General features: G+C 44.6%; 78 protein-coding genes, 24 tRNA genes, 3 rRNA genes and 1 pseudogene (2 of these 106 cut by a window edge). 73 read left to right on the top strand and 33 right to left on the bottom strand.

The window, feature by feature from the left end; all coding sequences use genetic code 11:
* The 3 genes from AC0VXY_RS20710 to AC0VXY_RS20700 all read left to right on the top strand — a co-directional run.
* Positions 1-2,295: the 3' portion of a glycoside hydrolase family 38 N-terminal domain-containing protein gene (locus tag AC0VXY_RS20710; protein ID WP_475526400.1), read on the top strand. Its footprint begins 345 nt before the window's first position; 2,295 of the gene's 2,640 nt are visible here — the last part of the coding sequence; its start codon lies beyond the left edge, outside the window; it ends in the stop codon at positions 2,293-2,295.
* A gap of 12 nt (positions 2,296-2,307) precedes the next feature.
* Positions 2,308-3,999, top strand: a complete 1,692-nt coding sequence (locus AC0VXY_RS20705) for a sugar phosphorylase (protein WP_475526399.1) — start codon at positions 2,308-2,310, stop codon at positions 3,997-3,999.
* 64 nt (positions 4,000-4,063) lie between these two features.
* Positions 4,064-5,191, top strand: a complete 1,128-nt coding sequence (locus AC0VXY_RS20700) for a glycerate kinase family protein (RefSeq protein WP_475526398.1) — start codon at positions 4,064-4,066, stop codon at positions 5,189-5,191.
* Positions 5,192-5,320: 129 nt separating this feature from the next.
* Here AC0VXY_RS20700 and AC0VXY_RS20695 read toward each other — a convergent pair whose 3' ends face one another.
* The 3 genes from AC0VXY_RS20695 to AC0VXY_RS20685 all read right to left on the bottom strand — a co-directional run bounded on the left by AC0VXY_RS20695 (position 5,321) and on the right by AC0VXY_RS20685 (position 9,447).
* Positions 5,321-6,811, bottom strand: coding sequence for a glycoside hydrolase family 32 protein (locus AC0VXY_RS20695; protein ID WP_475526397.1), 1,491 nt, complete (start codon positions 6,809-6,811; stop codon positions 5,321-5,323).
* Between the two features lie 89 nt (positions 6,812-6,900).
* Positions 6,901-8,304: a sucrose-specific PTS transporter subunit IIBC gene (locus AC0VXY_RS20690; RefSeq protein ID WP_475526396.1), complete on the bottom strand. Its 1,404-nt coding sequence runs from the start codon at positions 8,302-8,304 to the stop codon at positions 6,901-6,903.
* Between the two features lie 153 nt (positions 8,305-8,457).
* Positions 8,458-9,447, bottom strand: coding sequence for a LacI family DNA-binding transcriptional regulator (locus AC0VXY_RS20685; protein ID WP_475526395.1), 990 nt, complete (start codon positions 9,445-9,447; stop codon positions 8,458-8,460).
* 285 nt (positions 9,448-9,732) lie between these two features.
* Between AC0VXY_RS20685 and AC0VXY_RS20680 the strand changes: the two genes are divergently transcribed.
* The 11 genes from AC0VXY_RS20680 to AC0VXY_RS20630 all read left to right on the top strand — a co-directional run bounded on the left by AC0VXY_RS20680 (position 9,733) and on the right by AC0VXY_RS20630 (position 24,460).
* Positions 9,733-10,485, top strand: a complete 753-nt coding sequence (locus AC0VXY_RS20680; protein ID WP_475526394.1) for an alpha/beta hydrolase — start codon at positions 9,733-9,735, stop codon at positions 10,483-10,485.
* On the top strand, positions 10,469-11,785 hold the full coding sequence (locus AC0VXY_RS20675; protein WP_475526393.1) for an ABC transporter substrate-binding protein: 1,317 nt from the start codon (positions 10,469-10,471) through the stop codon (positions 11,783-11,785). Before AC0VXY_RS20680 ends, AC0VXY_RS20675 begins: the two co-directional genes overlap by 17 nt.
* Positions 11,786-11,849: 64 nt before the next feature.
* A complete protein-coding gene (locus AC0VXY_RS20670) occupies positions 11,850-12,596 on the top strand; it encodes an N-acetylmannosamine-6-phosphate 2-epimerase (protein ID WP_475526392.1) in 747 nt (248 codons plus the stop codon).
* Positions 12,550-13,404, top strand: a complete 855-nt coding sequence (locus AC0VXY_RS20665) for a MurR/RpiR family transcriptional regulator (RefSeq protein ID WP_435989102.1) — start codon at positions 12,550-12,552, stop codon at positions 13,402-13,404. Before AC0VXY_RS20670 ends, AC0VXY_RS20665 begins: the two co-directional genes overlap by 47 nt.
* Positions 13,405-13,424: 20 nt before the next feature.
* Positions 13,425-14,333, top strand: a complete 909-nt coding sequence (locus tag AC0VXY_RS20660; protein WP_475526391.1) for an ROK family protein — start codon at positions 13,425-13,427, stop codon at positions 14,331-14,333.
* Entirely contained in the window at positions 14,330-15,205 is an 876-nt protein-coding gene (locus tag AC0VXY_RS20655) for a carbohydrate ABC transporter permease (protein ID WP_475526390.1), read from the top strand. Before AC0VXY_RS20660 ends, AC0VXY_RS20655 begins: the two co-directional genes overlap by 4 nt.
* A gap of 6 nt (positions 15,206-15,211) precedes the next feature.
* A complete protein-coding gene (locus AC0VXY_RS20650) occupies positions 15,212-16,105 on the top strand; it encodes a carbohydrate ABC transporter permease (protein WP_435989105.1) in 894 nt (297 codons plus the stop codon).
* Entirely contained in the window at positions 16,105-18,660 is a 2,556-nt protein-coding gene (locus tag AC0VXY_RS20645) for an alpha-mannosidase (protein WP_475526389.1), read from the top strand. The genes AC0VXY_RS20650 and AC0VXY_RS20645 overlap by 1 nt, the downstream gene beginning before the upstream one ends.
* Entirely contained in the window at positions 18,657-20,177 is a 1,521-nt protein-coding gene (locus AC0VXY_RS20640) for a DUF4127 family protein (protein ID WP_475526388.1), read from the top strand. Before AC0VXY_RS20645 ends, AC0VXY_RS20640 begins: the two co-directional genes overlap by 4 nt.
* A gap of 149 nt (positions 20,178-20,326) precedes the next feature.
* Positions 20,327-21,889 carry an FAD-dependent oxidoreductase gene (locus tag AC0VXY_RS20635; protein WP_475526387.1) on the top strand — a complete coding sequence of 521 codons (1,563 nt, stop codon included), beginning with the start codon at positions 20,327-20,329 and terminating at the stop codon, positions 21,887-21,889.
* A 210-nt stretch (positions 21,890-22,099) separates the two neighbouring features.
* Positions 22,100-24,460 (top strand): glycoside hydrolase family 10-like protein, encoded by a 2,361-nt coding sequence (locus AC0VXY_RS20630; RefSeq protein ID WP_475526386.1) that lies wholly within the window; start codon positions 22,100-22,102, stop codon positions 24,458-24,460.
* Positions 24,461-24,518: 58 nt separating this feature from the next.
* Here the strand turns inward: AC0VXY_RS20630 and AC0VXY_RS20625 are convergent.
* Both AC0VXY_RS20625 and AC0VXY_RS20620 read right to left on the bottom strand, forming a co-directional pair.
* A pseudogene (locus AC0VXY_RS20625) lies at positions 24,519-24,954 on the bottom strand (LCP family glycopolymer transferase); the annotation flags it as partial.
* A 523-nt stretch (positions 24,955-25,477) separates the two neighbouring features.
* Positions 25,478-26,212 (bottom strand): PIG-L family deacetylase, encoded by a 735-nt coding sequence (locus AC0VXY_RS20620; RefSeq protein ID WP_475526385.1) that lies wholly within the window; start codon positions 26,210-26,212, stop codon positions 25,478-25,480.
* Positions 26,213-26,332: 120 nt separating this feature from the next.
* Between AC0VXY_RS20620 and AC0VXY_RS20615 the strand changes: the two genes are divergently transcribed.
* Entirely contained in the window at positions 26,333-27,478 is a 1,146-nt protein-coding gene (locus AC0VXY_RS20615; protein ID WP_475526384.1) for an acyltransferase family protein, read from the top strand.
* Between the two features lie 43 nt (positions 27,479-27,521).
* Here AC0VXY_RS20615 and AC0VXY_RS20610 read toward each other — a convergent pair whose 3' ends face one another.
* Together AC0VXY_RS20610 and AC0VXY_RS20605 are read right to left on the bottom strand one after the other, a co-directional pair.
* Positions 27,522-28,082, bottom strand: coding sequence for a hypothetical protein (locus tag AC0VXY_RS20610; protein ID WP_475526383.1), 561 nt, complete (start codon positions 28,080-28,082; stop codon positions 27,522-27,524).
* Positions 28,083-28,199: 117 nt separating this feature from the next.
* On the bottom strand, positions 28,200-29,573 hold the full coding sequence (locus AC0VXY_RS20605) for a cell wall-binding repeat-containing protein (RefSeq protein ID WP_475526382.1): 1,374 nt from the start codon (positions 29,571-29,573) through the stop codon (positions 28,200-28,202).
* Positions 29,574-29,907: 334 nt separating this feature from the next.
* Here AC0VXY_RS20605 and AC0VXY_RS20600 point away from each other — a divergent pair, with 334 nt between their 5' ends.
* The 6 genes from AC0VXY_RS20600 (at position 29,908) to AC0VXY_RS20575 (ending at position 42,252) form a co-directional block, all read left to right on the top strand.
* Entirely contained in the window at positions 29,908-30,855 is a 948-nt protein-coding gene (locus tag AC0VXY_RS20600) for an NAD-dependent epimerase/dehydratase family protein (RefSeq protein ID WP_475526381.1), read from the top strand.
* A gap of 178 nt (positions 30,856-31,033) precedes the next feature.
* On the top strand, positions 31,034-32,347 hold the full coding sequence (locus tag AC0VXY_RS20595) for a cell wall-binding repeat-containing protein (RefSeq protein WP_475526380.1): 1,314 nt from the start codon (positions 31,034-31,036) through the stop codon (positions 32,345-32,347).
* A gap of 281 nt (positions 32,348-32,628) precedes the next feature.
* Positions 32,629-36,846 carry a cell wall-binding repeat-containing protein gene (locus AC0VXY_RS20590; RefSeq protein WP_475526379.1) on the top strand — a complete coding sequence of 1,406 codons (4,218 nt, stop codon included), beginning with the start codon at positions 32,629-32,631 and terminating at the stop codon, positions 36,844-36,846.
* Positions 36,847-37,016: 170 nt separating this feature from the next.
* Complete coding sequence (locus AC0VXY_RS20585; RefSeq protein WP_475526378.1) at positions 37,017-39,068, top strand: S8 family serine peptidase; 2,052 nt, start codon at positions 37,017-37,019, stop codon at positions 39,066-39,068.
* Between the two features lie 101 nt (positions 39,069-39,169).
* Complete coding sequence (locus AC0VXY_RS20580; RefSeq protein ID WP_475526377.1) at positions 39,170-41,005, top strand: cell wall-binding repeat-containing protein; 1,836 nt, start codon at positions 39,170-39,172, stop codon at positions 41,003-41,005.
* A 155-nt stretch (positions 41,006-41,160) separates the two neighbouring features.
* The gene (locus AC0VXY_RS20575; RefSeq protein ID WP_475526376.1) at positions 41,161-42,252 is read left to right on the top strand and encodes an LCP family protein; all 1,092 of its coding nucleotides are present in this window, start codon (positions 41,161-41,163) and stop codon (positions 42,250-42,252) included.
* 361 nt (positions 42,253-42,613) lie between these two features.
* On the opposite strand, the gene AC0VXY_RS20570 is transcribed toward AC0VXY_RS20575, so the two are convergent.
* Positions 42,614-44,047: an oligosaccharide flippase family protein gene (locus AC0VXY_RS20570; RefSeq protein ID WP_475526375.1), complete on the bottom strand. Its 1,434-nt coding sequence runs from the start codon at positions 44,045-44,047 to the stop codon at positions 42,614-42,616.
* A gap of 248 nt (positions 44,048-44,295) precedes the next feature.
* Between AC0VXY_RS20570 and AC0VXY_RS20565 the strand changes: the two genes are divergently transcribed.
* From AC0VXY_RS20565 to AC0VXY_RS20535, 7 genes are all read left to right on the top strand, one after another.
* Positions 44,296-45,393 (top strand): glycosyltransferase, encoded by a 1,098-nt coding sequence (locus tag AC0VXY_RS20565; protein WP_475526374.1) that lies wholly within the window; start codon positions 44,296-44,298, stop codon positions 45,391-45,393.
* 178 nt (positions 45,394-45,571) lie between these two features.
* A complete protein-coding gene (locus AC0VXY_RS20560) occupies positions 45,572-47,632 on the top strand; it encodes a cell wall-binding repeat-containing protein (protein ID WP_475526373.1) in 2,061 nt (686 codons plus the stop codon).
* 11 nt (positions 47,633-47,643) lie between these two features.
* Entirely contained in the window at positions 47,644-48,450 is an 807-nt protein-coding gene (locus AC0VXY_RS20555; RefSeq protein WP_475526372.1) for a hypothetical protein, read from the top strand.
* Positions 48,451-48,511: 61 nt separating this feature from the next.
* Positions 48,512-50,776: a SpoIID/LytB domain-containing protein gene (locus AC0VXY_RS20550; protein WP_475526371.1), complete on the top strand. Its 2,265-nt coding sequence runs from the start codon at positions 48,512-48,514 to the stop codon at positions 50,774-50,776.
* Positions 50,777-51,386: 610 nt separating this feature from the next.
* Positions 51,387-51,740 carry a hypothetical protein gene (locus tag AC0VXY_RS20545; RefSeq protein ID WP_475526370.1) on the top strand — a complete coding sequence of 118 codons (354 nt, stop codon included), beginning with the start codon at positions 51,387-51,389 and terminating at the stop codon, positions 51,738-51,740.
* A gap of 26 nt (positions 51,741-51,766) precedes the next feature.
* Positions 51,767-53,140 (top strand): O-antigen ligase family protein, encoded by a 1,374-nt coding sequence (locus tag AC0VXY_RS20540; RefSeq protein WP_475526369.1) that lies wholly within the window; start codon positions 51,767-51,769, stop codon positions 53,138-53,140.
* Positions 53,141-53,145: 5 nt separating this feature from the next.
* The gene (locus AC0VXY_RS20535; protein WP_475526368.1) at positions 53,146-54,114 is read left to right on the top strand and encodes a hypothetical protein; all 969 of its coding nucleotides are present in this window, start codon (positions 53,146-53,148) and stop codon (positions 54,112-54,114) included.
* A gap of 131 nt (positions 54,115-54,245) precedes the next feature.
* Here the strand turns inward: AC0VXY_RS20535 and AC0VXY_RS20530 are convergent, their stop codons facing one another.
* Positions 54,246-55,046: a glycosyltransferase family 2 protein gene (locus AC0VXY_RS20530; RefSeq protein ID WP_475526367.1), complete on the bottom strand. Its 801-nt coding sequence runs from the start codon at positions 55,044-55,046 to the stop codon at positions 54,246-54,248.
* A 216-nt stretch (positions 55,047-55,262) separates the two neighbouring features.
* Here AC0VXY_RS20530 and galU point away from each other — a divergent pair, with 216 nt between their 5' ends.
* The 4 genes from galU to AC0VXY_RS20510 all read left to right on the top strand — a co-directional run bounded on the left by galU (position 55,263) and on the right by AC0VXY_RS20510 (position 60,619).
* On the top strand, positions 55,263-56,135 hold the full coding sequence (galU, locus tag AC0VXY_RS20525; RefSeq protein ID WP_475526366.1) for a UTP--glucose-1-phosphate uridylyltransferase GalU: 873 nt from the start codon (positions 55,263-55,265) through the stop codon (positions 56,133-56,135).
* 16 nt (positions 56,136-56,151) lie between these two features.
* Positions 56,152-57,456 (top strand): UDP-glucose dehydrogenase family protein, encoded by a 1,305-nt coding sequence (locus AC0VXY_RS20520; RefSeq protein WP_475526365.1) that lies wholly within the window; start codon positions 56,152-56,154, stop codon positions 57,454-57,456.
* Positions 57,457-57,516: 60 nt separating this feature from the next.
* Complete coding sequence (locus AC0VXY_RS20515; protein ID WP_475526364.1) at positions 57,517-58,653, top strand: glycosyltransferase family 2 protein; 1,137 nt, start codon at positions 57,517-57,519, stop codon at positions 58,651-58,653.
* A gap of 151 nt (positions 58,654-58,804) precedes the next feature.
* Entirely contained in the window at positions 58,805-60,619 is a 1,815-nt protein-coding gene (locus AC0VXY_RS20510) for an LTA synthase family protein (protein ID WP_475526363.1), read from the top strand.
* A 299-nt stretch (positions 60,620-60,918) separates the two neighbouring features.
* Here AC0VXY_RS20510 and AC0VXY_RS20505 read toward each other — a convergent pair whose 3' ends face one another.
* Positions 60,919-61,980, bottom strand: a complete 1,062-nt coding sequence (locus AC0VXY_RS20505; protein WP_475526362.1) for a glycosyltransferase family 4 protein — start codon at positions 61,978-61,980, stop codon at positions 60,919-60,921.
* Between the two features lie 376 nt (positions 61,981-62,356).
* Positions 62,357-63,001 (bottom strand): YigZ family protein, encoded by a 645-nt coding sequence (locus AC0VXY_RS20500; RefSeq protein ID WP_475526361.1) that lies wholly within the window; start codon positions 62,999-63,001, stop codon positions 62,357-62,359.
* Positions 63,002-63,535: 534 nt separating this feature from the next.
* Here AC0VXY_RS20500 and AC0VXY_RS20495 point away from each other — a divergent pair.
* Both AC0VXY_RS20495 and AC0VXY_RS20490 read left to right on the top strand, forming a co-directional pair.
* Complete coding sequence (locus AC0VXY_RS20495; protein WP_475526360.1) at positions 63,536-64,651, top strand: sensor histidine kinase; 1,116 nt, start codon at positions 63,536-63,538, stop codon at positions 64,649-64,651.
* 30 nt (positions 64,652-64,681) lie between these two features.
* On the top strand, positions 64,682-65,359 hold the full coding sequence (locus tag AC0VXY_RS20490; protein WP_159363039.1) for a response regulator: 678 nt from the start codon (positions 64,682-64,684) through the stop codon (positions 65,357-65,359).
* A gap of 167 nt (positions 65,360-65,526) precedes the next feature.
* On the opposite strand, the gene treR is transcribed toward AC0VXY_RS20490, so the two are convergent.
* Complete coding sequence (gene treR, locus AC0VXY_RS20485) at positions 65,527-66,249, bottom strand: trehalose operon repressor (RefSeq protein ID WP_475526359.1); 723 nt, start codon at positions 66,247-66,249, stop codon at positions 65,527-65,529.
* A gap of 118 nt (positions 66,250-66,367) precedes the next feature.
* Here treR and AC0VXY_RS20480 point away from each other — a divergent pair, with 118 nt between their 5' ends.
* On the top strand, positions 66,368-66,976 hold the full coding sequence (locus tag AC0VXY_RS20480) for a Cif family virulence factor (protein WP_475526358.1): 609 nt from the start codon (positions 66,368-66,370) through the stop codon (positions 66,974-66,976).
* Between the two features lie 30 nt (positions 66,977-67,006).
* Here AC0VXY_RS20480 and AC0VXY_RS20475 read toward each other — a convergent pair whose 3' ends face one another.
* The 11 genes from AC0VXY_RS20475 to AC0VXY_RS20425 all read right to left on the bottom strand — a co-directional run bounded on the left by AC0VXY_RS20475 (position 67,007) and on the right by AC0VXY_RS20425 (position 75,725).
* Positions 67,007-67,174 (bottom strand): aspartyl-phosphate phosphatase Spo0E family protein, encoded by a 168-nt coding sequence (locus tag AC0VXY_RS20475; protein WP_475526357.1) that lies wholly within the window; start codon positions 67,172-67,174, stop codon positions 67,007-67,009.
* Positions 67,175-67,243: 69 nt separating this feature from the next.
* Positions 67,244-67,471, bottom strand: a complete 228-nt coding sequence (locus AC0VXY_RS20470) for a hypothetical protein (RefSeq protein ID WP_435989044.1) — start codon at positions 67,469-67,471, stop codon at positions 67,244-67,246.
* A 13-nt stretch (positions 67,472-67,484) separates the two neighbouring features.
* The gene (locus tag AC0VXY_RS20465; RefSeq protein ID WP_435989045.1) at positions 67,485-67,868 is read right to left on the bottom strand and encodes a DUF4176 domain-containing protein; all 384 of its coding nucleotides are present in this window, start codon (positions 67,866-67,868) and stop codon (positions 67,485-67,487) included.
* Positions 67,858-68,166: a DUF4176 domain-containing protein gene (locus AC0VXY_RS20460; protein WP_435989046.1), complete on the bottom strand. Its 309-nt coding sequence runs from the start codon at positions 68,164-68,166 to the stop codon at positions 67,858-67,860. The genes AC0VXY_RS20465 and AC0VXY_RS20460 overlap by 11 nt, the downstream gene beginning before the upstream one ends.
* Positions 68,167-68,210: 44 nt before the next feature.
* Positions 68,211-68,456 carry a hypothetical protein gene (locus AC0VXY_RS20455; RefSeq protein WP_435989047.1) on the bottom strand — a complete coding sequence of 82 codons (246 nt, stop codon included), beginning with the start codon at positions 68,454-68,456 and terminating at the stop codon, positions 68,211-68,213.
* A 19-nt stretch (positions 68,457-68,475) separates the two neighbouring features.
* Positions 68,476-69,951, bottom strand: a complete 1,476-nt coding sequence (locus AC0VXY_RS20450; protein ID WP_475526356.1) for a ribonuclease YeeF family protein — start codon at positions 69,949-69,951, stop codon at positions 68,476-68,478.
* A gap of 16 nt (positions 69,952-69,967) precedes the next feature.
* Complete coding sequence (locus tag AC0VXY_RS20445; protein ID WP_435989049.1) at positions 69,968-70,246, bottom strand: DUF5344 family protein; 279 nt, start codon at positions 70,244-70,246, stop codon at positions 69,968-69,970.
* A gap of 2 nt (positions 70,247-70,248) precedes the next feature.
* The gene (locus AC0VXY_RS20440; protein ID WP_475526355.1) at positions 70,249-70,608 is read right to left on the bottom strand and encodes a YwqH-like family protein; all 360 of its coding nucleotides are present in this window, start codon (positions 70,606-70,608) and stop codon (positions 70,249-70,251) included.
* 186 nt (positions 70,609-70,794) lie between these two features.
* A complete protein-coding gene (treC, locus tag AC0VXY_RS20435) occupies positions 70,795-72,480 on the bottom strand; it encodes an alpha,alpha-phosphotrehalase (protein WP_475526354.1) in 1,686 nt (561 codons plus the stop codon).
* Between the two features lie 311 nt (positions 72,481-72,791).
* Entirely contained in the window at positions 72,792-74,207 is a 1,416-nt protein-coding gene (treP, locus tag AC0VXY_RS20430; RefSeq protein WP_475526353.1) for a PTS system trehalose-specific EIIBC component, read from the bottom strand.
* A gap of 471 nt (positions 74,208-74,678) precedes the next feature.
* Positions 74,679-75,725: an acyltransferase gene (locus AC0VXY_RS20425; RefSeq protein WP_475526352.1), complete on the bottom strand. Its 1,047-nt coding sequence runs from the start codon at positions 75,723-75,725 to the stop codon at positions 74,679-74,681.
* Positions 75,726-76,204: 479 nt separating this feature from the next.
* Here AC0VXY_RS20425 and AC0VXY_RS20420 point away from each other — a divergent pair, with 479 nt between their 5' ends.
* Positions 76,205-77,122 (top strand): C40 family peptidase, encoded by a 918-nt coding sequence (locus tag AC0VXY_RS20420; protein WP_475526351.1) that lies wholly within the window; start codon positions 76,205-76,207, stop codon positions 77,120-77,122.
* Positions 77,123-77,221: 99 nt separating this feature from the next.
* Here AC0VXY_RS20420 and AC0VXY_RS20415 read toward each other — a convergent pair whose 3' ends face one another.
* Positions 77,222-78,388: a 3-phenylpropionate MFS transporter gene (locus AC0VXY_RS20415; protein WP_475526350.1), complete on the bottom strand. Its 1,167-nt coding sequence runs from the start codon at positions 78,386-78,388 to the stop codon at positions 77,222-77,224.
* 204 nt (positions 78,389-78,592) lie between these two features.
* Here AC0VXY_RS20415 and AC0VXY_RS20410 point away from each other — a divergent pair, with 204 nt between their 5' ends.
* A complete protein-coding gene (locus AC0VXY_RS20410) occupies positions 78,593-79,114 on the top strand; it encodes a DUF6241 domain-containing protein (RefSeq protein ID WP_475526349.1) in 522 nt (173 codons plus the stop codon).
* Positions 79,115-79,577: 463 nt separating this feature from the next.
* On the opposite strand, the gene AC0VXY_RS20405 is transcribed toward AC0VXY_RS20410, so the two are convergent.
* Together AC0VXY_RS20405 and AC0VXY_RS20400 are read right to left on the bottom strand one after the other, a co-directional pair.
* Positions 79,578-80,939 (bottom strand): DUF4179 domain-containing protein, encoded by a 1,362-nt coding sequence (locus AC0VXY_RS20405; protein ID WP_475526348.1) that lies wholly within the window; start codon positions 80,937-80,939, stop codon positions 79,578-79,580.
* A complete protein-coding gene (locus AC0VXY_RS20400; protein ID WP_475526347.1) occupies positions 80,908-81,453 on the bottom strand; it encodes a sigma-70 family RNA polymerase sigma factor in 546 nt (181 codons plus the stop codon). The genes AC0VXY_RS20405 and AC0VXY_RS20400 overlap by 32 nt, the downstream gene beginning before the upstream one ends.
* Positions 81,454-82,048: 595 nt before the next feature.
* On the opposite strand from AC0VXY_RS20400, the gene AC0VXY_RS20395 reads away from it, so the two are divergent.
* A complete protein-coding gene (locus AC0VXY_RS20395; protein WP_475526346.1) occupies positions 82,049-82,783 on the top strand; it encodes a plasmid pRiA4b ORF-3 family protein in 735 nt (244 codons plus the stop codon).
* Positions 82,784-82,935: 152 nt separating this feature from the next.
* On the opposite strand, the gene AC0VXY_RS20390 is transcribed toward AC0VXY_RS20395, so the two are convergent.
* Together AC0VXY_RS20390 and AC0VXY_RS20385 are read right to left on the bottom strand one after the other, a co-directional pair.
* On the bottom strand, positions 82,936-84,756 hold the full coding sequence (locus AC0VXY_RS20390) for a hypothetical protein (RefSeq protein ID WP_475526345.1): 1,821 nt from the start codon (positions 84,754-84,756) through the stop codon (positions 82,936-82,938).
* Complete coding sequence (locus AC0VXY_RS20385; protein WP_475526344.1) at positions 84,749-85,831, bottom strand: glycosyltransferase; 1,083 nt, start codon at positions 85,829-85,831, stop codon at positions 84,749-84,751. The genes AC0VXY_RS20390 and AC0VXY_RS20385 overlap by 8 nt, the downstream gene beginning before the upstream one ends.
* Positions 85,832-86,135: 304 nt before the next feature.
* Between AC0VXY_RS20385 and AC0VXY_RS20380 the strand changes: the two genes are divergently transcribed.
* Positions 86,136-86,909, top strand: coding sequence for a transposase (locus AC0VXY_RS20380; RefSeq protein ID WP_475526343.1), 774 nt, complete (start codon positions 86,136-86,138; stop codon positions 86,907-86,909).
* Between the two features lie 71 nt (positions 86,910-86,980).
* On the opposite strand, the gene AC0VXY_RS20375 is transcribed toward AC0VXY_RS20380, so the two are convergent.
* The 3 genes from AC0VXY_RS20375 to AC0VXY_RS20365 form a co-directional block, all read right to left on the bottom strand.
* Positions 86,981-87,637, bottom strand: coding sequence for a DUF4396 domain-containing protein (locus AC0VXY_RS20375; protein ID WP_475526342.1), 657 nt, complete (start codon positions 87,635-87,637; stop codon positions 86,981-86,983).
* Positions 87,638-87,940: 303 nt separating this feature from the next.
* Positions 87,941-88,825 carry a helix-turn-helix domain-containing protein gene (locus AC0VXY_RS20370; RefSeq protein WP_475526341.1) on the bottom strand — a complete coding sequence of 295 codons (885 nt, stop codon included), beginning with the start codon at positions 88,823-88,825 and terminating at the stop codon, positions 87,941-87,943.
* Positions 88,826-89,105: 280 nt separating this feature from the next.
* Complete coding sequence (locus AC0VXY_RS20365; protein WP_475526340.1) at positions 89,106-89,984, bottom strand: helix-turn-helix domain-containing protein; 879 nt, start codon at positions 89,982-89,984, stop codon at positions 89,106-89,108.
* A gap of 702 nt (positions 89,985-90,686) precedes the next feature.
* Between AC0VXY_RS20365 and AC0VXY_RS20360 the strand changes: the two genes are divergently transcribed.
* The 4 genes from AC0VXY_RS20360 (at position 90,687) to AC0VXY_RS20345 (ending at position 95,563) form a co-directional block, all read left to right on the top strand.
* Positions 90,687-91,613 carry a DUF1672 family protein gene (locus AC0VXY_RS20360; protein WP_475526339.1) on the top strand — a complete coding sequence of 309 codons (927 nt, stop codon included), beginning with the start codon at positions 90,687-90,689 and terminating at the stop codon, positions 91,611-91,613.
* Positions 91,614-91,685: 72 nt separating this feature from the next.
* Positions 91,686-93,740, top strand: a complete 2,055-nt coding sequence (locus AC0VXY_RS20355) for an SA1320 family protein (RefSeq protein ID WP_475527911.1) — start codon at positions 91,686-91,688, stop codon at positions 93,738-93,740.
* 292 nt (positions 93,741-94,032) lie between these two features.
* On the top strand, positions 94,033-94,923 hold the full coding sequence (locus AC0VXY_RS20350; RefSeq protein WP_475526338.1) for a magnesium chelatase domain-containing protein: 891 nt from the start codon (positions 94,033-94,035) through the stop codon (positions 94,921-94,923).
* Positions 94,811-95,563: an ATP-binding protein gene (locus tag AC0VXY_RS20345; RefSeq protein WP_475527910.1), complete on the top strand. Its 753-nt coding sequence runs from the start codon at positions 94,811-94,813 to the stop codon at positions 95,561-95,563. The genes AC0VXY_RS20350 and AC0VXY_RS20345 overlap by 113 nt, the downstream gene beginning before the upstream one ends.
* A 123-nt stretch (positions 95,564-95,686) precedes the next feature.
* Here the strand turns inward: AC0VXY_RS20345 and AC0VXY_RS20340 are convergent, their stop codons facing one another.
* Positions 95,687-97,807: a GDYXXLXY domain-containing protein gene (locus tag AC0VXY_RS20340; protein WP_475526337.1), complete on the bottom strand. Its 2,121-nt coding sequence runs from the start codon at positions 97,805-97,807 to the stop codon at positions 95,687-95,689.
* Positions 97,808-98,104: 297 nt separating this feature from the next.
* Between AC0VXY_RS20340 and AC0VXY_RS20335 the strand changes: the two genes are divergently transcribed.
* On the top strand, positions 98,105-103,678 hold the full coding sequence (locus tag AC0VXY_RS20335; protein WP_475526336.1) for a pullulanase: 5,574 nt from the start codon (positions 98,105-98,107) through the stop codon (positions 103,676-103,678).
* A gap of 223 nt (positions 103,679-103,901) precedes the next feature.
* Positions 103,902-104,216 carry a DUF5658 family protein gene (locus tag AC0VXY_RS20330; protein ID WP_475526335.1) on the top strand — a complete coding sequence of 105 codons (315 nt, stop codon included), beginning with the start codon at positions 103,902-103,904 and terminating at the stop codon, positions 104,214-104,216.
* 43 nt (positions 104,217-104,259) lie between these two features.
* Here the strand turns inward: AC0VXY_RS20330 and AC0VXY_RS20325 are convergent, their stop codons facing one another.
* Positions 104,260-104,622, bottom strand: a complete 363-nt coding sequence (locus tag AC0VXY_RS20325; RefSeq protein WP_475526334.1) for a DUF948 domain-containing protein — start codon at positions 104,620-104,622, stop codon at positions 104,260-104,262.
* A 109-nt stretch (positions 104,623-104,731) separates the two neighbouring features.
* Between AC0VXY_RS20325 and AC0VXY_RS20320 the strand changes: the two genes are divergently transcribed.
* From AC0VXY_RS20320 to rrf, 28 genes are all read left to right on the top strand, one after another.
* Positions 104,732-106,798 carry a class I SAM-dependent methyltransferase gene (locus AC0VXY_RS20320; protein WP_475526333.1) on the top strand — a complete coding sequence of 689 codons (2,067 nt, stop codon included), beginning with the start codon at positions 104,732-104,734 and terminating at the stop codon, positions 106,796-106,798.
* A gap of 417 nt (positions 106,799-107,215) precedes the next feature.
* Positions 107,216-107,290 (top strand) — tRNA-Glu (locus AC0VXY_RS20315).
* Between the two features lie 34 nt (positions 107,291-107,324).
* Positions 107,325-107,400, top strand: a tRNA-Val gene (locus AC0VXY_RS20310).
* 116 nt (positions 107,401-107,516) lie between these two features.
* A tRNA-Thr gene (locus AC0VXY_RS20305) sits at positions 107,517-107,592 on the top strand.
* Positions 107,593-107,603: 11 nt separating this feature from the next.
* Positions 107,604-107,679, top strand: a tRNA-Lys gene (locus tag AC0VXY_RS20300).
* 65 nt (positions 107,680-107,744) lie between these two features.
* Positions 107,745-107,829, top strand: a tRNA-Leu gene (locus tag AC0VXY_RS20295).
* Between the two features lie 8 nt (positions 107,830-107,837).
* Positions 107,838-107,912, top strand: a tRNA-Gly gene (locus tag AC0VXY_RS20290).
* Between the two features lie 5 nt (positions 107,913-107,917).
* Positions 107,918-108,006 (top strand) — tRNA-Leu (locus AC0VXY_RS20285).
* 93 nt (positions 108,007-108,099) lie between these two features.
* Positions 108,100-108,176: transfer RNA gene (locus tag AC0VXY_RS20280), tRNA-Arg, on the top strand.
* Positions 108,177-108,181: 5 nt separating this feature from the next.
* Positions 108,182-108,258: transfer RNA gene (locus AC0VXY_RS20275), tRNA-Pro, on the top strand.
* Positions 108,259-108,265: 7 nt separating this feature from the next.
* Positions 108,266-108,341: transfer RNA gene (locus AC0VXY_RS20270), tRNA-Ala, on the top strand.
* A gap of 65 nt (positions 108,342-108,406) precedes the next feature.
* Positions 108,407-108,480: transfer RNA gene (locus AC0VXY_RS20265), tRNA-Met, on the top strand.
* A 29-nt stretch (positions 108,481-108,509) separates the two neighbouring features.
* Positions 108,510-108,583: transfer RNA gene (locus AC0VXY_RS20260), tRNA-Ile, on the top strand.
* A 6-nt stretch (positions 108,584-108,589) separates the two neighbouring features.
* A tRNA-Ser gene (locus tag AC0VXY_RS20255) sits at positions 108,590-108,682 on the top strand.
* A gap of 169 nt (positions 108,683-108,851) precedes the next feature.
* A tRNA-Met gene (locus tag AC0VXY_RS20250) sits at positions 108,852-108,925 on the top strand.
* Positions 108,926-109,003: 78 nt separating this feature from the next.
* Positions 109,004-109,080: transfer RNA gene (locus tag AC0VXY_RS20245), tRNA-Asp, on the top strand.
* Positions 109,081-109,209: 129 nt separating this feature from the next.
* Positions 109,210-109,285, top strand: a tRNA-Phe gene (locus AC0VXY_RS20240).
* A gap of 36 nt (positions 109,286-109,321) precedes the next feature.
* A tRNA-Tyr gene (locus AC0VXY_RS20235) sits at positions 109,322-109,405 on the top strand.
* 109 nt (positions 109,406-109,514) lie between these two features.
* Positions 109,515-109,588 (top strand) — tRNA-Trp (locus tag AC0VXY_RS20230).
* Between the two features lie 17 nt (positions 109,589-109,605).
* Positions 109,606-109,678 (top strand) — tRNA-His (locus AC0VXY_RS20225).
* 8 nt (positions 109,679-109,686) lie between these two features.
* Positions 109,687-109,761: transfer RNA gene (locus AC0VXY_RS20220), tRNA-Gln, on the top strand.
* A gap of 2 nt (positions 109,762-109,763) precedes the next feature.
* Positions 109,764-109,837, top strand: a tRNA-Cys gene (locus tag AC0VXY_RS20215).
* Between the two features lie 9 nt (positions 109,838-109,846).
* A tRNA-Gly gene (locus AC0VXY_RS20210) sits at positions 109,847-109,920 on the top strand.
* 11 nt (positions 109,921-109,931) lie between these two features.
* Positions 109,932-110,008, top strand: a tRNA-Ile gene (locus AC0VXY_RS20205).
* Between the two features lie 9 nt (positions 110,009-110,017).
* Positions 110,018-110,092 (top strand) — tRNA-Asn (locus AC0VXY_RS20200).
* Between the two features lie 300 nt (positions 110,093-110,392).
* Positions 110,393-111,944: ribosomal RNA gene (locus AC0VXY_RS20195) — 16S ribosomal RNA — on the top strand.
* A gap of 231 nt (positions 111,945-112,175) precedes the next feature.
* A 23S ribosomal RNA gene (locus AC0VXY_RS20190) occupies positions 112,176-115,111 on the top strand.
* A gap of 231 nt (positions 115,112-115,342) precedes the next feature.
* Position 115,343, top strand: a 5S ribosomal RNA gene (rrf, locus tag AC0VXY_RS20185); it runs 116 nt beyond the window's last position.
* The 16S, 23S and 5S rRNA genes sit together here with 24 tRNA genes alongside, the layout of an rRNA operon.

The following is a 115,343-nucleotide window of genomic DNA, read 5'->3' as shown; positions in this document are numbered from 1 at the left end:
AGTATGAATTGTGGCTATCTGCCGGATATTTTCGGGCAAAATCAGTATCTCCCGTCGATTTTTAAAGGTTTCGGGATTGATAACAGTGTGCTTCAGCGCGGAATTTATACGGATCAGTTAAAGGGTGACTTGAACTTTACATGGAAATCCCCTGACGGTGAAACAGTGAATGCCAACAATATTTATTTCGGGTATGGACCAGGGAAATTCCTTGAGGCTTCAGAGGAGTATAAGGAAGAACGACTGTTTCCGATTCTGGAGAAGCTGGCTGATATGAACCAGAATAGTGATCACCTCCTTCTCCCGGCAGGTGGGGATCAGGTGCTTGTGCGTGAGCATTTCCCTGAGACCATCAAGAAGCTGAATGAGGGCTCAGAGGATTATGAGTTTGTCCTTTCCGACTATGAGACGTTCATGAAGGATGCGTGGGAGAACGGGGCGGATTTTGCAAATGTAATCGAAGGAGAACTGACGGCGACGCAGAAGTCACGCATTCATAACACAATTCGTTCCCAGCGCTATGATATTAAAAAAGCCAATTATGAAATCGAACATAAGATTTTGAATGTACTGGAGCCACTGGCCGTCATCGGTCAATCTCTTGGTCTGCGTTATCCCCAAGCCTGGTTGGACGGAATGTGGAAGGAACTCTTCGATGTTCATGCCCATGACAGCATCGGCGGATGTAACTCTGATGATACCAATCGTGATATCGTCCAACGACTGGAAAAGGTGAACCGGATCGCCGACGGACTTCTGAATATCTTGAAGAAACAAGTGACAGAAGCCATCAGTAAGAAACTTGGTCATGACTCCACTTTCGTGTTCTTTAATACGAATGCGTCTGTATTTTCCGGAACGGTGGAAGCTGCCTTGTTTACGAAGTCTGATCAGTTCCATGTGAAGGATCTTGCTGGCAAGCCTGTTGCGATTGAAGCCATTGATCAGGAATATATCAGCGGTGGTAAGAAGATCGTGGTCACAGCAGAAGGTGAGAAACAGGTAGAAGTACCGGGTTATTATCGTACCGTCGTGATGGCAGAACTGAAGGATGTTGCCGGATTAGGGTATCAGACCTACATCGTGGAAGAAATCAGCGAAGGAATGAAAGAGCTTGAAGAGAATGGTAGTCAGGCCATCGAAAATGAACATGTAAAAGTGGAATTCGTCGAAGGGAATCTGACCCTGACAGAGAAAGACAATGGCACCGCGATCTCCAATCTGCTTCGCTTTGAAAATGTAGGGGATGCGGGGGATTCCTATGATTTCTCTCCTTTAGAAGGGGATCAACCTCTATGGATGGAGCATGGTGAACTGCTTTCTGTTGAAACAGGTGAGCTATCTCAGAAAATGATGGTGAAGCATGAAGTGCTTGTTCCTGGGAATCTGGTGGACCGTCAGGCGGAAATCAATAGCGAACCACTGGTGATTGTTTCGACACTTGAGCTTCGGAAGAATGAGACGTTCGTTCGGGTTCAACATACGATCGAGAATACGGTTGAAGATCATCGCGTGCGCGTTCGATTGAATACTGGAGTGAAGCATCCTCAAACTACTTTTGCCGATCAGGGCTTCGGGCTGATTGAGCGAAGCGTAAACAATCCGTATATGAAGGATTGGAAAGAGAATGGATTTGCCGAAGCGCCGGTTCCAATTTATTCACTTGAAAACTTTGCAGGTGTGTCAGCTGATTCTCATACGTTTGCTGCCGTTACAAGAGGTATCAAGGAATATGAAGTGCTTAAAGAATCAGGAGAACTTGCTCTTACTCTATTCAGAAGCGTTGGTTTGTTAGGAAAAGATGATCTCATGTGGCGTCCGGGAAGAGCATCGGGTATTAATAACAAAGTCGTCTACACCCCAGATGCCCAGATGAAGCAAAGAATGGTGTTTGAATATGCTCTTTATGTTGGAAATGCAGAGCCTGTGGCGATGTTCGGGCTGACGGATCAATACGTGGATCGATATGGTTCTTATCAGAAGCAAAGCTTAAATACCTTTGAAGAGCGCCTTGAGCGTTTTGAGATTCCTTATCCGGTTAGGGAGATGGATGACAAGGTTTCATTATTGGAAATGGACAACCCATCTGTGGTCATGAGCAGCTGCAAACGTGCTTATGATGACAAGTCGATGGTTGTTCGTTTGTTCAACCCGATGGAGACTGTTCAAAGCGTGACGTTGAAACATGAATTCAGTCAAGTTTCCATCACTAATCTGGCCGAGGAATATCAGAAGGATGCTGGAACGGAGATTGAACTTAATCCGAAGAGCCACCTTACATTAAAACTATCTTAAGAAGGTGAAAAGATGACGAAGCAAGAATTAATACAAAGTGTAGAAAAGAGATTGCGATCGATTTATGGAGAAGATTTCAAAGAGGAGTTCTTGACTTCTTTTACCGAGCTGATGGATAAGTGGAGTCGTCACTCGTGGGAAAGTGCAGCCCCTGTGTCAGAAGAAAACGTGTATCTCATCACATATGGTGACAGTATCTACGAAGAAGGTAAGCCAACGCTTGCCTCTCTTCACACCTTCTTAAATGAAAAGGTGAAGGGTTCCGTTACGGATGTCCACTTGCTGCCGATGTTTCCTTATACGTCCGATGATGGATTCTCCGTCGTGGACTATCGTCAAGTGGATGAGAAGCTCGGTGATTGGACAGACATTGAAGGGTTGTCTCAGGATTATCGCTTAATGTTTGATTTCGTTGCCAATCATATTTCGAAATCCAGTGAGTGGTTCCAAGGGTATCTGAATGGCGAAGCAAGATATCAGGAATACTTTGTTCCGAGAGATCCTTCTTTTGACACGAGTGCTGTGGTCCGTCCCCGCACTTCGCCTTTATATCATGAATACGAAGGGTATGACGGCGTGAAAACGGCTTGGACTACCTTCAGTGAAGACCAGGTTGACTTGAATTTCCGCCACTTCCCGGTATTAGAGGAAACGACGGATATTTTACTCGAGTATGCAAGTAAAGGCGGGACCAGTATTCGCCTCGATGCCATCGGGTTCATTTGGAAGGAATCAGGCACCACGTCCATCCATCTGCCACAGGCCCATGAAATCATCAAGCTGTGGAGAGAGGTCATGGACTTCTTCAAACCGAATACGCAGATCATTACGGAAACGAATGTACCGCACAAAGAAAACATCAGCTATTTCGGTGATGGGACCGATGAAGCCAATATGGTTTATCAATTTTCCCTGCCTCCATTGGTGTTGTTTTCACTGACGACACACAATGGTGAAAAGCTGACGGAATGGGCGAAAACGATTGATACTGTTTCGGATACGGCAACCTATTTCAATTTCCTTGCAAGCCATGACGGAATCGGGATGCGTCCGACGGAAGGGATCTTGACCGATGACGAGAAACAGCTGCTTGTGAATAAAGTGAAAGAAAACGGCGGCCGTGTTTCGTATAAAGCCAATAGTGACGGCAGCCAGTCTGTCTATGAGCTGAACATCAACTATTCAGCAGCCCTGGTCAATCAAGGCGAGGATACGACGGAAGAACTTGAAGTGAAGAAGATGCTGGCTGCACATTCCATCCTGTTATCGTTTGTGGGAGTTCCGGCCGTTTATTATCATTCTTTACTCGGTTCTCATAATGATGAAGAGGGAGTAGAGGCGTCAGGCATCAACCGCAGGATTAATCGTGAGAAGTTAGAGCTTGGGAACATCCTTGAAGAACTAGAGACGGATTCTCGTCGCAAAGGGATTTTCGAAGGCTTACAGGAAATGATTTCAATCCGACAGAAGGAATCAGCTTTTTCTCCTTATGCAGGGCAGGAAGTGTTGGAACTCGGTGAGAATGTCTTCGGACTGAAGCGTTTCAATGAGGAAACAGGTGAAAGCATCATGTTCATCGTCAATCTGGATGTGAAGCCTGTTATAGTGAGTGTTCCTCACGCAGGGATGGACCTTGTAAGCAGGAAAGAAGTAAGTGGAAAAGTGGAATTACCTCCATATGAATTTATGTGGGTGAAACAATAGATGAATTTAAGGTGCCAGTCGCTGTGTGAGGCTTCTGGCATCTTTTTATAGGAGCGTGTAGGAGATGAATGTTTTAATAGCATCGGATTCTTATAAGGATTCATTGTCTGCTTTTGAAGTGGGGGAAGCGGCACGAAAGGGGGTTCTATCGGCTTGGCCATCGGCTAATGTTGAGAACTCTCCCATGGCGGATGGTGGAGAAGGGACCTTGGATGCCCTGCTCACTTGCCTTGATGGAGAAGAGAAGGAAGTATGGGTACATGATCCGTTAATGAACATTGTCACTGCTCGATATGTTGTTCTGAACGGGGACACGGCGTTTATCGAGAGTGCGAGAAGCAGTGGACTTCCTCTCGTTCCGTTTGAGAAGCGGGACCCGATGAGAGCGAATACGTATGGACTGGGGGAACAGATTAAGGATGCTGTACAGAACGGTTATCGCAATATCGTCATTTCCCTTGGGGGCAGCGCGACGAATGATGGTGGCGTCGGTATGCTGCAGGCTTTGGGATGGACGTTTTATGGTGGGGACGGAGTAGAGCTCGGTGTGGAAGGGAATCCGTTACTTCAGGCGGCTTCGTTTTCAGATCGGGAGCGGTTGGCCGGACTGGAGGATTGTTCGTTTACGATTGCGAGTGACGTCACGAATCCATTCTATGGAGTGAAAGGTGCTGCTCATATTTTTGGCAGGCAGAAGGGGGCGAGTCCTGAGGGGATTCTGGAACTTGATGCCGGTTTGGTGAGGCTTGCTTCCCTTTTTAAAGAAGTATATGGTGTTGACGTTCAAAAGGTAGCTGGATCGGGAGCCGCCGGAGGACTCGGTGGAAGCATCGTGGCAGCTTTAGATGGGACTCTTCAATCCGGAGTGGAGTCGATTATAGAGCTTACGGGGTTGGAAGAGAAAGTGATGAAGGCGGATATTGTTTTTACCGGTGAAGGAAGCCTGGATCAGCAATCACTGATGGGGAAAGTACCTGTGGGGGTTGCGCTACTTGCGAAGAAGCACGGTAAGAGAGTGATCGGGATTGCAGGTCGGATCGATTCGGAGTTGGCTGAAGTGAATCAGTATCTGGATGCGGTGTTTTCGATTCAGACCGAGTGCCGGTCGTTGGAGGAAGCCTTGAGGAGCGAGGTTACGAGTGAGCAGATCCGGGTAACGATGGAGCAGGTTGTGCGGTTGTTGAAGGTATGATGTAGGAGGTCGCCTCTTGATTCTTCTATCTATTGGACGAGAAAATATAAGTTGCCTTACGTTAAGTTCCGGGTCAAATTGAAAGGTCCGTCCCTCATTGCTTTAAAGTGGTGAGGGACGGACCTTTATCTAAAGTGAGTTATTACTCTTCAGTTGATGGATCGTGTAGGTACAGGTTAGTTTTTTATCTGTAAATAGTTTGACTCCGGTTGATTGCTGCATGGGGAAGGCTCTTGTTGTAAAGACAACCTCACCGTCATTGATGAAAATTTCGGCGATGCTCCGGTCAACGAAAGCCTGTACTTTAACGCTGTCCCCGATGCTGAGCTTAGCACTTCGCACCAAACCATTTTCCTTATCAAAAGAGGTATGGAAATTTTCGCGATTCAACGAAATGGTTTGACTGGAACGATCAAATGCTAAGACAAGTCCCTCTGTGTCCGATGAGAAGAGTTCCATCCCGAAAGAGTCTGCTCCACGGGATTCGATGGAAGCTTCCAACTCAAATGAGAGGAACCCGGAATGGAGATTGGTTGAGCCATTATCCAGAGTCCGAACATCTGATTGGGACTTGCTTCGCAGCTGTTTCAATTCGATTGCCGGCTTTTGAACAAGACGACCGTTCACGATATCAAGCTCCCTGGGAAGTGTCAGGCAATGTGCCCAATTTTCTTGGTCGGTGGGATATTCTACCTCAGCCATGCCCGCCCAGCCGAACATTAACCGTTCATTGCTTTTTCCTTCGAATGTTTGGGGAGCATAAAAGTCAAAGCCTTTGTCCAATTCCTCATAGCTTGTCACGTCAAATGTCAGGTTCTCGATGTCCAGTTTACCAAGTGCATATATCACATTGTAAAGATTTTGATAGTCGTGCTTTTTCGCTTCCAGCCCTTGTGGGGAGACAACAAGAATCTCTTGTCCCTGGATTTCAAAATAATCAGGGCACTCCAGCATATAGCACGATTCCGGTAAGTCCAGGTCCAATTTCAATTCTCCCTTGAACGACCAGTCCAGGGCGTCCTTCGATTCATAGATAATGATTGCGCCGGTTTTATCTTCGCGTTGTGCACCGAGCAGCATGTAATACATGTTCCCTTTTTTAAACACTTTGGGATCGCGGACATGACCGGTGAATCCAGCCGGGACACCCTTGATAATCGGATTTTTATCATATTTCCGGACTTGTCCATCCTTTTCCATGATGGCAAGACACTGATTGGCCGATCGTTCTTCAGCGCTAAATTTTATGTTCCCTGTATAGTAAAGGTACAACTTCCCGTCCACTTCCATGGAAGCTCCGGAATAGGCACCATGTGACTCATAATCCTCAGTCGGGACCAGAGCTGTTGGCAGCCGTTCCCACTCCACCAGATTAGTGGACTTTACATGGGCCCAGTGCTTCATTCCGTGATATGCTCCGAACGGAAACCACTGGTAGAAGACATGGTACGCACCATTGAAGTAGGCAAGACCATTGGGATCATTTAAGAGACCATGCTCCGGGTGGATATGGAAAGCGGGTTTCCACAGAGATGCAGCCACTTTTTCTTTAAGGCTTTCCAACTCGTTTGCTTCTGCTTCGTGGATGGTTCTATATTTCGGTTCGGTATATTTTGTCATAATGGAATAAATCCTTTCGTGTAGGGTTCTTTACGTGTATGGAAGAAAAGCAGGTGAGAGCCATTCACCTGCTTTTCTTTAGTGTCTGTCTACTTTTCAGTTTCAAGATTTTTCTTATCCGAATACCCGAACATCCAGGTAAGGGCGAAGGCTACTCCGATGGCGACAATGTTAATGAATAGATATTGAAGGATTTGTCCGTTTAGATATAACAACATCCCAGGTATTACGGTAATAGCCATCCCTGTTGCTTTCAAACCCATGAGGGAAGCTAGGAATCCGCCGGCCGCCCCGCCGATAAGTCCCATGATGAATGGTTTTCCGTAACGGAGATTGACCCCGAAGATAGCTGGCTCTGTGATTCCTAGAAATGCAGATAGGGAAGAAGGAAGAGCCAATGCTTTCAGTTTTTTGGACTTGGTCTTTAATCCAACTGCCAAAGCTGCGCCGCCCTGTGCTGCAATCGAGCAGGTGATGATCGCATTATAGGGATTGTTTCCGAATTTGGCAAGAAGCTGAATTTCCAGAAGATTAAAGATGTGGTGAATCCCCGTTACAACGATTATCTGGTTGATTCCGCCAATAATAAGTCCACTAATACCAAAAGGCCATTCCAGAACAGCGACTGTTCCATCAAGGATCACATTCTCCAGACTGTGGAATATAGGTCCGATCACGAATAATGCTAGAGTGATCATAATCAATAATGTAAGAAACGGCGTAATGATTAAATCCAGTGCTTCCGGGGTCCGTTTCCGTATCTGTCTTTCAAGCTTTGCCCCAAGAATACCGGCAATGAAAGCTGGAAGGACGGATCCCTGATACCCGACTACAGGAATGAAGCCGAGAAACTCAAGTGGCTGTACATCCCCTCCGGCAACACCCCAGGCATTTGGCAGTGATGGACTCACAAGCATCAGTCCAAGAACCATTCCGACGATCGGTGTCCCGCCAAATACTCTGAAGGTCGACCAGGCGACGAGGGCGGGTAAGAAGATAAATGCTGTGTCTGTAAGGATCTGAGTGAATAATATGAAGTTTTCAGATATATCATTCGGCGTCATGCCAAAGAAGGCCAAAATCTGTTCTTGTAGTACGAGGCCGCGCAGTCCCATGAACAGACCGGTTGCAACAAGGACTGGTATGATCGGTACAAACACATCGCCGAATGTACGAATGGCACGTTGAAATGCGTTTCCGTTCTTGACGGCTTCTTTCGATTGTTCAGTCTTTGTGGATCCCGCAACTCCTAATTGCCTCACTTCTTCATAAATGCGATTAACCGTGCCGGTTCCTAATATAATTTGGTATTGACCGGAGTTGAAAAATGCTCCCTTTACTTTTTCCGTATTTTCAATGGCAACTTGGTCAATTTTCTCTTTATCTTTAACCATGATTCGTAAACGGGTGGCACAATGGGCAACGGAAAGGATGTTTTCTTCACCGCCGACACCTGATAGAATGTCCTCTGCAATCTTTCTGTTATCAGACATGATTTCTCCTCCTTCTTTTGTGTGTAATCGATTACATATTTCAGAAAATTAATAGTATCAGCTGAATTATGCCGATACCATGGGAAATGAATGGACGTTGTGTGTAATCGATTACACATGTGTTGAAAACGGTATGTAATCGATTACACAAAATTATACACTATCTTTTTTTACTAGTCTATAGTCTAATACCATTTTATCGTTCGGTATGCTCTCCTGGTTGATCTGAGCGAGGATCATATTGGCTGCTTCCTGTCCGGCTTTATGGTAATGGAAATCAACGGTGGTGAGGGAGGGAGTGACATATTGAGAGAGCTCGGAAGCTCCCACTCCAGCCAAAGCAACGTCTTCAGGTATCCGCAAACCCGCCTGTTTGATATAGTTCATGGCACCGATCGCAAGACGGTCCGTCACAGCAAATACCGCTGTGGGGCGGTGTTTTGAATGTTCCATGATGTTCTTCATCGCCTGATAACCGGACTCCACATCGAAAACAGCCGTTTGAATCCAATGCTCCTCGATCCGGAGGCTATGTTCTTCCATTGCTGACAGATAGCCTTGTTTTCTTAACAATCCTACTGCCCTGTCTGATTCGCTCACTCCGATGAAAGCAATCTTCTCATGTTTCTTTTCGATGAAGTAATCGATCATGTCCTTTGAAGCCATCATCTCATTAAAGGCAACCGAAGGCGTATCGGGGAGGTCCTGACCAACGACCACTACCGGAATCTTCAACTTTTGAATTTCTTCTATTAATGGTCCGCTCGTATTCGTAGCCGAAAGGACAATGCCTTCAACATCCCTGCTTTTCAGAAGTCTGATAAACTCGATCTCTTTAGTAGCATTTAAATTGGTGTTGGCGAGTAAAATCTGATACCCCTTTTCGGCAAGGATCTGGTCCAGCCCATTCACCATCCGGCTCGTCGTTTCTGAACCGAGCTTCGGCAAGATGACCCCAATCACCTTCGTTTTCTTCGTCCGCAGCGACTTCGCATTCTCACTCGGAACATATCCTGTTTCTTCTATTACCTTCAGAATTCGATCTCGTGCCTCTTCACTTACATACCCGGAATCATTCAACATCCTGGATACTGTTGCGCTCGATACTTGGGCTCTTCTAGCCACTTCCTTGATTGTGATCAATCAAAATCCTCCTTGTTCGTTCTGGATCCTGTCATTATTTTACCTTATGGGAGGCGATTTTAGAAGGTTGGTGGTGAGGTCGGGTTTCAAATGCCAATTTGGCTCTTTCTGATCATAAAATTGAAAATATTTTATAGAGAGAAGAAAGGCGCCCTCTCTATTGATTTGGAGCAATAATCCACCAAAAAAATAAAAAATGGAGAACATATTCACAAAAGCGCTTTCATATGCTAGGATAGAACCTAATAGGGGAACCTACTCTTAGAAAGGGGGAGAATACGGTCATTGAAAGCAAGCTTGGAAGAATGCGTGATTACCAGCCGGTATCTACGCCGTGATCAACGATACTACATCCATGAGTACAAAAGGGGTCATGAAGAGACAGTCGATGTTTTATTTGTTCAGGATGGAATGGATTATGTGGAGCATGGGGATATCCTCCAGACACTTGAAGCGATTCTGGTAAACTCGGAATCTCATCATCTGGTACTGGTGCTCGTACCTCCGTCCAGTTCAGAAGAACGCTATCATTTTTATCATCCAAAGGGGAAGCAACACGAGAATTATGTCCGATTCTTTTATGAAGAACTTTTTCAGGACATACGCCGTCGATTTCATCGTAATGGAAAAAAGCTTCGCAAAACAGGGTTACTTGGTGATTCTCTTGGAGCAGCGGTCTCTATGAGTATCGCTTGTGAGTCGCCTGAATTGTGGTCACACATGCTATTACAATCCGGAGCCTTTACAGATTTTCATGAATTTAAAATTCGCAATCTTCAAATAATAGATTGGCGCGTTTATCAAGTAGTGGGCCTCGGGGAAGAGTCTGTTATCTATCCACTTACCGGAGAAGCTCTACCAATCTTATCTTTCAACCGAATTCTTCATCATCAACTTCAATCCATCACAGATACTATTACATACTACGAAGAAGACGAACAGCACCTATGGGATTTTTGGAGAAGGGACCTGCCGCGTGCATTAAATTATTTTATTGATACGAATACAAAAGGGGAAAGGGATGAACACAATGTTTAAAAATGGAAAGTTTCTATTAACGCTTATGTTGATGTTTGCTATGCTATTTACAGCTGCCTGTAACAGCAGCAAATCCAGCTCTTCAGGTGAACAAAAAGAGGGGACGAAAGAGGATCCCGTTGAAATTGAATTCTGGACGATGCAATTATCTCCAACGTTTGATGATTACTTAAATGGGGTCATCGCTGACTTTGAAAAGGAGAATCCAAACGTAAAAGTGAAATGGGTGGACATTCCTTGGGGTGATATGGAGACGAAGATCCTTTCAGCCGTCGCCTCAAAAACGGCTCCGGATGTAGCCAACCTGAACCCGCAGTTCGCGGCGAAGCTTGCAGAGCTTGATGCATTGGTGAATATGGATGAAATGGTTCCAGAAGATGTGAAGAGTAAGTATTTCGAGAACATTTGGTCTTCCAACACATTCGACGGAAAGACGTTCGGTATTCCTTGGTACCTGTCTTCTCAGGTAACCATGTATAACTCGGATATCTTCAAGGAAGCGGGACTTGATCCAGAGAAAGCACCGGCTACTTTCGAAGAATTAACAGATGTTGCAAAAACGATCAAAGACAAAACGGGTAAATACGCGTTCTTCCCGGCCCTTGATGGAAGTCATCTCCTTGAAACGATGGTGATGATGGGCGTGGATTTAACGAATGAGGACATGACGAAAGCAACATTCAACACGCCGGAAGGGAAAGAAGCATTCAACTTCTTCGTAGACCTTTACAAGAATGATCTGATTCCACGTGAAGTGTTAACAGAAGGGCACTCTAAAGCGGTCGATTTGTATCAAGCGGGTGAAATTGCGATCCTGCCTTCAGGCCCACAATTCCTGACGATTGTAGAAGAGAATGCTCCCGATATTTTGAAAGCGACAAGAACCGCACCAATCATCACGGGTGACACAAACAAGAAAAACGTAGCGGCCATGAACGTCGTGGTGCCGAAGCAATCTGAGCACCAACAGGCAGCAGTGGACTTCTCCATTTTCTTGACGAATGCGGAGAACCAGGTTGAATTTGATAAACAGACAGCGATCCTTCCATCGATTGAAACGGCTCTTGATGATCCGTATTTCAGCGAAGAGCCTGCGGATGCGACTCCAATTGATAAGGCCCGTATCGTATCGGCTGGTCAATTAAAGGATAGTGAAGTACTGATTCCGCCAATGAGCAACTTTGAAGAGTTACGTACAGCGATGAACGAAGCCCTTCATGCAGCAATGCTTGGAGATATGACGGTGGACGAAGCATTGGATCAGGCTGAAATGAAATGGAACGAAACGCTATCTAAATAAGGGAATGGAGGAAAGGGAGTTTATCTCCCTTTCTGCATTTCAATGAAAGCACGGTGAAGACAAGATGATCAGCAAGGAAATCGTTTTTGAACAATTAAAGGGAAAGCTTGTGGTGTCATGCCAGGCCCTTGAACATGAACCGTTGCACGGGGCGGATGTAATGGGGAAAATGGCAAAAGCCGCTTACGTCGGCGGTGCGTCGGGGATCCGGGCAAACAGTGCGGTTGATATTAAAACCATCAAGCAGTACGTGGATTTACCGATCATCGGATTAGTGAAGAGGGATTACCCGGGAAGTGATGTCTACATAACGGCTACAAGGAAAGAAGCCGATGAACTGATTGGAGCAGGGGTGGACATGATTGCCATTGACGCGACAACGAGACCCAGACCGAACGGTGAATCACTGGAAAGCTTGATCACGTATCTGAAGTCAAAAGGGCAAACGATCATGGCGGATGTTTCTACCTATGAAGAAGGCGTTCACGCAGTGGAGCTCGGTGTCGACTGTGTCAGCACCACTATGTCGGGATACACGCCGTATTCGCCTCAGCAATGTGAGCCTGATTTTAAGTTATTGAAAAAATTGGTTGAAACCATCAAGATTCCGGTGTTTGCCGAAGGGCGGATTTCGACTCCGGAAGAAGTGTGTCAGGCATTGGATATGGGAGCTCACACCGTCGTAGTCGGTTCGGCCATCACAAGGCCGCAGGAAATCACGAAAAGGTTTGTACAATCCATCCAGAATAAAGGAGGTAATCAAGATGCAGGCACAAACGGCATCAAAGAGCAAATTAGGAGGGTTAATTAACAGCTATTATCCTTCCCTCACAAAGTCCGAGCAAAAAGTGGCGATAGTTGTGTTAGAACAAATGGAAAAAGCCCTCTACTACTCGGTGACAGATCTTGCCGATGTAGCGGAGGTAGGGGAAACGACGGTGCTCCGTTTCTGCCGGAAGATTGGCATGAAAGGATATCAGGAGTTCAAGCTTGCCATGGCGAAGGATTTATCTTCCATGTCTCAAGAAGAAGAGTCAGATCCCAGTAAGCCCGCCGGCTTCATTCAATCGATTGCTTCTTATACGAAGAACGCCGTGGATGAAACCGTCAATAAGCTGGATGAAGAAACGTTGGAAGAAGCGATCAGACTCCTTTCCGGAGCAAGATCCATCCATTTCTTTGGAGTCGGGACGTCGGGACTGACGGCATTGGATGCGAAGAATCGTTTCCTTCGGATCGGATACCGTTCGGATGCGGTCATCGATCCACATATCCAGTCCATGACGGCTGCCACTGTGAAAGAAGGGGATGTGGTGGTTGGATTGAGTATCTCGGGAAGCACGAAAGACACAATCGATTCCCTGACACTGGCCAAAGAAAACGGAGCAAGCGTCATCGCCATCACGTACTATGCCCGTTCACCAATCACGAAGCTTGCCGATGCAGTTCTGTTAAGCGGCGGGAAGGAATCCCCTCTTGAAGGTGGATCCATGATCGCGAAGATTTCACAGCTCTTCGTCATCGATCTGCTATGTACCGGACTTGCCCTCCACAATAAAGAGTTCTCCCTTGGCATGAAAGAGAAAACCGCAAGAGCCGTTGTAGACAAAATCTATTAAACTGGTAAGCAGGTGAAACGATGAAGGTCATTGGAATCGATGTCGGGGGTACCGGGGTCAAAGGGGCGGTTGTTCAAAAGGATGGCACGATCCTCCACGAGGAAAAGGTACCCACCGATATCTCGAACGGGAGAGAGGGAATCCTCGGCTCAATCTTTCAAGTGATTGATCTATTAATGAAGGAAGACTGCACTATTTCAGGAATCGGGATCGGTACGGCAGGCCGTGTGGATCCTGTGAAAGGGACGGTCGTCTACGCGACAGACAACTTGCCTTCCTGGCAGGGAACCCAAGTAAAAGAAGAAATCGAAACGCGCTACGGACTGCCATGTGCAGTCGACAATGATGCGAATGTCGCTCTCCTGGGAGAACTTTGGAAGTGGGAAGGAAATCCCGAAACGGCGGTCATGTTGACCCTTGGGACCGGTGTCGGGGGAGCGAACGCCATACAAGGTGAGGTCTTACATGGTCACCACCATCAAAGTGGGGAATGGGGCCATGTCGTGCTCGTTCCAAATGGAAAGCCATGCAATTGCGGGAAGAACGGCTGCCTGGAGCAGTATCTGTCGGGTACGGCACTTATGCAAGACGTTTTCACTGAATGTCGTCGTTCTTTTCGGCATGGCTCAGAGATTTTTGAGGAATATTCAAATGGAAATCAACAGGTCAAGCAGGTGGTTGACCGATATTTAGATTACTTGGCCGTTGCCGTTTATAACATATCTGTGGCCATTGATCCAGAAGTCCTCTTCATCGGAGGGGGAGTGATTGATTCAAAGGACCATTGGTGGGACGGCTTACAGGTTAAATTGAAGGAATATTATGTGAATACAAGTGTTTATCCTGCTGTGCTTGGAAATCAGGCAGGAATGCTTGGAGCAGCCAAGCTTTTATTTCAAGCGATGGAGAAAAGAGGGGAGTCCGTTTGAGAAATCATCCGTTAACACCATTTCTATTTTTGATACCCGGTGTCATCATCCTGGGTGCGTTCATCTTTTATCCTATGCTCAATGCCATATGGCTGAGCTTCACGAATTACAACATTGTCACCGATGCAGAATTCATCGGGCTGGAAAACTATAAAGTACTATTCTCCGATGCACTGTTCTGGAAAGTGCTTTGGCAGACCTTATTATACCTGGTCATCGTCGTTCCGGCTCTCGTGATCCTGCCGATCTTCCTTGCGATTCTTGTGAACCAGCAGGTTAAGGGGATTGGATTCTTCCGTTCCGCTTACTATGTACCGGTTGTCACGTCCATGGTCGTAGTGGGAATTGCGTGGAAATGGGTTTATGCAGACAAAGGTATCCTGAATTACATATTGGAATCACTTGGCTTGATATCGGAACCTGTGAATTGGCTGACTTCGACGACTACGTCCATTTTTGCCGTCATGGTCGTAACCGTCTGGAAGGGGCTTGGCTATTATATGGTCATTTACCTGGCTGGACTGCAGTCGATTTCAGATGATTTATATGAAGCAGCAGACATTGACGGAGCAAGTAAGTGGAAGCAGATTTGGCATATTACCATTCCTTTATTGATGCCTTCCATCATGATTGTGACCATCATGTCATCGATTTCCGCCATGAAGGTGTTCGAAGAAATCTACGTCATGACCGGCGGCGGACCGTTGAACAGCTCGAAAACACTGGTCTTCTACATTTATGAAGAAGCCTTCGATAAGCTGCAAATGGGCTATGCCAGTGCGGCCGGGGTCGTATTATTCATCATTACTCTGATTTTCTCTGTGATTAATATCAAGTTCATGAGCAAAAAAGAATCTGCGATAAAGGGGTGATTCTCCATGAGTTCTCCTTCTCTTGGAACCAGTAAAGAAAATCCAACCGTACTATCTGTCAAAAAGCCAATAAACGTAAAAAAGATAGCAAAAATTGTTCTGCAATATGCGACACTTCTTTTCGTCACGCTCATCATGGTCGGTCCATTCCTATGGCTTCTGGCTACGTCGCTAAAATCCGGCAGTGAGAATATCTTCTCGTATCCTCCACAGTTTATCCCTGAAAAATTCACGTTCGGAAACTATGTGGAAGTCATGGATTTCTTCCCGTTCTGGCGTTACCTATTCAATAGTGTCGTTGTATCTGTGGTGACGGTCCTCTTGAATATCGTCTTTTGTTCATTGGCAGCCTATCCCCTCGCCCGTATGAATTTCCGCGGGAAAAACATCGTCTTCGTCCTGATTCTCAGTACGATGATGGTGCCGTTTCAGCTTCTCATGATTCCTATCTACTTATTGGCGCTGGACTTAGGGCTGCAAAACACGTATGCAGGGTTGATCCTTCCCCATGCCACGACGGCCTTTGGCATATTCTTGATGCGCCAGGCATTCCTCACGATTCCGTACGAGCTGGATGAATCCGCCCGCATGGATGGTGCCAATGCGTTTCAAATTTGGTGGAGAGTGCTCATGCCGCTAGTGAAACCTTCCCTTGTGACACTGGCTATCTTTACCTTCATGATGGCATGGGGAGATTTCCTCTGGCCACTGATCATCTTAAATGATACGAGTATGTACACACTGCCACTCGGGGTCAATACGCTCGCCGGTTCGTTTTCGGCTAACTGGCGCTACATCGCCGCAGGATCCATCATTTCGATTCTTCCAATCATCATCATCTTCTCGATCCTGCAGAGACACTTCATCGCAGGTGCCATGAAAGGGGCGGTGAAAGGATAATGAGTCAGAAAATGACGTGTCATATCGTCTTCCAGACCCATTGGGACAGGGAGTGGTACTTACCGTTTGAAGTGTTCCGCCACCGACTCGTCCAGGTGATGGACCGGATTGTGTTAGGTCTTGAAAAGGGAGAGTTGGAGCAATTTGTCCTGGATGGCCAGATGGCTGCCTTGGAGGATTACTTTGAAGTGTGTGAAGAGAGCATGAAGGAAAAAGTCCTCCATTTAATAGAAGAAAAGAAGATCATCATCGGTCCGTGGTATGTCCTGGCCGATGAGTTTCTCGTTAGTGGGGAATCCCTGATTCGGAATATGGAGATCGGATTGAAGATCGCCGGTCGTTATGGAGAGTCTCAAAAGGTCGGGTATTTACCGGATACGTTCGGGCATGTAAGTCAGATGCCTCAGCTGTTACAGGGATTTGGTATTGATAACGCGATTTTGTGGCGGGGAGTTAAGCCCGAAACGTCCGAATTTTATTGGGAAGCGCCGAATGGCTCGAAGGTGTTTACGGCCTTTTTGCCAGAGGGGTATTATCAGCCTTTGTTGAATGAAGAGAATGTAAAAGAGCAGTTGAATTCCTTTGTGGAGAAGGTCACGCCTTATGCGACGACGTCTCAGCTGTTGTTAACAAATGGCGGGGATCACCTTATGCCAAAACACGGAAATCTAGTGAAGCAAATCAATGAGTTTCAAGATGAAGTGGAGTTTGTGTCCAGTACGTACGAAGCTTTTTTGCAAAGCGTTCAAGCCGAGATTATTGCTGATTTGCCTGTTTTTGTCGGGGAAATGAGGAGCAATGAACATATTTATGTGCTTCCGAATGTGCTGTCGGCAAGGAGCTATTTGAAACTACAAAATCAGGAGATGGAAGACGAGTTAACGGGGTATACGGAACCTCTTGCGACTCTTGCCGGTCATGATCAATATCCTCACCGTTATCTTGAGGAATCCTGGAAGCTTCTTATGCTGAACCACCCCCACGACAGTATATGCGGGTGTAGCATAGATGAGGTTCATAAGGAAATGGAAACAAGGACGATGATGCTTAGGCAAAGACTCGCGTCAATCCAAAAGGGATCGCTCACTCATCTGGGTGTTCAGGATCCGATGTTTTCAGGAGATGGGCGGCGGAAGCCGTTTGAGGATAATAGCGTATTTACGGTCTTCAATCCTCACCCAAGACCTTTCACAGGCTGGGTGTCAGGGGAGATTTGGCTCGAGAAGGAAAGGTCGTTTCAGTTAAAAGATCAGATCGGGAAATGGCATACTCCTGTGATGAAAAAGAAACGGAGTGGCAGACATTTTGATTCGCCTTTAGATGCTTTTCCTGATTTTAAAAAAGGGACATTTTATGAGGTGGAATTTTATGTTGAGAATCTTGCTGCTGCTTCACTCTCGACCTTTACAGTAGTAGAAGGAAGGTATGAAGAATTTTTATTGTCTCAGGATAATAGAGTCGAAAACGAATATTATTTGATTGAATTGGATGGGGATGGCACTCTTTCATTAATTGAAAAAGAAACGGGCAACCGTCATAGTGGCTTGCAACGGTTCTTTAGCTCTCTGGACGCTGGTGATGAATATAACTACTCTCCACCTTTAAACGATGTGAAGACGGTGGCTGAGCTTGCGGGCACAGGAAAGGTTCGGAAAACGGCAGGGGTTCAAGAATTATCGTATGGGCTGAAACTTCTCACACCAGCAGGGTTGAACGAGAAACGAAACGGTCCGGTTGAAGAGACGGTCACGACGATTGTACAAATCACTCTTACTGTGAAAGAAAAGGATCGGAAAATTGATGTATCGTATACGATCGATAATCGCTCGAAAGATCAGCGGTTGCGCGTTCAATATCCATTGGGGGAGTCCGTGGAACATACGTATAGCAATACGGCATTCGATGTGGTGAAACGGAAAGCGAAGACGGATGAAGCGTTTGATGCAGCTAAGCAAAAGGAAGTGCCGGTTGTCGTTGAGCCTTCTCTGTCGTTTATCCGGACGGAGAGCGGCTTCGCGTTCTACCACAGAGGGCTGCAGGAGTATCAGGTTACAAGAGTGGAAGAGAAAGATTCCCTTGACGTTACGATGATTAGGAGCGTGGGCTGGCTGTCCCGTGATGATCTGAGGACACGAGGCGGGGGAGCGGGACCAAATATGGAAACGCATGATGCTCAGTGTATCGGTACGCATTCCTTTTCTGCAGCGTTTGAATTTAATGCTGATGGTAGTATTGGGCAGGCGGCTACGCAAGCCAGTTTGTTTCGCATTCCACCTCGGATCTATCCGGGAGAAGCAATTGGTATCGAGAGTTTAATAGAAATTGATAATCAAGACGTGCAGTGGAGTTCTCTTAGAAGAGTGGCTGCAGACGTCGAAATACGATTGTGGAACCCGACGGACCAGGAACAAACCGTTACTGTGATGTCACGTGGAGAGAGTGTGGAGCGGGTAAACCTTCTTCATGAACCAGCTCGTGTTATAGAGAACGGGAAGGATACATTGAAACCGAAAGAAATCGCTACTTATCTAGTAAAAGGAGGAAGGAAAGAATGAATAGAAAGATTGCCCTTCTGCCTGTAGATGGGAGACCGGTGACAAGGGAGCTTCCCAAGCAGATCGCCTCGATCGGAAATTGGGAAGTGCTGCTTCCGCCTAAAGACCTCCTTGGCTTTTTGAAAGAGCCCGGGGATATGGCTGCTTTGGAAAAGTGGATTTGGGAGGTTGCTCCGGAAGTGGATGGATTTGTCCTTTCGGTTGACATGGTTGGATACGGTGGCCTCGTCCCGTCGAGGGTTTGTATAGACGGGGAGGAAAGGATTATACAGAGAATCGGACTCCTCCGGTCGTTAAAAGAGAAGTATCCAGATAAAGTCTTGATGGCCTTCAGTTCTACAATGCGTATCTCGAATAACTACGTAAATGAGGAAGAGAAGGAATACTGGAATGATTACGGAGTCGAGCTTTGGGAGTATTCCTTCCATCATCATCGGTATGAGAAAACAGGGTGTGAGGAATCCAATCAAAAAGTACAGGACCTGGGGAACCGCATCCCTTCAGAGATTCTGGAAGACTACTTAACAACCAGACTGAAAAACTATCGTGTAAACGTCTCCCTGTTGGATATGGTGGAAGATCAAACACTGGATGTGCTGGTTTTCCCTCAGGATGATACGTCCGAATATGGGCTGAATATCGGGGAGCAGGAAGACCTTTCAAAGAATGTATATGAGCGGAAGTTATTTCAGCGTGTATTCATATACCCGGGAGCAGATGAAGTCGCCAATACTCTTGTGGCGAAGATGATCTATCAGCTTGAAAACGTCAGGTTCCCTACGTTTTTCCCGGTGTACAGTGGCGAAATCGGTGCGTTATCGACGGCCATGTATGAAGACAGACCGATTTGTGAGTCGGTGAAGGGACAGATCTTTGCCTTTGGCGGATACACCGTTAATTCTCCAGTGGAATCGGACATAGTGTTCGCGGTCAATGTGCCGGGGAAACGTCAGGGAGATCTTGCCCTGCAAAAACACTTGGAAGAGGTAGACACCCCTCATCGGAATATCGGTGAGTGGATCAAGCGTATCTCTCATTATCTGCGTCAGGATAAGCTTGTGGCAGTTGCGGATACGGCTTATGCTAATGGCGTTGATGCGCGCATGCTGCCACGGTTACTGTCTGAGGTCAAAGTGAGTGAGCTTGCCGGGTTTGCAGGATGGAATACAGCGGGGAACACGTTGGGGACAGTCGTGGCACAAGCAGCTATGGTTCATCTGCAGAAGCAGAAGCCTTCACTGCCGGAAGCAGAGGTAAAGGAAAGGTTACTGGCAGAAATCACCCTCAGATTATTGGACGATTATGTGTATCAGTCGGTTGTCCGTCAGAAGGTGCGGGCTGTAGTGGATGAGTCGGCTATCAGCCGGGAAGAGTTGTTGTATCAAGTGACAGAATCGTTCCGAAATGAAGCTTCTGTTTTCTTGGATCAATACGGTCTGGATTTTTCACTGAAAGACATTTACTTACCTTGGGACAGAACGTTTGAAATTGGCATTGGCAGAGGTGTTGTGTCATGACATTCCGTATTGGAGTGGACTATCAAGGCTTGAAAGATTTCGTCCGTATCGTCCCGGCCAAGCTTGACTCTAATTCAGGAGTAATCGGGGATGACTTCATTATTTAGACATACGTTTATTTAATTTTATGAAAGAGAGGGTTGGAGAAATTGTTGGAGACCTTACAAGCAGACATCATCATCATCGGTGGAGGAATCGGGGGATGTACGGCTGCACTCGCAGCATCCAAAAGAGGGAAAAAAGTGATCATGACAGAGGAGACCGAATGGATCGGCGGACAGCTAACGAGCCAGGCGGTCCCGCCGGATGAGCACCAATGGATCGAGCAGTTTGGCTGCACAAGGACGTACCGTGAGTTTCGGAACCGTGTGCGGGAGTACTACCGTCGTCACTATCCTCTTAGGGAAGAGGCAAGGCGGGATGAGCGGCTGAATCCAGGAACAGGGTGGGTCAGCAGGCTTTGCCATGAACCAAAGGTGGCTCTTGCCGTGCTTCAGGAAATGCTTATTCCGTATACGAGCAGCGGGAGATTACAAATCCTTACCGACTATAAAATATCGGAGGCTCAGGTTGAGGGGGACGACGTTCAAATTGTCACTGTTCAGCATGCGGACGGACGTTTAAAGAAACTGAAGGGACATTATTATCTCGATGCCACTGAAACTGGAGAGCTTTTGCCGCTGGCGGGAGTGGAGTACGTCACTGGGGCAGAAGCCAAAAAGGATACCGGCGAGCGGCATGCGCCGGAAGAAGCCAGGCCGCAGGATATGCAGTCATTTACGTATGTATTTGCAGTGGATTATGTAGATGGCGGAAATTTTGTCATTGAAAAGCCTGAACAATATGAGTTCTGGAAAGAATATCGTGCCCCTTTTTTACAGCATAAACAGTTAAGCTGGTTCGCTCCCGATGCCCATACGGGTGGTTCGAAGGAATTTGCGATGTTCCACTATGAAGATCTGTGGGGACTGTGGGATTATCGCCGGATCGTGGACCCAACCCTTTTTGTTGAGGGAACCTATGAAGGGGATATTTCCCTAATAAACTGGCCGCAGAATGATTATTGGAGCGGTTCCATCATCGATGTCAGTGCTGAAGAGCGGGAAAAGCATATCCATGAGTCGAAGCAACTGAGCCTTTCCCTGCTGTACTGGCTGCAGACAGAAGCGCCGAGGCCGGATGGGGGCAAAGGGTACCCTGGACTGCGGTTACGAGGGGACATTCTCGGGACGGAAGATGGTCTTGCGAAATATCCTTATATCCGCGAATCACGGAGAATTAAAGCCGTGTCGACGGTAGTCGAAGAAGATATCAATGCCAATACGAGGGAAGGCATCAAACAGGTGGACGATTCTGTTGGGATCGGCTGTTACCGGATCGATCTGCATCCGACGACGGAGACGAATACATTTTTTTATGCTGAGAGCTATCCGTTTGAGATTCCATTGGGGGCTTTGTTGCCGGTTCGGGTGAACAATGTGCTTCCTGCGTGTAAGAATATCGGGTCTACTCATATTACGAACGGCTGCTTCAGGGTGCATCCGGTGGAATGGAATATTGGAGAATCGGCAGGGTATCTTGCGGCATTTGCCATGGAGAAAGGGATCCTGCCACGTGACGTGAGGGAGGATCAAGCGTTGTTGCGGGAGTTTCAGGAAATGCTTGTGGAAGAAGGGATTGAATTGAAGTGGCCTGAGGTCGGGGCGATTTAGGGGAGAACCCTTTTTGTAGAGGGTCTTCCCGAATCGTTTATAAGTCAATAGGTCTAGAAATCGACGTTCAATTTGTCTACAAATGAAGAATATATCCATCTTAATGAACTATTCTGAAGAAGTATTCCTTTTATTCAGAAAATTATGATATAATAAAACCACCACAACATGATAGCGCATACATATAAAACGATTATATGGAGGTACTCTATGAAAAAGTGGTTAATCGGAAAGAAAATGACAATGTCAGCAATGGCCCTCGCACTGACAGTGCCGGCTCTTCAGGCCCCGGCACTCACAGCGGAAGCAGATGAAGGGGAAGCGACGAAGGTTGTGGATGAGGACGGGGTCAGCATCATTGTCAATGCAGAAAATGACCGCAACAATACAAACAAGCTTGTCGTGTTTGATCCGACGTTCAGTTATTTTACCGAAACAAACGGGTCATCGTATGAAGTGATTCTCAAGAAGGATGATGGGAACAGTTATCATGTTGTGTCTTCCGGGCAGGGGGACAGTGCCATTCCTGAAGATGGGGTCGTCCTGTCAACGGGACCGCAAACGACTGATGAGATCATGAGTTTCCTGAAAAGCCTGGAAAAGGGAGAGAGTGTTTCATTCAATGAACCGGTTGAAAAGACCTATGCCAATACATTAGACGATATCGACCCTACCGATGAATCCAACCCTGAAGGAGCACCGTTTCCGGGCAACCGAGGAGCGAACCAGTTACTCCTTTATACACCGGCCTTTGGTTCAAGCACCGGAACGAATCCATATGGATATGAAATTACTGTGACCGATGGTGTCGTAACGAAGATCGGTGGAGGGGACAGTAGCATTCCGGCAAACGGATTTGTCGTAAGCGGACACGGAACAGAAGCGGAATATCTGAAAAAAGCAGAGATTGGGATGAAGGTAGAGTATGATGCAGACGGCAATATTGAATTGATCCGCGACGCGTCCACCTATATTTTTAAAAGTGAACAGACCTTGCAGGAAGCGAAGCAAAGTATCGCTCATGCTGAAGAAAAGTATATCGATGCAGATTTTAATAAGGCCAATGCTTCTGTAGAGGAAGCTGAAAAACTATTGAAGAAAGCAGGACAAATCCAGAGTGAAGATCCTCAAAAGGCGTTGGAATATACGGAGGAAGCGACTCAGGCTGCCTATGACGCGTACTATTATTCCCTTCCTTCTGAAGTAGGGGAGCAGCGAGCCATCTGGTATCGACCAGAAGAGAAGGATCTGGATGATGTCAGGACGACTCTGGACCGAATGGAAGAAGCAGGCTTCAACTCTCTTTATCTCGAAACCACTTTCTGGGGATACACGATTTTTCCGAGTGATACGATGGAAGCCTACGGTCTGCCAAAGCAGCACCCGAACTTCGCCAATCAGGACTATGGGAAATACGGTTCTGACATCCTAAAAGCTTTTATTGAAGAAGGGAAGAAACGGGGAATCACGATTCAATCGTGGACGGATGGCTTTATGATCGGCCATAATAGCCTTGGCCTGCCATCCCAATTCAAGAAATATCCCGAATGGAGCGCGGTACAGCGGAATGATGAGCCAGGTACCCCTGGCAGTGATTCCAGCAGTAATTACTACTGGCTGGATATTGCGAATCCTGACGTCCAGGACTTTATGCTGGATATTTATAAAGAACAGCAGGAGGACTATAAGATCACAGGTGTGAATATCGACTATATGCGTTACCCGCACCATCCGTTTGAGAAGAGCTATGGGTTCAGTTCCTCGAACCGTGAACGTTTCGAAGCAGAATTCGGAGTCGATCCAATGGATTTACAAGAGTCCGATGAGCTATGGGAAGAGTGGGAAAACTGGCTGCGTGAACAGGAAAACATTTTTGTCGACCAGCTTCATGTGCAGAGTAAAGACATCAACCCTGCCTTTATGGTGACAGCCACTCCTGAACCGGGCGCAGAGGCCGTCTTGATCAGTGATTGGGTCGAGGACATTGATGGTGTCATCCCACAGGCGTATGGACATGATTTTAACAGCATCCAATCAACGGTCATCGCCAGTAAAAAGCTGACGCCGCCGTCGATGATGTATTACACAGGAATCTATTCGTTCTATCACCACCTAGGTGAAAAAGCAGCGGTCAATGATGTGTTGGCAGCAGGTCACGGAACGTCCGGCGTGAACATGTTCGCCTTCGGTCAGGCCAGTGCCCCGTCCGTGGACGCATTGGGGAAAGGTCCGTGGAGAAATGCGGCTGTGAATCCCGGGGAAGATCCTAAAGCGGCCGTCCAGGCCACTGTCAAGCAGTTGAAGGAACAGACTGCGGCCATCTATATTCCGAAGGGAGCCGTTAATAAAGAAGAAGGAAAAGAGCTTGAGAATAACCTCCGTAAATGGGAGAAGATGATGGAGCGACCGGATCAGTCTCTTAAGAAAGACAAAGTAGAGGAAGAGTTTGAGAAGACCGTTGAACTGATCAACTCCTTTGAAACATTGAATCCAGTAGTGAAGGATAGAGTAGTAGAGAAGATGGAAAAAGTTCATAAGTGGTTGAATTATTATTTTGAAAAACAGCAGTAAATAAAAAGGTTTTGGGAGAGCATTTCTCCCAAAACCTTTTTTCAGCTTGCAGCCAAGTCCCATTTGGATCTAAGTGCCTCATTCTCACATACCCTAACGCTTTAGGGCCATTCAACTTAATGTCCCCTTCACGATAATGATACCCTTTTTTATAGTAACCTTCGTCATACCAATCCAGGTTATTGTGGACTGTCACCCCACCCATGGCATCAACTAAGGAGCTAAGGGCTTCCATATTTACCTTGATATAGTAGTCGACGGGGATATCTGTGAAATTCTCAACGGTTTCGATGGCCATCTTTGCACCGCCAAAGGCATAAGCATGGTTGATTTTATCTGTTGTACCATGATCGATGATTTCTGTTCTCGTGTCCCGTGGGATACTGATCATCTGCATTTTTTCTTTTTCTGGATTAAGGTCAGACAATTAAAGTATCTGATCTTCCTCTATCGTTTGCCCTCTCGTCTACTCCCATCAGTAAAATGGAAATGGGCTCAACGGGAACATCATTTTTTTGGGACAATACTGGTTTAGGGGTACTATGTTCTCTCTTAACATCTTCATGCATCTCGCTGGTAGTGTTCTTGACCTTATCAATGCTATCTATTTCTTCGATAAATTATGATAAAAGTTCCTAAGGATTTTACTTTAAATCCGACATTTTTCTAGACTTACACTATATATAATGAATATACACATTTCATGACACCGAATGATTATAACGTAAGGGGTGCTTGAATAATGAAGAGAGAAGGTAACTTTATTGTCGGGATGTATTGGGGAACTCTACTAAGTATCCCCCTTTGGGTTTCTTTTTTTGGTTGGGTAAAACTGGTTAAAGGTTTTTTAAATTAATTTACTTCGATAATGGTTATATGTGTGTGTACCTTGTTGGCTTGGGGAAGGGATACATATCATTAAATTAAAATGCAGTTAAGCACCAGGGAGAATTGATAGTGAAATAATATTACCCAATAGTGCAGGTTCACCACCTCCACTATTGGGTATTTATTTTCTCACTTATGCCAGCGACTCTCCCCAACCTTCCCAGCCTCCACAAAATAAGGCCTCACAGAAGTATACCCAATCGAATACAACCCTTCCTCAGGCTTCCAAATCCGATAAGCTCCCAAACTCTTTTTATAGTTATCTGCAAGATCTTCCGGAACAGCATAGTTGCCATCATAGTCCATATTCTCAAACTCCTGCACAGGCAGATAAAAGAGGGCAGATGAAATGGTCCCATCATCAGCAAGTTCCTTTAAAGCGGCTCCCGACGTGGCATGATCCCGGTGGGGGTCGTTGTAGGATAGGGCATGGTGGCGGGCATCGGGGTAGCGTTTGTTCATTTCCTTCATGATCTTCATGACGTCCTCTTTATGGATGTCACCGTCGGGAAGGTCATAGATGTAGACGTTCTCTGGCTTAACTCCCAGCTCTTCGACGGACTTTTTGAATTCTTTTACCCGGGAGTTGCCGAACTCTTCTTTGGAGATGGCGGGCAGGTCTTTGTCTTTTAATTTTTCGTTGACCTTCTTTATTGATTGGCTGGCTTCCCCGTGTGAAAGAAGGACGACGGCTACTTCATTTTCTTTACCGATCTGACGCAGGATGGAGGGGCCGAGACTGAGGGTTTCGTCGTCTGCGTGAGGGGAATAGAAGACAGATGTTTCAGGTTCTTTTTCGAAAAGGGAGCATGCCCCGAGTATGGTTGTTAGTAGTATTATGAGAGAAATATAGACAATGCGCATGATGACCTCCAGGGTGGGAAAATAGTTAAATCTTTACTAATTGATTCTATCAAAGTTTTTTGTGCTGGTGTATACTTTCATAGTAGGAAAGTATAGAACGTGAAGTGAAAGGATCGAAGTATGGAACAAGTTCAACCATTAGAAGAACCAATTCAAGTGAAAAAGAAAAAAAGAGTTTATTCCCTTGATATGCTCAGGGGAATCATTGTAGCGTTATCCGTTTTTCTGAGTACGATTCCTTATGGGAAGATCGACTATCCTTTCTTCCGGCATGCGGAATGGTACGGGGTCACGCTGATTGATATCATTCTCCCTACGTTCATCACCATCTTTGGGGTGAGTATGGCCATTGCCTACCAACGCGGTGTTAAATGGGAAAAGATACTGAAGCGGACGGTTCGTCTCATTGTTTATGGGACCATTTTTACGATTATTGTGGAGTGGACGCTGGATTTCCCTACTCTGCGATTGACCGGTGTGCTACAGATGTTCGCCCTTCTGGGAATCGTAACGGTGCTGATCACGAAGTTTGTTCACTCTCCTTGGAAACTGATGTTGATAGCCTTATTGGTATCCTCTTTATATGGGGGACTGATCCTTCATTCCGGACAATCGTGTGAAGGTGGATTGCCTCAGCCTGATTGCAACCCTTCCCATATGATCGACAGTGCAGTGTTCGGGGAAGCGCATTTGTATCATGAAGGGGAACGAGGCTATGATCCGGAAGGCCTGGTTACCAGTTTGTCGGCATTATCAAATGTTCTTTTTGGATATGCATTTGGACGCTTGATCCTCACACGTAAAAAAACAGGTGCATGGCGAGAGCTGTTGGGGATTGGTATTGTATTGATTGCCCTTTCCCTTGTATGGGATCACTTCCTTCCATATAACAAAAGGCTTTGGACACCGGCGTTTGCTATACTGGCAGCAGGCTTTGCATCCAGCATGCTTTCAGTTTTGTATCTCGTGTTCGATAAGAGGAAAGTGGACGCGAAAGAAACGGCATTGAAGCCGGTCGTATGGTTTTTGGAAGCGTATGGGCGCAATAGCTTCTTAATCTATTTCGGCAAGTTCATGCTTGGATCCGTGTTGATCCATCTTTCAGTCATGGACGATGGCATCGAGAAATCATGGTCGAGGATGATCAATGAGTGGATGGCCACTTTTGCCCCTCATCCTCAACTGGCATACGGTCTGCTTAACCTGTTATTCTGGACGATCGTTGCCTTTATCTGTCATAGGAAGAAATGGTATTTGAAGGTGTAGAAAGAAGAAGGTCCGTCCCTCTTTTGAGAGGGGCGGACCTTCTTTATTTTTGTTGACTGAGGGTCTTTTCGAAGAGGAGGCTTGAGTAGGTTCTTGAATATTTTAAGATGGTTTCCCCGACTTCCTCTGCTGGGTAAGAAAATAAAGGCTCAAATAATGCCCGGTTGCTTTCGGTACCAAAGGCATCGATGAACCTATACGTCAATGTAAGCTCGACCAGGGTGGTAGTGAAATAAATTTCAAGCTGGGTCACAGTTTCATTTGGAAAGTCTTCCTTTTCAAGCTGTTCCTTATAAAGGGATAGGAGTGTATCCATCTCTTTCTCAATCCTGGCTTGTGCCCGGTTCATCAGCTTCGAAACGCCTTCTAAATCAGGGTAGGTCGAGTTTGATAGAAGAGGGTGAAGGATCCCGTGAAGCGCTTTGGTGGATTCACCATGAAGAACGATGGCCAACATTAGGTTTTGTCTGAATTCCTCTTCTGTAGGTGATTGTTTCATCGTCTGGAGTAAACGGGTATTTACTTCTTCACGAAGTTCGTCTTGATCAAGGTGGATCATAAGTTTCTTAAAGATGGTTGCGACAGATTGTGTGAGAGATTCCAATTGTAAGCCTTCTTTCTTATGTATGATCGTTATCTGTTACTATTTTACCATTAAAATACAGAAAATTCTATTAATTATTTTGGATAAAAAATGCGCTCTTGTAAGAGCGCATCCTGATTATTCATTTCCAACAATAGTAGACCAAATCTCCTCTTCCACCTTAGCAGAGACTGCGTTGGGTCCACCAAGGATTGTTGCCATATAGGTAGAATCCATCATTAAATCCCTAATCTCAGGATGAAGTTCATTCGGAGGCGTCAGTAATAGTGGCCCTCCCCAATTAGCGGCCAGGACAGATCCAGTCAGGGCGTCGGCGAACTGAGTGCCCGTTGCAACGAATACAAACTGAGTCGACATATCGAACTCGTGAATGATGTTCGCGTTGGTTTCGTAACGGTTTAAACCTGCGATCCTTGTCGGCATGTTTAACTTCTTCAGGACAGTATTGCTTACCACTCCTGTACCGCCGATGACATAGTTGGTATCATATGACTTGGCTTGAGTCAGGCTGGAAGCAGGGATGCTGTCTTTATCGGATAGTAGGATCGGATATCCATATTGTGCAGCGATGGATGCAATCGATAAGGCATCCGGATAATTCTTTCCACTCACCACTACGGCTGCATCATTGTGTGGAAGCTTCTTTGCAATGGCTACAGCTGTTTCATACCGGTCATTTCCGCTGATGCGGGACACAGTGACGCCAAGGGCTTTCAGTTCTTTCACAACATTATCAGAAATGACACCGGGTCCCCCAAGGATCGTCACTTTCCCTACTTCCAGGTCTTGGATCGCTCTTTTGACCGTGGGATGGAGGGTGTTTTTTCCCGTTAATAGGATGGGAGCATCCCTGTGATAGGCAAGTGGTGCCCCTGCCAGGGCATCCGGGAAGTTGGTGCCTGTCGCCAGGATGATTTCATCAGCATAATCAAATCCTTGATAAGCAATTTCAAGGGCCGTTTCATACCGGTCCGCTCCATACAGTCGGTCTACGCCGGCTTCAATGAGTTCCTGAGTCGGCATGAAGACGTATTCTTCCCCGTTAGCAAGGTTGTGTCGATCCCGAACAGATATATAATAGGTACCTGGAGTGACAGAATAGATGGACAAGGAACCAATCGTCTCATCTGCACTCGCTTCTACAGGTGCAATCTTATTTTTATTCTCATCGTATAAAGTAATATCGAATAGAATACTTGGGTCGTCAGCCCAGCTGCCACCATATATTTCAAATGGATCATCTGTCTCTACCTGTATTTTAAACATATCGATATCATCTTTCGAGAAGGTCCCTGTAATTAAATCTTCTAAATAAATATCATTGGCCGCGGTAAAGCTGTCATTCGGCTCTTCCTCTGTAAATAAGCCTTCCCAGTCATAAGCCAACAAGTCCATCTTTTTTTCTACTGGACCTTCAGCTGAAACCGGTGAACCAAGGAAACTGGAAGCTAGTAAAACTGAACTGATAGAAGCAAATAAACCTTTTCTCATCTTTCTTTCCCCCGATTGTTTTCATCTATATTTTTTAGTAAACACTGTTCAATAACGATGAACAGAAATTGATGTAGAATTGGCACTCCCATACCAACGGATTCTCACATCTAGAATAGTATAATCGCGTTTTCGGATTTTTTCTAGATGGTTTGAAATAAATATTTTTCGCCTATTTTTGACATGAACCAAGGTGATTGAAATGGGAGTGAACCGGGTATAATTTAAGGGTTGTTTACATTTCGATGACTGAATAGAAACCAAATGTATTTTTTGCTATACTTACAGAAGTGAATAAAGATAATCTCTCCATATTGAAAGGGGAACAACATACATGAGCAAGGTCCTTGTCACAGGCGGAGCCGGATTTATAGGCTCACATATTGTAGAAGAATTATTAAATAATAACGAGCAAGTAGTCGTGATAGATAATTTCTCCATGGGTTCATTGGATAATCTTCCGAAAAGCAGCCAATTGACGGTTGTCGAAGGGGATATTTCCGTAAGGGAAACGATAACGGATTTATTTCAGCAGCACCAATTCAAAAAAATATTCCACTTGGGTGCGATCGCAAGTGTGGCTGCCTCGGTTGAAGACCCGCTTCATACCCATCAGACGAATTTGGAAGCGACTTTATACTTATTAGAAGAAGCACGGAAGCAAGGTGGCTTGGAACGCTTCGTATTTGCTTCATCTGCCGCAGTATATGGGGATGAACCGACACTTCCAAAGAAAGAAACGTCAGCGATCAGACCACTCACGCCATATGCCATTGATAAATTTGCTTCAGAGCAGTACGTGCTGGCGTTTAGCCGGTTATACGATATTCCGACTGCAGCCGTCCGTTTCTTCAATGTTTTTGGAAACAGACAAAATCCATCTTCGCCGTATTCAGGAGTCGTATCGATCCTGACAGATAAATTTAAACAGCTGGTTAAAAAGGATGAGACATCCTTTACTCTATTTGGAGATGGAGAACAAACGAGAGATTTCATCTATGTAAAAGATGTCGTTCAAGCCATCTTCCTTGTTTCCGAAACGCCGGGTGCCATAGGGAAGGTTTTCAATGTTGGAACGGGTGGATCGACAAGCCTGAACGACCTGATTGGCTTATACGAAGAAATTACGGAAACCACATTACCAATCGAGAAAAAAGAAGAACGTTCAGGGGATATTAAAGAATCATACTCTGATATCTCGGAACTGAAATCCCTTGGATTCGAACCGAAGTTCACGATGAGAGAGGGACTTTTGGAATATTGGAACAAGGAAAACGAATAATAGAAAGGGCCGTATCCCGGGAGATACGGCCCTTTTTATGTCGTTTGAAGGAGATAATATTACAGAAAACGGGGAAATATGACGGACTTTGTTACATAAATGTAAAATTATTTCGAAAACTTTAATGGTAAGATGGGTTTTGTAGAATTATAGAGAAATAGAGAAGGGGAATTGAGAAATGTTGAATAATCGCAAACCTGTATCTATTACCTTCGTCACGGTTATAAGCTTTTTGTTCCTATTGTTATTTCAGACCTCTGCATCGGCTGCAGATACACAAATAAATAGAGTAAGCGGTGTAGATCGTTATGAAACGGCGGTCAAAGTTTCCAAGCAGGGCTGGAGCAGTGCGAATACAGTCGTGATCGCAGTGGGGAATAACTTTCCTGATGCACTGGCTGGAGCTCCATTAGCAGATAAACATAATGCGCCGATCCTGTTAGTAACCAAGGACAGTGTGCCGAATAGTGTGAAAGAAGAATTAAAACGATTAAAACCGAGTAAGGCATACATATTAGGTGGAAGTTCCGTCATTTCACCGGCCGTTGAAAGTCAGCTTAAAAGTTTAGGCATCACCAGTACAAGAGTGGCAGGGGAGAACCGATATGAGACAGCGGCAAAAATCGCTCAATTAGTAGGTGGATCCCAGGCGATCGTTACATACGGCAGAGATTTCCCGGATAGTCTGGCCATTGCTCCTGTTGCTGCGAGTAAATCGATCCCGATCCTATTAACCGAGAAAAATCATGTTCCGGAAGAAACGAAAAAGGCTTTAAGTAAATATAGTTCATCCATCCTTATCGGGGGAACCGGTGTCATCAGTGATGGAGTGAAGAACCAATTACCAAGGGCTACACGTATTTCAGGAAAAGACCGATACGATACAGCGACAAAAGTGGCTGAGAAGTATTACTCAGCATCCAACAGTACCGTCATCGCTACAGGTGAAAGCTATGCAGATGCATTGACCGGATCTGTGCTGGCAGCGAAAAAAGGATCACCGGTTATGTTGATTCAATCCAATAACGTCCCGTCTTCTGTAAAGTCGACCGTGGATAAGTTGGGGATCAATCAGTTCACGATCATCGGTGGAACGTCTGTCATATCTGAAAAGGCTCAAAGTCTATTTTCTTTCGATACAGGTGCTTTGATCAAAACGGCAAAGCAATATCTCGGGACTCCTTATAGATGGGGAGGCACGACGCCAAGTGGATTTGACTGCAGTGGTTATTTGAACTATGTATATGTTAAATATGATATTGATTTACCCCGGACAACAGCGGATATCTGGAATTTCGGAAGCCGTTCAAAATCTCCGGAAGTAGGGGATATCGTCATGTTTGAAACGTATAAACCAGGTCCGTCCCATGGAGGTATCTACATTGGAAACAATGAATTTATCCATGCAGGCGATCGTGGGGTAGAGATTACAAGCATGAATAACGTATACTGGAAACCTCGTTATTTAGCTGCTGTAAAGGTAGTAAATTAATAGATTGATAGAAACTGTTTGCCGGAATTGGCAGGCAGTTTTTTCTATTTACCCGGATGTGAGTTCTCTTAAACACTTCTTTTGGAGTAGAAAATTGATAGAACGTAAAATGCAATAGTTATAATATATTATTTTTTCTGAAAATAACGTCTCCTTTTATTGACTAAAGAAGATAGTGGGCTTAAAATGGAAAATAGAGTTCGAATTTTTCCATAATTATATTTTTTTGGAAGATACGGAGTATTTCGGACTAATACTAAACTATCAAGGGGGAAAACGGGTTGACGTTTAAGAAAAAGGTATTTTCGGTCATGGCTAGTGCAGCTTTGGTAGCTTCTTCTTTCGCTGGTGTAACAACTTTCAATCCTGATAAAGCGGATGCAGCTTTACAGGAAACGAAAAAATTCAAGGTTTCTAATTTCTCGGAAGTCGTAGCGCTTTCAATGAGTAATCAAGCTGTACAGGAGCTTGTAATTGTAGGGAACGGTAAGGTAGATGCGACAGGTCAATTAGAAAAGCTTGGCGTTAAAGTGAAACAGAATTACAAGAACTATGTTTACCTTGCAGATGTACCGACGCGCAAAGTGATGGAGGTTCTTGATCTTAAGAGTGTCCGTACTGTAGGGAAAAACAGTGAAATCCAATTAGGTGAAGTGAAGGATCCTGAATTGGAAGTCAAGAACCAAGATAAAGTGGATCAGGATGCGGTCGTTAAACCGAATCAGGCAGAAACCCATGCTCCAACTGGAGTGGATGATTTCCACGATAAGTTTGATGGCAGTGGCGTACGTATCGGGATCATTGACTCAGGTCCGGATCCAGGTCACGAATCCTTTACAGAAGGTTTGGAAGAGGGAACCCGCAAATACGGGGATTCCAAAATTGTTGCAGTAAGGGACTACACGATTTCGAATCGCCAACTTGGGTACGGTATAGAAGATCGTTATAAAGAATACTTAGGCAGCGGTTTGAACTACCTTGCTGAGGGAGACGTACTATTCGATGGTGGGCATTCTGAAGGGGACTCCGTTACTGTAGGGGAAACTACATATAACACAGCAGGGATTGACGCTTCCGATGATACCTTATTCTTTGGTAGGACGGCATTTGAGAAAAATCCGGAGCCGGTAGGAAGTCCATATTGGACGAACCAGGATTTAAATGCTGACGGAACAAATGGCAATACAGATAACTTCACTGTTTTACTCGCTGGGGACAAAGTCTATATCGATACAGATATGGATAATGACTTCACTGATGAAACGGCTTATGCAAATAATGAAACAGGTACATTCGATGTGAATGTGGAAGATGACAAGTACGGAGCGAACTTCCGTGTCAATGATATGGAGTTGGACTGGTTCGGTGCAGGCTTGAAGAAGATTAATCTATTCACTGACTTCAATGGGCACGGCTCTCACGTTTCAGGTATCTCGGCTGCAAATGGCCCTGCAAGAGCAAATGCATTCGGAGCTGTAGCGGGTGAAGGGGTTGCGCCTGGTGCTGAACTTGTTGGTATGCGTGTGTTTAAAGCTGAAGGCGGAGCGCCTACATTCAGTATCCAAAAGGCTATGGTTGATGCTGCGCTTCCAGAATCCGAAGGTGGTTTCGGAGTCGATGTTGCCAACTTAAGCTTAGGTTCTTCACCGGATTTAAATGATGGTTTAGGTTCTTATGGGGAATTAATGACCGTTTTAAGTGAAGATACGGATATTGTATTCGTTACATCTGCCGGTAATGCAGGACCCGGGGTCGATACTGTTGGATCACCTGGAGACGTAGCACCTATCATCTCGGTTGGTGCACATATCACGGCTGACATGTGGGCAAAGGAATACAACTCATATCCTTATGGTAAAAACGCGGACGGCACTCCGAAAGAAGGACAGGGATTATGGTACTTCTCTTCTGTAGGACCGAACGAAGCTGGAAACCAAAAGCCTGATATCGTTGGACCGGGATCTGCTTTTGCCGCTCATCCGGTACAAAATGGACCGTATGTCGTCATGCAGGGTACAAGTATGTCTTCTCCATATGTAGCTGGTGCAGTGGCACTGCTTAAATCTGCTGCGGAGAAAGATCGTATTCCATTTAACTATGAAATTGCCCGTGAAGCATTGATTGCAACGGCCAATCACTTGGATGGATACAACCGCGCGCAAGAAGGTGGAGGACTGATCGATGTCCCGGCAGCTTATGAGTATCTGCGCAAGAATTTCATTTCTGACATTAAAGATGTAGACGTAACGGTCTATCATGGAGAGAAAGTCTCCGGAGGTCCTGGTCTATACGTAAGAAATAAAGAAATCCCTGAAAAAGTTGAAGTATTAGTAGAAAACAAGTCGGATGAAGATAAGAAGCTGGATGTATCTCCAACAGGGGACTGGATCAAGCCATCTGTTACAGAATTAAATCTTAAAGCCGGAGAAAGCAAAACGATCACGGTTGATTATGACTCGTCGAAATTAGAGACAGGTGTGAATGCTGAAACTTTGGTATTCGATGATGCATCTACTCCTTATGTAGAAGCGAGATCCGCTCAAACAATTGTCACTGGTTATGAGTTTAACCAAGACAATCGTTTCCGTTTCCGCGAAGAAGGTGAAGTTCAATCTTCTCAAACAAAAGGGTATACATTTGATGTAAAACCTGGTGTAAGTGAAGTTCGTTTCTCACTGAACGCACTAAGTGAAAACGAAGATTATAAGGGCCGAGTCCGCGCGATCGTCTTTAATCCTGATGGAGTGGAAGTAAGTGAATTCCAAGGATATGCCGGATACGGTGGATTAGGTGTTGAAGACCATGTATTCAAGTCTCCTAAACCAGGGGTATGGGAAGTACATGTATACGGAACTTCTGGACCTGAAAAAGGTAAAGAAGTCAATAAATATCAATTAGAGGCTGTCGTTCAGGACGTGGTTGCTGAACCAGGTGAAATCGACTTGGGTAATGCTGCAGCCGGCAGTGAAATGACGAAATCTGTCACATTCTCAAACTACTTATCTGAAGCAAGAGATGTGAAGGTTGTGGGTGCACCGTTTAGTACGCCTAAGATTTCTTCCAAGAAGGTAGAAGTACCGGGTAACAACGATTACTACTTTGAAGATATCAAAGTGAAGAACAACGTATCTTTAGAAGTCCAAACGTCCAATCCATCCCATCCAACTGACGATATAGATTTATATATCTATAATTCAAAAGGTAACCTGGTATCCTATTCTGCAGGTGCCACATCTGACGAAAAGGTTTCCTTGACGTCATTACCGGATGATACGTACACCATTGCCATTGAAGGGTACGCAACAATGGATCCGACAACGACTCTTGATCTATCAATCAATGAGTTCGGAGTACTTTCTCCTGGTGAAAAAGGGAAAGGGAAAGTGGATGTTAACGCGTCACAAAACCTTAAAGTAGGAAAATCCTTAAAGGCTGATGTAAACATTACCACTCCATCCGAGTCAGTCAGCTCAATCGGAGCAGTATATTTACTTGACGCCAAAACAGATGAAGTACTATCACTTCTACCTATTAAAGTAGACGGTGACATCATCTCCGAAGTGTCTGGTCTGAATCGTGAAGGTACGGCAATTGAAGTGTCCAAGAACCTTCATGAAGACGGATTTGCAGATGACCATAAATACAAAACGGTTATCCTTTCTACAGGATATAACTTCCCTGATTCCTTATCCGCTGGTCCTTTAGCATCTGCAATCGATGCGCCGATCCTGCCGGTAGGAAGCAATGGAAAGCTTTCGAAAGAAGTGTTGAATGAAATTGAACGACTTGGTGCTGAGAACGTGTACATCCTGGGTGGAGAAGGTGTCGTATCTGCCGATGTATTTGCACAGTTAAACAGCATTTCGATCAATTCTTCCGATATTGAACGTTTAGAAACAGATGGAATGCTGAACCGTTATGGTACAAACCTTGCCATCGTTTCGAAACTTCAAGAGCTTGGATTCAAAGGGAACGGAGTATTCGTTGCAACTGGTAAGAACTTTGCAGATGCATTAAGTGCTGCAGCTATTGCCGGTGCTAATGATATGCCGATCGTATTAACAGATGGCAAAGGTCTATCCGACGAAGCAAAGGCGATTCTTGAAGATGAGAAGGTCTATGTGCTTGGTGGTAAATCAGCTGTTCCTGAAAGTGTTGTAGCAGAAGCCAAGAAGGTTGCCGTAGACGTGAAGGTGCTTTCTGGTGTGAACCGTTACGGTACACTGGCAGCAATCCTCGGTGAGTTCGCTAACAGCACAGACAAATTGTATGTTGCAAGCGGCAAGAACTTCCCTGATGCGTTATCTGCTGCTCCACTTGTAACAGATAACTCAGGATTATTATTACTGACAGATCCAAACGGATTACCTAAAGAAGTGGATGCGTTCTTAACGAAGTATCTGTATCAGAACAAAATCTCTTCTGTCACTGTGCTTGGTGGTAAAGGCGCAGTTGGTGAAGGTGCAAGAGAAGATCTTCAGGAAAAAGTATCAAACTAATAGAGTAAGCCATGTTGAGCCATCCGCTGTTTATAGCGGGTGGTTTTTTTATGGAGGTCTTTAAGACTATCATTCTGAAAATTTCCGGAATTCATGGACAGACCTACCACCTTCTTATATACTTTTTACAGATGATGTAAATGACATTCAACTGAGAGGGGAGTCGCTTGATGAAGATGAGGGTCATCGTTTCTATTATTTTTTTAGTAGCTTGTGTTGTACTTCCAAACGGATTTGTACAGGCAGAAAATGAAAATAACGTTCGGGTTTTGATTGTGCATAAAGATAAAGGGGATGTGTCGACCCAGTCATCGACTGCATCAGAGGACAAATACGAGGTAGTGTCGGTCCCCAAGCAGGATGTTTCAAATGCTCTATCAAAACTCAATAGAGATAGAGATATAGAATCGGCCGAGGTCGATCAGCTTGTTTATACTCAGGCTCTTCCGCCGAACGATACGTATTTTGATAAACAGTCCCGGGACTTCGGGGTTATGAAGGTGCGAGAAGCATGGGAACAGTATGAACCGGCAGAAGAAGTGACTGTAGCGATCGTTGATTCAGGCATCGACCTGAAACATCCCGAGCTACGTAGCAGATTAATAGAAGGAAAGAACTTTATACATGAAGATGAGCCTCCCATTGATAGTACAGGACACGGTACTCATGTAGCGGGACTGGTGGGGGCTGTGACCAATAATAAAATGGGCATTGCCTCGGCCGCTAAAAACGTGAAAATTATGCCAGTAAAAGTGTTTGAAGGTAAGACTACATATATGTCCACGGTTATACAGGGTATTCGATATGCTGTTGACCACGGGGCGGATATCATCAATTTAAGCCTCGGAAGCTATAACAATATGAATGCCCTGGAAGACGCCATTGATTACGCTGTGGACAAAGGGGTCCTCGTAGTGGGGGCTGCCGGCAATGATAATGACCATGCGGTTCTTTATCCGGCGACGTATCAGGATGTTCTGGCTGTCGGGAGTGTGGACAGTGCAAAAGGGACGAAGTCTGCGTTCTCCAATTACGGTGAAACCGTGGATGTATCCGCTCCCGGTACGAATATTTTCAGTACATGGATGAATGGGTATGAGACATTGGATGGTACCAGCATGTCCACGGCCATCGTAAGCTCGGTTTCCTCCATGGTGAAGCAGCAGTATCCTTTCCTGACAGGTTTGCAGGTGAAGGATACTATTGAAAACTCGGCCACGCCATTACCTGAAATCGAACTATTGGGGAAAGGCTTGATCAATGCAGAGGAAGCATTGAACTACGTCAAAATAAAAAACCGCATCTATGGACAGACATCAGTGGAAACGGCCGTAAAAATATCTCAAAATGGCTGGCCGGCTTTAAAGGAGAAAGAACTGAAGATAGATGGAGAAACATTGAATGGCTCGTTTGTTATTCTGGCAAGCGGTGACTCCTTCCCTGACAGCTTAGCGGCTTCTCCACTGGGAGCTTATTTGGACAGCCCGATCCTTTTAGCGAAAAATGGTACGTTGAGTGAATCGGTCAAGAAAGAGTTACTGAGGTTAAACCCATCTCACGTATTAATGATGGGTGGGCAAAATGCCATCTCAAGCGGGGTAGAAAATGAAGTGAAGAATCTGGAAATCGATACCCGGAGGATTTATGGGCTGGACCGATATGAAACAGCGATAGCGATCAGTGAGCTGATTCCGTATACATCCAATAAAGCGTTTATCGTTTCAGGACAAAACTATCCTGATGCACTTTCAGTTGCTTCCTATAGTGGAAGGCTGCAATATCCCGTTCTCTTTGTTCAAAAAAACAATATTCCACAGACCGTTCGCAGTTATATGGAAGAGAACGATATTTCCAAAACGTACGTCATCGGCGGTCAAGGAATCATATCTTCGAATGTAGAGAATAACCTGCCGGGCCACTTCCGTATTTTTGGAGTGGATCGTTATGATACCAATATGAAAGTTCATCAGACGTTTGCTTCAAAAGGATCTGAGTCACTATACTTTGCCACGGGTAAAAAGTTTCCCGATGCCCTTAGCATCAGTTCCCTGGCTTCAAGAACCGACAGCCCGATCGTTCTGGTGGATAACAAGGAAAACAGTGATTTACAAAAATCCATCAACGTATTTACGAATCGAAAATCGTATCACATTCTGGGAGGGCCAGGCGCCATACCAATTCAAAAGGCATGGCAAATCGATCAGTATATGAAGAGCGAGTAAGATAGGGAGAATATCTCTCTATCTTTTTTTGCCCTGTAAGTATTAAAGTTTACTAGATACTATGATAAGATGGAATAAAATAACATAAAAAGGGGAATACAATGAATTCTAAAATGAAGAAACTGGTTTCTGGAATCGCGGCTGTAGCTCTTACTGCAACATTGGCGAATCCCATCACATCTAAAGCGGCAGGATACGAGAACCCTTCAAAATATGAAATCAATCAACTACTGACGGAAGCGGCAATGAAATACGACGTACCGGCAGAAGTCGTGAAGGCACTCGCTGCCGAGGAAAGTGGCTGGAAGCAATTCACGAGTGAAGGAGAACCGAACATATCCGGTGATGGCGGTATCGGGATCATGCAGGTGACCAATACATCCGGCTACGATGTAGAGCGATTGAAAAGCGATATTGCCTTCAATATTGAAGCGGGAATCAAGATTTTAAACAAAAAATGGGAGCTTGGCGAGAAAGGTCTGACAGACTGGAATCGTTCCACGAGCATTCCGACCATCGGTGACAATGAGCGGGATATCATCGAGAACTGGTATTTTGCCATTTTAGCTTACAATGGACAGGTTCAAGAGAACAGTCCCATAAAGATGGCGACTGGTGAAAGAAACTTCGGTAGCTATCAGGAACGTGTATACGCCGAGCTTTCAAGTGGAAATCCGGGGATCTTCCCGAATGATGTAGTCGAAATCCCATTCGCAAAAGAGGACTTCACTTATACTGGAGACCCGAACTACTATCTTCTATTTAATAAAAAGCAATATGAGGTTGAAGGTCTTTCCCATACCACGAGACACTCTTATCAGCCGGGGGATTTAGTCATCTCTGCCAATGGATCGAAGTTTAGAGAAGGGCCGAGCTCTGATACGAAAGAAGTTTCTACTAAACTTCCAGCAGGGGAAACGGAAGTCCTAGAAATCCTTAAAGGGTTCGAGTATGACACATCCAAAAATCCCAATCACTTCGTCTGGTACGATGTTGAACGGGAAGACAATAAGCAGGAAGCATATGTTGCTTCAAGTGAACTGAACAAAATCGGGGAGAGGCTGTCCGGAATCGATCGGATCAAGACGGCGGTGGACATTTCTCAAGCTGGGTGGAACCAGGCGGATACCGTGGTCCTTGCTCAAGGATATAATTTCCCTGACGCACTGACGGGTGGCCCCCTTGCATATAAAAATGATGCGCCGCTTCTTTTAACGGATAAAACGAAACTAACGGAAGCAACTAAGAACGAAATTCAACGCCTGAAAGCATCAAAGGTCATCATACTCGGAGGGGAAGGCGCAGTTGGCAAGGGCGTCATGGACACCCTTGAAGGAATGGGATTGAAGGTGGACCGCATCGGTGGAATCAACCGTTACGAGACGGCTCAGCTGATTTCGGAACAGGTAGCGGCGAACCCCGATAAAGCGATCATTGCTTCAGGTAAGAACTTCCCGGACGCTCTCTCTGTCGCTCCTTATGCGTCGGTTAAAGGATATCCGATCCTTCTCTCGGCGAAAGATTCTGTGTCATCCTACACAACGGAAGCTCTGAATGGAGTGGACAGTACGATTGTCGTTGGAGGAGAAGGTGTCATTACCAACGAAGTCATGAATAAGGTGAAAGGAGAACAGAGGGTTAGCGGGATCGATCGTTATGAAACGTCCCTTGAAATTGCGAGGAAGCTGCCACTGTCCAACCCAGGGAAGGACGTACTTGTAGCAAGCGGGAAGAATTATCCTGATGCGCTATCGGGATCGGTTTTAGCAGCGAAGCAGCAAGCTCCACTGCTGTTATCGAATCCTGAGCAGCTGCCGACAAGCGTCAATAATTTCATCATGTCAAAAAGATACAAAGAGTTCTTCCTCCTTGGAGGTCCAGGGGCGATTAATGTGGAAGATGAGCTTGGAGATTTATACAAAAAGCTGTATTATTAAGATATAAAGGTAAGACTCTATCGATTATCGATAGAGTCTTTTTCATAGGTTTATTAAACAGAGATTACATTTATGTAAGATTCTATTTTTTTACTCTATTTCATGATAAAATTATTTTTCGTATTGATCTTCGACTTGAAAGGTGAAAAACATACATGAAGACTCGAAATGACTATAGACAACGGATGAGAAGAAGGAAGAGATTCTTTCGTATATTTCTCGTATTATCTTTTTTAGGGGCAAGTATTGTCACGGCCTATTTTCTCTATCAATATCAAAGGGGGATTATGCAGGCAGGAAAGCCACAGGCGGCTTCTGAAGAAGTTCCCGAATTTAATGGAAAAAAAGATGAACATGGTAAAGTGAATGTACTATTGCTGGGATCTGATACAAGGGGTGAAGATAAGGCCCGTACAGATACCATCATGATCGCTCAGTACGATCCCGAAAAAGGGGATGCCAAATTGGTTTCATTGATGAGAGATATGTATGTCAACGTTCCGGAATACGGAATGTATAAACTGAATACCTCCTATTTCCTTGGTGGTCCCGAACTGCTCCGTCAGACGTTGAAAGAGAACTTTGACATCGATGTTCAATATTATGCGTTAATGGACTTTAAAGGATTCCAGAAAGTAGTCGATGTTCTGGCACCGAATGGAATTGAAATGAATGTTGAAAAAGCAATGTCTACGAATATAAATGTGAGCTTGGAACCCGGCTTACAGAAGTTAAACGGTAAGGAACTACTGGGTTATGCACGATTCAGACACGATGCAGAAGGAGACTTCGGTCGGGTGAAGCGCCAGCAGGAAGTCATCAATGCGTTGAAGGAAGAGATGCTGTCGTTAAACGGTGTTTCAAAGATCCCTAAACTCATGGGGACGGTTTCACCTTATATCGAAACGAATATCGGAGCCATGGATCGAATCAGTCTTGCAAAGGAATTCGTCCTGAATCCCGCGGATAAGATTGAAACGATGAGAGTGCCAATCGACAATTCCTTTGAAAATGCCCGATATGAAGGCGCCGGTGCTGTATTAGAGGTAGACCTTGAAGCAAATACGGAAGCGTTAAAAGACTTTTTGAACGGTGAAGAACCTAAGTCGTACGCAGAATATGTAGAGGAAGAAACGTTGAGTGAAGATGGTGCCGCCGAAGATACCGGTAGCTACGGTGAAACCGGAGATAGCGGTGCTTATGAGGACTCGACCGGAATCGAGGAGTCGGGTGGTTACGAGGAATAGGATGATAGATTGAACCCACGGGGCGGATGCTACGTGGGTTTTTTTAGGTTTTTTTTGAGTGCGGGTATAGAAGTTGGGGGTTGTACCAGGTACAGGAGTGGTGAGTTGTACCAGGTACAAGACCTGTGAATTGTACCTGGTACAAAGGCCGTCAAATGTACCAGGTACAAAAACGGTGAGTTGTACCAGGTACAAGACCTGTGAATTGTACCCGGTACAAAGGCCGTCAAATGTACCTGGTACAAAAACGATAAGTTGTACCAGGCACAAAAAAGGTGAATTGTGCCAGTCACAAAAGCCACAAATAGTGCCAGGCACCCACCGTCATCCATTCACACTTCACACAAAAAAACCCCCTCAATCACTGAGGAGATTTCTTCACGCGACGCATAATAAGCCGACGAATTCCATTGATATCAAGTGCTACGACTACAGCCCCGTAGGCCGCAATACCGACAACGATTTGTACGATGAAGCCGGTGATCCCGCCGATCCCGAGTGCCGGCCATACGCAGAGGGCCATGATGCCCGTTGCAATGAAGATTTTACCCACTTCCTTGAATGGAAAGGTGAGGGGGAAGATTTTCTTCCCGATCAAAGCACTCAATAGGACGGATACAACGTATGAAATAATGGTTGCATAGGCAGATCCGAATATTCCGTACTTTGGGATGAGCAGCAGATTCAGGGCTACATTGAGAAGGGCTGCTGCTAACACCGGCCAGATTTGAAGCTTCGTATTTTTACCAAGCTGGAAGGCAAGGTCGAAGTAGTACATTTTAAATCCCTGGATAAAGATCGCCAGAGAAATCAGTGAAAAGATGACTGCTGCTTTGCCTTGATACGATTCCCCTAGGAAAATATCTGTAAAGGATTGGCTCAATAGGATCATGCCGGTCGTGGCCGGAACGGATACAAGCAATAGCAGGGACGTATTTTCATTCAACTGCTTCTGACATTCCTTGATGCCGCCTGTTTCAAGCGCCTTCACCACCAACGGATAGGCGGCAAGGTTAATGATCATCATCAGCAGGAACAGAATTTGTTTGGCAAGGTCGTAAGAAACGGCATAAATACCGACCGATGCTGTATCCATTAACCAACCGATCAAATAACGGTCCGTATTCAGGATGATTGCTTCCATTGAAAGAGCAGCGATGAACGGAACGGAATACTTCACGACTTCCTTGATCATATCCCGGTCGATCATTTTGATCGAAACCAAATGCATATACTTCGGAATGAAGAAGATGAGGGATAAGAAAATCCCGATGATCAGTCCAAGGACGATCCCTTCCGCACCGAATCCGAAGAACTTGATTAAAATGACGGCAACGATCAGTGACAGTACCACTTTTAAAGCGGTGACCACACCGAACAGTTTCGATGAAAGCTCTGAACGTAAGTATTCTGTGAACAGGTCGAACATGCTTTGCATCGTCAGCAATCCGATCCCCAGGAACCAGAGCAGGGCCATGGAATGGAAAGGTGTATAGACAATGAATGCGCCTGTACCAAGGAAAATCGTCAAGATTGTCATGGAGATGAAAGTCGCTGTGATCGAGCTGATGAACATCGCTTTCTGGTTGCCTTCGTACTTAGGGTTATAGCGGAGCAATCCTAAGCGGAGCCAGTGGAATAATGTCGTATTCACAAAGGTGACCGCTGCGATCACCAGGGCATATTCCCCGTATTCACTTGGTGAGAGAAGACGGGTATAAAGGGCGATTGCCACAAAGTTGATGATTCCCGGTACACCTTTTGACAGAAAATAAATGAATGTATGCTTAAACATGAAAATCCCTCTCTGAACGTACGAATTTTAACTGGTGGATTAACAAAATTGTGATAGATTTTACAAATAAATTCAATTTATGCGCTTTTTATATTATGATAAGAAGTATCAAATCAATTAGTATATTATATCACAAACGATATTGTTGAATATATTTCTTTTGTTGTGCTGTTTTGACAACAGTATGAAACAAATGATCCGGCAAGACAGATAGACAGTAGTAAAAAAGAGAGTGTGGTACCCGAGTTATGAAAGTTTTATTATTAGCACCAGCGAATAATGTGCATACAAAGAAGTGGCTTGATTACTATAATTCGATTGGTATCGAGGTCATGAATATTAGTTTAGAGAACCACAAAGACTCTACCGAAACAATCCCATGGGAGAATGTAAGCAGAGTCTATTTAAATTTGAAATTGAATCATAAGATTTCCTATTTATTTACGGTATCGAGACTAAAGAAGATCATCCGGAAATGGCAGCCGGATCTGATTCATTCTCATTATGCCTCAAGCTATGGGCTGATCGGTGCACTTGCAGGCTTCAATCCATACATTTTGTCCGTCTGGGGTTCGGATATATATGATTTTCCCAATAAGAATATGATGAATCGGATCATTCTTCAATATGCATTGAAAAAGGCGGACTATATTTGTTCCACGAGTCCTGCCCTGGAGCTTGAAACGAAAAAGTATATCGATGAAAATAAGCCCTTATCCATCACGCCTTTTGGGGTGAATATTGACCAATTCAAGCCGAATCCGGAAGAGAAGGTGGAAGGTCAATTCAGGATCGGAATTGCTAAAGGGATGGAACCGAAGTACGGGATTGAGTATCTCCTGAAAGGCTTTAAGCTCTTTTTGGATGAACTGGGTCCGGAACGCCAATACGTTCGCCTGCAATTGGCCGGGGACGGACCTTATTTTGCAAAATACAGGAAATTGGCAGATGAGCTGGAGATCGTTGGGAACGTAGACTTCTTGGGTAGGATTGCTCATGAAGATGTACCTGGATTTATCTCATCACTGCAAATCTTCGTCATTTCTTCTTTAATTGAAAGCTTTGGTGTTTCGGCCGTAGAGGCGCAAGCATGCGGGGTTCCGGTTGTCGCCACGAATGTGGGAGGGCTTCCGGAAGTAGTACTGGACGGAAAGACTGGGTATTTGATCCCGGCAAAGGATCCACAAGCCTTGGCGGAAAAATTACTATTTTTATATAAGGATTCTTCTGAACGGGAAAAATTAGGTAGAAACGGCAGGGAACATGTTCTCCATCATTATGATTGGGAAGAGAATTCGAAACGAATGATAGACCTTTATAATAAGATAGTAAAAAAAGAGAAATAAGATTCTATGTAACTACAAATTTAGTAGACACTCATGCGTCCTGTATACCAGGAGAATGAGTGTCTTTTTTACTAATATGTAAAACTTTGCGAAAACATGTAAAAAGTATGTCATATGTTGCCGATAGTAATGGTAGAATAAAGGAAAATTTTAATATTATGGAGGAGAATGCAGAAATATGAAGAAAAAGATTGCGATGCTTGTTGTTACAATGGCGATGGTTCTTGTCGTTCCTATGCTGGCATCAGCAGAGAAGAATGTCGTCATTGACCCAGGTCACGGAGGTTGGGATTCAGGAACATCAGGATTTTCTGGGAATTCAACTGGTTTTTATGAAAAGCATGCCAATCTGGCAATCTCGGAGAAGTTAAGAGATAAGTTGAAAGCTGCGGGGTTTAATGTATTTATGACTCGCACGGACAATACGAACTATTTGAGTCTAGAGGAACGTACAAATCTAGCCAATACATTTGCCAAGGGGAAAAATGATCAGACCGTATTCGTCTCCGTCCATCACAATGCGGCACCTACCAATCCGTATGTAAGTGGATTCGAATCGTATCATTATGATAATAAATATGCTTGGGAAGCGGCATATCCACCGGATCCCATTCAAGTGGCCTATGGAAGCGAGTCTAGAAGATTGGCAGAGACGGTCCACCCAAGTACTGTGAAATCAATCGGTACTTCCGATAAGGGAATGAGGAATAATCAGGCATTCTATGTGATCCGTAATACGCAAATGCCTTCTCTTTTATTGGAAATGGGCTATATGTCCAATCCGAACGAAGAAGGACTGATCAAAACATGGTCATTCCAGAATAATGCCGCTGAAGGAATCAAAAATGGAATCATTTCTTTCTTCAAAGTGTTCGAAGTCTACAATGCAGACGGAAAACGCCTGAAGATTTATGACACTCAGAATGAAGCCATAGAATATTCAAAAAACCAAACAAATACATATGTATTTGACAAATATCAGCAGAAGAAAGTGTATGAGAATTTGAATGAATACGGTGTCTATCAGAAAGGGAAGGAAAAGCTTAAAACTTACCCGATTAAAGAAGACGCCTTAAAATATGCCGGAACGCTTGCAAATACCAGAGTAGTAGATGAACACACTGAAAAGATCCTCTGGTCAAATTATTTACCCAAAAAGTACAGTGTTCAAACAAAAGATGGAAAAAGCTTATGGTCGTATTATGACTTGAAGAGTGCAATCGATTACGCAAAATGGAAAGCGACGCCTCTTAAAGTGGTGGATATCGATTCTAAAGGAGTCATCTGGTCAAGTATCAGCGGAGTGTCGATTAATCGCTTCATCAACGATACAAACTTAATCGGCCTCGATCGAATCGAGACGTCCATCAAGGTGTCCAAGGATCTTTATCCAAGCGGATTCTCAAGCTCAAAAGCGAAGAAAGCCGTCGTATTGGCAACAGCCTTTGATTTCGCAGATGCACTGTCTGTAGGGCCACTCGCAGCACAATTGGATAATGCCCCAATTCTATTAACGGAAAAAGGCTATCTGCCATCCGAAGTAGAGAAAGAGCTTGCAAGATTGAATGCTGACGAAGTATTCATGATTGGTGGTAAAGGGGCCGTTTCGAATGCGGTTCAGGATCGATTAGCAAAGCTTGGACTGAAGGTTACCCGATTCGGCGGAGCCGACCGTTATGAAACAAACCTGCTCATTAATAAACAGCTGACGAATGTGAAAGGTGTATTCGCAGCATCCGGTAAGAACTACGCGGATGCCCTGGGAGCGGCACCGATTGCATCAGCGAATCAGTGGGCGATTGTATTAACAGGGAAGGACAGCATCAATTCTTCCGCCCTTTCCTACTTAAAAGGAAAACAAGTGAAGGTACTGGGTGGAGGGAACGCGATTTCTTCAACCGTTGAACAGTCGATCAAGAAATATTCATCCAACGTGGAAAGACTTTCAGGAGTCGACCGGTATAAAACCCTTGCCAGAGTGCTGACTGAATTCAAATCGGTCATGGGATCAGATAAATTCATCGTTTCGACTGGAACGAATTATCCTGATGCCCTGACAGCTTCTGCCCTTTCCGTTAAAACAAAAGCACCGATCATCTTAGTCGGAGGTTCATTGGAAGGTCGACTTGAGGATTTCATTCTTGAATACCAGCCGTCCGGTGAAGTGAAAGAAGTCATCAAAGTCGGCGGTAAGGTTGACGATTCCATCATTGAAAAAATGAAAAGTGTCTTGTATTAAGGAGGACAACCATGTCTAACAGTCGTAAAAATATCTTTCTGACGTCACTACTCATCTTGTCTATGACTGTTTTTTCTGCTTGCAGCGCTTCCTCACCAAGTGAGAAAGCGGAGAAGAAGGAGCCTGAGAATACAAGTGTAGAAAAAGAAACACCGTCTGAAGAAGACGCTTCAGTAAATGAAGGAACCGTGAAGGCTCCTGCCGAGCAGGAAGAGAGCAGTGAAGCGGAAAAAGGAAATACAGATTCAGAAGAGCCGGCAGCAGAAGAAGATCAGGATTCTTCCTCTGAAAAAGAAGAAGTGAACCTGCTGCTCCAGCAGTTGAAACCTGAAAAGAATATGATCAAGACCTTTGAAAATAAAGATTTCAGCTTGACAGAGACGATCGTGGATCACAACGATACACATGTTCAACGTGTATTCAAAGTAGGAGAAATGGTCACTCTTCAAATCCTTAAATGGGATCAGGATGCCATTCAAGTGGTGTATGAAGAAAGTAGCCCGAAGGATCCGAAAGAAAGCAAGCTAAGTAATTTCAAACCAAATAAAGAAATGCAGCCTATGGCAGATATCAGTCGAAAAGGTAAAGGGGATACCCCTCAGTGGGAAATCATCAGCGAGAGTGAAACGCTGGAAGTACCATATGATACCTTTGAAAATGTCGTCGTTGTCCGCAACACGGTGAAAGCCGGAAACAAGGACACCATCAACACCCTCTACTATGCTCCGAAAATCGGCATGATCAAGGAAGTATATGAAGAAACCGGTGAAAATGGTAAGAAAATAGAATCCGTCTTGAAAAAAGTAGAAGCTCTTTAATTCTTGGAGGTGTCCTTAACCGGGACACCTTCCCTAATACATATCGCAAGGAGGAAAACTCTTGAAGAAAGCACTATCCATGTTGTTTCTTTCCACGGCACTGGTCGCAGCCCCTCTAAGCACTCAGGCAGCAGGACAGCCAATCGAGGTTAAACTGCAAAACTATATCGGAAGCAAGACCGCACTTCCCTTTACAACAAATGGTGACTATCAGGTTAAGGGAACGTCCATTTTCATCCAGCCTGGTGCCTCTTATACCATGAAGGTGGAGTCAGGGGATTTATCTCTTTATAAAGGTAGTTCTTTAGTGAAAAGGTTCAGTGGCAATGTGACCATCATTCCGACAATCACAGAATCGATGGACCGTGCCATGACGATCAAAGGAAATTCACAGAAGCAATACTTAGGCGAAGTGGAATTTACCGTTGAATCCGGTAAATACGTCCGCCCTGTCAACCATATTAATCTCGAAGACTACTTAAAAGGGGTCGTACCGGCTGAAATGCCATCTTCGTGGGGAGCAAACGGCGGATTGGATGCCCTGAAAGCACAGGCCGTTGCAGCAAGGACCTTCGTACTGAAAAAAGGAAACTGGTCCATCTATGATGGTCAAAGCGATCAAGTGTATAAAGGATACGATTGGGATTCCCATACGACAAAGGCCGTTAATGAAACACAGGGAGAAGTCCTGAAGAACGGCGATAAGTATGCGGAAGCATTCTATTCCTCTTCTAATGGTGGAAGAGTATTTTCAAATAAAAATGTGTGGGGATCGGCATTGGTTCCTTACCTGCAAACCAAAAAGGACATCTATGATGCCAAGATCTCTCCACACGGCGATTGGAAGGTCGCTCTTTCCAAAGAGCAGTTTGACAATAGCGAACTGGATCTCAAGAAACCCGAATCATGGTGGACAGATGTAAAGGAAAAAGATCAAACCATCATCTCTAACATGAAAAAGTGGCTGAAAAGTAAAAAGATGATCGATGAAAAACACGACATCAAAATTGTGGAAATCAAGGATATGTCTTTTGATATCCCGGATGAGTCCTTCACGTCAACAGATGTGTTAAGAGGCAAAGTATCATTCACGTATTATGAAAAAACCGACAATGGTTTCTTGAAAAATGAAGACGAGACTATCAAACTCCAAACTAAAACAGTGGAAGATACTTCATACAATATTCGTTTCATGCTTGGGACTTCCATCATGAAGAGCCCGTATGTAAAAAGCCTGGATAAAAAGGATGGGTCCTACACCATCAATGGCGGCGGTTTCGGTCACGGAATCGGTATGAGCCAATACGGGGCCTACCAGATGTCGAAAGAAGGTAACAACTTCAGAACGATCCTGGGTTATTACTACCCGACTACCAGTGTGAATAGAGAAATTGACTTAGGTGACTACTCCCACGAACTTGAAGGGATCGACCGTTATGAAACAAGCGTAAGCGTTTCTGAATATGGTTGGGAAAATCGATCAAAGGCCGTTGTCATCGGACGCGGGGATTTATCGATTGATGCATTGACGGGAAGTGTCCTTGCGAAGAAGCTGGATTCTCCGTTATTGCTGACTACGTCCAAAACACTTCCGGACACGGTCCTGAATGAAATCAAACGCCTTCAGCCTGAAAAGGTCTACTTACTGGGTGGAAGCAATGCCATCGGGGCAAATGTGGAAACACAGCTAAAAGGTCTATCTTTTATCAACGAGGGGGACATTACCCGCATCAGCGGAAAAGAGCGTTATGAGACAGCAGTCAAAGTGGCAGACGAAATAAAGAACAAAGATGAGGTCTTTGTTGTAACGAAAGACGAGAAATCTCCGGATGCCCTGTCGATCGCTTCATATGCCAGCATGATGCAGATTCCGATCCTGTACACAACGAAAGATACCCTGCATGAAAGTGTAGAAGCATATATGAAGGAAAATGCGATCAAGAACGTAACCATCATCGGTGGACAATCAGCCGTCTCAACCGGTGTGGAGCGTGAACTGGCTAACCTGGCGCCAAATGTCACGCGGGTGTACGGCCTGGATCGTTACCAGACAAGCTTGACGATTGCAGAGAAATACAGCGATCAATTTGAAGAAAAGACCTTATTCTTTGCTCGCGGTGACGTCTTCATTGATGCCCTGCCAGCATCTGCACTTGCAGCAGCCATGAAATCCCCACTCGTCCTGACGCGTAAAGATGCGCTACCGGATCATGTAGGGGACTGGCTCGATAAACGTACCGTTCTCGCCGACACGTACTTCCTCGGAGGTAACGGAGCGATAAACGAAACCGTTCGACGCGACATCCAACAAGCATTTGCTGAGTGATTTGTTTCATTTTTAGTCGGAAAAACCGCCATTCTACGGGATGGCGGTTTTTTTGTGAGTGGAAATTGGATAGTGGGGATGGATGGGGGTCCTAAAGTGGCGGATCTGGCGAAATCATGCGTGTTTTTTAACCTTTCGAAGCGGTATGGAGGATAATCGTGCGGGAATAGAGTTTTTCAAGCGTGCTCCTGATTAATCATCGAAATTCTAATTAATTATGCCACCGTGTCGAAAATTCTTTACCCCTCTCTACCACTATGCTCTTCCTGCTCCAAACACCCCTTTTCAAGAACTTTCTTTACCCGAATCCCATCATCTATAGCACCCCAATCCAAATAAAATGGAACACTATCCCATAATTATGACTATAAAACATGTTTGTAACACATATTTAACATATGGGAATGTATGAATATCTGTCCTTTTTACAGTGTTTCCAACGCCGAGACAGCCTTAGGGACGCATGGAACAAAGCATTTTCAAATGACCGGTTTTCATGTATAATTTTTTATTGTTGTTCAATTATCAATACTTAACAGGGTGCGTCCCTTTTACTATAAGAATTGCTGACATGAAAGAGACGATAGTCCTCACAGGGAAGGAGTTTGTAATGAAGAAACAGTTTGCTGCTCTAATAATGTTGACCACGATCCTGATCAGTGGATGCGGGGATCAACCATTGAAATTCAGAAACCTATTGGAAGCCGATCAATATATCCGCAATAATATTGAAAATACTGATTGGAATACCTTTAAGCATATGCTGAGTCCGGATAATACAGTGACCGAAACGGACTTTAATTACCTCAAAGAGAAACTTACTTCTCAGCACAAGAGTTATTTTCACACCGAAGCCGTCAATAAATTCTATCGTTTCAATAAGCAGAATGAGCTGGTATATATGACAGAGTGGGAGAAGAAAGACGGAATTCTCCTTTTGAAAGATATAGATTATATTCAATAAACTAAAAAGACAATGAGGAGTTTAGTATGAATTTTTCCACACTCATGAACAAGTATGAGCCGAGGCTGAAGCAGATCATCTTGATTTTAGTGGCCGGATATTTGTTCTTCGCGCAGTTCTCTACTCAAGCAAAATACATTAAGCTGCTACCTGTACCGGTTCCGGCGGTATTGACATTGGGAGTCGGGGGATTATTATTTCTCTACTACTTGCTCAATCGAAAAAAATTAACGCAAACCTCTGAGTTTGATAAGTATTTGAAACGCTTCCTGATCCTGTTCCTGATTTCTTTGGGACTGGCCGTACTATCAGCTTTTTATACGGCTACCGTGTTAAATAGTGTAGAATATATGAACTATCTGAAAAGCTCCATGATCACGCGGATCGCCTACTATATCAGCTTTTTCATGTTTGTCTATTTCGGTTACCGACTGCTCGTCAATGAACCGAAGGATAGTAAGAGCATTATCAAAGTCTATCCGCTGTCGATCACTCTTCTAGTGGCGGTGGCATTTTGGCAGCTGGCTTATTTCATATTTAATATTCCATTCCTGAATTTGGACACTCGGTCTTTCGTTCACAGCGTGGAAGGGGTAACCCTGTTCGATTTCAGGATTACGTCCTTCACTAATGAACCGAGTTATATGGGACCATTCCTGATCGACCTGATCATTCTCGGTTATCTGGTGGTGAAGCGTAAATGGGTCTATGCAGTCGCGTTGCTTCTGCCGACTCTTTTCATCCTGGCTTTCACTTTCTCAGTGAGTGCTTACTTTAACCTTGTCCTTGTCATCGGATTCTTAATGGTCTATCTCATGTTCCACCCAAGATTTCCGAAAAAGATTCTCTGGATGATTCCACTTGTCGGCATCATCGGAATCGCAGGTCTATATCTTGTGAATCCGGATTTACTGGCCAAATTCTTCTCACCTATTTGGGGAAGAAGGGATAATCTGTTCGATCCGACACAATCAAGCCGGATCTATATGTATGTTATGCCTTTCAAATGGTTGTTCGATCATTCCATCGTTTCAGGATTGTTCGGATATGGCCCGGGAGCATATGAGTTCCTGGCCGGAACGAAGATTGTCCCACATACTCAGATGAGCCTGGCGATATCCGCCAATAATATGTTCATCGATGTTTTATTCGAACAAGGTGTGGTAGGACTTCTACTTTTACTCGCAGGTCTTTTATCCATCGCCGTTTTCCTTTTAAAGAACGGGATGAAAAATATGTACTACTTCATTGCATTGACGGAGTACTTTCACCTGATGGTCACATCCTTATACAGAGCCGATTACGTGACACCAAGGTTCTGGGCAGTCCTATTAGTCATCGCCGTGCTGGTGAAACTCGGTGAAATGAAACACAAAGATAAGCAAAATGTAACGGAGTGATACAATTGAGTTCATATAAAATCTTTCTATCATATTTGATCTTTGTGGTTCTTTTGTTCGGCATTGTCGTTGGCGTGAAAACAAAAGAGGTGCAAAAAAGTGAATATAAATCGGTCGGAAATGAATATTCACTCCTGAACTTTGGCTTGGGGGAACGGTATCAGGAAGTGTCCAAGGTAATGAAAGATCCCGACTCCAAGGATGACATACTGGATGATGCCAAACAGAAGCTCCGTGTCCATTTTACCAGCGGCGAAGCGGACTATTTGATTACATCCAATAAAAAATTCAAGATCGAAAAGACGATAAACGTAGGAGATGATCTTGAAAAAGTCATCGAAAACCATCTGGATCTGGACCTTTTTGAATACAAAGCAGAAGAAACGGATGAACAGTCCTATGTCTATATGATCGTGGATGAACAAAGCGTCGTATTTGAAGTGAAAGAAGGGGAAATCTCGAAAATCCTGCTCGCTCAAGAGGAAATCCCGGTTGTCGAACTGATCGGTGCCCTTAATGAAGACCTGGCAACGGATGAATTTCTCGAGATGACCGATGAGGAGCTTCTGGATGACTCCAAAAAGCTCAGCTTCCGGATCGACTACGAGAAAAACAATCGGAAAGTACTTTCTGATGAGTTCCAGCAATATCTCGATGCAGGTCTTTTACCGGAAACCCCTCTGCCAATCGGGTATTCAGAAAAGAACCTATTCGGTAAATACGGCGAACCCGTATACATCTTCGAAGGCAAAGGCGATGTCGAATTCTTCTATTATTACAAACAGTTCAACGCATTTGTAGGATATAACGAAGATAAACGACTCATCGAAATTAAGTTCCCGGTCAATATCCCAGCAGACGAATTTGAAAAGATCCACGGTGATCTTGAAAATGACATGGATCTCGGTGATAACGAACTGAAGCTAACCGAGGAAAATGGTACAATTACGGAAATCATCTTAAAAGAGAAGTGATGGAAAAGGTGCAGCCTGAATGGCTGCACCTTTTTTCGCGCTATTTACGCATAGATAAACAATCCGACCCAACCACAAAAAAGAAGCAGACACCTCTACCAAGCATCTGCTTCCTTTTAACAATGCAATTCTTATTTCTTCTCATACCTGAAAATCTCTCTGAAAGCTTTGCTGTAATAACCGAATGGCTCTTCCAGATGACGATATTTCTTCAACGTGAATAGAGTCAGCAGCACAACGGCTGTCGGCGTATTGTACATTCTCTTAAACAGAGGTCCTTTCCCGATGAAGGATTTTTCATATAAGCGGGTCTGCATGTCAGGTTTCTCGTGGTTCACGACTACCTTTGGGAAATAGCTGATAGACTTGTTATGCCGTGCTAGATCAAACAAGAAAATGTTTTCTTCCCCTGAAGGATAAATCGCGCCCAATCCGAACTTCTCGTCGAATTGAATGAGAGAGCGTTCGATGTTCGCCGTTTGGATGAAAATCTCAATAGAAGATTTCTTTAACAGCTTACCGGTTGTAACCTGTTTCTGCTCTTCTTCGTCATATTCTTTGTAATAAACATTTTTGATCGGGTCATAGATTTGAAAGCAGGCCACATCGGTTTCGAGGTTCTCGTGAAAATAATCCACCACCACTTGGAATGAATCATCATTATACCAGCAGTCGTCATCAGAGAACGTCAGAATGCTTCCCTTGGCATGCTCTATGCCAACGTTGCGAGCGAGTGATAAGCCTTTGCGATCTATTTCAATATGATTGTATTTAAAGTTAACATCTTTTAAAACGGATGTAATATAATTGTGATTGTCTTGTGATACAATAATGACTTCGAAGTCTTTATATGCTTGATTATTAAGACTTTCAAACAATCGTTTCAATTCCTCTGGTTTCGTTCCAAGAGTTGGTACGATTACACTAATCATTTTCTTCATCCTCACATCTGAAATTACTCGCTATATTATAGCACAATAAACCTGTGAGATTAAGAAATCAATAACATATGGTATAATACTCGTGAAATTTAATGATTTTGGCTCATTAAGAGCGTAAATGGGCCGCATTCTGCAAACACTATTTAAAAGACTTCGAAACAGTAGAATAAGAACAATTGATTTATACAAAACTAAGAGGTGAGTTCTTTGAGAGTGAAAAAAGCGATTATCCCGGCAGCGGGGTTGGGAACACGATTCCTGCCGGCAACAAAGGCACAGCCGAAAGAAATGTTACCAATTGTAGACAAACCTACAATCCAATATATTATTGAAGAAGCCGTCAACTCAGGGATTGAAGATATCCTGATCGTTACAGGCCGCGGAAAACGCGCCATCGAGGACCACTTTGATAAATCGTTGGAACTTGAAGAAATGCTTGCGATGAAAGAGAAATATGATGAGCTCGAGGAGATCAAGCAAATCTCTCATCTTGCAGACATTCACTATATCCGCCAAAAAGAACCAAAAGGACTCGGACATGCGATCTGGTGTGCGAGAAAGTTCATCGGCAACGATCCTTTCGCTGTCTTACTTGGAGATGACATCGTGGTTTCCAAGAAACCTTGTCTAAAACAATTGATTGATGAATTCGAAGAGAAGGAATCGAGCATCATCGGTGTACAGGAAGTTCCGGACGAGGACGTATCCAAGTATGGGGTCATTGACGTAGAAGACCCGACCAACGATGGTCCGCTTTTCAAAGTCAAAGGACTTGTTGAAAAACCGAAACTGGAAGATGCCCCTTCGAACATGGCCATCATGGGACGTTATGTACTGACACCGGATGTCCTGGATATTCTAGGGAACCTGGAGCCTGGTCAAGGTAACGAAATTCAATTGACGGACGCCCTTCAAAAATTAAACGAGCAGCAAAATGTTTACGGGTATTCTTTTGATGGTAAAAGATATGATATTGGAAACAAATACGGCTTTGTTCAAGCAACAGTTGAGTTTGCTCTAATGAGAGATGACCTCAAAGGTCCATTAAAAGATTGGTTAAAAGACATCATTTCAGAATGAACAAGGAGAAATTAAGATGAATATATGTGTAATTGGTACAGGTTATGTAGGACTTGTTTCGGGTGTTTGCTTCAGTGACGCCGGGAACAAAGTGACTTGTTTGGATATAGACGCCCAAAAGGTTGAAAACCTGAAAAATGGGATCATTCCCATCTACGAGCCGGGCTTAACGGAATTAGTGGAGAAGAACATCAATGAAGGTCGTTTATCCTTCACGACGGATTATGCCGAGGGGATGAATGACGCGGATCTTGTCATCATCGCAGTCGGTACGCCGCCTAAAGAAAACGGTGAGGCGAACCTGCAGTATATCGAAGCGGCTGCCCGCTCGATTGCCGAACACCTGAACGATTACAAAGTGATTGTCACGAAGAGCACAGTGCCGGTCGGGACAGGTGCCATGATTAAAGGTGTCATCAAAGAGGTAGTCGGACATGACGAATTCGATGTTGCATCAAACCCTGAGTTCCTTCGCGAAGGTTCGGCGATTCACGATACGGTGAACATGGAAAGAGCGGTCATCGGTGTGGAATCAGAGAAAGCGGAAGCGATCCTGAAGGAATTACATGCACCGTTCACCAAGAATATCGTCGTGACGAATATTGAAACATCTGAAATGATCAAATACGCGTCCAATGCATTCCTCGCAACGAAAATCAGCTTCATCAACGAAGTGGCGAACGTGTGCGAACTTGTAGGTGCGGACGTAACGAAAGTGGCAGAGGGAATGGGATATGATCCACGGATCGGTCCACAGTTCCTGAACGCCGGCATCGGCTATGGAGGTTCGTGCTTCCCTAAAGATACAAGCGCCCTTGTGAAGATTGCCGATCAAGTAGGATACGACTTCAAGATCGTGAAAGATGTAGAAGCAGTGAACGGGCTTCAACGCTTCAAAGTGGTCGACAAGCTGGTGGAAGCCTTCAAAGGTGATTTGAAAGACAAGAAGATTGCCGTCCTCGGTCTTGCGTTTAAACCAAATACAGATGATATGAGGGACGCACCTTCTGTCGACGTCATTCCTAAGCTGCAAGAGCTCGGGGCGGATATACTCGCCTACGACCGTATTGCAGAAAAGAATGCAAAGACATTGATTCCAAATCTTCGTACGGGTGATGACTTATATGAAGTCATCCAGAATTCAGATGCGATCCTGATCCTGACGGAGTGGGATGAAGTGAGAGAGCTCGACCTTGAGAAAGTGTCAACACTTGTTGAAAGCAAAGTGATCGTGGATGGTCGTAACATCTTCGACCCAGCCCATATGGAAGAGAACGGATTCTATTATGCATCCATCGGCAGAAAAACCGTCACATCATAATAACAAAGGTGGATCCTTTACAGGGGTCCACCTTCAATCGGTATGAGAGGAAGTCATGATATGATACTAGAAATAATCTTTTGGCTGTTGATCGTTCTTTCAGTTTATATCTATGCCGGTTATCCGATTCTCTTGAAACTCATAAGTGGAGTGGTAAAGAAGGAACGAATGACGGAAACAGGCTATGAACCAAAGGTAACGCTCTTTATCGCAGCATACAACGAAGAGAAAGTCATCGCTGAAAAAGTTCAAAACTCTGTGGAGCTTGATTATCCACAGGACAAGCTTGAAATCATCGTCGTGTCAGACGATTCATCAGACAGAACGAACGACATCGTCAATGAGTTCGTGTTGAAATATCCGAACGTGAAATTGAATGTCGTGAAAGGCCGGAAAGGGAAGACGGCAGCCCTTAACAAGTCCGTCCCTCTTGCAACAGGTGAGGTCCTCGTATTCTCGGATGCGAACTCCCTTTACCAAAAGGACGCCGTCCATCATTTAGTGAAGCACTTTAAAGACGAGGAAATCGGCGGTGTTTGCGGAGAACTTCGCTTGACGAACCCAACCAATTCATCAATCGGAGAATCAGAAGGCGCTTACTGGAAGTATGAAAAGCTCCTTAAAATGCTTGAGACAGCAACGGGTACGACCATCGTAGCGAATGGTTCCATCTATGCCCTGCGCAAAGAACTATTTAAAGAAATGAATCCAAACGTCGGGGATGATATGCAAAACCCATTGATCATCATCGGCCAGCAAAAGCGATTCGTCTATGAGCCCAATGCGATTACGATGGAAGAAACGTCACCAAAGTCTTCAGAAGAATTTGGCCGGAAGGTACGGATCGTCACACGAAGCTTCACTGGCATTATGAGCTACAAAAATGTCCTGAATCCGTTCAAGAATTTCGATTTCTTCTATAAATACATGTCACATAAATTCCTGAGATGGTTAGTCCCATATTATATGATTGCAATCTTCATCATCAATCTATTCTTGCTAGATCAACCGTTGTATCAAGTCATGTTCGGTTTACAGTTATTATTTTATATCCTCGCATTGCTAGGAAAAGTGACGAGCAATAAGATTACCTATATTCCATATTACTTCTGCCTGGTGAACTACGCAGCCCTCCTCGGTACCTTGAGAGCGATCTCAGGTAAGAGGCAGGCCACTTGGACACCAACTAGTAGATAATGGGAATAAAACCCGATTTGAGTCGACTCAAATCGGGTTTTTTCTGTTTGAACATGTCAGATAATACAAAGAATTGTCATTTCTTTGCTTTATAAGTAGGAGGAATAGTGTTAAAATTTTATTACAATTATGTAAACGGGGTAATAAAATTATGAATCTAGTAAACAAGCTAAAACAAGGATTTCGATCCATATGGCAGGACAAACTTTTATTGATTTCTGCGATTGGACTGTCCATTAAAGTCGTTTTATTTTATTTATTTTTGGGCAAAGGGTTATTCGAAGTAAAGAGCTTATTCGTCACCCTGCCAGGAACCATCCTGATGCTATTCTCTTTTGTGTTCCTATTTAAAACGTGGTCAAGGAAATCAGTGATCATCCTCATCAATATAGTGGCGACGTTCCTGCTGCTGGCTCAAATGTGGTATATCCGCTACTTTGGAACACCGCTGTCATTCTTTGCTGTCCTGCAAACATCGAATCTTTCAGGACTGGGACCGAGCATACGGGAGCTTATGAACGGACTGGATATCCTATTCATCGTCGATATCATCCTCCTTTTCGTATTTGTGAAAAAAAAATCATTCTCCATCCCGAAGATACACTGGAGAACATTCATCATCGTCTTCCTGGCAGGGTTCTTTATTCTTGCCGTCAAGCCAATGAAGAATCACTACATCGATGGAGCTCCATTTGCACAAATCTTCAAGATTTATGATCGATATGATTACATGATGAAATTCAATCCACTTCAATACAGTGCACTGGATCTGTACTTGTTCTATAAAAATAACCGGTATATGAATTTAAGTGACGAAGAAAGACAGCTGTTGGAAGATTGGTACAAAAAGAAAGATCAGTTCCGAAAAGAAGATAAGGATCTACATCCGGAATATAAGGGGATTGCAGAAGGCAAGAACCTGATCCTGATCCAAGCAGAATCCCTGGAAAACTGGGTGATCGGACAGAAGATCAACGGCAAGGAAATCACACCGAATCTGAATCGCCTCCTGGAGCACAGCATCTATGCTTCAAACTTCTACCCTCAAACAAAAGGGGGCAGAAGCTCGGATGCCGAATTCATCTTGAACACATCCATGCTTCCTGTAGCAGAAGGAAGTACCTTCTTCAGGTATCCAACAAATGATTACACGACCCTTCCAGGCCTTTTGAAGGAAAAAGGATATTCCACATTGGCCTTTCATGGTGACGAAGGAACCTACTGGAACCGAAGAGAAGCGTATCCCCATATCGGGATCGATAAATATTATGACATAGAGGATCTCGAAGAAGGGGAACACATCGGCATGGGTCTGAGCGATGTGGAATTCTTCCGACAATCCGTCGACATCTTAAGCAAAAAAGAAGATCCGTTTTACGGTCTGATGATCACCCTGACAAGTCACACGCCGTTCATTCTGCCGGACACGTATAGAGAACTGGAATTTGAATCTCAATATAGCGAAACGTCCGCAGCAAATTACCTGCAAACCATCCATTACCTGGATATGGCGATTGGCAAGATGATGGCTGACCTGGAAGAGCGGGGCATGATGGACGAAACCATCGTAGCGATTTACGGGGATCACGCTGGATTCGAAAACAGCTACAAAGATAAAATGATGAAGGAAAATCCGAAAGTCGAGGGAATCGATGAATTGGGAAGAGTACCGTTCATCATTTACAATCCTGATTTTGAGAAACTTGAAATCACGAAAGCCGTAGGTCAGGTCGACATGTACCCGACTTTAGCTTACATGCTTGGAATCCCTGAAGAAAAATATGACCAGTCGATCACAGGCCGAAACATCCTGACGACTAAAGAAAGTTTCGCCGTGATCCCGCTGGAAAACAAAATCATCATGCAAAACGAAGCCGATCAGGCACACGCAGAGTTTGAATTACGTGCACAAAAAGTATCTGATCTGGTCATCCGCAGTAACTTCTTTGAAGAAGAAGAGGAATAAAAGAGTGAACGCCTGTCTCCTTGGGGATGGGCGTTTTTTCTTTGAAAGGTTTTCATCGAAGCAGGTGGTTAAAAACGATATATCGTTAAAAAGCCTTCTAATGCCTACTCCTGCGATTTAAGTATAGACAAAGACATTGTTACCTTCCGCATCCAAAGTGACGCGATTTCAAGCGTTTCCTGTCGAATAGGACACAACCCGTGCTAATCAACTTTCAAATCATAAAAAAAGAAAACCTTGGATAACCATCCAAGGTTTTCTAGTAAACTAGTATTTCTGATAAAAAAAACGGGTGCGTATTAACGTTCGCGCAGTTTCTTCATCGTATTAAGAAGCGGTTTGTGCTGGCCGATCAATCCGACCACTTCTGCAGTCAGTTGAATTAATACGACAAGCACTGCAGAGAAAAGAATAGCTCCCCAAAGGGTAGATCGTGTGAAAAGAATCGCACATAGTCCGAAAAATGCCCCGATTGCATAAATGATCAGTACGGTTTCTTTGTGAGAGAAGCCCATGTCAAGTAAGCGATGGTGTAAATGGGACTTATCAGGTGCTGAAATCTTTTGTTTATTAAGGATACGTCGGATGATGGCAAAGAACGTATCAAAGATCGGTATAGCCAGGATGATAATTGGAACAACTAAACTGAAGATCGTCACACTCTTGAATAATCCAAGCAATGAGATAATCGATATACAATATCCAAGGAACAGTGCTCCAGTGTCACCCATGAAAATCTTAGCTGGGTTAAAGTTGAAGAATAGGAATCCGATGGTCCCACCGATTAAGATAGTCGTAAGGGCAACCACCATGTATTGTCCATTCATGGCTGCAAGAGCCATGATGGAAGTCATAGCGATGACGGATACACCGCCTGCCAGTCCATCTAATCCATCAATCAGGTTGATGGCATTGGTGATACCGACAATCCATAGAATCCCGAACACATAACTGAAATTCCCCAAATATATACGCTCTGCCACAAACGGCAATGTTATAAAGTCAATTTTGAAATCCGCAAACACGACGATGCACGCTGCCAGGATTTGTCCAACAAGTTTTGCTTTTGGTGATAGTGTGAAGCGGTCATCGAGGATCCCGACGATCAGGATGATTCCTCCCCCAAGAATGACGGGCCATAGCGGTAAGATCAAATCATTCAAGTACAACAGACCTGCTGATGCACCGATGACGATCGATAATCCACCTACACGGGGCATTAACCCTTTATGAACCTTTCGATGATCAGGTTTATCGACAAAGCCAAATCGTTTGGCGAATTTGATCACTAATGGAGTTACTGCTACGGAAACAACTAAAGAAATAGCAAAAGCAATTACAAAATCAATTAGAGAGTACATTCGTTCACCTCTTTTTCTTCTATAGGCACTCCAATTGTAAGAATAACACATATCTAATGATGTGCAACACTTTTTTAAAGGGAACAATTACTAAAGTGCGTAGTGGGTTCATTTGTCATAAAATGAAGTGATTTTACTTACTTAGACGTCGTAATTCAGTAAAAAGTTTCAAAAAGTAACAAGTTATTTACTACTACCCCATAATCAGATCATCTTAAACGTCAGTTTGTCCGATTAATTTCACCATTGTAGGCGAAATTAATGGAGAGCACTATCCGTCAAAAGAGTCATTTTTCGATGTTACTCTCTATACAATTAGTATGAGTTAAATCATGGCTTTGTAAGAAAAAAGATTTTTCCAATGCTAAAATGATTTTTACGAGTCGGTTCCCAATGGAGATTCAAGATATTCAACATCCCTCTCCGTTATGACGGCCTGCCCATTTGTCAGCTCCGTCATCCATTCCGTGAACCCGGACGTATTCGCTTCTTCTACATAGACATCAACCTCCACCGACTCCAGATAATGAATGTCCTTCAGTTGATAAGGGGAGGATCTCACTTCATTTTCCACTTTACCGAGCCACGTATAATCAATCGTGGACTTCATGATGCGCATCAATCTTCTTTCGACGATCCCCGTTGCATTCAATCCTTCCGAGGTAGCCCGCCCATACGCACGTATCAGGCCGCCTGCCCCAAGCTTAATTCCGCCGAAGTAGCGTGTCACGACTACGACGGTGTCTTTCAAATCCCGCTTCTTTAACACCTCAAGCATGGGAACACCGGCAGTCCCACTCGGTTCCCCGTCATCGTTCGCCTTCTGGATCATATTCTGTTCGCCGATCATGTAGGCAGAGCAGTTATGATTGGCATCATGATGCTTTTTTTTGATCGATGCGATGAATTCCTGCGCTTCTTCCTCGGTTTCAACCCGATTCACATAGGTGATAAATCTAGAACGTTCAATATTGATTTCATTTTCTCCGTAACCTTTGACGGTATTATACTGATGTAGCAAAATCATTTCTCCTTTCATAAATGCCGCAGCGTACGACAAAGTCCGCGTTTTTATCCTAATTCTACTATATAGAAAAATGGTGAAGAATGCACAATTCCAGGCACCTTTCGAGGTAATAACTGGTTCTACATGAAATAATGGTAATACAATGTAATCAAACTTTAATCTCCGACAATATGTGACATGGTATAATGGACGCTGATAGTAATACTTCAGTTGTTCCAACGCTTCATTAGGGAAGCCGAATGTTCTAGATAATTGCCATAGTTTCTCTATTATTCCTGAAGCGAATAATCCCTTGGTAGAAGTATTACATAGGAATATGCCTAGATGAATAAAGGAGTTTCATGACTTTCCATTGAATTGATAATAGGTACGATCTAGTATAGATGAACAGTAGGTCTATGGGCATGTTGCCCTGAGCTTATAAAACCGATTATTACTATATAAGGATAGTTTCCCTGAAGCTAGGCGGACGACTATTGTGGAACAAAAGAGGGGTGTACCGTGTCACTTAAAAAAATAGACACCAAGATGTTGGATAGCATCCTGAAGAAGATGGTCGATACGGTTGACGAAAGTAAGGATGAGATCTTCCAGATTGGCGAGCAATGTCGAACTGATTATGAAGATTTGATGAGAGAATTACTTGAAGTGAAAGAAATGGTCCTGAAGGTGATTGATGAAGGAGATGACCTCCAACAGAAATCAAAGTTTGCCCGGCTCAGACTTTCTGAAGTCAGCAAGCATTTCCAAACCTATTCAGAAGACCAGGTAAGAGAAGCGTACGAGAAGGCTCATGACCTGCAGATGAAGCTATCCATGAACCGACAGCAGGAAAAGCAGCTTCGGAACCGCAGGGATGAACTGGAAAGACGCTTACAAGCACTCGGGGACACGATTGAAAAGGCAGAGAATCTCTGCTCACAGATATCCGTCGTTCTCAATTATTTGAATAGTGACTTAAGGCAAGTGGGTGAGGCGTTGGAAGATGCGAAGCAGCGGCAGGATTTCGGTCTCAGGATCATTGAGGCCCAGGAGGACGAGCGGAAACGCTTATCCCGCGAAATTCATGACGGCCCTGCTCAAATGATGGCGAATGTGATGATTCGCTCGGATCTAATCGAGCGGGTGTTCAGGGAAAAGACCCCAGATGATGCCATCACGGAAATCCGCGATCTTAAACGGATGGTCCGCTCAGCCCTGTATGAGGTGCGCCGAATCATCTATGATCTCAGACCAATGGCGCTTGATGACCTCGGGCTGATACCGACCCTCAAAAAATACTTGAGTACAATCGAAGAGTATAACCAGGAGACCTCCATACAGTTTGTGAATATGGGGCTCGATATCAGACTTCCTTCCAAATTCGAAGTCGCTCTGTTCCGGTTGGTACAAGAAAGTGTCCAGAACGCCCTTAAGCACGCAGAAGCCACGCATATCCAAGTTAAAGTAGAAGTAAAGAAAGACCAAATAACGGTTGTCATCAAAGACAACGGCAAAGGATTCGATGAAGACAAACAAAAGACAGGATCCTTTGGAATCATGGGGATGAAAGAACGTGTCGACCTTCTCGAAGGAGACATCACGATTGACTCAAAAGTAGGAGCAGGGACGGTCATACTGATCCAGGTTCCCCTTAATACGTAAATTTTTCGAAGGTTTAGGGAGGCGAAAGACATGGCAACAAATATTGTTATCATTGACGATCATCAGCTTTTCAGGGAAGGGGTTAAACGAATCCTCGAATTCGAACCTTCTTTCAACGTAGTAGCAGAAGGTGATGACGGTTCAGAAGCAATGAACCTCGTCGAAGCACACGAACCCGACGTAGTCCTCATGGATATCAACATGCCTGAGACAAACGGCGTGGAAGCGACTCGTAAACTAATGGACAAGTATCCGGATACGAAAGTCATCATCCTGTCCATCCACGACGACGAGAACTATGTGAACCATGCGCTGAAAACGGGTGCACTTGGTTATCTGTTAAAAGAAATGGACTCAGACGCACTGGTTGACGCAGTGAAAATCGTCGCTGAAGGCGGTTCATACGTCCATCCTAAAGTGACGCACAACCTGGTTGCAGAATACAAGCGCCTTGCTAATGCGCAAAACTCAGGCGGGTTCCAGCAATCCGAAGTTCGCCGCCCGCTTCACCTGTTAACGCGCCGCGAATGTGAAGTCCTGCAAATGCTTGCAGACGGAAAAAGCAACCGTGGCATCGGTGAAGGCTTATATATCAGCGAAAAGACTGTTAAAAATCATGTAAGTAATATACTTCAAAAAATGAACGTGAACGACCGTACCCAGGCAGTAGTGACTGCCATCAAGAACGGCTGGGTGGAAGTACGATAAGTATCGGTTGTTAGATAGAGTATTGTTAATTTGTTGTTGAGAGAGCGACCCTTCCTGGTGGAGGGTCGTTTTTGATTGTCTGTTTTGGGTGGGAGAGTGGTTTTCCGAATTGGGTAATCCCACGCGGGGATAAAAAAATCCACTCCCAATCAGGAAGTGGACCCAACTTAATGCTTTCTCCGTGCAAAATCCACAAACCGGAACATGTCCAGCCTGTGCCGCGATTCTGTATACTCAAACAACGTCGCATCTTTTAGATGTACATAGTTTTTCACAACCACTACATGATCGTATTCATTCAGATCCAGGTACTCCCGGTCCTCATCCGTACATTCTTCCACAACGATTTCTTTTTTGGCAAAATCGATGGGTAATTGGAGCTCCCCTTCGAGATATTCATAGATGGAGTTCTCGCATATTTCTTTTGTCAGCAGAGGGACTTGCTCTTTCAGGAAATAGGACTTGTCCAAAATGATCCTCTCGCCGCCGATTTTGCGGGAGCGGACGACTTTCCATATTTCAGCGTCACAGGACGTCTCGAGTTGAGCAGCGATCCCATCATCGGCAGAGATCAAGCCAAAGTCGTGGACGAACGTTTCGATTTGATCGCGTCCCATGGATGTCTGCAGTTCCTTGAAGCTTACAAGACCGGAAATCGGAAAGCTCATACGGGACACGTCGAGCACCAGGGATCCTTTTCCGCGCAGCTTCTGTATCAACCCTTTTTGAGCCAGTAATGTAAGCGCTTTACGTATGGTCTCGCGGGAAGTGGCATAGATCACCGAGAGCTCGTTTTCCGATGGTAGGATCGAATTGGCTGTATACGTGCCATTTTGTATTTTTTCAGAGAGATCCTCGAAGATTTGTTGGTATTTATTGCTTCTCGTCATAATATCACCTGCTATTATTTTACCATAATTATTAGGAAGAAATGAGATTCAACTTGAGTGTTGTGAATATTTTCAATAGAATGGAGATAGTGTAAATTTTAGAAAAGGGTGAAGAGCATTGTCGAAACAGCATTGGAAGAAAATCATGTTGGGAATTGGCATGAGCACGTTATTATTGGGTGCTTGTGGGGCAGACGAAGAGAAGAAGGAAGACAAAGATACGGCAAAGAAAACGGAAGAGGTCAGCCCGAGTGAAGATCCTGCAACAGATGAGGCGGCATCCCTGACCCAAATGACGCAGATCGTGGAGGACGCAAGTGAACTGAAGGAAGCGGAAGGGATCCCGGCAGAAGAAAAATCGGCGATCGACGCTGCCTTTAATCAATATATCAATGCCTTTAACGAAGAAGATTTCGAATCATACATGAGTGTCATCTCGAAGACACCGGTGAACTTTAAGTACGAAGATGAAGAGCGCTATGTGAAGCAGATCTTTGATACCGTTGATTCAAAGCGTAAAGTAGATAATGTGAAGATCATTAACTATGCCGGCAAGAAGGCGGATGTCTATGCTGAGATCGAAGCAACGACGAAGGATCCTAACAGTGATAAGGAAGTGACCCGTTCAGGGAAGCAGGTAACCGTCTTCCATAAGAAAGATGATGGGTGGAAGGTTGCAGCGATTTTCTTCTTGGCCAGTGAGGGAGAAGAGGAAGCGACGGAATAATGAAGAAAGGCTGTGCCCGGGCACAGCCTTTTATCGTTGATTCAATTGGTGATAGAGGTTAAATAGTTCATCGAGTTCCTGACTGAGTTTCACCGTTGCGGGATGTGAGAAGCCGTGATATTGAGCAAGATATTTAAGTTCCAGACGCTTTGTTTCCATTTCATGAAGAAGATGTTGATCTTTTTCCGTGGCGTTCATTGCAGGAACTCCTTTTTGCTTTATTATCCCATAAAAACTTTTAAATGTTAACCTAATTTCAAATATGGTTTACTTTTTGAAAAATTTTGAACGAACTATAAGTAAAAGGATAGCAAAACCATAGTTGACGATTGCAATAACCACAAATGCAGGAAGCTTTTCAGGCATGGAAGTGCCGGTGAAAATAGCTGGGCTGATGATGGCCAGTGGCATCGTTCCGCTGATGAATCCCATGATGGCGAATACAAGCAGCCCGGTCCGGATGATTTTCCTAAGGGATGGATTATCTGAGAACATTAGCAAGCCACTCCTAGTAAGTATTTTCCTGACGATCGGCTTCTTCACGGATTTTTTTATCTTCATCCGTCACGTAGCCGTTATGTAAAACTTCTTCGATCAGGTTCCGGTTAAAGAAGACATTGTAATCAGGTGAAATATTGCCTTCCGGATAAGGGACCCCGATATAATCGTATTGTTTATTCGTGCTTACTTGGATTTGATTGTAGCCATAGATCATAACCGATTTGTCCACTTTAGACAGCTTTACGACGGTTCCAATAGGTAAAAGCTTAGTCGGATCCAGGCTTTCCTCTTTTACTTCCTCTTTCTTATTAGGTTTATCGGCAGCAGTCTGGCTGCAGCCAAGTAAAGTGAATGTGATACATATAAGCATAAATAGAAATTTAATTTTCATCTTGGTTCCTTCCATTCCTCCGATTCTTCTCCATATCCTCTTCTACTTTTTCCCTCATCAGTTCTTCTGCAGGAGAAACGAGTCCCGGATGGATGACGTCTTCGATCAGTCCCCGATTGAAAAAGACGTTGAATTCTTCTGTCAGGTTTCCTTCTGGATAAGGGACCGCTATGTAATCGAAGATGTTCTCTGTCTTTTTTTGAATTTGGTGGCGTCCGTAGATCATGACCGGTTTATCTACCTTCTTTAACTTGACGACCGTTCCGATGGGGAGGAGGGTGGTGTCTTTTTTACTCATGAAAAATCCCTACTTTCCTAAAGAATAATGAGCAGGGGATAACCCTACTCTTGAGAAATCTTTTCCTTTTTAAAGAAAATGGCACGGATGACAAGGGAAGCTGCACACGTTCCGTAAATGACCAAAGCCAAGATCAGGATGGCTGGCAGCTGGGATTGTAAGTCTTCCTGTGGTATTCCCCATGTGACAAGGACAATTAAGCTAATGGTCCCCATGAGGCCCATAAAGATGGGATATATGAGCAGAAGCAATCGAAATAAATTTCTGGATTTTTCTCTGGTGGTTGGCATGTGATCCTCCTTCATCAGGTTATTTCTTATCTTCTTCCAGTCCGCCTTTGATGCCTACGCCGATTCCGTAGGCGGCATAAACCCCGGTTTCCATTCCGACTGATCCACTGACACCTGCGCTCCCTAAGGATACATCGACAGCGATGTATGGATCATAATCGAAACCGAACCACTCTTCAAGGGGTTCGTAGCCGAACCAATTCAGGGGTTCAAGTTTTAATTCCGTTTTGGCGGCGGCCACTCCTATACCTGCACTTGCCGTGTAGTTTTCGACGTTTGCTTTCGCTTCTGCCTGACCAAATGCCAGGTTAAGGGCGGCAGGTGAATTGTCGTGGGCAAAGGTCGTTTTCGATACGTTAGCTTCCGTTTTCAATCCGATATTCTGGCCATAGAGAAGCGCTTCACCAGTCGATTTGAATGAATAAGGAATGTCGGCGTCCATCTCTCCGAATAAAACCTTTTGCTCCAGAAAGGAGGGAATGTCGTCCATATTATTGGTATCAACGACAGAGCCATTTAAATTAAATGAAAGATGACCAGCATCATAGTCATTCGTAAAGTTCAGGCCTGCGTTCCCGACACCGTCAGAACCAAAACCATCTTCTACTTTTTTATCTATGACGTATTCATTTTTCTCGGGAGGATAGCAGACCCCGTAAGAAGTTTGTGCTTTGCCTTCACTAGAAATAGCGAGATCATCTGAATAATAAGATAGGAATGACCCTGAATTCCCTTGACCATTCAGCATCAACAATTGCTTCAAGGAATCGTATTCACTCGAAATGGTCATTCTGGATACCAGCAGACTTTCAAACTGCAATCTGTCAGAGAGCGTACTCATAAAAGGCTGGCGGTGGAAGGATTGATTCAATTCTGTACCGGAGTAACTACCGACTGTGATCTTCCCGCTCTTAAACATTCCCTCTATTTCATAAATATAACGTTTCATCAGCTGAATGTCATGGTCCACAGTATCCAGGGCTTTCGTTTGGTCAGTGTCAAAAGAAGTTAAATCTTCTAGGGTCTCTGTGATTTTCTGTTCGGCTCGTTTCGTATCACTGAGGAACTTCTGGTCCTGTATGGCAGGAACATGAACGATGTCCCGAATCGAGTCCAATGTCTGATTCGTTTCATCTACGAGGCCAAGGGTGGTGCTTTCCGTTTTGTTCAGACCATCCCTCAGCTCCCCATCGAGGAATGGTTGACGGATAAATCCTGAAGTGTCAGATTCCAGTTGGGTGGAGGCCGACTTCAACGCGGTCAGGACTCGTTCATAGTTTAGCAGGGAAAGGCTATAGAACGTCAGAAAAGGGGTGTGAAGATCCTGGTAGAAAGACCGGACGGCTTCACCGCCCTGCCCGCTGAAGGCATCGTGTGAACCGGAGAACTGCTCGACGGCTTGCCTGAGCTCGGACAGCTGTTCTTTCTGGGTTTCAAGCTTGCTTCGCAAATCTTCTATACCGCTATGTAATGATTGATTATCAAGAGTTTTCATTTTCCTCTAATTCCCCCTAACGCGACCGGATGGAAGCGGAAATGGTGTCGTCGACTTCTTTAAAGTCCTGGATGGCGTTGGTCGCCGATACATTATTCGAAGTCAGAAGGTTCTTATACACCCGGGCGACATCCTCCAGCTGTGTATTCAATTCATTTAATCTCGTCACCACGTCCAGGTGATTGGAAAACGCCATGTCCTTTAATAGGGCTGGTTCAAATGATTCCGTGGCAGCCTGGATGTTCTTCAAGGATTCATTGATTTCACCCATGCGGAGGATAATGTTTTGGTTCATGGTCATCCTTCCTTTCGCTGTTCTTGTTCGATTAGGGCACGTTCATTGGCGATACTCGTTTCAAGGGACTGGATCTCTGTCCGGAGTGAGGCGATTTTGTCTTCGATGGTACTGATGGCCGTATCCATTTGGTTATGAGATAGATCTTTATAGGAAAATAACATATCTTCCCGGATTTCCGTGAAAGCTTTGGCTAATGTACCCTGCCAGGTAGTGGGGCTAAGGTCCGGTACCGTCACGGATGATTGATGCTGAAGAAATTCACCTTGAAGGGCATTGAGGCTGGAGAGGGAATTTCTCAAGCGTACAAGCTGCTCTTTTTTCTCATGGAGCTGGGAAATCAAATATGATAAATAGGACAAGACTTTCATCCCCCTTTTTAATAGTAAACACACAAATTAATGGTATCAAATGGAAATAGTGGTTGGGTATGGGTTATTTGTACTGAAATTGATTTTGTTACTTAAATACCATATACCCATATTATGGATTCTTAATCTTCTATACGTAAAAAAAGCATTGCCCATATGGACAATGCCTCATCTTCTTTATTTTGTTAACCGAAACACCACAGACTCATATGGACGAAGAGTGATTTGAGAATACACATTCTCCGCATCATCATAATTCGAAATCAGAACCTCACTCGACCAGCCTGCGACATCAACCTCATCAGGAAGCGTGAACTCCGTCTCGCGACCATAGAAGTTATTCACCGCAAGCAGCTTCTCTCCCTCACCATTCCGCACATAGGCAAAAATCTCAGGATGACCTTCCAAAATCAGCTGGTAGTCACCGTCGACGATGATGTCATATTCCTTACGGAGGCGGTTCAGCTTCTGGTAGTGATAGAAGACTGAGTTTTCGTCATCTAACGCCTGTTCTGCGTTGATATCCTGGTAGTTCTTCGCAACAGGGATCCAAGGGGTGCCGCTCGTGAACCCTGCATTTTCTTCATTATTCCACTGCACCGGTGTACGGGAGTTATCACGGGACTTGTGTCGTAGGATCTCGAGGATCTCTTCTTCCGTTTTTCCTTGTTCCTTCAATATATTGAACGTATTGAGGGATTCCACATCACGATACTCCTCGATGCTTGTGAACTTCGGATTTGTCATTCCGAACTCTTCTCCCTGATAGATATAAGGGGTACCCTGCATCATATGGATCGTCGTCGCAAGCATCTTCGCCGATTCGTTACGGTACTTTCCGTCATCACCGTAACGGGACACGATACGCGGCTGATCATGGTTACACCAGAAGAGGGCGTTCCAACCGCCGCCTTTGTTCATTTCACGCTGCCATGTAGACAGGATGTCCTTTAATTTCAGGAAGTCGAAGTCAGCAACCGACCATTTCTGTCCGTCCGGGTAATCCACTTTCAAGTGATGGAAATTGAACGTCATGCTAAGCTCATTGCGTTCCGGGTTGGAATACTTGATACAGTTGTCGATCGTGGTGGAAGACATTTCCCCGACAGTCATGATGTCATATTGAGAGAAGACTTCCTTGTTCATTTCCTGCATATACTCATGGACCTTGGGCCCGTCAGTGTAAAACTTGCGTCCGTCCCCGGGAGCAACCGAGCCATCATCATCAGGGAAGTCCTGATCTTTGGAGATGAGGTTGATGACGTCCAGGCGGAAGCCGTCGACACCTTTCTTCAGCCAGAAATGCATCATGTCATACAGTTTCTTTCGCACCTCATCGTTCTCCCAGTTCAAGTCGGCCTGAGTGACATCAAAGAGGTGAAGATAGTACTGACCCGTTTCTGCGTCATACTGCCAAGCGTTACCTCCGAACTTCGACTGCCAGTTGGTCGGCTCGGAACCGTCCGGCTTACCATCTTTCCAAATATAGAAGTCACGATACTCATTGTCCTTCGATTTCCGGGACTCGATGAACCACTGATTCTCCGTCGATGTATGATTGATCACGATGTCCATGATGATCTTGATTCCGCGGGAGTGGGCTTCCTCCAGAAGCTCATCGAAATCCTCCATCGTTCCGTATTCTTCGTGAATATTGAAATAGTCGCTGATGTCATAGCCATTATCATTCTGAGGAGACTTATAAATCGGCGTGATCCACACCACATCAATCCCAAGCTCCTTCAAATAATCCAGCTTCGCCGTAATCCCCTTAATATCCCCAACGCCATTCCCCGACGTATCATAAAAACTCTTCGGATAAATCTGATACACAACCGACTTCTTCCACCAAGGCTGCTTCATACCACATGCACCATCCTTCACATATTTTTGAGGGACGGACCTCAACTTTTTAGCTCATCCGCCTCATTTATTTCATATCATCAATGTTCTCATGCTTATTTAGAGGGACGGACCTTCCATTCTTCGTCACAAAGCCTTACCTAATAGGAAAAGACTCTCCAAAACAAGCAGATTTGAAGGTCCGTCCCTCTAATGAAAAAGGGGACAAACATCCCCATCACTATCCCTTTCAGGCAAGTGCTAAGAATTCATTTGTCCCCCTTAGTTTAACTTGTATATACAAGTTGTTGCAACTGTTTTCTCTCTATTGATCAGACTACTTCGTTTTTGCTGAATTTGGACCAGACGATTGTCAGGACGAATGGTACGACGATACAGATGCCCATTCCAATGAAGAACGGCAGCCAGTATTCAGGAATGATCGATAGGAATCCAGGCAATCCACCTACACCGATAGAGAATGCTTTCGTTCCTGTCATCGCTAAGAGTACACCACCGATGGCAGAGCCGATCAAGGCACTGATGAACGGGTAGCGGTAGCGCAGGTTCACCCCGAACATCGCCGGTTCTGTAATTCCAAGATAAGCCGAGATGGCTGACGTACCTGCCAAGCCGCGAAGCTTTTCGTTTTCTTTTTTCGCTACCACCATCATGGCAAGCGCTGCTGAACCTTGTGCAATATTTGATAGTGCAAGGATCGGCCATAGGAATGTTCCACCTTCACTACCGACCAGCTGTAAGTCTACTGCAAGGAACGTATGGTGCATACCCGTGATAACCATGACGGCGTATAAACCACCATACAGGAGACCACCTAACCATGATACGTGATCGAACACCCATACGACGCTATCCGTCAGCATGTTACCAATAAAGAAGGTCACAGGTCCGATCAGGACGAAGGCGGCAAATCCGGTAATCAGAAGGCCCACCGGTGCCACGACTAAGAGCTTGATGGAATCATGAACTCTCTTGTCCAGGAACATTTCAATCTTCGCTAATAGATAGGAAGCGAATAGGATCGGTAGAACTTGTCCCTGATACCCGATCTTGTCGACTTCAAATCCGAATAAGTTCCATGTAGGAATCTTTTCTGCACTTGCATATGACCAAGCGTTCAGTAAGTCCGGATGAACAAGCATAAGACCTAATACGATACCGAGTAATGGACTTCCGCCGAAACGCTTGACTGCTGACCAACCGATCAACCCTGGCAGGAACACAAAGGCCGTGTTGGCAATCAAGTTAATGATCGAGGCAAAATCAGCCCACTGCTTATGAACATCGATGACCGACTTCTCATCATAGAAAATCCCCGGACCGGTTAAAATATTATTCAGACCCATCAACAAACCGGCCGTTACGATCGCAGGCAGAATCGGGATGAAGATATCCGCCAGTACCTTGATCGCACGTTGCAGGGGATTCAGGTTCTGAGTCGCCGCATCCTTTACATCCTGTTTCGATGCATGCTCGATTCCCGTTTCCTCAGCCAGAATTTGATACGCTTTATTCACAAGACCTTGTCCAATGACAACCTGGAACTGACCGTTGGAGGAGAAAGAACCCTTCACCAGATCAATTGCCTCTAATCTTTCTTTATCAACCTTTTTCTCATCATTCAGCACCAGCCGTAGACGAGTCACACAGTGCGTGGCCGTGCGGATATTATCCTTTCCGCCAATCGCTTCAATGATTTCGAGAACGTCTTCACGTTTCACGCTCATGAATTTCCCTCCCTTGGAATGGTGAAAGGTGACAGGCACCCTTCATAAAAGCGTTGTACCCGCTTTCATTTCTATTAATGGAATTCCCCTAAATAGTATGTGAAAAACGCTTTATATCATGCTTTTGTCAAAACGCTTTCATTTTTTTGGGGAGTGTTGTATATACAAGATATACTCTTATTGTATTCATGTATATACAAGTTGTCAATGAAAAAGTGTAGCCGTTTTCATTTTGGACAAAAAAGCTTACAGCAACTCTGTCGCTTCAAGCAAATGATGCAAGGTCATTGATGATTTCTCTCATATTTATCCCACATATGATAGTTATACGCAATTTGAAGGATGTGACTTACCAGGCCAACCCCAACGAAAATGAGGGTATTTACCTGCTAGAGTTAAACCTCTGTTGTAAAAATAGCAATAAAAAAAACCAGCTGAATATCAGCTGGCACAGTAGAGTATTGTTTATAATCAACCAGCCATTTTCACTTTTCCGGCCGGCTTCTTCCTTTTAATAAACGTTTTATAATTAATGACGGAATACACAACATAAGAGAGTCCCAGGCAAACTCCAAATATGACCACAGCATACACGAGATATTGCAGGATCAGGAGAGACTCGCTCCTGATATTCATCCATTCCATGACATTGCCCCATAATCGCTGTCTGATTAGGGGATGCTCATGTATCAGGTAGACGCCAAGTACATACCCTGATATGGCGTTGATGGGTCTCGATACAAAGCTGAGCTTCGAGAAAAATAGGAACAGTGCCAGCGACATGATCACGGTGATGGGAGAATTATAGGTCAGCAATTTGAAAGGCAGCTCCCATGCCTGCTGTATCATCAGGGCAGTGCCTGCTCCGATAAGGATGTAAACGCTTAAATAATATCCCGTACTTAGGGAAGAAATAAACGTTCCGTGATGTCTGAGGTACCCGGCGACAAAATAGAGAAAGATGAAATGTACGATGCTGTATCCACCATTGACCCCGAAGCTTGCCAGGGGATGAAAGAACTGCCAGACACAGTTGACCAGGAATAATAGGAAAAGCAGTTTCTCATATTCCTTCTTTGATAACTGATTGATGACGATATTGAGATACGGCGAAATCAGAAATAACAGGATATAAACCGTGATGAACCAATAGGTGGACAAATAAACAGGGAAGACCAATGGGAGCATTCCGGCAAGAGAACCGTCTGTCCTCTGCAAGACTGCCATCCCGGCAAAAATCAGAACGGAGAAAATAAAGGTTTCCCGAACTACCCTTATCGCCTTGCTCATCTTGAAAGTTGACGTACACAAGAAGTATCCACTGATTAATACATATACGTTAACCCCCACCAAACACAGTACCTTGATGAAATTGAAGAGGAATTGATTGATATTACTTAACTCAGATATGTTCATATACTTCGAAATACCATAGGTCCCAAAATGCAACAGTACAATCATGATCATGGATAGGACCCTGAGAGATTCAAAGTTTGACAGCCTTATTTTTCCTGCCAATTTAACCTGCCCCCTTGCTTTTACGAAAGATAAATTCTACTTATTTTAATCGATAAAAATCATCTTGTCATTCAGAATTTTCTTGAAGTAAGTGGAGGGGTGGGTAATAGGGGTGGGGAGTCGACTGGTCCATATGTAAGGTCAGCGGTCGTAAACCACCATGAGAAAAAGAGAGTAAAGACCCACAAAAGCATCGCGTCAATGTTGTAAGCGTAACCATAAATTTCTAAACGGTATGACACCGGGGCTGATAAGGTTTTTTTGCAAATAAGGACATTCACCCAGGTGAATCCTTCAAACTATGTAAGGAACTATTTGTAAATGGAAATAAGACCATAAAGTACCAATTACTATTATACTGGGGTTTCTTCCTGTTTTTTCTTCATATAAGAATATTAGCCTATTAAAATATCAGTCTATTTCATAGATAATGGACAAGCACTAAAATTCGACACTATCTATGAAGAGGAGACATTTTTTTGAAAAAAACAATCATTGCCTTTACTACTGCTGCTCTATTCTCGACAATCGCTGCCAATTCAGCGGAAGCGGCTTCTTACCGTGTACAATCAGGTGATTCCCTTTCCGTGATTGCATATAAATATGATACATCCGTTTCAAACCTGAAAAACTGGAATAATTTGAACTCCGACTTGATCTATGTGAATCAAGTACTGGAAGTATCAGCTCCAAGCAGTTCATCTGCCAAAACATATACCGTCCAATCAGGTGACTATCTATCAAAAATCGGTGCCAAATACGATGTGTATGTAGCCGAACTAAAATCATGGAACAACCTGAGTAGTGATGTGATCTATCCTGGTCAAACGTTGATCGTTTCTTCCGGCGGAACAACACCACCACCGTCAACGGGATCAAGTACCTATACAGTACAATCAGGAGACACCCTTTCACATATCGCCATCCGTTATGACGTGAGCGTGTCGTCCATCAAGTCTTGGAACGGGTTAAGCTCTGATACAATATATGTAGGTCAAAAGCTTTCCATTAATGGTACATCAGGCGGAGGAACAGAAACTCCATCATCAAACGTCGTCGACATCGCCAAGAAATATGTAGGAACTCCGTACGCATGGGGAGGCACATCACCATCTGGCTTTGACTGCAGCGGATTCATCTACTACGTCTTCAACCAGGCGGGACAATCGATTGCACGTACGAACACAGAAGGCTACTACAGCAAATCATCCTTTGTATCCAGCCCGAAAGCAGGCGACCTCGTATTCTTCGAAAATACGTATAAAGCCGGCATCAGCCACATGGGAATCTACATAGGAAACGGGGAATTCATCCACGCATCCGACAGCGGAGTTGTGGTATCGAAGTTAAGCAATACGTACTGGAATCCTAAGTTTGTTGGGTATAAGAGATTTTAAGTTTGATCAGAGCGTCCTGCCTGTTGAAGGTGGGGCGTTTTTTATATCTCCACAACATAAAAAAACCGCCCGGAATCACACATCCCGAACGGCCAATTATTATTTATAACTAAACACACCTTCAACCCCACGATCATACTTCCAATACATCCATCCACCAAGCACCACGCAAGGAGCCACAACCACGGCCATCCCCATAAATGCCGTGCCAGGTGAAATGTCATACAAGAAGCCGCCGATGAACGTCAGCACAGCCGTACTCAATCCCATTCCAAGGGAAGTATACACTCCCTGGGCTGCAGGAATATCCTTGCTTTCCAATTCTTCATAAATCAACCGCATAAATGCATAATGGGTCAATCCGAAGGTTAGTGAGTGGAAAAGTTGGGTAAAGATAAAGACAGGGGTGCTGGGGAAGAGGAACAACAAAGTCCAACGCGTCACAGCAGCCCCTGCTGCTATCATAAACATGAGGGAAATGCTCTTTCCCTTAAGCAGCCGGTCTGAAAATGCAAAGAACAGGATTTCCGACAACACGGCAACATTTAAGATCACGCCGATATACACGGCGCTCACATCTAATTCCTTCAAATAAAGAACGCCATAATTATAGTAAGAAGCATGTGCTCCCTGAATCAAGACGACGATCACCATCGCCCAGACAAACTTACTGGATTTCAGAAGTCCCCTGTAAGAAAGCTTCTCCTGACCACGTGTCCCGCTCATAGATTGTGGTAGTTTCGCAAGGGAAGAAAGCAAGATCACGACAATCCCGCCAAACAGAAGATAAATCACGGCCCCCTCTGTAAAAATCGACGTCAAAAATCCAACTGCAAGCAGTGCGGTCGTATACCCGATCGATCCCCAGGAACGACTCCGGCCATAATCTATCCCATCTTCCTTCATCATCACAGCCGCCATGCTCTCCACCATCGGAAGCAGCATCGGATAGACAAGGCTGAATAACACCATACATCCTAAAACCATCCCAAATGAGTTCACTGGCAGGAACAGCAACAAAGCAGCCCCCGATATCAACACCAACCACCGGGAAAGACGTCCCAATGAAACCGTCTGGCTCAACTTCGGAAATACGAAGAAGCTTGAAAACGAACGGGCGATCATTCCGACGGCAATCACGGTACTTGCAGCCGAAATGGAGAAATCCTTACTCTCCACTAACCACGCTGTCCAATAAGGAATGAAAATTCCCCATGTAAAAAATATCGCAAAGAACTGAAGTGACAACCACGACTGATTCTTCAAATGTATCAGATCTCCCTTTATGTATAGTTGGAAATTTTTTAACAAACAACGAAACATTATACGGAATTCAGTTCCCATTGACAACCAACTTAGCGACCATCTCTTTTGGCTCAAAGAAAAATATGGTAATATAACGATAATTGGCAGGACTATCAGCCTGGCATCTAGAAGAAGGTAGGACAGAAATCATACAGGGGGAAAACCATGCTACGCAAAAAAACGTTGAGTGTTATAGTAGGAAGTGTTGTGCTCCTGACGGGACTGGGTGTTTATATTGCAATTGGCAGCCTGGGGAATTCAGAAACTGGTAATCAATCAAATCAGTCAGATGCTGTGTCCACAGCAGGAGTGGAAATGAATCCAAATGGCGAAGAGAATCCATTCGGTGAAAAGGTGAAGACGCCGCTGAGTGAAAATCTGATGCGCCAATACATACATGCCATGAGCCACCAAAAGGTGAGGGCGAAAGAGAAGTGGTCCTTCTTTAAGATTACAGATGAACGAATCAATTATCTGTTGGATCAATTAAAAATCAACAAGTATGAGGATGAATACGTGTATGAGGACATCCTTACAGCCTGGAAAGAAGGCGATTATTCCGGAGTGGTGGGGGATCATAACACGATTTGGCGATTGCAAGAAGGGAATATCGGGAAAGCGACGTCTCCGTTGAATGCCGAGCAGGAAAAGAAGTATATCGAGAGTCAGAAGAGGGAAAAAAGATAGAGGGTTTACACCATGAAACTAACGATGATAGATGACAGATGACAAATGGAAAGTGGAAATCGAGGTTATATGAGTGCCCCGTATCGGGAAACCGTAAATAAGAAGCTTGAGGGCGGGTGCCTCAAGCTTCTTATTTATTCTTGCACAATAAAATCATGAACCCATACAACACATACAATCCATGCGCTTCTAGGGATCTCCGGACCTTTTTTATCATCGAACTACCTCCCAAGTCAACCCCCATCAATAGCTACCAAGTGCCCATGCACATAATTCGAAGCTCTCGAATTTCTTCCACCCTTGGATGCACTTAAGATCTAAATACGTGGAATGGTAAGCAGATGGGTAATCGTTCGGATAGGAAATTTTGTTTCTCTCAGTGAAGCGAGGGGACGGTTCTCATACTTCCTTTTCCTGTATTTCAAAGAGGTGAAGCAGAAGATCCCCCTGCTTCACCCCTGCTTCACTCTAAATCGACATTCACTTCATCTAATTCAACAGGGATATTCGCACTCAACTGACCTAGTCCCACCCTCATGACATAAGTGTTTAGGTCAAAATCATCAAGTTGACTGATGTAAAATGTACTTCTGAATCGTAATTCATCCTTTTTGATGGTCTTGACGGAGTGTTTGATAGGCTCTTCATAGATTTCCTTTTTTGATCCCTTCACTAAAATGACATTGTGTTGGGCGAAATCCTTAAAGAAACTAAAGTCTTTGTTCATTGCATACCCGTCATTCACTTGGAAGTCAACGGCAAGGGTAGTGTCATCAACCGTTATATCTTCAATCGTAACAGCGAGATTCTGTCTAGCTGCCTTCACTTCCGCAGGAGTTGAGGCATTCAGTGGCACAAATTGATCTTTTTCATTAAGGGCTACACTCGGATTTATTTCTAGATACTTTGTTTTTCCTTTTACTGACTGTGGAATGATGCTTCTTCCTTTAACAATGTATTTGTCCCCATTTTTCGTCGTTTCCAGGTCAATGCCATCCATGGAGATATTCATTTCTTCCCCTTTGTCATCATAGACTTCCAGGCGCACCTGATCATGCTTTCCTAGAACAGGGAATGTTGCCGTGTAGTTAATGGCGGTCGAGGCCTTCCCCAGGATGATCGAGTCAAAATGAACGTTCACACCTGACAGGTCTTCACTGCTATTTTTATCAAGAGTGACGGTTTCATAAGGCAGCTGCTTAATTGGGACATCAAACCTCCAGTTTCCTTCTTTCCCGCCAATCGTTTTAAATTCAAGTGGGAAGGTGGTGTCTGAGGGCAATTCCGATTTTGGATAACTTAATTGGATGTGGCCGATATAGCCATCCTCTGTCTTTTCCATATGAACGAGTTCTTTGCTATCTGAAATTCCTTCATCTCCATCAAAAATCTCATAAAACCCAGCGACCTGACCACTTTTTTCCTCTGTGTTCATCTTCCCATTTGCTTTAAACGTTACTCCGACAATCGCTCCGTCATAATATGCGTTGGTAATCGAGACATCAATCCCTTTACTGCTGGCGGTTTGATTGAGTGCCGTTATTAGTTCTTGTGATTGCAAGCTCCTTCCAACGGAGTCGTTGAAGGTTTCATAGACCTTCCCGAGTAAAGGGACATCCGCCATGACATGAGACAGGGAAGGCGAAAGGAAGCTGGAAGAAACGAAAAGGGTGGCAGCTGCAACGGACGACCATAAAGCGGTTTTCTTTTTCGTTTTGTATGCATCAGAATTAGCCCGGTTCATTCCTTTCCGGATGGATTTTAAAACATCCTCCTGTGGCACTTCAATCTTTTCATATGCTTCTTGAAATGAGTTTTTCTCCATTGTGGTTCATTCCTCCTAACGATTTTTTCAATCTTTCTTTCCCTCTACTCAAGTAGGTTTTTACTGTGTTTTCAGGTATGTTCATGACCTTGGCCACTTCGCTTATCGGGAGATCCTGAAAGTAGAAAAGAATGATCGCAGCTTTATGTTTTTCATTTAGCTGGTTGATGGCATCTATTAGGTCCAGACTCTCGACTCCTTGTTCTGTTCGATCAACGTTTCGTTCGTTCATCCTGTCTATGGGAATCTCTTTCTTCTTTCTATTTAATACCTCATAAGAACAATGGATCAGGATCCTTGTGAGCCAGGTTAAGAAGTATTTCTCATTTTTTAATTTGCTGATTGACTTAAACGCTTTGTAAGATGCCTCCTGAACCACATCAAGGGCATCTTCACGATTTCCAACATATAAGAACGCCGTGCGGTACAACTGATCACTATGCAGAACAAGAAGCTCCTGAAGACACTTCTTATTTCCTTTTATGGCCTTCCTGATAAGACTAAGTTCATTCACTATTTGCCCTCCTTTTTGATTATTAGAGCGGGAATGGTATGAATAAGTTTCAAGTTTTTTTGTTTGTGAGCAGGGGTGAGCAGGGGGACGGTTCTGTTGCTTCCTTTTGGGGCATTTAAATTTGTTTTTTGGGGGAAGCAGACTCTTCTTCTTTTAATAATAGATAACTTAACTTATTTTGTCCTCACCAAAAAAAAGAATATAAGGAAGACCTTGAAGGAAAGGGTGTAGATTTCATAACAATAAACATGTAGAAGTGTTCCATTTACGGTAGCAAGAATACGAAGGGGATTCTATGTGGGGAACTAGCCCAGGCTATTCCACATGAGGGGGGTGATAGGTGGTAGCTAGGGGAATGCTTTTCATGAATGAGCTTAAGGCTTAGGAAAGCATAGGGACGGTTCTCATGCTTCCTTTTCCCGTATTTCAAAGGGGGAAGCAGAAGAACCGTCCCCCTGCTTCACTGAATGCGACGGCTGCAATTACAGCACTCCTTTCGTATACTAAATCTATGGGGGAGTCGGGACGGTTATTCCTTTGGGGACCAGTTTACACCTTCTCTGAAATGAAACTCTTAAATAGGAGGGAATCCAAATTGAAATCTTACATTTTAAAAATTGAATTAGAAGAGTCCGATCCGTTGATATGGAGAAGAGTCATCATGCCAGCGGGAGCGACGTATAGAAGGCTTCACGACGTCATTCAGAACGTGACGAATTTCCAAAGCGGTTATCCCAGTGAAGGTTATCACCTCTATGAATTCGACCTCACGGAAGATCATAGGATTGTCACTGACCATGAAGAAGCTTATCTTGAGCATCAGCACTATAAGAAAAACAAGGCCGCTTATGAAGAAAGGTTAAAATCGATGCCACCAGAAATGCTGAAATTTGAAAAGAATGCCCTGGAAAGACTGAAGATCGAAGTGCGGAAACCCACCGGATTAAAGATCGATGAGTATCTGGAGAAGTATGGGGAGATCCGGTATGCCTATGATTTTGGTGATGGTTGGCAGTTCACCATTAAGCTTGAGGAGATTGTCAACGATTACTACTTTGGCTACCCAACCCTCCTTGACGGGGCAGAAACCTCTCCTCCTGAAGATGTAGGTGGGATCCCTGGTTTCTATGAATTTCTTAAAGCCTACCGTGATGAGAAACATCCAGAACATAAGGAAATGAAGGCGTGGGCCAAATCAGTATACTACAGAGAATATAATCCTGATTGGATCAATAACATACTCAAAGGACTTAATTATAAGAAGACGGAGTGGGATAAGATCAATCATGAAAATTATATGATTATTGAGGATAAGTATCGGAAGAGTTAGGGGGAAGCGAGGGGACGGTTCTCTTGCTTCCGAAAACGTCTTTTTTATATTAAACAGCGTATCTTTCTTCGAGAAACGGAAGAAAGATACGCTGTTTTTTTGTAGGAGCACAGGGCCGTGTTGACACTTGCAAATCATTGGACCTGTATTATTTAAATCGGTGTAAACGTCCACTCCTCGCCTTTCTGTTGGACCTTATAGACTCCTTCTGGTTTTTCGACGGTAATAAAACGTGAGAACCAATCCTTAAATTCTTGATCAGCGTCCAATACCACCAGATACTCTGTATGTTTCAGATTTTCAAGAAACTTTTCTCTTTGCTCACTTGTGTTTATACCATTAATAATAACGTAATTGGTTGATAGCTGTTCATACGATACAATATACTTCAAGTAGCCTCTATCATCTATGCTCTTCGGACTATAATACATCACTTTGGGATCAACGGTACCGGTGGAAGCGATTTTTTCAAATTTGGATTTGACCTCCCATCGTATAGTCGACCTGGTTTCAGGTTTATCATCAAGCTGTTTGAGATTATCACTGAATGGATAAATGAAAAGACTTCCTAATGTGATCACAGTCATTATTTTGGTCACAGACTTAGGTTTAAAGTGATCATTCCATTCATGTATTATGGCAGTCATTAGAATACCTGTTAGATAGACAATGACCGTCGATTGATACCTCCCGAACCCCGCTAATCTCGAGGCCTCAAATTCCGGCATTAAATACACATACATGAAATAGAGAGACACCATATATAAAGCATAATAAGTATTTGTAACCAGGATTGTCCATATCAATAACTTGGAGAATTTCCGTTGGTACACATACAGTAACAGTATTATAACAACAGCGATAAGATTTAATAGTAAGAGGGCACCAACATGATTCGATTCTAGATTGGTAGAAGCCTGCCACAGCTTTGGACCTATGTTCTCCATGAATTCTGAGGACTTGTCATTGTTGGTTACCTTACTGGGTGTGACGGCAAATTTATTTGTACCATAATTCATATGGTATGCCTTGATCGTATATTTTAACCATAAGTAATTTAGGAATATTGGTAATCCGATCAGCCAAAGAAGAGTGTTATAAATCATCTTGCACGTTTTTTTTGAAACGCTTTTTTTATGTATATAATGGTAATATAGAAAAATCAAGATAAGTAATATATTGAAAGCCATAAAGATTTTCCCACTGTCTTTCACCAACATCAATAGAATCAATATCGGTGTATTAACGATCAGCTGCTTCTTCCAGTCATCTCTATAATAATAAGCTGCAATGACTGAAGCGAATGCGACCAATCCTAATACAATATCCACTAATAGGTTATATAAGCTACTCCAATGCATCAAAAAAAGAGAAAAACCTGCAGCTATGGTTAAAACAATCACTTCAGGCTTCTTCCATTTACTTAAGAAGAACATCGGCACGACACACGAAAGGGCCAGAAGTGCCTGGGCCATTAAAGCATAACTTTCATGTGCGCCTAATACTTTCATTACATAATAAATGAAGACTGCACTTCCTGGGGGATAATTTTGGAATGTGATGATGGTAGAGCTATCCGGAAGCCCATCCATCAACGTCATTTCTCTTACGATCAACCCCCAATGGCTGAAATTGTCATAATGAGTCAGGATTAGACCTTTTAAATAAATGATTATTCCAATGGTAGACAGTACAAGTAGGATCATTCCAGGGTGGAATAACGGCTTTAGAGAATACTTTCCCTGAAAATAGTGATAGGTATACCATGCGAATAGGACCAGTCCTGAGTAATATATGAGATGCACTGCCAATGGCATGATATTTATTAATCCTGCACAGAACACAACGGTTGTAATGGACGAAAAGACAAAGATGGGAATAAAAGAGATATGAACTTTTATTTTATTTAAAGAAACTAGTCCCCATCCACTGAAAGAAGTGAATAATAGTAAAAACGAAACGATGCTACTCATTATTCAACAACTCACTCCGGCCAACCTCATTTTTGAATACCCATTCTCGTTGAATGACAAAACTAACAAGGAATAAAAGAGAATCCACTATAACCTTGATGACTACCTCTCCTGAACTGACCGCTGAATAGATATAGTGTACAGCCAGCGCTGAGATCCCCATCTGAACAATACTGAGTGCATAGTATTTTATCATTGTATGGGATGAGCTTGATTGAAATACTACATTTCTATTAATCATAAAATTGATAAATGATGATAGAACCCTTGCAAGAACCGTTGAAACAATGATGAAAGAATCTGGTAATGTATCCTTTAGCATCAATGCGAAAATCGTAAATAATGCGATATCCACCCCAAATGATGCAAAGGAAGACACGATGAACTTTAAAAAAACGGAATAGATTTTGATAGAATCCTTGATTGGATTAAAATGAGACGATTTATTCTCTTCTATATAGATCGTTTTAATGTTCACTTCTTCAATCTTAATATTCTTCTTCTTACATTCTAATAACATGTTCATCTCGTACTCGTAGCGGTCACCTTTTACCTCTAGAAGATCATCCACATACACTGCTGGTATTCCTCTCAAACCCGTTTGTGTATCGGAAACTTTAATTCCACTGGCGAACTTGACCACGACTTTAGTAAGGTTATTTCCAAAACGGCTCCTCAAAGGAATATTTTCTTCTGAGAAATTTCTGGACCCTAATACTAAGCTATTAGGATGGTCATCTAATTTAGCAGCGACCTTCTTCATATCTTCTACTGTATGCTGACCATCAGAGTCAATTGTAATAAGCCCAAGTGAATCATGATAATGTTCTTTAAAATATGCAAAGGCCGTTTTTAAAGCCTGACCTTTCCCTTGATTGACACTATGATGTAAGACCACACACTCGTCAATGTCCTCTAACTCTCTAAAAATGCCGGCGCATTCTTCTTTACTACCATCATTTACAATAATAACTCGTGAAAAATGTGCTGACATAATGTCATCAACTAACATTTTTAATTTCTCATCAGGGTTATAAGCGGGAATGACGATGGCAATATCATCAATGGATTTCATTGTATCTCCTCCCAGAAAATTCAATCTACCCCACTATATCTAAACCTGTAAAAAAATACAATAAGATCCTATATTTTTTACAAAAAATATAAGAAAGCAGGGGGACGGTTCTCTTGCTTCCATTTTTCCCATTGAAAGTATTTAGTGTATTATGGTAAATTAAATTTAACCCCAGATTTATTCTTCGCAGTGCACTCTATGTAATGCTACAGACGTAATCTACTTATCTTTAAACTCTCTTTATTTGATTTCGGATTCAACTATTGATTAGAAGCTCACTCGTGAGACAGAAGGAGGTAAATGAATGCCCCGGCATGCTAGAAGGAAAAGCAAAACGGGAATTTATCATGTCATTGTGAGGGGAGCCAATAAACAGGAAATTTTTCACGATGATCACGATCGCATAAAATACCTGGATCTCCTGAGGAAATATAAAAGCGAATCAGGCTTTAAGATGTACGCATGGTGCCTGATGGGAAATCACGTTCACTTGTTGATGAAAGAGGGAAGTGAAGACATTTCACTGGTGATGAAACGGGTGGGTGTGAGTTACGCCTTTTATTACAATTCCAAGTACAATACGGCCGGGCACCTTTTCCAGGACCGGTTTAAAAGTGAAAATGTAGAAAGCCGCATGTATTTTTTGACTGTCGCACGATACATCCACCAGAATCCAATCAAGGCAGGAATCGCTACTCGACCCCATGAATGGAAGTGGAGCAGCTGCCCGGGATACTACGGGAAGACGGTCTATCCACCGAACCTGCTTGATCCGCACTATTTATTCAGCATGTTTTCTCCCCATCTATCCATTGCACAAACTGAATTTAAAGAATTTAACGAGAGAAACAACGATGATCAATGCCTGGACGCGAGCTCAGTCAGAAGATTAACCGACGATGAAGCAAGAGTGGAAATCATGAAGTGTCTCGGATCCTATGAAATTCCACAGGTGAAAAGCTTGTCCAGAGAAGAGAGAAATATCATATTGCGAAACGTAAAAGAAATAGAGGGGCTGTCACAAAGGCAGGCAGCGAGAATTCTGGGGGTTTCTCCTAGTTTGGTGTTTAAGGTTTAGAGGGAGCGTGGGGACGGTTCTCTTGCTTCTTTTTGAAGATGTTGGGAAGCAGAGGAACCGTCCCTATGCTCCTACATCGCTTCCTTCAACCCTTTCTTAATCAACCACTGGTTCGCCGGATAACTCGTCAGAAACCCTAATATCATTGCGATCTGCATCATGAACCAATACGTGGGTTCTGTCGGCTTCGGCGGCTCATTGAATAGCAGATAATGGACGATAGCCATCCACCCGAACATCCCTACTTCAAAGGCGATCAGGGAAAGGGAGTCGGCTTTGATTGCCTGTTTGAAGGCGTTGAGTTTCCCATTTTCCTTATTCATGGGATAAATGGAGTAGAATTGAAAGATGACTCCGAATAAATAAGCGAGTATAAATTCAACTGTATAATGAGCAAATAAAGTAGAACCGGCAATCGTGAGACCGGTCATCGCGACGATCGGAACACCGACCGCGTCACCGAAAGAGCAGCCTGCCGAGCAGTGGCTGGTGGAGACGAACACTTTGGCCCCATGGCCGCGGTTGTCTTCCTTATCTATGTTCTTCGCCTTTACCCTGCCCCACTTAAAGTATGTCCAGAGAGCAATCGGACCGAAGAACCATCCGTTGATCGGCCACACCACATTCATGATCTTCATCTTCTGCGGATGCTTGACCACATCCATTAATATAATGAGGGAAGACAACAGTCCTATCCCTAGAAAAATCCACGAAATCGTTGTTAGCACAGAATCATCCTTTCTTAGTTATATGGTCTACAAGACAATATACCCGTTGGAGGACTTGTATAATCTTTTTGGGGAAGGGGGAAGCAAGGGGACGGTTCTCGTGCTTCTTTTAGATTGAGAAAACAAGCAGAACGAAATAGTTTTTCTTCTGGGTTCATATGGTAGCCCCATTATAGAGAAGTTCTTATTTTTGTCCTTTAAAGTCGGTCTCGGCCATAGTTACGAACCACGAAAGATTATTATCAGTACATGGGAACGAAGACCGGCTATCCAGTAAGGTAAGGATGGAAGCAGGAACCGTCCCTATGTTTCCTTCCTCATCTCATTCAACTTCTTTTTTAGAAAGTCTATATGCATTGTTTCTTCCCGCAGTTCAAACATATGAAAAGCCCGCTGCATAAAAAATAGTGCTTTATCGATGTCATCCATTAGTTCATAGTTATAGCCGATTTGGTAGTGGAGTTCACCTAGTCCCCATAGCAATTCTTCTTCAAAACACCATTTAATTGCTTTAAAACAATAATCTGTAGATTCGTCCAATCTTCCGCAACGGGTCAGAACCCTCGCCATATTGCAAAATAACTTCGTTTTGATGACCTTTTCTTGCAAATGTTCCGTCGTTTTCATAGCCGTTTCCACTTGATGATAATAATCGAGTGCTTCATCATGGTGATATAGGGAAGCGTGAAACGTGCCAATCGTTGAAAGTATTTGCATTTCTCTCTCGGACATAGCCTTCTTAGGGTGGGCGGTCAGGTGATACGCTTTATGTAAAAGGGTAAAAGCTGATTCGATTTCCTTCTTCTCTTCATACAGGTAAATAGCTTTATGCCAGTAAAGTAACTGAAGCTTATCGTTATCTTTATAAAACAGAGGATTTTTTTCCTCGGTTTTCACCACCTCAATCACCCCTTTATAATTCCATGTGTCTCTTAGGTATTTCAATTGCCTCTCGACCTCCCGTATGTAATCCAGCCTGGGGGTGGTCCCGATCTCAAAGAAATAATTGATGTCGACTCCAAGTTTAACCGCAATTTGATAAAGAGCCGTGGCACTTGGGTAAATGTCTCCCTTTTCAATCCGGCTGATAAGCGCCTGGGTACAGATCCCCTCAGCCAAATCTCCTTGTGTGAGCCCGACCACCTTTCTCATTTCTCTAATTTTGGTTCCGATTACTGAGTAGTCCATGTTAGCACCTTCTTGAATCTTTTTTCCTTAGTGTAACAGATTGCGGGGGGAGCACGGGGGACGGTTCTCGTGCTTCTATTTAGATCTTTAAAATAGTTAATGATTACAATCAATACGATTTTTATACTGAAATAAGTTTGATTGGTCTTTGTGAAAAATGAAACTCGCTAAGGAGAAAAAACTTATGAGTATCCTGCTCATTTATACCGCTTCTTTTTTTGCCTATATTTCTAAAGGGAGTGGGATTTTAGGAAGCATAAGAACCGTCCCCCTGCTCTCCCTACACTCCCAGCTTAGCCAATTTCTCTTCAAGGAATGTGGAGTATAGGTTGTTGTTCCGCAGTTCGAACATGAGGAGGGCTTTTTGGAAGTAGGGGATGGCTTGTTGGAAATCTTCCATGAGTTCGTAGTTGAATCCGATTTGGTAATAGGATTCTCCCAGTCCCCACAGCAGTTCTTCATCGATGCACCAGTGAATGGCTTTCAGGCAGTAGTCTGTGGAGGATTCATAGTGTTCTGTGCGGGTCAGGACCCTCGCGATGTTATAGAGCAATCGGGTTTTGATCGATTTATCGTGCAGCTGCTCGGCGGGATTGATGGCGACCTCGACCTGTTGATAATAGTCCAGTGCCTTCTGATGGTCACCAAGCTGAGTTTCCCATATCCCGAACGTAATCAGGATTTCCATTTCTCTTTCGGTCATGGCCTTTTTTTGTTTGGCTGTCAGGTTATAGGCTTCATTCAAGATGGTCAAGGCCGTTTCGCTTTCCTTTTCCACCTCGAAAAAATAGATGCTTTTGTGCCAGAGTAGAAGCTGCAATTTTTCATTATCTTTATAGAATAAAGGGTTTTTTTCTTCTGTTTTGACGATTTCCATCATTTCCTCGAATCGCTGATCCACCCGGAGCTTGGTTAGCTGCCTTTCCACCTCGTTAATATAGTCGAGCCTTGGGGTTGTGCCAATTTCAAAGAAATAGTTCACATCCACTCCCAGTCGATTCGAGATTTGGTAAAGAGCAGTGGCGCTTGGGTAGATATCACCTTTTTCAATGCGGCTGATCAAGGCTTGTGTACAAATGTTTTCTGCCAGATCACCCTGGGTCAACCCGACGGCCTTTCGAAGTTCCCTAATCTTCTTCCCGATTACCGAATAATCCATGACTAATACCTCCTCATCGGGACAGTTCTCTCGCTTCTTTGTTTGTCCATATTTCTAAAGTGAGTGGGGTTTTTGGGAGCAGAAGAACCGTCCCCCTGCTCCTTCCCCTGCTCTTCAAAATACTGCTACATCTTATCATACCGGCAATGTCTTGGAAATGTTTAGCATACATTGGAGGATGGGTCAAAGATAACTTCCTGGAATTATCGTTTCCGGCTTCCATTGTGAAGGAGTAGAAACTTAAGAAGCTGGATTCGTATCTTGAGAAAGTGGTTTCGGAGGGAAAGGTTGTTGGCAGAACCGTCGAATCCCTTCAAAATACAGGATAGCGATAAATGACAACGGTGTACATAAAGAATCGTTTGAAGGCTTTAAAGATAATTCAATCGAAAAGGAAGTGATTAGGGGAGAATAGGGATTCTTACCCTGTTCATACCTTACAAAAATTTCTAGACTAACAGGTTATCTTTTGAACAATTGGGGTAATTATACAAATGTATAAGTCTGAAGACTCACGATAATTCCAGCAAAATAAACAGGTTAAAAGAAATGTAGAAGAGAATCGTCACCACTACTTTTTTCCTGTTTTTCCTGATTGATCTAAGGAATTCCCGATTAAACTGTTAATACTTTACAGACTTTTATACAATATAAAGGTAATTCTTTAAAATGAACCCATCCAATTAGGAGGATCAGACATTCATGAACAGAAAAAATAAGTGGATTATATATGGAATCGGACTTTCATTATTACTTGGAGGATGTATGAATATGGATAATGCGAATGGCAATGGTGTGGATGAGAAGAAGAATACGCAGGATGAAGTGAAGGATCAGTATGCAAGGGTGCAGGATTATAAAGGGGAAGGCTACTTTTTGAATAATGGTGATGAGAACGATAAGATTGCCGAGGCAAAAAGTGAGGAAGTGGAAAAGGCGGTAAAAGATTTCTTCTTAGAGAAATATAAGACTGAGGTTAAAGTTCACAATCTAGTGGGGAATGTGGATGGAGTGACGGTATTCCTGGAATCGACAGGACCTGTGCATTTTTATTCTTATGCCATTGTTCCTATAAATAAAGGCACGGAAGAAATCATGACTAAAGAAGTGAGAACACAAGAAGGCGAAGTTGAGCGAGGGATCCGTGAAGGATTATACAGACTGATATTGAAGGAAGAATTCAAGAATCTGGATACGTATCTTGAGAAGGTCGTTTCAGAAGAAGACGTTGTAGGGAGAACCATTGAGTCTCTTCAAAATGTCGGTGGATCGGGTAGTATGACGCCATATTACTCTATGTCTTCCCTAAAAAGCGATGAAGCCATACAGCCTGTCTATGATCTCTACATGGAAGATCATGAAACAACGATCGAAACACTAAAAAAAGTGTATGATGGGGATTCGTTCAATCCAGATAGCTTAAGAATCAACATTATGCTCTTTATGGAAGAAAAGAATGTGGATCCAAGTGAAAAGGTTATGAAACGTGTAGTAAAAGATATAGAAAAAATGAGCGCTCTTCCAAAAGGGACATATAGAGTGGCAGTAAATGATAACAGGGTTCACAAGGAATCGTTTGAAGGGTTTAAAGATAATTCAATTGAACAGGAAATTATTCGTAACGAATAGGTGGTTAATATGACTAAAATACACAAACCTATAACAGCAGTTAAAGACGTAGCAGCTGTAAACCAAGTGGAAATGGATAAAGATCTAGTTGAATTAGCGGGATTAGTAGCTTACCAGAAGCCAACTAAGCATAAAATCGTTGAAGTGAACGGACATGAATACGAGGTGATAGATACCTTATATGAAGATCCGACTGGACTGGATGCCTTGACCGTTGAAAACGTAAAGACAAAAGAAATTTCCGTCGTTTATGTCGGTACGGATGCTAGTGCTGCAAATGGGAAACAAGATATCTTAACCGATGCCCAGCTTTTAAGCGATTTAACACTCCCTCAACTCGAAGCCGCTGAAAGGTATTGCGCTAAAGTAGATAAAGAAAATGAAAATGGTGTTAATTATGTTACCGGTAACTCCCTTGGAGGTCCTTTGGCAGCCTACGCTGTCAGAAATCGCCCGGATATAAAAGCCGTTACTCTTAATCCGGCCCTTCAACCAAAAGGTGTAATCGATCCAAACAAAAACTACGACAACATCACCAACTACTTTACCAACAATGATGTCCTGACAGGCACCCTTATTGCCTTGCATCTCGATTCACGCATCCCTGGTAAGAGGTATGATATATCAACAGGCATACCACAGATCGGTGAAAAGTTTAGCATCTTGAAAAATAATCACACAGGATATACCGATGGGGGAAAATACGTTATTGGCATAGATGGAGAACCAGGTTATGGTGAAATCTATGACGAAGCCGATGCCCACATCATGACAAGCATCTGGACCGGTGAGCCCCTTTATAGCGGACATTCAGATAGAATCGAAATCAATCGTGACAACCTCAACCTGTTGGCAGAAGCGATGCAAGGGGATGTGTCGGATAGGCTGGGTCATGCTCAGGAGTACCTGATCCATTCAGAAGAGATCGCCCAGCATGAAGGTGAACGACATTCAGAGCGATTGAGCCGCCTGCAGATGATCTTTGAGGATTCCTTTGAAAATCTGATTGGTAATCCCTTATTCATCGGCATCACGACAACCAGTTACCGGTTGACCTCAGAAATCGATCATCTCATTTCCCTTGTAGATATGGCTGAAAATGCAAGCCGATCTCTTAATGGAGTGTTGAATTCCCCGCCTGCTGAATTAGTTGAGCACTTATTCAATAGAAGTATCAGTGTGGAGAGTATTTTCGGGCAGGCACGGAGTCAGTTATTAGAGTTCAAAGGTGGAATCACCAATATGACCGGTTTCCTTCAGAACATCCTTCATAAAGAAATCCCGCAGCTTTTCAGTGGGGGGAAAGAGACCCTTGAGGATGTTCTAGTAAACGATATTCTTGCACACTATAAAATTATCAACCACAATACTGCAAAGCTGAATAGTAACATTGCAGAGTTCACACAACAGATCTCAGACTTGGGAACGAACTTCGGTGAGCGGGATGCCTCCTTAAGCGCCAGCATTTCATCTGGGACTTCCGTTCAGCATACGGTGACGATGCCGAAGAAAAACGATTATATCCTGCAAACCTCTGACCATATGCTTTTAGGGATGAAGGTGAAAGAAGTATTATTGGAAGGATCCTTTGAAAGTTTCAAAGGAGCTTCACACGGTCTGCTTCTTCCGCTGTTAGGAACCTTGACTGGAATTGCGTTCGCCATTGAGAATACGTTGGAGATGATATCAGCGCAAATCAAAGGAGCCATGAACATCGCGTTAAGTGGCACCGTGCCTGGAAAAATCATCAGCATCTTCTCAGACTTCGATGACAAAATCCGCTCATACGTATCTTCCGCATTGGAGCCAATCGACGAACTGGCTGGAACCATTGAGGGTCTCAGGGATGGGTTAACCAGATTGACCATCGGATTCCCTGCTTTACTGGAGAGCTTCAAGCCCTATATCGACGCTGCCATCTTTGATTCAACGGGCTACGCCAATATCCACCTTTACAATGTATCGGCCATGGCCATCCATGAAGAGATGGAGCTGCTCTTTGAAGATATCGTCTACCAGCTTAGCCATCACAAAGGAAAATCCGTTCAAGCTCTGTGCGAAATTTCAAAGAGGCTGAAAGACAACATGATCCTACTGCGTGAACAAGTGGATCGTGTCACATTATAGGGACAGGTGCTTACTTGTTCCTATTTTTTTTTGAGAAAATAAGGTGAAGAACAATTTTTGAATATATTGACACCATTAAACAATTACAGTAATATAAAAATAGAACACACGTTCCTATATACGCTTTTTTTTCCGCTCCTTCGATGAAATCTACTTTATGTATCCTTTTTTAGTCGCGTGATCCATTTATCCGCAACTTTCCACCTTTATAAACAATCCACCCCATTTCTTTTTTTCAAAAGCAAATTTCGATCCGTTATCAATCCTATTAAGGGAAATAGGAGGAACATCCATGATCAGTAAAGTAACTAGTATTGGTTTAAAAGGCTTAGAAGGCTATAAGGTGAGTGTAGAAGTAAGGTCCATGCAGGGGACAAAGGCATTTGTTACTGTCGGATTGTCTGATGCTTCACTGAAAGAATCAAAAGAGCGGATTACGGCAGCACTTCACTCCATGGGCTATCCCCTTCTGAATCAGAGAATTATCATTAACTTGTCGCCATCCGAGTTAAAAAAGACAGGTCCTCTTTATGATCTTTCAATGGCTCTTGGGATTCTCATGAGCATGAATGAAATCACCTGTCAATGTCCCGAATCAACTGCTTTCTTGGGTGCATTGTCCTTGGATGGCCACTTACAAACAGTAGAGGGAATGCTTCCAGCTGTGTTGGCAGCCAAGAAGATAGGAATCAGGAAAATCTACATGCCTGTTGATCCTGAACTGCCGCCTCTGAAAATAGAAGACTTAGAAATCGTATACGTGTCCTCTTTGCAGGATGTTATCGGGCATCTCTCGGGCAAAAGCATCCTACCGATTGTTCCAAAGGGATATGAAAAGAAGGAGGATCCTTTCACACCCATCAATTTCAACCAGATTATCGGACACTCTCATGCAAAGCATGCACTGGAAATTAAAATTGCAGCGGCAGGTGAACATCACCTCTTTATGATAGGTCCACCTGGCTGTGGGAAGAGTATGCTGGCAGAAAGCTTTCCATCCATTCTTCCTAAACTGACCAAAGAAGCTCAATTTGAAGTCATGAGTTTGTACCAGCTTAGCACAAGTATAAATCGTTATTCTTCAAGCCCCCCCATACCGTCACCCTCATCATTCAGCTTCCGGAGTATCCATCATTGGAGGTGGCCAACATCCAAAACCCGGCGAGATCTCTTTAGCTCATAGAGGCGTCCTCTTCCTTGATGAAATAGCGGAGTTCTCGAAGAAAACGTTGGAAATGCTAAGACAGCCCCTCGAAAGCGGTAAGGTCACGATCTCCAGAGTGCACTCCACCGTCACCTACCCTGCAGGTTTCATCATGATAGGTGCCATGAATCCTTGCCCCTGCGGTTATATGGGTTCACTGACTCACTACTGTACATGTACTCCAAAACAAATTGTCGCCTATCAGAACAGGCTGTCAGGACCTATTCGAGACAGGTTTGACCTGTTTCTTAACCTGTCTCCAGTGAATCTGCAAGACTATAAACAAAATCATCATGAATCTTCCCACATAGTTCAACAGCGCGTGGATAGTGCACGGGACCGGCAGTATGAAAGATACGAAGAAGAGATATGTAACGGAAGAGTCCATTATCAAAGGTTAATGAAGGGGAGCCCCTCCCTTGAAGAACATCTTTCTTTTTTATACAAACTTTCCTCAAAATACTCCTGGAGCAATCGAACGCAGATAAAGATTATTCGCCTTGCCAGAACCATTGCCGATTTGAATGACTCCCACCATGTCAAAGAACAACATATTTGGGAAGCGGTTAAGCTGCATAGACGACCTAGTGTTCGAAACACACCTCTTCTCGCGCGGTAGTTGAACTTTACCTTTCGGTGGCAAAAGTTTAAAAAAGCTTTATATATTTGAGGTTGGCTGATAGCAGAGATACTTTCTAATAGCCAACCTTTTTCACTCTAATCAGAATAGGAGGCAGAACACTCAGTCCCGCAACCGCACCAATATCCCATCCCCCTTATCACTCACCTTCACCACCGCAGTCTTCACCTTCCCCTGAACCTCAAGCCCGGTTCCTTCGGGGATGAAGTAATGTTCGATTCCATACGTGACCTGGGCACTGTTTCCCCACGAGCTTGTCACTTTTCCATTTAAGAGCACGTCCCCGGGTTTCTTTTCATAAGGCGCGTTCCATTTTCCATTAAACTTATAAACTCCTGTATATTCATGGATGCCCTGTAGATTTTTACGTAATACAATCGTGACGGGCCCGTTGTCATCGATGGAGGTATCCTCCAATTGTGAAATACTGTAGTTCAATTCCACATAATCACCCTGAAGGAGGGACCTCGGATCGACTGGTTGAAGTTCCAGGATGACCGTTTCCCCGTTTTGCAATAGCGTTTCGTTGGAATACACCTGATACCCGATCCATCCAGCTTGAAGACAAATGATGAAGAGGATACCGAGCGTTTTCCCTGCAAGGATCGAGTGCGATTTCTGTTCAAAGCCAGCTTTCCTATCCAGGTAGCCAGCCACCAGTAAGAAGACGATGCCCAACGCTACAAGGAGCAACGATTTATGAACGAGCTTCCAGGCGAGATCATAATACAATTGGATGATAAGCATGAACCAGAATACAAGGGATGAAACCCAATAAATCTGAAGACCCTGCTTTTTGAAAACATACACGCATAAGGTTGCCATCAGAAAAAACAGAGTGCAATAACCAATATGAAGACTAAACGATAAATCGATCGTCGTTAACGAGAAAAGGGCTATGAATCCACTGAGAAACGCTCCATACTGAAGGACCTGTATATTTTTCAACGCAAGATAAGCGATCACATTTATGAACACCATCACCAGAAGAAGGGCATGAACACCCAGTTCCACCGTTTGCCCTAAGAAGATAGCTGTATTCAATTGAAACAGCAGGTAAAAGATAAATCTTGCAGCAGTCCGTTTTTCAAAGTAAAACAGGAAGGCGAAAACAAAGAACATCACAAACGAAAATTCATCAAACATACTTGCTATCATCCCAATGACGATGCCGGTCATCATAAGCGAATACTTTACCGGAGACGGCCAGCACGTTATCGTACTCGGAATGACGAGGAATACAGTCGCCAAAACAAATAGAGTGATCATGGAGACATCCACCATGAACAATGAAAGCAGACCGAAAACAGACGCTACAATGAAAACAGAAGCGATGGTCGTGACACTCGCCACGAAGATCGTCTTTGTCCAATGACGGGAAGCGGAATGCTTTCGTAAGTAGTTCACAAGGAAAACACTTCCCACTAATAACAAAATGGCGGCCAGTAAGAGACCGACGAAGAACAGACTGGACACGTATCTTGCCATCAACTCGAACATTTTAATGATGATAAAGCCCGTTCCGAACATCGATAGAATGATAAAGATGGATGTTTCCTTATTAAAATACCGGTAAACCCCGACTCCGAGGATGCCCATATAAAACAGGGTAAAGAAAACGGAATACTCGTTATCAAAAGCCGTGACGATAAGGAGAAGATTGGCTGAGACAAGACTCAGGTAAAACAACGTTTTTGAATGGATATATCCCTTTTTGATGATGAAAAATATGATCATATTCGCGATGCTGACTCCGAATGCAATCCACGTATGGGCGAGGGTCCACTCCCCGAATGGCGTGGATGGGAACAAATAAAAGTAAATCGTCAAATGGATGAGGATGTGGGTTAATGCGTAAAATCCGCCATATCGTGTATACAAGCTGAACAGCAAGGCGGGAATGGACCAGACAAGAAACAATAAATAGCTGTCCGCATGGGAATTGTACAGCTGTCCGAGCAACCCAACGGAAAGGCCAAAGGATATCACCCCGCTGACCAACAGCCAATTGGAAAGGAAATGGGCTCCCTTCAAAACACGGTCCAACAGAAAAGCGGCTCCATAGAACAATACAATCAGAGCCCCCGCTAAAGCCACTTTCTCAAGCCGAGAAAACATCTGCCAGTTAGAAGCGAAAAAATAAAGTGCACTGGTTAAAATGAAGACAACTCCGAATAAGTAGGTAAGTGACACCATTTTTTTCATAAAACTCACCTCTTTCATAAGATCCCTCCTTCTATTATATGATAGCGCAAGAGAGTATAGGCTTATATATGGAGGAGCAAGAGGGTTCTACTGAACAAGCACAATAAGTAAAAAATCCCCCAATAGTCATATAGCCACCCACAACCCAACTATTGTAAAATAAAAAAGACAGACAATTGCAAGCGTTTGCATTAGTTCGAAATAACTCCCCCGGGAGGCACCTCACATTTTTTTAACCGATTGTGCAAACGTTTCCACAATAGCATCACGAGCACTTTTATTATTCTACTTATCCAATTAAGGGGGAAAACATGAATGAGAAACAAGACTAAGCGTCACGTCTCAATGATTATGACATTGATGATGCTGATCAGTCTGTGGTCACCATTCGCTCCGGCGGCTTCTGCCGTTGCCGACGGGAATGAGACGGCGATAGCAGCGGATTCCGGTGACCGCACGGTACGCTTCACGTATGACCGTGAAGATGAAACGTACGATGGCTGGAACATATGGGCATGGAATACAGGGGTGAAGGATGATCAAATCAACTTCGACTCCTATGAAAACGGAGTGGCGGTAGCGAACATCGCTGTCGCACCTGAAACGGAGCAGTTCGGATTTGTCCTTCGGAGTACCGAGGATTGGAATACAGCGGAGAAGGAATTCGGCGATCGTTCCATCAAGGTGAACAAGAATGACACCCTCACAAAGGCCTACATAACAAGCGGTGTCGAGGAGATCCGCATCGTACCGGACGGTTCCGCACCGGTCATCGATCAAGGGAATGCGACATTCTACTATCGTGACAAGGACCTTTTTAAAAATGATCAAATGGATAAGATTGAGAAAGTCGAATTGAAGTACAACGGGGAAATGAAGGAAATGACGTATGAGCCGGAGAATGAGCGTTTCGTTCTGCCATACGACAACATTCCTAACGGGAAAAATGAGTACAGTTTTTTAGTCACAAAAGATGGTGTGACGACGGAAGTGAGCGATCCTTACAATACGGTGGATGGCAAATCGGTTCTTGATTTCCAGAAAGCCGATCTGACAGTGACGGGTTCTGTGGCTCCTGCAGCTGTGGACTACAATGATAACGCCGTCTTGAATGTTGACATCGAAGGATTGACAGAAGGTTTAAAGATTCAAAAAATCACAGCTGATGTTTCTTCATTAGGCGGATCGGAGAAACTCGAAATCGATCCGTCACTAAATGAAGTGACGCTTTCTGTAGATGATGACATTACGGCAGGAACGAAGACGATTCCTTTAACAGCAGTGGACTCTTACGGAAACATCTATAAAGGAAGCACTGAAATCGAAGTGAAAGCAAGGCAGTCTGTCGGTGATTCCGACCTTGATTGGGATGAATCGATCATTTATTTCATGCTGACGGACCGATTCTTCAACGGGGATACATCGAATGATGATCCGTACAAACTGAAATATGATAAAAGTAAGCGTGGAACGTATCAGGGCGGAGATTTTAAAGGGATCACGGAAAAACTCGATTACCTTGATAAGCTTGGCGTGAACACGATCTGGATCAGTCCGGTTGTGGAGAACGTCAAGTACGATGTGCGTAAAGGGGAAGCGGGGGAGCCTTATTTCGGCTACCACGGCTACTGGGCGAGCAACTTCGGCGAGCTCAATCCTCACTTCGGAAGCATGGACGACTTCCATAACCTGATCGATGAGGCCCATGACCGCGGGATCAAGATCATGGTGGATGTCGTGTTGAATCACACCGGTTATGGGTTGAAGGAAATCGACGGCGATCTGCCTGAAGATCAGCGTCCTGCCGGGTATCCGACTGACGCCGAACGTGAAAAGTACAGCGATATCCTTCGTCAGGGCAATGTTGGCACAGACGAAGTGGTTGGTGAACTGGCCGGGCTTCCCGACGTGATGACAGAAAATCCTGAAGTGCGCCAGCAGATCATCGACTGGCAGACCGACTGGATCGAGAAAGCGAAAACGGATAAGGGTAATACAATCGACTATTTCCGTGTCGATACCGTAAAGCATGTGGAAGACGCCACATGGATGGCTTTCAAAAACGCCATCACGGAAAAAATGCCGAAGCACAAAATGATCGGTGAAGCCTGGGGCGCAAGTGCTGACAATGACTATGGCTACCTTGATACGGGGATGATGGATTCCCTCCTCGACTTCGGATTCAAGGATATCGCCCGTGAGTTTGTGGACGGCAATCTGAAAGCGGCCAATGATAAGCTGACGGCCCGAAACGGGAAGATCGATAACACGGCCACGCTGGGACAATTCCTGGGAAGCCATGATGAAGACGGATTCCTGTATTCACTTGGTGGGGACAAAGGCAAGCTGAAGCTTGCTGCATCCCTGCAGGCGACGTCGAAAGGGCAGCCGGTCATTTATTATGGTGAGGAGCTGGGGCAGAGCGGAGCGAATAATTATCCTCAGTATGATAACCGCTATGACCTGAACTGGGATGATGTAGAGAATAATGATGTGCTGGACCACTATACAAAGATCTTGAACTTCAGGGGGGCCCATTCGGATGTATTCGCGAAGGGTGAAAGACATACAGTTGGCGGTTCGAACAGCGACCAGTTCCTATTGTTCTCCCGTGATTACCAAGACGACTCCGTATACGTTGGGTTAAACGTGGCGGATGAAGCGAAAGAGATCACGTTGACGGTTGATTCTCCTGATGCGGACGTGACAAATGCTTATTCTGGAGAAACCTATATTACAACTGAATCGGGTAAAGTAACACTGACCCTTCCTTCTAAAGCAGACGGAGGTACGGCACTGCTGACTGTTGAAGGAGGAAACATCACAGGTGCTGCAGCAGGTGGAGGAGAAGATCCAGAAGCGGAACCTGTACCTGAAAACAACATCCGCATCCACTATAACCGTACGGATGGCAACTACGAAAACTTCGGTGCATGGCTGTGGAATGATGTGGCTTCTCCATCGGCAAACTGGCCGACAGGAGCGACGATGTTTGAAAAAACGGACAGCTACGGGGCATACATTGATGTGCCGCTTGCTGAAGGGGCAAAAAACATCGGATTCCTCGTCATGGATATAACGAAAGGCGATGCGGGTAAGGACGGCGGAGACAAATCCTTCTCAATCACAAATCCTGACGTGAACGAAATCTGGATCGAGCAGGGATCGGATAAGGTGTATACGTATGAGCCGGTGGATCTGCCGGAAAACACGGTGCGAATCCATTATGACCGTGAAGACGGGAATTATGAAAACTTCGGTCTATGGACGTGGGGAGATGTGAAATCTCCTACAGCAGACTGGCCGACAGGCGCTCTGGATTTTTCAAAAAAGGATCGATATGGCGCGTATGTAGACGTTGAATTGAATGACGATGCCAAGCAGATCGGCTTCCTTGTATTGAATGAGGCAACCGGTGAGAAGGATGGTGGAGACAAAACGTTCAACCTCCTCGATAAGTATGATCAATTATGGGTGAAAGAGGGCGAGGATAATGTCTTCATTTCTCCCCATGGAGATGTGGCGACGGGACTCGTTTCATCTGAAGTCATTTCGGATGACACGATTCGCCTGAATTTTACGATGACGGATGGATTGACGGAAGACGCATTGCTTTCAGGTTTGGCCATCAAAGACAGCGATGGCTCCGATGTGAAAGTAAACAGCGTCAAGATCACGGGAGACAAAACAGTGGAGGTGAAAGCTGACTTCGGGTTGGATAAACTGCCACTCTCCATCACCTACTCGGGCAGGACCGTTTCTGCAGAAGCCGGATGGCGACTGCTTGATAACAAGTATGCTTACGATGGGGATGACCTTGGTGCCACATACAAAAAAGGAAATGCCACGTTAAAACTGTGGGCACCGAAAGCAAGTAAAGTGGTGGCGAATTTCTATGATAAAAAAGATGCTGCAACGAAGATCGGCAGCGTGGAATTGACTCTTGGTGAAAAAGGCGTCTGGTCGACAGACGTGAAAGCGAAAGAGTTAAGTGTGAAGGATCTGAAAGGTTACTACTATCAATACGAAGTCACCAATGACGGCGTAACAAAAAAAGTTCTCGATCCGTACGCCAAATCCATGGCAGCCTTTACCGTCAACACAGAGGGTGAAGCAGGCCCTGACGGCGATAACGTCGGAAAAGCGGCGATCGTCGACTTGAAGGGGACGAACCCTAAGAAATTCACTCATGCCTCCATCGATGGTTATGAAAAACGGGAGGATGCGGTCATCTATGAGATCCATGTCCGTGACTTCACGTCCGACCCGTCCATCGAGAAGGATTTGAAAAAGGAAAGATGGGGCACGTATGACGCCTTCATCAAAAAGCTTGATTACATCAAATCAATGGGTGTGACCCACGTCCAGCTGCTTCCGATCATGGCCTGGTATTACGGTGATGAAACGAAGATGGGTGAACGGGAGCTTGAGTATTCTGCGGGAGGCAACGAGTACAACTGGGGCTATGATCCTCACAGCTACTTCTCCCCGGACGGTGCGTATTCGGAGGATCCCACCGATCCACAGCTGCGCATCGAAGAAACGAAGCGATTGATTGATGCGATTCATGATAAAGGCATGGGAGTCGTCCTCGACGTCGTCTACACCCATATGGCCAAAACGAGCACACTGAACGATATCGTGCCGAACTATTATGCGTTCCAGGATGAGCAGGGGAACTTCCTCGGAGGCTTCGGGAATAACCTCGCCACCAATCATGTGATGGCTGAGAAGCTGATGGTGGATTCTGTGAAATACTGGTTCGACGAATACAAAATTGATGGCATGCGCTTTGATATGATGGGGGATGCAAGCTATCCTGCGATCCAGAAAGCATATGACGCAGCAGCTGAAATCAACCCGGACGCCCTGTTCATCGGGGAAGGCTGGAGAACATTCGCCGGTCATCTATCGGATCCTTCATTAAAAGGAATGGGAGCCGACCAGGACTGGATGGATAAAACCGACGACGTGGGCGTGTTCTCGGACGAAATCCGTAATGAGTTAAAATCGGGATTCGGTTCAGAAGGAGAGCCTCGCTTCTTAACTGGCGGCGCACGTGATATCAATACCATTTTCAACAACATCAAAGGCCAGCCGGGTAACACTGCTGACGACGATCCTGGCGATATGGTCCAATACATCGCAGCCCATGATAATCTGCCGCTGTACGATGTGATTGCCCAATCAATTAAGAAAGATCCGGCCATACCGGAGAACAACCTGGAAATCCATAAACGGATCAGACTCGGCAACTCCATGATCCTGACATCCCAGGGAACGGCTTTCCTTCACGCCGGCCAGGAATACGGGCGGACCAAGCAGTGGATGGGCGAAGGCGTACCGGAACAGAAATATCATGAATTAGAGGACGAAAATGGAGACCCATTCGGCTACTTCATCCACGACTCATACGATTCATCCGACGCCATCAACATGTTTGACTGGGAAAAAGCAACGAACAAGAAGAAATACAAAATCAACACAACCACAAGGGAATACACAGAAGGATTGATCAAGCTGAGAAGATCCACCAATGCGTTCCGACTCGGCGACAAAGAGCTGGTCGATCAAAATGTTTCCCTGATGGATATCCCTGAAATCGCTGATACGGACCTACTGCTTGCGTATAAAAACGTATCGACGGATGATACGGGTGACTATTATGTATTTGTGAATGCGGATGATAAAGCAAGGACGCTGTCTATCGGAGACTATGACTTCTCGAAAGGAAAAGTGGTCGTGGATAACGATGAAGCGGGGACACATCCTGTTTCAAAGAAATCAGGCTTCAGCATGAGCGACGACACATTGACCCTGGATCCTTTGACTACTGTTGTGATCAAAGTGGATGAGAAAGGGAAAGGGAAAAAGAAAAAGAAACATTGATAGAATCATGGAATCCCAACCTTATTCGTAGGGTTGGGATTTTTCTTGAGGAAATTTAAACAAACGTTTGAATAGTGGTTCCATCCGTATAAATACAAGTGTATAGAGAGCTAAACAAACGTTTGTTTAATTTCTTTATTGAGAACAAATGAAAAGTGTTATAGAGAATATTGTGGTATGATAGGATATAGCCATCATAAATAACGAATAGGAGAATCGATTGATGAGGTACCTGCTGCTTTATATCTTACTCCTCAACCTCGTAGACGCATTCGTCACGATGTATGGTTTGCACTTTCATTATATATCAGAATCCAATCCCCTCATGCATACCCTTTATCTCACGGACCCTTGGTTGTTTCTACTGTTGAAGGTCGGTCTCTCGTTCGTTTTGCTGTTCCTTCTTTTTCATCTTAAAACGGATAAACGGTCGTCAAGAGTGTTGCTTCTCGTGTCAGTCTTTGCGGCAGTGTCCTACAGCTGTGTTTTTCTCATGCATGGGTACTGGTTGTTGGAGGTAGCAGGTGGACTTGCTTGAGAATGGACAAAAATAAAAGAGGCCGTTTCAGCCCCTTTTCCAATTACTTCAATTTAATCTGCACCGGTTTGCTTTCCTGAGTGTGGATGGTCTTCGGAGTGCGGTTTTGCGATGCTGCTCTTTTCACGGAGCTTGTCACACTCTGAATCATGTCCCCGACATCATGTGCACTTTCCACCAACGGATCAACGGCTTTCATCTTTCCTTTTACATCAACAGAAATTTGATTGGCGGTATGAATCAGTTCTTCTGCTTCCTCAGTAATGCCGTTTACGGCGTTCCTCGTGTCAGACAGCGTCTTTTTCGTTTCGTCCAGCGTATTCATGACTCGTCTTAATGTCAAAATCAAATAAGCAACGAGAATCGTAAATGCAACGGCTGCGATAGCCGCGCTCCACTCAAGCATTGAGACCAGCTCCCTTCCTTTACATTAAGTCTATGAAAAAGGAAATTCAGACATTCCTTCCCAGAGTGAGGTATGATGGATAAATAACTAGAAAGAGGGAGCGAAAACGATGCTTTCATCCTTACGTGCAATCGCCGAACTGAAATTAGGAAATACACTCATACTGCGGGAACATACGTGGCTCAAATACCTTTCTCTTACGAAAGAGAAGAATGTGAACCTTGAACAAGTCGAATCGCTTGAACAGATGGCACAAAATCCGGTCCTGGAATACGTAGAGAGAACACTCCAAGTACTGGACGGGTTGGGTCTGCCCCAAGAAGAGAAAGGGTTAGTGGAAGAAGTCCTCATGTGGAGCGAAACGGCTAAGTGCGGCCTACCCCACCAACGGAGAGAGTGGCTTGATCATGGCTTTCACCTCGCCATTCATAATATCGGGTCGGCCCAAATTTATGCCTCGGAAATGGAAAAACTACCTGAATCAAAACGTAATCGTGAGCGGGAGGAGCTGCTATACGTGCTGATCCTGACACACGGTCTCGCCGGTCAATACATACGGGGTGAAGTCAGGTACTCATCCATGAAGCCTCTGCTAAAAGTAGCCACACCAGAAATGTTTCACCTTCTGTATACACTGAATCAATGTATTGTAGCGGGAGTATCCCCTGAGATCTGGAGTTCGGTTCAAAAGGAAATGGAAGAAGTGAACCGCTGGATTTGTGACGGGGAAATGTCCAAAGAGCAAACCTTTCAAGAAAGACTTCGAAGGCTGCGGAATCTTGCTTCTTTGCGCGGGGAAAACTTGGACGCTGTATACGATGAATGGCTGAGTTCCAATCCCGATGCAGAAAAGCTACTGGTACGTTTTTTTAAGAAAACGGATATGTGGTATGTAGAAGCGTCCCTTACGGATTTTACATTTGAAGAATTTATCAAGATCTTTCTGCTCATTGAAAGACAGACACGGGAGGGTGCCTTGGAACAGCTTTCCTTTGAGCCCATGATGAAGGAACTGTATTACGACTATAAAGGCCGAAAGACCGTCAATGTCTATAAAAAAAGAATCATAGAATCATATCTTGACGAGTGCACAATTGAAGAAATCGTCCATGGGAAACATCCAGCAAATGAGCATGTGCAGTTGAGGGCAGTGCCCTTTCATGAACAGGAAGAAATGGCGAGTGTCGGGTTTTCTTTTTCACGGGCAGGGGAGAAGCTGATTGAATTCTGCCAGGAAGCTGAAAAATCACCTCTTTATGATCGGGCCATCGTCCTGTTATATGACCTGTTCAACTTCAGGAAGGATGCTTACGACAGGCTGAACAATGAACAAACCTACCTAAGTGATATGAACAGCTCGCAGGACTTCAAGAAAAAGATTTCAGATTACGCTGTAGGAAAGACAATGGTTGATATCGGTCCGGGGGGTGGGGTCATGCTGGACCTGTTGACCCGTCACCACCCCGGGGCCACCGTCATCGGAATTGACATTGCCGTCAATGTGGTGGAGGAACTGAAACGGAAGAAGCAAAGGGAAAGTGCCCCTTGGGAAGTCATGCAGGGGGATGCCCTAAAGCTTGAAAACTACATCGGGGAGGCAGGGGCCGACACGATCGTATTCTCGTCGATCCTCCATGAGATGTTCTCCTACATCCCGTACGAAGGTGAAAAGTTCAATCATGGGGTCATTGCCCAAACCTTAAAGAGTTCCCTTAAAGCTCTCAGGCCAAAAGGAAGGATCATCATCCGGGACGGCATCATGACAGAGCCAGTGGAAGAGAAACGGATCATTCGCTTTAAAGACGCACACGGCCTTTCCTTCTTCAAGAGGTACGTTGGGGACTTCAAGGGGAGGTCGATCACTTATCGTTCAGCGGGAGACAATGCTGTCCTTCTCAATGTAAACGATGCGATGGAATTTCTCTATACGTATACGTGGGGAGAAGAAGCTTACCCCCATGAAGTACAGGAACAATTCGGATATTTCACCCCATCTGCCTTTCGGGAATTTATCCAGGCGACGCTCGGAGGTCAGGTTGAAATTATGGTATTTGAACATTACCTGCAAGAAGGATACGAAGAACATTTAGCCCATAAAATCGAGCTTACCGATGAAACAGGAAAGCCGGCGCGCCTTCCGGATAGTACGTGTTTTATAGTGATTGAGAAGAAATAACACTATGCTAACAGATCTCACTCTGGGTGATAAAGGGTGAGATCTGTTTATCGATTCAGTATTATAAAAATTTATTAAACAAACGTTTGATTAATGGGTAAATCCCTTATAAGACAAGATGGAAACCGACTAAACAAACGATTGTTTAAAATAATGCAAGCTATCTCTTCTAGGAAAGTATAAAACATTGCAGATCTACTCCTGCACATTTAACATTAGAATCAGAAAAAATTAATGAAGGTTAAAAATATCTATTGATATACTCTTTGAAGATATGGTATATTCTTTTTCGGCATACAAAATGCTATAATTAGTAGATCCGAAAAGGTGTTCTTTAACTGTTAATTAGAAGTTGACTTCTGCGAAATTAATTGATATAGTAATACATGTCCTTGAACGGGATTTTTTCAAAATATCGGCCCATTGGTCAAGCGGTTAAGACACCGCCCTTTCACGGCGGTAACACGGGTTCGAATCCCGTATGGGTCACCAATTTTTTAACAAACAAATAATAGCTCATTAATATGGAGGATTAGCTCAGCTGGGAGAGCATCTGCCTTACAAGCAGAGGGTCGGCGGTTCGATCCCGTCATCCTCCACCAAGTTTTTTACGAAAGTAAAATAAACTTCATTAAATTTTGCGCCAGCAAAATATCTTTTCTTGAACTGCTTCGAGGAATTACTTTCGTTAAGCGGAATTTAATAGACGATTATACACGCCGGTGTAGCTCAACTGGTAGAGCAACTGACTTGTAATCAGTAGGTTGGGGGTTCAAGTCCTCTTGCCGGCACCATTTGGTTTTATGAGCCATTAGCTCAGTTGGTAGAGCATCTGACTTTTAATCAGAGGGTCGAAGGTTCGAATCCTTCATGGCTCACCAAAGATTTTTGCCTCGGCAAAATATCTTACCATTGTTTTTCTTCGATGTGAAAAACAAAGATTCATGCGGGTGTGGCGGAATTGGCAGACGCACCAGACTTAGGATCTGGCGCCGCAAGGCGTGGGGGTTCAAGTCCCTTCACCCGCACCATTTTTGTTGCGGAAGTAGTTCAGTGGTAGAACACCACCTTGCCAAGGTGGGGGTCGCGGGTTCGAATCCCGTCTTCCGCTCCAAACTAGCCGGGGTGGCGGAACTGGCAGACGCACAGGACTTAAAATCCTGCGGTAGGTGACTACCGTACCGGTTCGATTCCGGTCCTCGGCACCAAAGTTTTTTGCGAAAGCAAAATAACTATCATTAATTTGCACCAGCAAAATATCTATCCTTACGTTACTTATTGAAAAAACTATATTTCATTCTGCGCCCGTAGCTCAATTGGATAGAGCGTTTGACTACGGATCAAAAGGTTAGGGGTTCGACTCCTCTCGGGCGCGCCAAATATCGGGAAGTAGCTCAGCTTGGTAGAGCACTTGGTTTGGGACCAAGGGGTCGCAGGTTCGAATCCTGTCTTCCCGACCACTTCTTTGGGGCCTTAGCTCAGCTGGGAGAGCGCCTGCTTTGCACGCAGGAGGTCAGCGGTTCGATCCCGCTAGGCTCCACCAAGTTTATTTCACGGCAGTGAAACGAACTTTAATGTTTTTTAAAAAGGGAAACATATTATATTCGTGGCGGTGTAGCTCAGCTGGCTAGAGCGTACGGTTCATACCCGTGAGGTCGGGGGTTCGATCCCCTCCGCCGCTATTACTTAATACATAACGTACGATTTATAAGGACCCTTAGCTCAGTTGGTTAGAGCAGACGGCTCATAACCGTCCGGTCGTAGGTTCGAGTCCTACAGGGTCCATTATACGGAGGAATACCCAAGTCCGGCTGAAGGGATCGGTCTTGAAAACCGACAGGGGTGTAACAGCCCGCGGGGGTTCGAATCCCCCTTCCTCCTCCATTTTCTCTTTGAAAAATATTATCGTCGCGGGGTGGAGCACGACCGAATAATCTTCGGAGCGTTCACATCAGCGCACCGACTGAGCTGCAGCTTGAATGAGCTTACTGAAGTCGGGGTGGATCTGCGTGATGCATAATGGGATAGTGGAAACTTAATGATATTTTATCGTCGCGGGGTGGAGCAGTTCGGTAGCTCGTCGGGCTCATAACCCGAAGGTCGCAGGTTCAAATCCTGTCCCCGCAATACCATTTTTGACTAAAGATAGGATGTTCTTTGATGAGTCACGCATGGATAGTTATTTTCACTATCGTGAAAAACTTTGGTCCGGTAGTTCAGTTGGTTAGAATGCCTGCCTGTCACGCAGGAGGTCGCGGGTTCGAGTCCCGTCCGGACCGCCATTTATCTTTTAATTGTCATTTGAAAATTTAATCTCCTATATAATACGGCTCAAGCAACTTCTTGATTCGGCTTCCTGAGAGCTGGACGATGGACTACAACATTCTATTTGTAGGATGCATATTATATTTGGCTCAGTAGCTCAGTTGGTAGAGCAGTGGACTGAAAATCCATGTGTCGGCGGTTCGATTCCGTCCTGAGCCACCATTTATACTTAAGAACCTTTAAGTATTTATTTTATTTGGAGGGGTAGCGAAGTGGCTAAACGCGGCGGACTGTAAATCCGCTCCTTCGGGTTCGGCAGTTCGAATCTGCCCCCCTCCACCAAGATTTTTTACGAAGCGACAGCGGAGTGAAATAATCTTCCTTAAACCACGTGGAGCGGAGCATTATGATCCAAGTAGCATGGTGGTTTTTAAAAACTAATATATATCACAGGGGCATAGTTTAACGGTAGAACGAAGGTCTCCAAAACCTTTGGTGTGGGTTCGATTCCTACTGCCCCTGCCAAAGAAATTTCAAGCATGGCGATTGTGGCGAAGTGGTTAACGCACCTGATTGTGGTTCAGGCATTCGTGGGTTCGATTCCCATCAGTCGCCCTTTATATTGGGCTATAGCCAAGCGGTAAGGCATCGCACTTTGACTGCGACATGCGTTGGTTCGAATCCAGCTAGCCCAGCCAACGGCGGCATAGCCAAGTGGTAAGGCAGAGGTCTGCAAAACCTTTATCACCGGTTCAAATCCGGTTGCCGCCTCCAAATATTCACGCGGGTGTAGTTTAGTGGTAAAACCTCAGCCTTCCAAGCTGATGATGAGGGTTCGATTCCCTTCACCCGCTCCAATTTCATTTTTGGGCCTATAGCTCAGCTGGTTAGAGCGCACGCCTGATAAGCGTGAGGTCGGTGGTTCGAGTCCACTTAGGCCCACCATTCCATTATTCCGCAGTAGCTCAGTGGTAGAGCTATCGGCTGTTAACCGATCGGTCGCAAGTTCGAATCTTGCCTGCGGAGCCATTATCTTCTTATTGAAGATAATGGAACAACGATCTCTTTTTTTGAGAAAGTTATAAAAAGAAGTTGACTTCTACGAAGTTAACTGATAAAGTATTATTTGTTGCTGCAAACGAGCAACGTAATATGAAAACTTGATCAAAACTTCTTTTAAAGAGTTGTTGACAACAGGTTAACAATCATGTAGCATAGTAAGGGTCGCTTCGAGAGAAGGACTTACACATTGAACCTTGAAAACTGAACAAAACAAGACAATACGTCAACGTTAATTCTAGATTTATTTTTAAAGAGCTATTCAAACTTTTATCGGAGAGTTTGATCCTGGCTCAGGACGAACGCTGGCGGCGTGCCTAATACATGCAAGTCGAGCGGATTGATGGGAGCTTGCTCCCTGATATCAGCGGCGGACGGGTGAGTAACACGTGGGTAACCTGCCTGTAAGACTGGGATAACTCCGGGAAACCGGGGCTAATACCGGATAACTCATTTCCTCGCATGAGGAAATGTTGAAAGGTGGCTTTTAGCTATCACTTACAGATGGACCCGCGGCGCATTAGCTAGTTGGTGAGGTAACGGCTCACCAAGGCCACGATGCGTAGCCGACCTGAGAGGGTGATCGGCCACACTGGGACTGAGACACGGCCCAGACTCCTACGGGAGGCAGCAGTAGGGAATCTTCCGCAATGGACGAAAGTCTGACGGAGCAACGCCGCGTGAGTGATGAAGGTTTTCGGATCGTAAAGCTCTGTTGTTAGGGAAGAACAAGTGCCGTTCGAATAGGGCGGCACCTTGACGGTACCTAACCAGAAAGCCACGGCTAACTACGTGCCAGCAGCCGCGGTAATACGTAGGTGGCAAGCGTTGTCCGGAATTATTGGGCGTAAAGCGCGCGCAGGTGGTTTCTTAAGTCTGATGTGAAAGCCCACGGCTCAACCGTGGAGGGTCATTGGAAACTGGGGAACTTGAGTGCAGAAGAGGAAAGTGGAATTCCAAGTGTAGCGGTGAAATGCGTAGATATTTGGAGGAACACCAGTGGCGAAGGCGACTTTCTGGTCTGTAACTGACACTGAGGCGCGAAAGCGTGGGGAGCAAACAGGATTAGATACCCTGGTAGTCCACGCCGTAAACGATGAGTGCTAAGTGTTAGGGGGTTTCCGCCCCTTAGTGCTGCAGCTAACGCATTAAGCACTCCGCCTGGGGAGTACGGTCGCAAGACTGAAACTCAAAGGAATTGACGGGGGCCCGCACAAGCGGTGGAGCATGTGGTTTAATTCGAAGCAACGCGAAGAACCTTACCAGGTCTTGACATCCTCTGACAACCCTAGAGATAGGGCTTTCCCCTTCGGGGGACAGAGTGACAGGTGGTGCATGGTTGTCGTCAGCTCGTGTCGTGAGATGTTGGGTTAAGTCCCGCAACGAGCGCAACCCTTGATCTTAGTTGCCAGCATTCAGTTGGGCACTCTAAGATGACTGCCGGTGACAAACCGGAGGAAGGTGGGGATGACGTCAAATCATCATGCCCCTTATGACCTGGGCTACACACGTGCTACAATGGACGGTACAAAGGGCAGCAAGACCGCGAGGTTTAGCCAATCCCATAAAACCGTTCTCAGTTCGGATTGTAGGCTGCAACTCGCCTACATGAAGCTGGAATCGCTAGTAATCGCGGATCAGCATGCCGCGGTGAATACGTTCCCGGGCCTTGTACACACCGCCCGTCACACCACGAGAGTTTGTAACACCCGAAGTCGGTGAGGTAACCTTTTGGAGCCAGCCGCCTAAGGTGGGACAGATGATTGGGGTGAAGTCGTAACAAGGTAGCCGTATCGGAAGGTGCGGCTGGATCACCTCCTTTCTAAGGAAGATTTACAAAAACGTTGACAGTCGAAGTTTTGTTCAGTTTTGATGGTTCAACCATCAAAACTTTTTGTCTCTTACGAGATAAAAAAGGATTTGTTCTTTGAAAACTAGATAAAGATAAATTGATAGTCAAGAAATTACCGAGTATCGCCATTTTAGGGTTTAAACCTTAATTAGTAAGTGATCAAATTTTGATTTAGCAGCAAAGCTGATAAAGCGAAATTTAGGTTAAGTTATGAAGGGCGCACGGTGGATGCCTTGGCACTAGGAGCCGACGAAGGACGGGACTAACACCGATATGCTTTGGGGAGCTGTAAGTGAGCTTTGATCCAGAGATTTCCGAATGGGGGAACCCATTGTTCGTAATGGAACAATATCCTTACTTGAATACATAGAGTATGGAAGGCAGACCCAGGGAACTGAAACATCTAAGTACCTGGAGGAAGAGAAAGCAATTGCGATTCCCTGAGTAGCGGCGAGCGAAACGGGATATAGCCCAAACCAAGAGGCTTGCCTCTTGGGGTTGTAGGACACTCTATACGGAGTTACAAAGGAATGAAGTAGACGAAGAAGTCTGGAAAGGCTCGTCAAAGAAGGTAACAACCCTGTAGTTGAAACTTCATTCCCTCTTGAGTGGATCCTGAGTACGGCGGGACACGTGAAATCCCGTCGGAAGCTGGGAGGACCATCTCCCAAGGCTAAATACTCCCTAGTGACCGATAGTGAACCAGTACCGTGAGGGAAAGGTGAAAAGCACCCCGGAAGGGGAGTGAAATAGAACCTGAAACCGTGTGCCTACAAGTAGTCAGAGCCCGTTAACGGGTGATGGCGTGCCTTTTGTAGAATGAACCGGCGAGTTACGATCCCATGCAAGGTTAAGTTGATAAGACGGAGCCGCAGCGAAAGCGAGTCTGAATAGGGCGAATTTAGTATGTGGTCGTAGACCCGAAACCAGGTGATCTACCCATGTCCAGGATGAAGTTCAGGTAACACTGAATGGAGGTCCGAACCCACGCACGTTGAAAAGTGCGGGGATGAGGTGTGGGTAGCGGAGAAATTCCAATCGAACTTGGAGATAGCTGGTTCTCTCCGAAATAGCTTTAGGGCTAGCCTCATGTGTAAGAGTCTTGGAGGTAGAGCACTGTTTGGACTAGGGGCCCTCATCGGGTTACCGAATTCAGACAAACTCCGAATGCCAAAGACTTATCCATGGGAGTCAGACTGCGAGTGATAAGATCCGTAGTCGAAAGGGAAACAGCCCAGACCACCAGCTAAGGTCCCAAAGTATACGTTAAGTGGAAAAGGATGTGGAGTTGCTTAGACAACCAGGATGTTGGCTTAGAAGCAGCCACCATTTAAAGAGTGCGTAATAGCTCACTGGTCGAGTGACTCTGCGCCGAAAATGTACCGGGGCTAAACGTATCACCGAAGCTGTGGATTGACACCTCTAGGTGTCAGTGGTAGGAGAGCGTTCTAAGGACTGCGAAGCTAGACCGTAAGGACTGGTGGAGTGCTTAGAAGTGAGAATGCCGGTATGAGTAGCGAAAGATGGGTGAGAATCCCATCCACCGAATGCCTAAGGTTTCCTGAGGAAGGCTCGTCCGCTCAGGGTTAGTCGGGACCTAAGTCGAGGCCGATAGGCGTAGACGATGGACAACAGGTTGATATTCCTGTACCACCTCTTTTCCGTTTGAGCAATGGGGGGACGCAGGAGGATAGGGTAAGCGCACTGCTGGATATGTGCGTCTAAGCAGTTAGGCTGATGATGAGGCAAATCCCATCATCGTGAAGGCTGAGCTGTGACAGCGAGCGAATTATAGTAGCGAAGTTCCTGATTCCACACTGCCAAGAAAAGCCTCTAGCGAGGAAAAAGGTGCCCGTACCGCAAACCGACACAGGTAGGCGAGGAGAGAATCCTAAGGTGAGCGAGAGAACTCTCGTTAAGGAACTCGGCAAAATGACCCCGTAACTTCGGGAGAAGGGGTGCTCTGGTAGGGTGCAAGCCCGAGAGAGCCGCAGTGAATAGGCCCAGGCGACTGTTTAGCAAAAACACAGGTCTCTGCGAAGCCGTAAGGCGAAGTATAGGGGCTGACGCCTGCCCGGTGCTGGAAGGTTAAGAGGAGTGCTTAGCGCAAGCGAAGGTGCGAATCGAAGCCCCAGTAAACGGCGGCCGTAACTATAACGGTCCTAAGGTAGCGAAATTCCTTGTCGGGTAAGTTCCGACCCGCACGAAAGGCGTAACGATCTGGGCACTGTCTCAACGAGAGACTCGGTGAAATTATAGTACCTGTGAAGATGCAGGTTACCCGCGACAGGACGGAAAGACCCCGTGGAGCTTTACTGTAGCCTGATATTGAATTTTGGTACAGCTTGTACAGGATAGGTAGGAGCCTTGGAAACCGGAGCGCTAGCTTCGGTGGAGGCATCGGTGGGATACTACCCTGGCTGTATTGAAATTCTAACCCGCGCCCCTTATCGGGGTGGGAGACAGTGTCAGGTGGGCAGTTTGACTGGGGCGGTCGCCTCCTAAAGAGTAACGGAGGCGCCCAAAGGTTCCCTCAGAATGGTTGGAAATCATTCGCAGAGTGTAAAGGCACAAGGGAGCTTGACTGCGAGACCTACAAGTCGAGCAGGGACGAAAGTCGGGCTTAGTGATCCGGTGGTTCCGCATGGAAGGGCCATCGCTCAACGGATAAAAGCTACCCCGGGGATAACAGGCTTATCTCCCCCAAGAGTCCACATCGACGGGGAGGTTTGGCACCTCGATGTCGGCTCATCGCATCCTGGGGCTGTAGTCGGTCCCAAGGGTTGGGCTGTTCGCCCATTAAAGCGGTACGCGAGCTGGGTTCAGAACGTCGTGAGACAGTTCGGTCCCTATCCGTCGTGGGCGCAGGAAATTTGAGAGGAGCTGTCCTTAGTACGAGAGGACCGGGATGGACGCACCGCTGGTGTACCAGTTGTCTTGCCAAAGGCATCGCTGGGTAGCTATGTGCGGAAGGGATAAGTGCTGAAAGCATCTAAGCATGAAGCCCCCCTCGAGATGAGATTTCCCATCACGTAAGTGAGTAAGATCCCTAGAAGATGACTAGGTAGATAGGTCAGAGATGGAAGCATGGCGACATGTGGAGTTGACTGATACTAATCGATCGAGGACTTAACCACATTATAAAGCGGAGGCGGCTTGAACAGAGACGACAAGCATTTCTGGGCAATCAGAAGAGGGTGCTTTTTACCCTCAGCTGATTGAACTGAAGTGACCTCGAGTCTCTAGCCGCCGGAGCTGGATTACTATCTACTTGTAATAGTAGATACAACAATGGGTCGATATTCGGCTTTCTTGACATCAATTCTTTATCTAGTTTTGAAGGAACAATTCCTTCAATTGAATAGTCGT

This window comes from Rossellomorea sp. QJM3NY_18 (genome assembly GCF_056173145.1).
This window is presented reverse-complemented; position numbering and strand designations above follow the sequence as displayed.

What these genes read in the sequence shown, in the direction of transcription:
- AC0VXY_RS20705 (WP_475526399.1), top strand. Translation starts at nt 2,308, where the DNA reads ATGACGAAGCAAGAATTAATACAAAGTGTAGAAAAGAGATTGCGATCG.
- AC0VXY_RS20700 (WP_475526398.1), top strand. Translation starts at nt 4,064, where the DNA reads ATGAATGTTTTAATAGCATCGGATTCTTATAAGGATTCATTGTCTGCT.
- AC0VXY_RS20695 (WP_475526397.1), bottom strand. Translation starts at nt 6,811, where the DNA reads ATGACAAAATATACCGAACCGAAATATAGAACCATCCACGAAGCAGAA.
- AC0VXY_RS20690 (WP_475526396.1), bottom strand. Translation starts at nt 8,304, where the DNA reads ATGTCTGATAACAGAAAGATTGCAGAGGACATTCTATCAGGTGTCGGC.
- AC0VXY_RS20675 (WP_475526393.1), top strand. Translation starts at nt 10,469, where the DNA reads ATGAACACAATGTTTAAAAATGGAAAGTTTCTATTAACGCTTATGTTG.
- AC0VXY_RS20670 (WP_475526392.1), top strand. Translation starts at nt 11,850, where the DNA reads ATGATCAGCAAGGAAATCGTTTTTGAACAATTAAAGGGAAAGCTTGTG.
- AC0VXY_RS20665 (WP_435989102.1), top strand. Translation starts at nt 12,550, where the DNA reads ATGCAGGCACAAACGGCATCAAAGAGCAAATTAGGAGGGTTAATTAAC.
- AC0VXY_RS20660 (WP_475526391.1), top strand. Translation starts at nt 13,425, where the DNA reads ATGAAGGTCATTGGAATCGATGTCGGGGGTACCGGGGTCAAAGGGGCG.
- AC0VXY_RS20650 (WP_435989105.1), top strand. Translation starts at nt 15,212, where the DNA reads ATGAGTTCTCCTTCTCTTGGAACCAGTAAAGAAAATCCAACCGTACTA.
- AC0VXY_RS20645 (WP_475526389.1), top strand. Translation starts at nt 16,105, where the DNA reads ATGAGTCAGAAAATGACGTGTCATATCGTCTTCCAGACCCATTGGGAC.
- AC0VXY_RS20640 (WP_475526388.1), top strand. Translation starts at nt 18,657, where the DNA reads ATGAATAGAAAGATTGCCCTTCTGCCTGTAGATGGGAGACCGGTGACA.
- AC0VXY_RS20630 (WP_475526386.1), top strand. Translation starts at nt 22,100, where the DNA reads ATGAAAAAGTGGTTAATCGGAAAGAAAATGACAATGTCAGCAATGGCC.
- AC0VXY_RS20620 (WP_475526385.1), bottom strand. Translation starts at nt 26,212, where the DNA reads ATGCGCATTGTCTATATTTCTCTCATAATACTACTAACAACCATACTC.
- AC0VXY_RS20615 (WP_475526384.1), top strand. Translation starts at nt 26,333, where the DNA reads ATGGAACAAGTTCAACCATTAGAAGAACCAATTCAAGTGAAAAAGAAA.
- AC0VXY_RS20605 (WP_475526382.1), bottom strand. Translation starts at nt 29,573, where the DNA reads ATGAGAAAAGGTTTATTTGCTTCTATCAGTTCAGTTTTACTAGCTTCC.
- AC0VXY_RS20600 (WP_475526381.1), top strand. Translation starts at nt 29,908, where the DNA reads ATGAGCAAGGTCCTTGTCACAGGCGGAGCCGGATTTATAGGCTCACAT.
- AC0VXY_RS20595 (WP_475526380.1), top strand. Translation starts at nt 31,034, where the DNA reads ATGTTGAATAATCGCAAACCTGTATCTATTACCTTCGTCACGGTTATA.
- AC0VXY_RS20585 (WP_475526378.1), top strand. Translation starts at nt 37,017, where the DNA reads ATGAAGATGAGGGTCATCGTTTCTATTATTTTTTTAGTAGCTTGTGTT.
- AC0VXY_RS20580 (WP_475526377.1), top strand. Translation starts at nt 39,170, where the DNA reads ATGAATTCTAAAATGAAGAAACTGGTTTCTGGAATCGCGGCTGTAGCT.
- AC0VXY_RS20575 (WP_475526376.1), top strand. Translation starts at nt 41,161, where the DNA reads ATGAAGACTCGAAATGACTATAGACAACGGATGAGAAGAAGGAAGAGA.
- AC0VXY_RS20570 (WP_475526375.1), bottom strand. Translation starts at nt 44,047, where the DNA reads ATGTTTAAGCATACATTCATTTATTTTCTGTCAAAAGGTGTACCGGGA.
- AC0VXY_RS20565 (WP_475526374.1), top strand. Translation starts at nt 44,296, where the DNA reads ATGAAAGTTTTATTATTAGCACCAGCGAATAATGTGCATACAAAGAAG.
- AC0VXY_RS20560 (WP_475526373.1), top strand. Translation starts at nt 45,572, where the DNA reads ATGAAGAAAAAGATTGCGATGCTTGTTGTTACAATGGCGATGGTTCTT.
- AC0VXY_RS20555 (WP_475526372.1), top strand. Translation starts at nt 47,644, where the DNA reads ATGTCTAACAGTCGTAAAAATATCTTTCTGACGTCACTACTCATCTTG.
- AC0VXY_RS20545 (WP_475526370.1), top strand. Translation starts at nt 51,387, where the DNA reads ATGAAGAAACAGTTTGCTGCTCTAATAATGTTGACCACGATCCTGATC.
- AC0VXY_RS20540 (WP_475526369.1), top strand. Translation starts at nt 51,767, where the DNA reads ATGAATTTTTCCACACTCATGAACAAGTATGAGCCGAGGCTGAAGCAG.
- AC0VXY_RS20530 (WP_475526367.1), bottom strand. Translation starts at nt 55,046, where the DNA reads ATGATTAGTGTAATCGTACCAACTCTTGGAACGAAACCAGAGGAATTG.
- AC0VXY_RS20520 (WP_475526365.1), top strand. Translation starts at nt 56,152, where the DNA reads ATGAATATATGTGTAATTGGTACAGGTTATGTAGGACTTGTTTCGGGT.
- AC0VXY_RS20515 (WP_475526364.1), top strand. Translation starts at nt 57,517, where the DNA reads ATGATACTAGAAATAATCTTTTGGCTGTTGATCGTTCTTTCAGTTTAT.
- AC0VXY_RS20510 (WP_475526363.1), top strand. Translation starts at nt 58,805, where the DNA reads ATGAATCTAGTAAACAAGCTAAAACAAGGATTTCGATCCATATGGCAG.
- AC0VXY_RS20505 (WP_475526362.1), bottom strand. Translation starts at nt 61,980, where the DNA reads ATGTACTCTCTAATTGATTTTGTAATTGCTTTTGCTATTTCTTTAGTT.
- AC0VXY_RS20495 (WP_475526360.1), top strand. Translation starts at nt 63,536, where the DNA reads ATGTTGGATAGCATCCTGAAGAAGATGGTCGATACGGTTGACGAAAGT.
- AC0VXY_RS20490 (WP_159363039.1), top strand. Translation starts at nt 64,682, where the DNA reads ATGGCAACAAATATTGTTATCATTGACGATCATCAGCTTTTCAGGGAA.
- treR (WP_475526359.1), bottom strand. Translation starts at nt 66,249, where the DNA reads ATGACGAGAAGCAATAAATACCAACAAATCTTCGAGGATCTCTCTGAA.
- AC0VXY_RS20475 (WP_475526357.1), bottom strand. Translation starts at nt 67,174, where the DNA reads ATGAACGCCACGGAAAAAGATCAACATCTTCTTCATGAAATGGAAACA.
- AC0VXY_RS20470 (WP_435989044.1), bottom strand. Translation starts at nt 67,471, where the DNA reads ATGTTCTCAGATAATCCATCCCTTAGGAAAATCATCCGGACCGGGCTG.
- AC0VXY_RS20465 (WP_435989045.1), bottom strand. Translation starts at nt 67,868, where the DNA reads ATGAAAATTAAATTTCTATTTATGCTTATATGTATCACATTCACTTTA.
- AC0VXY_RS20460 (WP_435989046.1), bottom strand. Translation starts at nt 68,166, where the DNA reads ATGAGTAAAAAAGACACCACCCTCCTCCCCATCGGAACGGTCGTCAAG.
- AC0VXY_RS20455 (WP_435989047.1), bottom strand. Translation starts at nt 68,456, where the DNA reads ATGCCAACCACCAGAGAAAAATCCAGAAATTTATTTCGATTGCTTCTG.
- AC0VXY_RS20450 (WP_475526356.1), bottom strand. Translation starts at nt 69,951, where the DNA reads ATGAAAACTCTTGATAATCAATCATTACATAGCGGTATAGAAGATTTG.
- AC0VXY_RS20445 (WP_435989049.1), bottom strand. Translation starts at nt 70,246, where the DNA reads ATGAACCAAAACATTATCCTCCGCATGGGTGAAATCAATGAATCCTTG.
- treC (WP_475526354.1), bottom strand. Translation starts at nt 72,480, where the DNA reads ATGAAGCAGCCTTGGTGGAAGAAGTCGGTTGTGTATCAGATTTATCCG.
- treP (WP_475526353.1), bottom strand. Translation starts at nt 74,207, where the DNA reads ATGAGCGTGAAACGTGAAGACGTTCTCGAAATCATTGAAGCGATTGGC.
- AC0VXY_RS20410 (WP_475526349.1), top strand. Translation starts at nt 78,593, where the DNA reads ATGCTACGCAAAAAAACGTTGAGTGTTATAGTAGGAAGTGTTGTGCTC.
- AC0VXY_RS20405 (WP_475526348.1), bottom strand. Translation starts at nt 80,939, where the DNA reads ATGGAGAAAAACTCATTTCAAGAAGCATATGAAAAGATTGAAGTGCCA.
- AC0VXY_RS20390 (WP_475526345.1), bottom strand. Translation starts at nt 84,756, where the DNA reads ATGAGTAGCATCGTTTCGTTTTTACTATTATTCACTTCTTTCAGTGGA.
- AC0VXY_RS20385 (WP_475526344.1), bottom strand. Translation starts at nt 85,831, where the DNA reads ATGAAATCCATTGATGATATTGCCATCGTCATTCCCGCTTATAACCCT.
- AC0VXY_RS20380 (WP_475526343.1), top strand. Translation starts at nt 86,136, where the DNA reads ATGCCCCGGCATGCTAGAAGGAAAAGCAAAACGGGAATTTATCATGTC.
- AC0VXY_RS20370 (WP_475526341.1), bottom strand. Translation starts at nt 88,825, where the DNA reads ATGGACTACTCAGTAATCGGAACCAAAATTAGAGAAATGAGAAAGGTG.
- AC0VXY_RS20365 (WP_475526340.1), bottom strand. Translation starts at nt 89,984, where the DNA reads ATGGATTATTCGGTAATCGGGAAGAAGATTAGGGAACTTCGAAAGGCC.
- AC0VXY_RS20360 (WP_475526339.1), top strand. Translation starts at nt 90,687, where the DNA reads ATGAACAGAAAAAATAAGTGGATTATATATGGAATCGGACTTTCATTA.
- AC0VXY_RS20355 (WP_475527911.1), top strand. Translation starts at nt 91,686, where the DNA reads ATGGATAAAGATCTAGTTGAATTAGCGGGATTAGTAGCTTACCAGAAG.
- AC0VXY_RS20350 (WP_475526338.1), top strand. Translation starts at nt 94,033, where the DNA reads ATGATCAGTAAAGTAACTAGTATTGGTTTAAAAGGCTTAGAAGGCTAT.
- AC0VXY_RS20340 (WP_475526337.1), bottom strand. Translation starts at nt 97,807, where the DNA reads ATGAAAGAGGTGAGTTTTATGAAAAAAATGGTGTCACTTACCTACTTA.
- AC0VXY_RS20335 (WP_475526336.1), top strand. Translation starts at nt 98,105, where the DNA reads ATGAGAAACAAGACTAAGCGTCACGTCTCAATGATTATGACATTGATG.
- AC0VXY_RS20330 (WP_475526335.1), top strand. Translation starts at nt 103,902, where the DNA reads ATGAGGTACCTGCTGCTTTATATCTTACTCCTCAACCTCGTAGACGCA.
- AC0VXY_RS20325 (WP_475526334.1), bottom strand. Translation starts at nt 104,622, where the DNA reads ATGCTTGAGTGGAGCGCGGCTATCGCAGCCGTTGCATTTACGATTCTC.
- AC0VXY_RS20320 (WP_475526333.1), top strand. Translation starts at nt 104,732, where the DNA reads ATGCTTTCATCCTTACGTGCAATCGCCGAACTGAAATTAGGAAATACA.